Annotated in this window: 108 protein-coding genes, 3 pseudogenes and 1 riboswitch (1 of these 112 cut by a window edge); of the genes and pseudogenes, 45 read left to right on the top strand and 66 right to left on the bottom strand. The window is 67.8% G+C overall.

Going from position 1 to position 112,222, the window contains the following annotated elements:
- Positions 1-190: pseudogene (locus H7J89_RS12760) on the bottom strand (CaiB/BaiF CoA transferase family protein) (it extends 979 nt beyond the left edge of the window).
- 203 nt (positions 191-393) lie between these two features.
- Here H7J89_RS12760 and H7J89_RS12755 point away from each other — a divergent pair.
- Positions 394-1,131, top strand: coding sequence for an SDR family NAD(P)-dependent oxidoreductase (locus H7J89_RS12755; protein ID WP_264044057.1), 738 nt, complete (start codon positions 394-396; stop codon positions 1,129-1,131).
- 34 nt (positions 1,132-1,165) lie between these two features.
- Positions 1,166-1,849 carry a DUF427 domain-containing protein gene (locus tag H7J89_RS12750; RefSeq protein WP_264044055.1) on the top strand — a complete coding sequence of 228 codons (684 nt, stop codon included), beginning with the start codon at positions 1,166-1,168 and terminating at the stop codon, positions 1,847-1,849.
- Here the strand turns inward: H7J89_RS12750 and H7J89_RS12745 are convergent.
- From H7J89_RS12745 to H7J89_RS12730, 4 genes are all read right to left on the bottom strand, one after another.
- A complete protein-coding gene (locus H7J89_RS12745; RefSeq protein WP_264044053.1) occupies positions 1,846-2,574 on the bottom strand; it encodes a ZIP family metal transporter in 729 nt (242 codons plus the stop codon). The two genes, H7J89_RS12750 and H7J89_RS12745, sit on opposite strands and share 4 nt — an antisense overlap.
- An 84-nt stretch (positions 2,575-2,658) precedes the next feature.
- Positions 2,659-3,840, bottom strand: a complete 1,182-nt coding sequence (locus H7J89_RS12740; RefSeq protein ID WP_264044052.1) for an acyl-CoA dehydrogenase family protein — start codon at positions 3,838-3,840, stop codon at positions 2,659-2,661.
- The gene (locus tag H7J89_RS12735) at positions 3,840-4,760 is read right to left on the bottom strand and encodes an LLM class F420-dependent oxidoreductase (protein WP_067738241.1); all 921 of its coding nucleotides are present in this window, start codon (positions 4,758-4,760) and stop codon (positions 3,840-3,842) included. The genes H7J89_RS12740 and H7J89_RS12735 overlap by 1 nt, the downstream gene beginning before the upstream one ends.
- Before the next feature lie 15 nt (positions 4,761-4,775).
- Positions 4,776-5,666: an acyl-CoA thioesterase gene (locus tag H7J89_RS12730; protein ID WP_264044047.1), complete on the bottom strand. Its 891-nt coding sequence runs from the start codon at positions 5,664-5,666 to the stop codon at positions 4,776-4,778.
- A gap of 243 nt (positions 5,667-5,909) precedes the next feature.
- On the opposite strand from H7J89_RS12730, the gene H7J89_RS12725 reads away from it, so the two are divergent.
- The 3 genes from H7J89_RS12725 to H7J89_RS12715 are packed head-to-tail and all read left to right on the top strand — an operon-like array spanning position 5,910 to position 8,145.
- Positions 5,910-6,728, top strand: a complete 819-nt coding sequence (locus tag H7J89_RS12725; RefSeq protein ID WP_264044045.1) for an SMP-30/gluconolactonase/LRE family protein — start codon at positions 5,910-5,912, stop codon at positions 6,726-6,728.
- A 12-nt stretch (positions 6,729-6,740) separates the two neighbouring features.
- On the top strand, positions 6,741-7,577 hold the full coding sequence (locus tag H7J89_RS12720; protein WP_264044044.1) for a thioesterase family protein: 837 nt from the start codon (positions 6,741-6,743) through the stop codon (positions 7,575-7,577).
- A 28-nt stretch (positions 7,578-7,605) separates the two neighbouring features.
- Positions 7,606-8,145, top strand: a complete 540-nt coding sequence (locus H7J89_RS12715) for a TetR/AcrR family transcriptional regulator (RefSeq protein WP_067262038.1) — start codon at positions 7,606-7,608, stop codon at positions 8,143-8,145.
- A 37-nt stretch (positions 8,146-8,182) separates the two neighbouring features.
- Here H7J89_RS12715 and H7J89_RS12710 read toward each other — a convergent pair whose 3' ends face one another.
- The 8 genes from H7J89_RS12710 to H7J89_RS12675 all read right to left on the bottom strand — a co-directional run bounded on the left by H7J89_RS12710 (position 8,183) and on the right by H7J89_RS12675 (position 14,808).
- A complete protein-coding gene (locus H7J89_RS12710; RefSeq protein WP_308205118.1) occupies positions 8,183-8,497 on the bottom strand; it encodes a hypothetical protein in 315 nt (104 codons plus the stop codon).
- A 34-nt stretch (positions 8,498-8,531) separates the two neighbouring features.
- On the bottom strand, positions 8,532-9,881 hold the full coding sequence (locus H7J89_RS12705) for an FAD-binding oxidoreductase (RefSeq protein WP_264044040.1): 1,350 nt from the start codon (positions 9,879-9,881) through the stop codon (positions 8,532-8,534).
- Between the two features lie 8 nt (positions 9,882-9,889).
- The gene (locus tag H7J89_RS12700; RefSeq protein ID WP_264044039.1) at positions 9,890-10,501 is read right to left on the bottom strand and encodes a DNA-3-methyladenine glycosylase I; all 612 of its coding nucleotides are present in this window, start codon (positions 10,499-10,501) and stop codon (positions 9,890-9,892) included.
- Positions 10,502-10,510: 9 nt separating this feature from the next.
- A complete protein-coding gene (locus H7J89_RS12695; RefSeq protein ID WP_264044037.1) occupies positions 10,511-11,455 on the bottom strand; it encodes an aldo/keto reductase in 945 nt (314 codons plus the stop codon).
- Between the two features lie 19 nt (positions 11,456-11,474).
- Complete coding sequence (locus H7J89_RS12690; protein ID WP_264044035.1) at positions 11,475-12,203, bottom strand: cysteine hydrolase family protein; 729 nt, start codon at positions 12,201-12,203, stop codon at positions 11,475-11,477.
- Positions 12,204-12,304: 101 nt separating this feature from the next.
- Entirely contained in the window at positions 12,305-12,895 is a 591-nt protein-coding gene (locus H7J89_RS12685) for a TetR/AcrR family transcriptional regulator (protein ID WP_264044033.1), read from the bottom strand.
- A gap of 54 nt (positions 12,896-12,949) precedes the next feature.
- Entirely contained in the window at positions 12,950-13,690 is a 741-nt protein-coding gene (locus H7J89_RS12680; protein WP_264044031.1) for a glucose 1-dehydrogenase, read from the bottom strand.
- 17 nt (positions 13,691-13,707) lie between these two features.
- Positions 13,708-14,808, bottom strand: coding sequence for an NAD(P)H-dependent amine dehydrogenase family protein (locus tag H7J89_RS12675; RefSeq protein WP_264044029.1), 1,101 nt, complete (start codon positions 14,806-14,808; stop codon positions 13,708-13,710).
- A gap of 110 nt (positions 14,809-14,918) precedes the next feature.
- On the opposite strand from H7J89_RS12675, the gene H7J89_RS12670 reads away from it, so the two are divergent.
- The gene (locus H7J89_RS12670) at positions 14,919-15,812 is read left to right on the top strand and encodes an alpha/beta hydrolase (RefSeq protein ID WP_264044027.1); all 894 of its coding nucleotides are present in this window, start codon (positions 14,919-14,921) and stop codon (positions 15,810-15,812) included.
- Positions 15,813-15,834: 22 nt separating this feature from the next.
- Here H7J89_RS12670 and H7J89_RS12665 read toward each other — a convergent pair whose 3' ends face one another.
- Positions 15,835-16,458, bottom strand: coding sequence for a TetR/AcrR family transcriptional regulator (locus H7J89_RS12665; RefSeq protein WP_264044025.1), 624 nt, complete (start codon positions 16,456-16,458; stop codon positions 15,835-15,837).
- A gap of 165 nt (positions 16,459-16,623) precedes the next feature.
- Here H7J89_RS12665 and H7J89_RS12660 point away from each other — a divergent pair, with 165 nt between their 5' ends.
- Complete coding sequence (locus H7J89_RS12660) at positions 16,624-16,749, top strand: hypothetical protein (RefSeq protein ID WP_007167223.1); 126 nt, start codon at positions 16,624-16,626, stop codon at positions 16,747-16,749.
- A gap of 4 nt (positions 16,750-16,753) precedes the next feature.
- Here H7J89_RS12660 and H7J89_RS12655 read toward each other — a convergent pair whose 3' ends face one another.
- The 4 genes from H7J89_RS12655 to H7J89_RS12640 form a co-directional block, all read right to left on the bottom strand.
- On the bottom strand, positions 16,754-18,181 hold the full coding sequence (locus H7J89_RS12655; RefSeq protein ID WP_264044020.1) for an NAD(P)(+) transhydrogenase (Re/Si-specific) subunit beta: 1,428 nt from the start codon (positions 18,179-18,181) through the stop codon (positions 16,754-16,756).
- A complete protein-coding gene (locus H7J89_RS12650; protein WP_067204774.1) occupies positions 18,178-18,507 on the bottom strand; it encodes an NAD(P) transhydrogenase subunit alpha part 2 in 330 nt (109 codons plus the stop codon). The genes H7J89_RS12655 and H7J89_RS12650 overlap by 4 nt, the downstream gene beginning before the upstream one ends.
- A gap of 10 nt (positions 18,508-18,517) precedes the next feature.
- Positions 18,518-19,612, bottom strand: coding sequence for a Re/Si-specific NAD(P)(+) transhydrogenase subunit alpha (locus H7J89_RS12645; protein WP_264044017.1), 1,095 nt, complete (start codon positions 19,610-19,612; stop codon positions 18,518-18,520).
- 226 nt (positions 19,613-19,838) lie between these two features.
- Positions 19,839-20,300: a nuclear transport factor 2 family protein gene (locus H7J89_RS12640; RefSeq protein WP_264044015.1), complete on the bottom strand. Its 462-nt coding sequence runs from the start codon at positions 20,298-20,300 to the stop codon at positions 19,839-19,841.
- Between the two features lie 149 nt (positions 20,301-20,449).
- Between H7J89_RS12640 and H7J89_RS12635 the strand changes: the two genes are divergently transcribed.
- Positions 20,450-21,670: an acyl-CoA dehydrogenase family protein gene (locus H7J89_RS12635; RefSeq protein ID WP_264044263.1), complete on the top strand. Its 1,221-nt coding sequence runs from the start codon at positions 20,450-20,452 to the stop codon at positions 21,668-21,670.
- A complete protein-coding gene (locus tag H7J89_RS12630; RefSeq protein ID WP_264044013.1) occupies positions 21,663-22,484 on the top strand; it encodes a tyrosine-protein phosphatase in 822 nt (273 codons plus the stop codon). Before H7J89_RS12635 ends, H7J89_RS12630 begins: the two co-directional genes overlap by 8 nt.
- Before the next feature lie 29 nt (positions 22,485-22,513).
- On the opposite strand, the gene H7J89_RS12625 is transcribed toward H7J89_RS12630, so the two are convergent.
- The 7 genes from H7J89_RS12625 to H7J89_RS12595 all read right to left on the bottom strand — a co-directional run bounded on the left by H7J89_RS12625 (position 22,514) and on the right by H7J89_RS12595 (position 29,521).
- Positions 22,514-23,374, bottom strand: a complete 861-nt coding sequence (locus H7J89_RS12625) for an SDR family oxidoreductase (protein WP_264044011.1) — start codon at positions 23,372-23,374, stop codon at positions 22,514-22,516.
- Positions 23,375-23,428: 54 nt separating this feature from the next.
- On the bottom strand, positions 23,429-24,856 hold the full coding sequence (locus H7J89_RS12620) for an aldehyde dehydrogenase family protein (RefSeq protein WP_264044009.1): 1,428 nt from the start codon (positions 24,854-24,856) through the stop codon (positions 23,429-23,431).
- Positions 24,857-24,987: 131 nt separating this feature from the next.
- On the bottom strand, positions 24,988-25,914 hold the full coding sequence (locus tag H7J89_RS12615; protein WP_264044007.1) for a class I SAM-dependent methyltransferase: 927 nt from the start codon (positions 25,912-25,914) through the stop codon (positions 24,988-24,990).
- Positions 25,914-26,846, bottom strand: a complete 933-nt coding sequence (locus H7J89_RS12610) for a class I SAM-dependent methyltransferase (protein WP_264044262.1) — start codon at positions 26,844-26,846, stop codon at positions 25,914-25,916. Before H7J89_RS12610 ends, H7J89_RS12615 begins: the two co-directional genes overlap by 1 nt.
- Positions 26,847-26,883: 37 nt before the next feature.
- A complete protein-coding gene (locus tag H7J89_RS12605; protein WP_264044005.1) occupies positions 26,884-27,825 on the bottom strand; it encodes a class I SAM-dependent methyltransferase in 942 nt (313 codons plus the stop codon).
- A gap of 74 nt (positions 27,826-27,899) precedes the next feature.
- A complete protein-coding gene (locus H7J89_RS12600) occupies positions 27,900-28,535 on the bottom strand; it encodes a TetR/AcrR family transcriptional regulator (RefSeq protein WP_264044002.1) in 636 nt (211 codons plus the stop codon).
- 2 nt (positions 28,536-28,537) lie between these two features.
- Positions 28,538-29,521, bottom strand: a complete 984-nt coding sequence (locus H7J89_RS12595) for a pirin family protein (RefSeq protein ID WP_264044001.1) — start codon at positions 29,519-29,521, stop codon at positions 28,538-28,540.
- Between the two features lie 190 nt (positions 29,522-29,711).
- On the opposite strand from H7J89_RS12595, the gene H7J89_RS12590 reads away from it, so the two are divergent.
- Positions 29,712-31,112 carry a chloride channel protein gene (locus H7J89_RS12590; protein WP_264044261.1) on the top strand — a complete coding sequence of 467 codons (1,401 nt, stop codon included), beginning with the start codon at positions 29,712-29,714 and terminating at the stop codon, positions 31,110-31,112.
- Here the strand turns inward: H7J89_RS12590 and H7J89_RS12585 are convergent.
- Complete coding sequence (locus H7J89_RS12585) at positions 31,109-31,654, bottom strand: Dps family protein (protein ID WP_264043999.1); 546 nt, start codon at positions 31,652-31,654, stop codon at positions 31,109-31,111. The two genes, H7J89_RS12590 and H7J89_RS12585, sit on opposite strands and share 4 nt — an antisense overlap.
- A 94-nt stretch (positions 31,655-31,748) precedes the next feature.
- Positions 31,749-32,639: a DNA-3-methyladenine glycosylase family protein gene (locus H7J89_RS12580; protein WP_264044260.1), complete on the bottom strand. Its 891-nt coding sequence runs from the start codon at positions 32,637-32,639 to the stop codon at positions 31,749-31,751.
- A gap of 72 nt (positions 32,640-32,711) precedes the next feature.
- Here H7J89_RS12580 and H7J89_RS12575 point away from each other — a divergent pair, with 72 nt between their 5' ends.
- Positions 32,712-33,110, top strand: a complete 399-nt coding sequence (locus H7J89_RS12575; protein WP_264043997.1) for a nuclear transport factor 2 family protein — start codon at positions 32,712-32,714, stop codon at positions 33,108-33,110.
- Here the strand turns inward: H7J89_RS12575 and H7J89_RS12570 are convergent.
- The 4 genes from H7J89_RS12570 to H7J89_RS12555 are packed head-to-tail and all read right to left on the bottom strand — an operon-like array spanning position 33,107 to position 35,911.
- Complete coding sequence (locus H7J89_RS12570) at positions 33,107-33,487, bottom strand: DUF427 domain-containing protein (RefSeq protein ID WP_264043995.1); 381 nt, start codon at positions 33,485-33,487, stop codon at positions 33,107-33,109. The genes H7J89_RS12575 and H7J89_RS12570 overlap by 4 nt on opposite strands.
- Before the next feature lie 59 nt (positions 33,488-33,546).
- Entirely contained in the window at positions 33,547-34,329 is a 783-nt protein-coding gene (locus tag H7J89_RS12565) for a class I SAM-dependent methyltransferase (RefSeq protein WP_264044259.1), read from the bottom strand.
- Between the two features lie 53 nt (positions 34,330-34,382).
- Positions 34,383-35,408 (bottom strand): NAD-dependent epimerase/dehydratase family protein, encoded by a 1,026-nt coding sequence (locus H7J89_RS12560; protein WP_264043993.1) that lies wholly within the window; start codon positions 35,406-35,408, stop codon positions 34,383-34,385.
- Positions 35,405-35,911 carry a nuclear transport factor 2 family protein gene (locus tag H7J89_RS12555; RefSeq protein WP_264043991.1) on the bottom strand — a complete coding sequence of 169 codons (507 nt, stop codon included), beginning with the start codon at positions 35,909-35,911 and terminating at the stop codon, positions 35,405-35,407. The genes H7J89_RS12560 and H7J89_RS12555 overlap by 4 nt, the downstream gene beginning before the upstream one ends.
- A 72-nt stretch (positions 35,912-35,983) precedes the next feature.
- Between H7J89_RS12555 and msrA the strand changes: the two genes are divergently transcribed.
- Positions 35,984-36,496 carry a peptide-methionine (S)-S-oxide reductase MsrA gene (gene msrA, locus H7J89_RS12550; protein WP_264043990.1) on the top strand — a complete coding sequence of 171 codons (513 nt, stop codon included), beginning with the start codon at positions 35,984-35,986 and terminating at the stop codon, positions 36,494-36,496.
- Positions 36,497-36,507: 11 nt separating this feature from the next.
- Here msrA and H7J89_RS12545 read toward each other — a convergent pair whose 3' ends face one another.
- Positions 36,508-37,833: a cytochrome P450 gene (locus H7J89_RS12545; RefSeq protein WP_264043987.1), complete on the bottom strand. Its 1,326-nt coding sequence runs from the start codon at positions 37,831-37,833 to the stop codon at positions 36,508-36,510.
- A 130-nt stretch (positions 37,834-37,963) separates the two neighbouring features.
- Between H7J89_RS12545 and H7J89_RS12540 the strand changes: the two genes are divergently transcribed.
- The 3 genes from H7J89_RS12540 to H7J89_RS12530 all read left to right on the top strand — a co-directional run bounded on the left by H7J89_RS12540 (position 37,964) and on the right by H7J89_RS12530 (position 39,932).
- Positions 37,964-38,575, top strand: a complete 612-nt coding sequence (locus H7J89_RS12540; RefSeq protein WP_264043985.1) for a TetR/AcrR family transcriptional regulator — start codon at positions 37,964-37,966, stop codon at positions 38,573-38,575.
- Between the two features lie 96 nt (positions 38,576-38,671).
- Positions 38,672-38,884, top strand: coding sequence for a TOBE domain-containing protein (locus tag H7J89_RS12535; RefSeq protein WP_264043982.1), 213 nt, complete (start codon positions 38,672-38,674; stop codon positions 38,882-38,884).
- A gap of 4 nt (positions 38,885-38,888) precedes the next feature.
- Entirely contained in the window at positions 38,889-39,932 is a 1,044-nt protein-coding gene (locus tag H7J89_RS12530) for a zinc-binding dehydrogenase (RefSeq protein WP_264043980.1), read from the top strand.
- A 63-nt stretch (positions 39,933-39,995) separates the two neighbouring features.
- On the opposite strand, the gene H7J89_RS12525 is transcribed toward H7J89_RS12530, so the two are convergent.
- Together H7J89_RS12525 and H7J89_RS12520 are read right to left on the bottom strand one after the other, a co-directional pair.
- On the bottom strand, positions 39,996-40,886 hold the full coding sequence (locus H7J89_RS12525) for an alpha/beta fold hydrolase (protein WP_264043979.1): 891 nt from the start codon (positions 40,884-40,886) through the stop codon (positions 39,996-39,998).
- Positions 40,887-40,915: 29 nt separating this feature from the next.
- Positions 40,916-42,151 (bottom strand): sulfotransferase family protein, encoded by a 1,236-nt coding sequence (locus tag H7J89_RS12520; protein ID WP_264043977.1) that lies wholly within the window; start codon positions 42,149-42,151, stop codon positions 40,916-40,918.
- A 28-nt stretch (positions 42,152-42,179) separates the two neighbouring features.
- Here H7J89_RS12520 and H7J89_RS12515 point away from each other — a divergent pair, with 28 nt between their 5' ends.
- Together H7J89_RS12515 and H7J89_RS12510 are read left to right on the top strand one after the other, a co-directional pair.
- Positions 42,180-42,755, top strand: coding sequence for a TetR/AcrR family transcriptional regulator (locus tag H7J89_RS12515; protein WP_264043975.1), 576 nt, complete (start codon positions 42,180-42,182; stop codon positions 42,753-42,755).
- Entirely contained in the window at positions 42,752-43,864 is a 1,113-nt protein-coding gene (locus tag H7J89_RS12510) for a DUF1214 domain-containing protein (RefSeq protein ID WP_264043972.1), read from the top strand. The genes H7J89_RS12515 and H7J89_RS12510 overlap by 4 nt, the downstream gene beginning before the upstream one ends.
- Here the strand turns inward: H7J89_RS12510 and H7J89_RS12505 are convergent.
- Genes H7J89_RS12505 through H7J89_RS12490 form a run of 4 tightly spaced genes read right to left on the bottom strand, consistent with a single transcriptional unit; the run spans position 43,861 to position 47,729 of the window.
- The gene (locus tag H7J89_RS12505; protein ID WP_264043971.1) at positions 43,861-44,916 is read right to left on the bottom strand and encodes an LLM class flavin-dependent oxidoreductase; all 1,056 of its coding nucleotides are present in this window, start codon (positions 44,914-44,916) and stop codon (positions 43,861-43,863) included. The genes H7J89_RS12510 and H7J89_RS12505 overlap by 4 nt on opposite strands.
- A complete protein-coding gene (locus H7J89_RS12500; RefSeq protein ID WP_264043969.1) occupies positions 44,916-45,440 on the bottom strand; it encodes an SRPBCC family protein in 525 nt (174 codons plus the stop codon). Before H7J89_RS12500 ends, H7J89_RS12505 begins: the two co-directional genes overlap by 1 nt.
- A 52-nt stretch (positions 45,441-45,492) precedes the next feature.
- Positions 45,493-46,599: a fatty acid desaturase family protein gene (locus H7J89_RS12495; protein WP_264043967.1), complete on the bottom strand. Its 1,107-nt coding sequence runs from the start codon at positions 46,597-46,599 to the stop codon at positions 45,493-45,495.
- A 26-nt stretch (positions 46,600-46,625) separates the two neighbouring features.
- Entirely contained in the window at positions 46,626-47,729 is a 1,104-nt protein-coding gene (locus H7J89_RS12490; protein WP_264043965.1) for a ferredoxin reductase, read from the bottom strand.
- A gap of 96 nt (positions 47,730-47,825) precedes the next feature.
- Here H7J89_RS12490 and H7J89_RS12485 point away from each other — a divergent pair, with 96 nt between their 5' ends.
- Positions 47,826-48,473 carry a TetR family transcriptional regulator gene (locus H7J89_RS12485; protein ID WP_264044258.1) on the top strand — a complete coding sequence of 216 codons (648 nt, stop codon included), beginning with the start codon at positions 47,826-47,828 and terminating at the stop codon, positions 48,471-48,473.
- A 40-nt stretch (positions 48,474-48,513) separates the two neighbouring features.
- On the opposite strand, the gene H7J89_RS12480 is transcribed toward H7J89_RS12485, so the two are convergent.
- Positions 48,514-48,918 carry a hypothetical protein gene (locus H7J89_RS12480; protein WP_264043963.1) on the bottom strand — a complete coding sequence of 135 codons (405 nt, stop codon included), beginning with the start codon at positions 48,916-48,918 and terminating at the stop codon, positions 48,514-48,516.
- Between the two features lie 46 nt (positions 48,919-48,964).
- On the bottom strand, positions 48,965-49,570 hold the full coding sequence (locus tag H7J89_RS12475; protein WP_264043961.1) for a GNAT family N-acetyltransferase: 606 nt from the start codon (positions 49,568-49,570) through the stop codon (positions 48,965-48,967).
- 66 nt (positions 49,571-49,636) lie between these two features.
- On the opposite strand from H7J89_RS12475, the gene H7J89_RS12470 reads away from it, so the two are divergent.
- Both H7J89_RS12470 and H7J89_RS12465 read left to right on the top strand, forming a co-directional pair.
- Positions 49,637-50,722: a F420-dependent hydroxymycolic acid dehydrogenase gene (locus tag H7J89_RS12470; protein WP_264043959.1), complete on the top strand. Its 1,086-nt coding sequence runs from the start codon at positions 49,637-49,639 to the stop codon at positions 50,720-50,722.
- Positions 50,723-50,881: 159 nt separating this feature from the next.
- Positions 50,882-51,460 (top strand): hemerythrin domain-containing protein, encoded by a 579-nt coding sequence (locus H7J89_RS12465; protein WP_264043957.1) that lies wholly within the window; start codon positions 50,882-50,884, stop codon positions 51,458-51,460.
- A 52-nt stretch (positions 51,461-51,512) separates the two neighbouring features.
- On the opposite strand, the gene H7J89_RS12460 is transcribed toward H7J89_RS12465, so the two are convergent.
- The gene (locus H7J89_RS12460) at positions 51,513-52,409 is read right to left on the bottom strand and encodes a manganese catalase family protein (protein ID WP_264043955.1); all 897 of its coding nucleotides are present in this window, start codon (positions 52,407-52,409) and stop codon (positions 51,513-51,515) included.
- Positions 52,410-52,567: 158 nt separating this feature from the next.
- On the opposite strand from H7J89_RS12460, the gene H7J89_RS12455 reads away from it, so the two are divergent.
- Positions 52,568-53,266, top strand: coding sequence for a GAF and ANTAR domain-containing protein (locus H7J89_RS12455; protein ID WP_264043953.1), 699 nt, complete (start codon positions 52,568-52,570; stop codon positions 53,264-53,266).
- 81 nt (positions 53,267-53,347) lie between these two features.
- Positions 53,348-54,643, top strand: a complete 1,296-nt coding sequence (locus H7J89_RS12450; RefSeq protein ID WP_264044257.1) for an acyl-CoA dehydrogenase family protein — start codon at positions 53,348-53,350, stop codon at positions 54,641-54,643.
- A gap of 114 nt (positions 54,644-54,757) precedes the next feature.
- On the opposite strand, the gene H7J89_RS12445 is transcribed toward H7J89_RS12450, so the two are convergent.
- The 4 genes from H7J89_RS12445 to H7J89_RS12430 all read right to left on the bottom strand — a co-directional run bounded on the left by H7J89_RS12445 (position 54,758) and on the right by H7J89_RS12430 (position 56,966).
- Positions 54,758-55,213: a MaoC family dehydratase gene (locus H7J89_RS12445; protein ID WP_264043951.1), complete on the bottom strand. Its 456-nt coding sequence runs from the start codon at positions 55,211-55,213 to the stop codon at positions 54,758-54,760.
- A 351-nt stretch (positions 55,214-55,564) separates the two neighbouring features.
- Positions 55,565-55,963 (bottom strand): DUF302 domain-containing protein, encoded by a 399-nt coding sequence (locus tag H7J89_RS12440; protein ID WP_264043949.1) that lies wholly within the window; start codon positions 55,961-55,963, stop codon positions 55,565-55,567.
- A gap of 74 nt (positions 55,964-56,037) precedes the next feature.
- On the bottom strand, positions 56,038-56,652 hold the full coding sequence (locus tag H7J89_RS12435; protein ID WP_264043948.1) for a mycothiol-dependent nitroreductase Rv2466c family protein: 615 nt from the start codon (positions 56,650-56,652) through the stop codon (positions 56,038-56,040).
- A 29-nt stretch (positions 56,653-56,681) separates the two neighbouring features.
- Complete coding sequence (locus H7J89_RS12430; RefSeq protein ID WP_067946880.1) at positions 56,682-56,966, bottom strand: metal-sensitive transcriptional regulator; 285 nt, start codon at positions 56,964-56,966, stop codon at positions 56,682-56,684.
- A 234-nt stretch (positions 56,967-57,200) separates the two neighbouring features.
- On the opposite strand from H7J89_RS12430, the gene H7J89_RS12425 reads away from it, so the two are divergent.
- The 7 genes from H7J89_RS12425 (at position 57,201) to ag85C (ending at position 64,476) form a co-directional block, all read left to right on the top strand.
- Complete coding sequence (locus H7J89_RS12425) at positions 57,201-57,632, top strand: MmpS family transport accessory protein (protein ID WP_264043944.1); 432 nt, start codon at positions 57,201-57,203, stop codon at positions 57,630-57,632.
- Positions 57,629-60,547 carry an MMPL/RND family transporter gene (locus tag H7J89_RS12420; protein WP_264043942.1) on the top strand — a complete coding sequence of 973 codons (2,919 nt, stop codon included), beginning with the start codon at positions 57,629-57,631 and terminating at the stop codon, positions 60,545-60,547. Before H7J89_RS12425 ends, H7J89_RS12420 begins: the two co-directional genes overlap by 4 nt.
- Positions 60,548-60,572: 25 nt before the next feature.
- Positions 60,573-61,070: a metallophosphoesterase family protein gene (locus H7J89_RS12415; protein WP_264043940.1), complete on the top strand. Its 498-nt coding sequence runs from the start codon at positions 60,573-60,575 to the stop codon at positions 61,068-61,070.
- Positions 61,071-61,127: 57 nt separating this feature from the next.
- On the top strand, positions 61,128-61,589 hold the full coding sequence (locus H7J89_RS12410; protein WP_264043938.1) for a MarR family winged helix-turn-helix transcriptional regulator: 462 nt from the start codon (positions 61,128-61,130) through the stop codon (positions 61,587-61,589).
- The gene (locus H7J89_RS12405) at positions 61,586-62,401 is read left to right on the top strand and encodes an ATP-binding cassette domain-containing protein (protein ID WP_264043936.1); all 816 of its coding nucleotides are present in this window, start codon (positions 61,586-61,588) and stop codon (positions 62,399-62,401) included. The genes H7J89_RS12410 and H7J89_RS12405 overlap by 4 nt, the downstream gene beginning before the upstream one ends.
- Positions 62,391-63,209, top strand: a complete 819-nt coding sequence (locus H7J89_RS12400) for an ABC transporter permease (protein WP_264043934.1) — start codon at positions 62,391-62,393, stop codon at positions 63,207-63,209. Before H7J89_RS12405 ends, H7J89_RS12400 begins: the two co-directional genes overlap by 11 nt.
- 235 nt (positions 63,210-63,444) lie before the next feature.
- Positions 63,445-64,476 (top strand): diacylglycerol acyltransferase/mycolyltransferase Ag85C, encoded by a 1,032-nt coding sequence (ag85C, locus tag H7J89_RS12395; protein ID WP_264043932.1) that lies wholly within the window; start codon positions 63,445-63,447, stop codon positions 64,474-64,476.
- 37 nt (positions 64,477-64,513) lie between these two features.
- Here ag85C and H7J89_RS12390 read toward each other — a convergent pair whose 3' ends face one another.
- From H7J89_RS12390 to H7J89_RS12375, 4 genes are all read right to left on the bottom strand, one after another.
- Complete coding sequence (locus tag H7J89_RS12390) at positions 64,514-65,224, bottom strand: YoaK family protein (RefSeq protein ID WP_264043930.1); 711 nt, start codon at positions 65,222-65,224, stop codon at positions 64,514-64,516.
- A gap of 64 nt (positions 65,225-65,288) precedes the next feature.
- Complete coding sequence (locus tag H7J89_RS12385) at positions 65,289-66,656, bottom strand: maltokinase N-terminal cap-like domain-containing protein (RefSeq protein WP_264043928.1); 1,368 nt, start codon at positions 66,654-66,656, stop codon at positions 65,289-65,291.
- Complete coding sequence (treS, locus tag H7J89_RS12380) at positions 66,631-68,418, bottom strand: maltose alpha-D-glucosyltransferase (RefSeq protein WP_264043926.1); 1,788 nt, start codon at positions 68,416-68,418, stop codon at positions 66,631-66,633. The genes H7J89_RS12385 and treS overlap by 26 nt, the downstream gene beginning before the upstream one ends.
- Positions 68,419-68,539: 121 nt before the next feature.
- Positions 68,540-69,589: a S1C family serine protease gene (locus H7J89_RS12375; protein ID WP_264043924.1), complete on the bottom strand. Its 1,050-nt coding sequence runs from the start codon at positions 69,587-69,589 to the stop codon at positions 68,540-68,542.
- Between the two features lie 139 nt (positions 69,590-69,728).
- Between H7J89_RS12375 and H7J89_RS12370 the strand changes: the two genes are divergently transcribed.
- Positions 69,729-70,145 (top strand): TIGR03668 family PPOX class F420-dependent oxidoreductase, encoded by a 417-nt coding sequence (locus H7J89_RS12370; protein WP_264043922.1) that lies wholly within the window; start codon positions 69,729-69,731, stop codon positions 70,143-70,145.
- Positions 70,146-70,298: 153 nt separating this feature from the next.
- A complete protein-coding gene (locus tag H7J89_RS12365) occupies positions 70,299-72,458 on the top strand; it encodes an elongation factor G-like protein EF-G2 (protein ID WP_264043920.1) in 2,160 nt (719 codons plus the stop codon).
- 12 nt (positions 72,459-72,470) lie between these two features.
- Here the strand turns inward: H7J89_RS12365 and H7J89_RS12360 are convergent, their stop codons facing one another.
- A complete protein-coding gene (locus H7J89_RS12360; RefSeq protein ID WP_264043918.1) occupies positions 72,471-74,036 on the bottom strand; it encodes a FadD7 family fatty acid--CoA ligase in 1,566 nt (521 codons plus the stop codon).
- Between the two features lie 249 nt (positions 74,037-74,285).
- Between H7J89_RS12360 and oxc the strand changes: the two genes are divergently transcribed.
- On the top strand, positions 74,286-76,019 hold the full coding sequence (gene oxc, locus H7J89_RS12355; protein WP_264043916.1) for an oxalyl-CoA decarboxylase: 1,734 nt from the start codon (positions 74,286-74,288) through the stop codon (positions 76,017-76,019).
- Here oxc and H7J89_RS12350 read toward each other — a convergent pair.
- Positions 76,003-76,935, bottom strand: a complete 933-nt coding sequence (locus H7J89_RS12350) for a LysR family transcriptional regulator (RefSeq protein WP_264043913.1) — start codon at positions 76,933-76,935, stop codon at positions 76,003-76,005. The genes oxc and H7J89_RS12350 overlap by 17 nt on opposite strands.
- Positions 76,936-77,267: 332 nt before the next feature.
- On the opposite strand from H7J89_RS12350, the gene H7J89_RS12345 reads away from it, so the two are divergent.
- Positions 77,268-78,023: a L,D-transpeptidase gene (locus H7J89_RS12345; RefSeq protein ID WP_264043911.1), complete on the top strand. Its 756-nt coding sequence runs from the start codon at positions 77,268-77,270 to the stop codon at positions 78,021-78,023.
- Between the two features lie 115 nt (positions 78,024-78,138).
- A complete protein-coding gene (gene car / locus H7J89_RS12340) occupies positions 78,139-81,729 on the top strand; it encodes a carboxylic acid reductase (protein WP_264043909.1) in 3,591 nt (1,196 codons plus the stop codon).
- Positions 81,730-81,740: 11 nt separating this feature from the next.
- Here car and H7J89_RS12335 read toward each other — a convergent pair whose 3' ends face one another.
- Positions 81,741-82,349 carry a hypothetical protein gene (locus H7J89_RS12335; protein ID WP_264043907.1) on the bottom strand — a complete coding sequence of 203 codons (609 nt, stop codon included), beginning with the start codon at positions 82,347-82,349 and terminating at the stop codon, positions 81,741-81,743.
- Positions 82,350-82,479: 130 nt separating this feature from the next.
- Here H7J89_RS12335 and H7J89_RS12330 point away from each other — a divergent pair, with 130 nt between their 5' ends.
- Entirely contained in the window at positions 82,480-83,424 is a 945-nt protein-coding gene (locus H7J89_RS12330) for an NADP-dependent oxidoreductase (protein WP_264043905.1), read from the top strand.
- Positions 83,425-83,468: 44 nt separating this feature from the next.
- On the opposite strand, the gene H7J89_RS12325 is transcribed toward H7J89_RS12330, so the two are convergent.
- Positions 83,469-83,678, bottom strand: coding sequence for a hypothetical protein (locus H7J89_RS12325; RefSeq protein WP_264043903.1), 210 nt, complete (start codon positions 83,676-83,678; stop codon positions 83,469-83,471).
- 281 nt (positions 83,679-83,959) lie between these two features.
- A riboswitch (M-box (ykoK) riboswitch) is annotated at positions 83,960-84,188 on the bottom strand.
- 125 nt (positions 84,189-84,313) lie between these two features.
- On the opposite strand from H7J89_RS12325, the gene H7J89_RS12320 reads away from it, so the two are divergent.
- On the top strand, positions 84,314-84,973 hold the full coding sequence (locus tag H7J89_RS12320) for an O-methyltransferase (protein ID WP_264043901.1): 660 nt from the start codon (positions 84,314-84,316) through the stop codon (positions 84,971-84,973).
- Positions 84,974-84,976: 3 nt separating this feature from the next.
- Here the strand turns inward: H7J89_RS12320 and H7J89_RS12315 are convergent, their stop codons facing one another.
- From H7J89_RS12315 to H7J89_RS12285, 7 genes are all read right to left on the bottom strand, one after another.
- Positions 84,977-86,962 (bottom strand): acyltransferase family protein, encoded by a 1,986-nt coding sequence (locus H7J89_RS12315; RefSeq protein ID WP_264044256.1) that lies wholly within the window; start codon positions 86,960-86,962, stop codon positions 84,977-84,979.
- Between the two features lie 246 nt (positions 86,963-87,208).
- Positions 87,209-88,417 carry a CaiB/BaiF CoA transferase family protein gene (locus H7J89_RS12310; RefSeq protein WP_264043900.1) on the bottom strand — a complete coding sequence of 403 codons (1,209 nt, stop codon included), beginning with the start codon at positions 88,415-88,417 and terminating at the stop codon, positions 87,209-87,211.
- Positions 88,410-89,339, bottom strand: a complete 930-nt coding sequence (locus H7J89_RS12305) for an SDR family NAD(P)-dependent oxidoreductase (RefSeq protein ID WP_264043899.1) — start codon at positions 89,337-89,339, stop codon at positions 88,410-88,412. The genes H7J89_RS12310 and H7J89_RS12305 overlap by 8 nt, the downstream gene beginning before the upstream one ends.
- Positions 89,339-91,192 (bottom strand): flavin-containing monooxygenase, encoded by a 1,854-nt coding sequence (locus tag H7J89_RS12300; protein ID WP_264043898.1) that lies wholly within the window; start codon positions 91,190-91,192, stop codon positions 89,339-89,341. Before H7J89_RS12300 ends, H7J89_RS12305 begins: the two co-directional genes overlap by 1 nt.
- Positions 91,189-92,364, bottom strand: coding sequence for an LLM class flavin-dependent oxidoreductase (locus H7J89_RS12295; protein ID WP_264043897.1), 1,176 nt, complete (start codon positions 92,362-92,364; stop codon positions 91,189-91,191). The genes H7J89_RS12300 and H7J89_RS12295 overlap by 4 nt, the downstream gene beginning before the upstream one ends.
- Entirely contained in the window at positions 92,361-93,737 is a 1,377-nt protein-coding gene (locus H7J89_RS12290; RefSeq protein WP_264043896.1) for an aromatic ring-hydroxylating oxygenase subunit alpha, read from the bottom strand. Before H7J89_RS12290 ends, H7J89_RS12295 begins: the two co-directional genes overlap by 4 nt.
- 15 nt (positions 93,738-93,752) lie before the next feature.
- Complete coding sequence (locus H7J89_RS12285) at positions 93,753-94,613, bottom strand: SDR family NAD(P)-dependent oxidoreductase (protein WP_264043894.1); 861 nt, start codon at positions 94,611-94,613, stop codon at positions 93,753-93,755.
- Positions 94,614-94,761: 148 nt separating this feature from the next.
- On the opposite strand from H7J89_RS12285, the gene H7J89_RS12280 reads away from it, so the two are divergent.
- From H7J89_RS12280 to H7J89_RS12265, 4 genes are read left to right on the top strand one after another with little or no spacing between them, the layout of a single operon-like run.
- Positions 94,762-96,372, top strand: coding sequence for an SMP-30/gluconolactonase/LRE family protein (locus tag H7J89_RS12280; protein ID WP_264043892.1), 1,611 nt, complete (start codon positions 94,762-94,764; stop codon positions 96,370-96,372).
- Positions 96,369-97,118 (top strand): GntR family transcriptional regulator, encoded by a 750-nt coding sequence (locus H7J89_RS12275; RefSeq protein ID WP_264043890.1) that lies wholly within the window; start codon positions 96,369-96,371, stop codon positions 97,116-97,118. The genes H7J89_RS12280 and H7J89_RS12275 overlap by 4 nt, the downstream gene beginning before the upstream one ends.
- Before the next feature lie 9 nt (positions 97,119-97,127).
- Positions 97,128-98,726 carry an AMP-binding protein gene (locus tag H7J89_RS12270; RefSeq protein WP_264043888.1) on the top strand — a complete coding sequence of 533 codons (1,599 nt, stop codon included), beginning with the start codon at positions 97,128-97,130 and terminating at the stop codon, positions 98,724-98,726.
- A gap of 1 nt (position 98,727) precedes the next feature.
- A complete protein-coding gene (locus H7J89_RS12265; protein ID WP_264043886.1) occupies positions 98,728-99,501 on the top strand; it encodes an SDR family NAD(P)-dependent oxidoreductase in 774 nt (257 codons plus the stop codon).
- On the opposite strand, the gene H7J89_RS12260 is transcribed toward H7J89_RS12265, so the two are convergent.
- Together H7J89_RS12260 and H7J89_RS12255 are read right to left on the bottom strand one after the other, a co-directional pair.
- Entirely contained in the window at positions 99,502-99,963 is a 462-nt protein-coding gene (locus H7J89_RS12260) for an SRPBCC family protein (protein WP_264043884.1), read from the bottom strand.
- Positions 99,960-100,826, bottom strand: coding sequence for a rhomboid family intramembrane serine protease (locus H7J89_RS12255; protein ID WP_264043882.1), 867 nt, complete (start codon positions 100,824-100,826; stop codon positions 99,960-99,962). The genes H7J89_RS12260 and H7J89_RS12255 overlap by 4 nt, the downstream gene beginning before the upstream one ends.
- Positions 100,827-100,926: 100 nt before the next feature.
- On the opposite strand from H7J89_RS12255, the gene H7J89_RS12250 reads away from it, so the two are divergent.
- Both H7J89_RS12250 and H7J89_RS12245 read left to right on the top strand, forming a co-directional pair.
- The gene (locus H7J89_RS12250) at positions 100,927-101,286 is read left to right on the top strand and encodes a nuclear transport factor 2 family protein (RefSeq protein ID WP_264043880.1); all 360 of its coding nucleotides are present in this window, start codon (positions 100,927-100,929) and stop codon (positions 101,284-101,286) included.
- Positions 101,287-101,346: 60 nt separating this feature from the next.
- Complete coding sequence (locus H7J89_RS12245) at positions 101,347-101,571, top strand: hypothetical protein (RefSeq protein ID WP_007167137.1); 225 nt, start codon at positions 101,347-101,349, stop codon at positions 101,569-101,571.
- Positions 101,572-101,668: 97 nt separating this feature from the next.
- Here H7J89_RS12245 and H7J89_RS12240 read toward each other — a convergent pair whose 3' ends face one another.
- Together H7J89_RS12240 and H7J89_RS12235 are read right to left on the bottom strand one after the other, a co-directional pair.
- On the bottom strand, positions 101,669-102,406 hold the full coding sequence (locus H7J89_RS12240) for a DUF899 domain-containing protein (protein ID WP_264043875.1): 738 nt from the start codon (positions 102,404-102,406) through the stop codon (positions 101,669-101,671).
- Positions 102,407-102,436: 30 nt separating this feature from the next.
- A complete protein-coding gene (locus H7J89_RS12235; protein WP_264043873.1) occupies positions 102,437-103,201 on the bottom strand; it encodes an SDR family oxidoreductase in 765 nt (254 codons plus the stop codon).
- Positions 103,202-103,320: 119 nt separating this feature from the next.
- Here H7J89_RS12235 and H7J89_RS12230 point away from each other — a divergent pair.
- Positions 103,321-104,301 (top strand): annotated as a pseudogene (locus H7J89_RS12230) (sigma-70 family RNA polymerase sigma factor); the annotation flags it as partial.
- 158 nt (positions 104,302-104,459) lie between these two features.
- A complete protein-coding gene (locus tag H7J89_RS12225) occupies positions 104,460-109,283 on the top strand; it encodes a cation-translocating P-type ATPase (protein WP_264043871.1) in 4,824 nt (1,607 codons plus the stop codon).
- A gap of 16 nt (positions 109,284-109,299) precedes the next feature.
- Here the strand turns inward: H7J89_RS12225 and H7J89_RS12220 are convergent, their stop codons facing one another.
- Both H7J89_RS12220 and H7J89_RS12215 read right to left on the bottom strand, forming a co-directional pair.
- Positions 109,300-110,877 (bottom strand): AMP-binding protein, encoded by a 1,578-nt coding sequence (locus H7J89_RS12220; RefSeq protein ID WP_264043869.1) that lies wholly within the window; start codon positions 110,875-110,877, stop codon positions 109,300-109,302.
- Positions 110,874-111,722, bottom strand: coding sequence for an SDR family NAD(P)-dependent oxidoreductase (locus H7J89_RS12215; RefSeq protein WP_264044255.1), 849 nt, complete (start codon positions 111,720-111,722; stop codon positions 110,874-110,876). Before H7J89_RS12215 ends, H7J89_RS12220 begins: the two co-directional genes overlap by 4 nt.
- A gap of 331 nt (positions 111,723-112,053) precedes the next feature.
- Between H7J89_RS12215 and H7J89_RS12210 the strand changes: the two are divergent.
- Positions 112,054-112,222, top strand: a pseudogene (locus H7J89_RS12210) (cutinase family protein); the annotation flags it as partial.

Below are 112,222 nucleotides of genomic sequence, written 5' to 3'. Positions count from 1 at the left end.
CCATCTCGAAGGGCGGGTTGACCCCCAGGTCGCAGCCCAGCATCCTGCCGAACATGCGTCCGGGGTCACCGCTCGGCGGTTCGATCTTGATGACGTCGGCGCCCCAGTCAGCCAGGATGCCGCCGGCGGCCGGTCCGGCCACCCAGACCCCGAGCTCGACGACCTTGATGCCCTCCATCGGTCCCGCCATGGCTAAGTTCCTACCGGTTGGCCGCCCGAAGCGCACGCATCCCGGGATTTCGCGCCCCGTTATCGGCGGAGCCCTGATCTGCCGATCGATGATTCTGCGCGCCGCGGTGTATCGGAATACATGCGGGCATCGTGCGACGGCTCGCGGCGGTGTGCCCACCAGATGTGCGGCCTGCCGGCAACCCAACAAGAAAGGAGACGGTCGTGACCGTACTCTCGGGAAAAGCGATTCTGATCACCGGCGGCAATCGCGGCATCGGCCACGCGCTGACCGCGGAGGCGTTGAAGAGAGGCGTGAGACGGGTGTATGTCGGTACCCGAAAGGCTCTGGCGGACAACGATGATTCGCGCGTGACGCCGTTGACCCTGGACATAACCGACCAGGCCGATCTCGCGGCGGCGGCCGGGCAGGTCGACTCTCTCGATATCGTCATCAACAATGCCGGGATTGCTCTTTACGATGACTTGAGCAACCCCTCCGCGCTTCAACGGCATCTTGCGGTCAACCTTTTCGGCACCTACGCCGTCATCCAGACCTTCCTGCCCTTGTTGGTCCGTTCCGGAGGATCGATTGTCAACAATCTGTCGGTGAACGCGTTGGCCCCCTTACCACTCATCCCGGCCTACTCCGTCTCCAAGGCTGCCGCGTTCTCCATGACACAGTCGCTTCGTGCCATGTTGGCCGGGCAGGGCGTGCGGGTGCATGCCGTGCTGACCGGGCCGGTGGACACGGAGATGACCCGCGGCCTCGACATACCGAAAGCCTCGCCGCAATCGGTGGCGCACGCCATCTTCGACGGGGTGGAGAACGACGATGACGAAATCTTCCCCGATCCCCTGTCAAGGTCGCTGGCCGAGCGCTGGGACAGCGGCGCCATCAAGGTGCTCGAGCGCCAGTACGCGGCGCTGCTCGATGCGGACCCTGAGCCAGTCACGACGTGAACCGGCTCGGCGGACAAAGGTCTAGCCTCACACCATGAGCCTGGTAGCCGGACGTGGTCCGCTCAGCAGTGATCCGGCCGGGCGATTTGCGCCCCCGCTGCCCGCCGAGGTCGTCTTCATCGAGCCTCATCCGCGCCGCGTGCAAGCTATCCAGGATGGGCGGCTTGTGATCGACACCGAAGGGGCGCTGCTGGTGCACCGGCGGGGGCAGCCGCTGAGCTATATCTTCCGGGCCGACGAGGTGGGTGACCTGCCCACCGAACCCGAGCCGGAGGCGCCGGGCTTCGTGCACGTGCCCTGGGATGCCGTCGACACCTGGATGGAAGAGGGCCGCGAACTCGTTCACTACCCGCCCAATCCGTATCACCGGGTCGACTGCCGCCCCACCAAGCGTCGCTTGCGGGTCTCGGTTGCCGGCACGGTGCTGGTGGACACCGACGACTCGGTGATCGTGTTCGAAACATCCTTGGCTCCAAGGCTTTACGTCGATCCGGTGCACGTGCGCACCGACCTGTTGCACCGCTCGGACACGTTGAGCTACTGCAACTACAAGGGCTTCGCCACCTACTGGTCCGCCGATGTGGACGGCCGGTTGGCCGACGACATCGCATGGAGCTACGCCGACCCGCCCCCGGAAAGCCTGCCCATCAAGGGTTTTCTGAGCTTCGACCTCGCCCGGGCGGACGTGGTAGCCGAGCTGCCTCGCACGGGCGGCTAACTCGCCAGCCCGACGATCGCCAGCATGAACAGCACCCCGCCGATGGTGCACGCCAAGGTCACCGGAGTCCGATGTCCGGCGTGCGCCCTCGGCAGGATGTCGGCGCTGGCCAAATACATCAGGAAGCCCGCGAAGAATCCGAGATACAGCTCGAGCAGGCGATGGGGGATCGTCACCGCCAGCGTGAGCGCCGCGCCCGCCACCGGTGCGATCGCGTCAGCGGCCAGCAGTGCCAATGCTCTTCGACGGTCGTTTCCGTAGAGCGATGTGACGGTGTAGGTGTTGAAGCCGTCCGCGAAATCGTGGCCTATCACCGCGACCGCCACCACCGCGCCCGCCGCGACTCCCGCCTGAAAGGCGGCACCGATGGCGAATCCATCCATGACGCTGTGGCCGATCAGCCCCGACGCGGCAAGGATCCCGACGCCGGGCGCGTCCGGGTCACCGGCATCCTCCGATCCGTGACCGCGATGGATTCCGACGGTGTGTTCGATGACGTGCAGCACCAGAAAGCCGAGAACGAAGGCCACCAGCGGAGCAGGAATGCCGAACAGGCTCCATGGCGTCTGGCTCATCGCTTCCGGCAGCAGGTCGAAGCCCACCGCGCCGAGCATCAGCCCGGCCGCCAACCCGAGCACCAGATAGCGGTAGGAACCGATACGCAGCGCGGCACAACCGCCCAGCAACGTGGTCACGAACGAGCCGAGGGCCACGAGAACAACCACTGCGGGGGCCTACCTCTCTGCGAGGAGATGCTCGGTGAAAAGGTAGCGCCCTCGGGGAGGGTTGGCCCACCCGAACGCCTGGAGCTAGCCGCCGTAGCTAGGCCGCCCCAGCTTGAGCTCGTGCTGGGCAATCATGTTGCGGAACACTTCCAACGTGCCGCCGTAGATCCCCAGCGGCAGGGCCAGCCGGTAAAGGTGTTCCGCCGCACCGTCGGTGGCGGAGCCGGGGGTTTCGGTAGGCAGTGTCGATGCGGTCCCCATGATGTCCATCAGGTCCGGGGTGACGTCGCGCATTGTCTGCGCGATCGCTACCCGCCCGAACATCCCGGGCGTGGACAGTGCCGCCTCCATCCGGGCCACGTCACGCCCGAGCCGGTACTTGACCGAGTCGTCGTCCAGCGGCGTCCGCCCGTCGGGATCCGATCGACCGACCACGGCCGCGACCGCGTCGATGACTTCGGCCATCAGGTCGCCGTGCGCCGACATCGCCGCAACGTATTGCAGGCCATGATCTTCCCGGTCCACCAGGCCGTGCTCTGAGTCCAGCGCCGCGCGCATCACCGTCCAGCCATCGTTAACTTCACCGATGCGGTAGACATCGTCGACGCGGACGTCGCTGTAGTAGACGATGTTGGTGCGGTCACCGTCCAGGGTCCGGATCCCCTGGATCTCGACGCCCGGCGAGTCGAGGGGCACCAGGAACATGGTCAGGTTGCGGTGTTTTCGGCCCTGGGGGTCGGTGTTGGTGAGCAGAAAGACATACCTGGCGTTCTGCGCATTCGACGTGAACATCTTGGAGCCATTGATGATCCAGCCGGATCCATCCGCCTCCCGCACCGCGCGCGTCTTGCAGGTGGCGACGTCGGAGCCACCCTCGGGCTCGGTGTAGCCCAGGCAGAGCCGAATCTCGCCGGACAGCACGCCGGGCACCACCTGGTCGGCGAGCTCCGGTGCCCCGAATTGCCGCACCAACCGGGCGACGACGGACGTCGTACCCCAGTGATACCAGGGCGTATGGGCCCGGGCGATCTCGAGTTGGAAGATGCGCCGGCGGACCGGGCTGAATCCGCCCTCGGACTCCAGCTTCCAATCCGATGCGAGGTAACCGGCTTCGCCCAACGCCAGATGCACTTGCTCGTCGAAGTTTTCACCGAACTCCAGCTGCCGGTGGAGCACTTCGTCCGTGACATGCTTCGCGATGAAGGCGCGGGTCTCGTCGCGGAAGGCCCGGTCTTCGGGCGAGAGTTCGACGCGGGAGAAGTCCATCAGGCCGCGTCGATCACGAGGGTGCGGAACCGATCGAGGGTCTCGAGTGCGTGCGCCATGCCGTCGCCGGGGAGATGAACGCTCACCCACGTCACGCCCAGTTTCGCCAGCTTCTCCAGGCCGTCGAGGTAGGCATCGGCGTTGAATTCGTCGTCGGCGGGGCTGCCGCCCTCGAAGTTGGTGAAGGTGATGTCGATCGCCGACCAGTCCCTGCCGGCGGCATCGCACCGGCGGCGCAGGTCGTCGATGCCGTCGGTGAGGCGCGCCAGCGAGTCGATGACCGCCGTGCCGGCGGTCTGGGCCAGTTGAGGCGGCGCGGGGAATGGGCACCAGCCGTCACCGTATTGCGCCACCCGTTGGCGCGCTGACGAAGTGTTGCCGCCGATCCAGATAGGCGGGTGCGGGTCACTCAGCGGCCGGGGGTGCGCGGTGATCCCGCGTGCACTGAAATGCCTTCCCTCGAAAACGATGTCGTCACCGGTCCAGACGGCCCGGATTACCTGAAGCGCTTCCTCGAAGAGCTCGGCCCGCTCGTCGTAGCTGACCCCCAGCGCCGCGAACTCCCGCTTGAGGTAGCCCACGCCCACCGCGAGCGTGAACCGGCCACCGGAGAGCAGGTCCAGCGTGGCACCAGACTTGGCCACCACGAACGGATTTCGATACGGCAGCACCACGATGTTGGGAATCAACCGCAGTGTGGTCGTCGTGGCCGCCGCGAAACCCAGTGCGACAAAGGGATCCAACGCGTCGTGCCCACCGGCCTCCAGCCATCGCTGCGACGGCGCCGGGTGATCCGTGAAGCCGAACCCGTGGATTCCGGCCGCTTCGGTGGCCGCGGCCACCTTCCCGATGCCGTCTCCGCTCACCAACTCCGGGTTGTACGGGTGGCTGTGCATCGGGTGGGTGATGGTGAAGTGCATGACAGCGACCGGCCGCTAGAACCGTGCGCGGGAGTCGATGGCCGTGTCGGTGGTGCGCAGTGGGCGGATCAACGCCTCCTGGGCGAAGGAGCACAGCAGCTCCCCCTCCTCGGAATGCACGGTGCCGCGCACGTACGACATGCCCGCGCCGACCTGGGTGCTTTCGTGGGTGTAGAGCAGCCACCCGTTCCAGCGCACCGGCTCGTGGAACGCGACCGAGATGCTCACCGGTGCGGTGGACACCGTCAGGTGCGCCTGGGCGGTACCGATGCCGGGATGCGCCCGCATCGTGGTGGAAATCCCGAGATGTCCGGTGAAGTAAGCGATCAGCGCCTTGGCCAGGTCGTCCCGTTCCGGGATGGGGTCATAGTGCAGCCAGGCGTACAACTCCGGCGGCCCGACCTCGTCCGGGCTGTTGACGTCGACGACGTCGACCAGGCGCAGTTCCCGGCCGACCATCGGCATCGGCGAGGGGTTGGCATCGGCGGGTGCGGCCACGTCGGGGCGCGGCAGGTGGTGTCGGATGACGTCACCCGTGGGGACGTCGGCCAGCACCGTGACGCTCAGGCAGCGCCGCCCGTTCTGGTGCACCGCGACGACTGCAGTGGCGGTGGACCGGCCCTCGGCGACGACGTCGAGGACAAGCTCGATCGGCGGTCCAACGGTCACGGCGCGGGAGAACACCGCGTGCGCCGAGCGCACCGACTTGTCCGGAAAGCGCTTGGCCACCGCGACGATCGCCTGGGCGAGCACCTGGGTGCCTTCCACCACTTGCCGTTCGTCGCCGGCGCCTCCGACATCACCGCCCGTGTCACCGGTGAACCGGTCCTGCCCGTCTGCCTGCACGTCGAACAGGTCCAGCAGGCCCTGCACCGTCCACTCGGTCTGCTCAGATTCGGTAGTCAAATCCGCTTCCTATCTCGTTGGCAGCTCATCGCACAGCGTGACACTTTGGCTAAGATTTGTAAAGCTTGGCTAAATGCTTTCACCCAGTCCGCAGAGGCCGTCCACGCCTTCGTTGCCAATCCGGAGAATTGCAGGCCGTCGCGGGGGAACCCGCCCGGCAGCGAGATTGACACCGGCACCCGCGGTGCATGACACTTTGGCGGTGTTTTGTAAAGCAGAAGATGCCGTCAAAGGCCGTAGCGGATGATTCCCGAGCCGCTGGCCAACGGCTTCTGCTTCGGCGAAGGACCGCGCTGGTTCGAGGGACTGCTGTGGTTCTCCGACATGCTGGGCGAGGCGGTCCACACCTCGACCATGGGCGGCTCGCTGACCACGTTGCCGCTGCCCGGGCACTGCCCGTCGGGCCTGGGTTTCCGCCCCGACGGATCGCTTCTGATCGTCTCGGTCGAAGACCGCACGGTGTTGCGCTACGACGGTGAAAGCGTGGACACCATCGCCGATCTCGCCGAACTTACACCGACCAACCTCGGCGACATGGTCGTCGACGACGCGGGCCGCGCGTACATCGGATGCCAAGCCTTCAACGGCGGCGCCATCATCCGGCTCGATCCGGACGACAGCGCCGTCGTCGTCGCCGAAGACCTCGACTTTCCAAACGGAATGGTGATCACGCCGGACGGGCAGAGACTGATCGTCGCAGAGTCGGTCGGCAGGCGGTTGACCGCGTTCACGATCGGCGCGGACGGCGGGCTGGCCGACCGCTGCGTTTTCGCCGAGGGACTGGACGGGCCGCCCGACGGCATCGCGCTCGACGCCGACGGCGCGGTGTGGGCGTCGATGACGCTGGCCCACCAATTCGAGCGGATCATCGAGGGCGGCGCCGTGACCGACCGCATCGACATGGGTGAGCGCGTCGCCATCGCCTGCGCGCTCGGCGGCCCCGACCGCCGGACCTTGTTTTTGCTGTCCAGTACGGAGGCGTATCCGCAGCGCCTGATCGGCACCCGGCTGTCCCGGCTGGACGCCGTCACGGTGACCACGCCCGGCGCCGGCCTGCCCTGACGAGAGGTGACGATGACCGACTCCTACTACGAGCTCATCGACGGCGCGGACACGTTGGGCGAAAGATTCCGCGCCACCGACCTGGCGCGTGGAACCTGGTCGTCCGCGATACAGCACGGCGGGCCGGTGTCGGCCCTACTGGTGCGGGCGCTGGAGCGGTGCGAACAACGCGACGACACCCGACTGTCCCGCGTCATCATCGACTTGCTGGGCGGGGTGCCGGCCGAGGGCGACCTGTGGGTCAGCTCGCGGGTTCAGCGCGGCGGGAAGCAGATCGAACTCGTCAGCGCCGAGATGCTGGCCCCCGGTCCCGACGGCGAACCCCGGCCGGTGGCGCGCGCCAGCGGATGGCGGCTGCAAACCCTGGACACCCGGGCCGTGGCCCACGCGGCCGCGCCGATGCCCGGCCCGCGCAGCGAGGCCCGCAACCGCAACCTCAAGGCACGGGACTGGGACCGCAACTACGTGCACAGCCTCGACTGGCTGTGGCTGACGGAGCCGCTCAGCGAAGGCCCCGGCGAATCGTGGATCCACCCGACGGTGGACCTGGTCACCGGCGAGACGATGACGCCGCTGGAGCGCCTGTTCGCGGTGGCCGACTGCGCCAACGGCATCGGCAGCAAGCTGGACATCACCCGGTGGACGTTCCTCAACACCGACCTGGCCGTGCACGTGTTCCGGGTCCCCGACGGGGAGTGGATCGGCATTCGCGCCGAGACCAGCTACGGCCCGGACGGCATCGGGACCACGATCGGCACGCTGTTCGACGAGCGCGGCGCGGTCGGCGCCATCCAGCAGTCGGTGCTGGTGCGCCCGCGCCCGGGCAAGTCGGACCGGGAAGCGAAATGACCGTGAACGACTTCGTAGAGTTGCAGATATGAGCAGTCCGGCCCAGACCGCAGAGCCTGACACCTCCACGCGTCAGCGCATCCTCGACGCCACCGCCGAGGTGCTCGGCCGAAACGGCAAAACCAAGCTCAGCCTGTCCGACGTCGCCGCCCAGGCCGGGGTGTCCCGCCCGACGCTCTACCGCTGGTTCGCGTCCAAAGAGGAACTGCTGTCGGCCTTTTCGAGCTACGAGCGCCAGATATTCGAGAGCGGCCTGGTCCGGGCCACGGCCGGCCTGAAGGGGGTCGACAAGCTCGACGCCGTGCTGCGGTTCATCGTCGAGTACCAGCACTCGTACTCCGGCGTGCGCATGGTCGATGTCGAGCCCGAGCACACCATCGCCCAGTTCTCCGGGGTCATCCCGCAGATGCGCGAGGGCCTGCAACGCCACCTGCCCGGTCCCAACGCCGCGGTGAAGGCGGCGACCGTCATCCGGATCGCGATCTCGCACTACATCGTCCCCAGCGACGATGCCGACCAGTTCCTGGCGCAGCTACGGCACGCTGTCGGAATCAAGGGGAGCTCCTGATCAGTCGAGCTGCACCTCGACCTTGACGCGGCCCTTCTCATCGCGGCTGGCGATAGACGCGCCCGGTGCGGTCGGCGCCGTCGAAGTTGAGCAGCGTGATCGGACCGCCCTCGCCGAGAAAGTTTCGCCACCATGCCTTGCTATCGGGCGACATGACGTTGATGACGATGCCGTCACCGGAGCGGCGGTACCCGACCGGGGTCTGGATCGTCTTACCCGAACGCCTGCCGACGTAGCGAATCTTGATCAGCCCGCGTCGCACCAGTGGCCCGACGACGGGCGCATCGATCATGCCACTGAACAAATTGTTGACGATTCCGACGATGGGCGTGTCGAAGATCCCGGATGCCATGAAGCCCAGCGTATGTCAGACGGCGCAAGAACGATCAGTCGAACAGCACCGCGGCGTTGAGGTAGCCGGTCGGGTCCAGCGCGGCCTTGATGGTCCGCATCGCCGCGATGTCCGCGGGCTCGCGTGACATGCCGAGGTAGTGCCGCTTGCGGGTGCCCACGCCGTGTTCGGAGCTGACGTTGCCGCCGGATCGCGCGATGAGTTCCATCATCGGCTCGTAGAGCGTCCGCTCCCGGTTGACGGGGCAGCGCAGCACGTTGAGGTGCAGGTTGCCTTCCCCGATGTGGCCGAACAGCACGGGCAGCGCCTCGGGCGCCTGCGCGGCGATCAAATCGACTGCTTCCCTGGCGAATCCGTCGATCGAGGACAGCGGCAGGGAGACGTCGAACTTCAGGGGCGGCCCGTACACGCCAAGAATGTCGGCGAGCGACTCCCGAACCTGCCACAACCGTTGCTGCGCACCAACATCCACGCCGACCGCGGGTTCGGAGCACAACCGCGCGCCGTCGAGCAGCTCGGCGAGCCGGTCGGTCTGGTCATGGTCGGCGGCCAGCTCCACCAGCAGCAGCCAGTCACCCTCGACCGGTGAGCCGACGCCGAGGTGCTCGCCGGTCAGCGCGGCTGCACGGCCGTCGATCAATTCCAGTGCCGCGATGCCGTCCACGTCCCGAAACATCCGGCCGGCGTCCACCAGAGCATCCAGCTCGGTGAACCCGCAGACCGCCGTCACCCGCCGCGAGGGCGTGGGGTGCAGCCGCAGGTCGAGCGCGGTGATGACGCCGAGGGTGCCCTCCGCGCCGACGAACAGCGAAGACAGGTCGTAGCCGGTGTTGTCCTGGCGCACCCGGCTGTGCCGGTGCAGCAGCGACCCGTCGGGCAGTGCCACCTGCAAGCCGACCACCTGTTCGCCCATGTTGCCGTAGCGCACCGTGCGCAGGCCGCCGGCGTTCGTCGACGCCATCCCCCCGACGGTCGCGGTGTCGCGGGCGGCCAGGTCCACGCCGAACAGCAGGCCCGCGGCGACCGCGGCCCGTTGCACCGCGGCCAGCGTCGCCCCGGCGCCGACCCGGACCCGGCGCTCGACGGTGTCGATTTCATCGAGGGCATGCAGCCGCTCGGTGGACAGCAACACGTCGTCGTGTTCGGGAACGGTGCCGGCTACCAGCGAGGTGCGGCCGCCCTGCACCGTCACGTGCGCCCCGGCGTCCCGGCACACCCGCAACACCTCGGCGACCTGCTCGGGAGAACCCGGGCGCACCAGCGCACTGGCCCGGCCCCGATAGCGACCGGTGTGGTCGACGCTGCGGCCCGCGAGGACGTCGGGATCGGTGACCACGTGGTTCGGCCCCACAATTTCTTTGAGGTCGTCAAGGCCGCCTGGCATGCTCGCGGTTATAGCACCTCATGCCGTGGCGCGAAAACAGCCCTCGAAGTGACCGTTCTCGATCCCGACGGTTTGCATGAATGAATGGGCGACGACCGGCCGACCAGCCGGAAACCCGCTTCCCGCACCGCCGCTGAGAGCCGCCGCGATTCCGGGGACACCATCCGGCCATCGCTCCAGCTCCGGAGCCGATGCTGGGTGAACGGTTGATGTTGCCACGCCAGTTGACACAGCGGGTATTTCGATAACAGGCGAGCGTTGTGCAGCGTGGCTTCGATCTTTTGCCGGTTGCGGATGATCGAGCTGTCGGCCATCAAGCGCTCGACGTCGCCGTCGGTCATGGCGGCCACCGCCGCCGGGTCGAATCCGTGAAATGCCGCGCGCAGATTGCCCCGCGGGCCGAAGACGCTTGCCCAGGACAGGCCGTTCTCGAAGTAGGTCAGCACGAGCGCCTCGAAGAGTTCAGCTTCGTCGTGGGTGGGCCTCCCCCACTCGTCGTCGTGATAGGCGGTCAGGTCGCGTCCCGTCGCGCGGGCCCAGCGACATCGAACGACGCCATCGGGACCGGTCACCACGGTCGGTAGGTGTGACGGTACGCCGATACCGGCCATCGCCTTCATCCCCCGACCCTAGCCCCGGGGCACCTCGGCGAATCCCGGCTCGCCGGCCTCGACAACGGAATTGAACCTGATCCGGGTCACGAGGCGCTCGCTGATCTCGTGGATCGCGCTCTCGGGAAGCGCGGTGACATCGAAGTTCTCGCGGATGCGCGCCGGCGTCACGGATGCCGTCAGAACCGCGCTGCCGCGCTGGATGCCCCAGGCCAGCAGTACTTGCGCGGGGGTCTTGCCCAGACGTCGAGCGATCGACACCACGAGGGGGTCGTCGAGCAACCGCGGTTCCAGGGCGTGCCCGAGTGAGGCGAACGCCAATAGGATGACCCCGTCAGTCTCGCGCAGTCCGTGCAGTTCCCATTGCGGGTGATACGGGTGCGACTCGACCTCCACGACCGCCGGCTTGATCCGAGCGGTTTCGATGATGTTCCTTGCCCCTTCGGCGTCGATGTCGGAGAGTCCTATCGCGCGCGTAAGTCCCTCGTCGACAAGGCTTTCCATGGCCGTCCAGGTTTCGGCCAAGCTGACTCCGTCGTCGTAAACGACTGCTCCATGGATGTCCCGGGGGTCTTGGTCGTCGCCCGGCTTGAACGCGAACGGGGTGTGCACCAGATACAGGTCGACAGCGTCCAGCCCAAGCCTGTTCAGGCTGGCTTGCAGCGCGGCCCTCACCCGCTCCGGTCGATGGTTGTTGTTCCACAGCTTGGTGGTCACGAACAGCTCCTCGCGGCGGACCGTTCGTTGTGCGAACAACTCCTTGAGCGCCGCGCCTACCTCGGCTTCGTTGCGGTACCGCTCGGCGGCGTCGAGGTGGCGGAATCCCACTTCCACCGCGGTCTTGACGGCGTCTCGGGTCTTGGTGTTGTCGGAGAGCGAGGTGCCAAACCCGAGCGCCGGAATCTCGGTGCTGCCGTCGTTCAAGGCGAATCTGTGCTGGCTCAGGGTCTCGTTCGATGCCATGGCCGGTCTCCTTACATCATTATCGAATACTTTCGGGCGCAACCCGTTTCACGAGCCGCGCGACGGTTTCGGCAGTTGTCCAGACGGCGCTGGCGAGGAACCGGAAATTCACCAGGGCCGCGAGGTAGCCATCACCCTCAGGTAAACGCGGGCCCGCGGTGGCGTCCTTGACGACGACGACCTCGAAGCCCTGCTCGATGAGCTCGCGCAGGTGGCCCTCGACGCAGAGGTTGGCGGCCATCCCCGCTAGGACGACCTGGTTCACGCCCCGCTTGCGCAGCTGAAGCACCAGGTCGTTCGATTCCGGACCGACGATCTTGTGGGGGGAGGCGATGACGGTCCGGCCGTCGTGGATGTGGTCCCGGTACTCGGGCAGGAAGTCTGCGCCGGAGCCGACGAATCCGTCCGCCTCGTAGGCGCTTCGGCGCGCGAACATGCCGACGGAGTCCATGAACTTCTCCAGCGGATCACCGAACCGCCACTGCTTGTCGGTGGGAAAGAAGTAGTGCGGTGACACGGCGACGGTGAGGCCCGCCCGCTTCGCGGCGTCGAGAAGCTCGCCGATATGGGCCACAGTGCCGTTGTCGCGGATGCTGTCGCCGAAGGCCGGCCACGCGGCGCCGTCGGGGCTGAGGAAGTCGATCTGCGGATCGGTGACGACCAGCGCGGCGTGCTCGAAATCGAACGCGAAGCCCGAAGGCGGCAGCGCGGGATCCTGTGGGTCGGCATAAGTGGCCGGGTCCGTCATCGGGGCCGTCCTCGTGGTCGCAATCGGTTCATGTCAAGAATATAGATGACCAGTCGTCTATTTAACAACCACGCAGCGCCCCGCATTCCTCTCGCCGAAATTCAGTGCAAGAGCGCCGGGACCGTAACCGCTTCGAACCGGTCGTACGGCATGCGACTCCGGGTCACCTTGCCACGCAGGGCCGCGCCCTCCCACGCCTCGATGAGCTGTGCGGCGAGTTGACCCGCGTCGAGGTCCCTGCGAATAGCCCCCGCACCATGCTGGCCGGACCGAACGCAATCGGTGAGGGCCGTGCCCCAGCGCTCGAGAATCCGGAGAAGCTCGGCGCGCACCGGGTCACTGGTTCCGCCGAGTTCCAGCGACAGGTTGCCGACCAGGCAGCCCAGCAGGAAGTCGCCGGCCTCGTGTTCATCGGCGAGGGCGTGGAAAAAGCGTGTGATCCGCTCCTGCGCCGGCCCGTCGGCAGCGAGGATCGGCAGCAGCCGCGCCTCGATATCGGCCCAGTAATGGGCGAGGATCGCCGCCGCGAACGCCTCTTTGCTCGAAAAATACGCGTAGAACGAGCCTTTCGGCACGCCGGCCGCGTCGGTGATGTCCTTGACCCCGCTGGCGGAGAATCCGCGCGCGTGCACGAGCCCGAGCCCCGCCGCGAGCAGGCGATTGCGGACCTCCGGATTCGGCGGGCGCGGCATACGCTCGATATTAGCCGACCGGTCACCTACCTTTGCCGGTCGCACTTTCCGCCGCTAGAACTCCTTGTGATTCACATCGGTGATCAGGCCACCGTCCATCACGAACTCGCTGCCGGTGGCGTAGGACGACTCGTCGCTGGCCAGGAAAAGCACGAACGTCGCGACTTCCCGAACCTCGCCCGGACGCCCGAGCGGGATCGTCACCATGTCCTCGGGCAGGTGCGCGGTCATCGGGGTGCGGATGAATCCCGGGTGCACGGAGTTCACCCGGATGTTGTGCGGCGCCAGCTCCAACGCCGCCGACTTCGCCAGCCCGCGCACGCCCCACTTGGACGCGACGTAGGGGTGTACCATGGGCGCGCCGCGCAGGCCCTCGATCGACGAGACGTTGATGATCGAGCCGCCCCCGGCTGCGATCATCGGCTCGACCGCAACCCGCATGCCCAGGAATGTCCCGGTCAGGTTGACGTCAATCACCTTCTGCCACTTGGCCAGATCGAAGCTCTTCAGCGGGCCGAGCGCGACGGTGCCGGCGTTGTTGACCAACACGTTGAGCTTGCCGAATTCCCCGATCGCGGTGGCGACGGCGGCGTCCCACTGGTCGGGCTGGGTAACGTCGAGGTGCACATAGCGCGCGGCGTCGCCGATCTCGTCGGCCAGCGCCTTGCCCTGGTCGTCCAGAATGTCGCCGATAACGACCTTGGCGCCTTCCTCGACCAGCAGGCGCGCATCTTCGGCTCCCATACCGCCGGCGCCGCCACTGATGAGCGCTACCTTGCCGTCTACCCGACCCACGTGGGTCTCCTTTCGATTCAGGTGGTCACCAAAGTGCTTGGTGCGTAAAGGCCTTTGCCCGTTACCAGCGGCAAATCCAGTGTGGTCCGGATGCCCGGGGGTGCGGCGATCACGGCGGGGATCGCGTTGACGACGCGGCCCGCGGCGCCCGCGATCGCCGCGTGGTTGTGGTCGCCCTTGCGGCTGCTCGGGATGATGTCGACGGCATACGACGGCTCGCCGGTGATCTCCACGCGGTACGAGCCGTCGCCCGCGGCGGGCTGGGGCAGGTCGGGACGCAGGTCCGGCCGCAACCGCGTGACGTGCTCGATGACGACGGCGGGGTGACCCTTGACCATGCCGCGAATCTCGAATTGCAGCACGGCCACGGTGCCCTTGGCAACGTGGCCGACCGCGATGTCGAAATCCTCGGGCGCGGGCTCGCGCTGGTAGGACTCGGTGATCTCGTCGACCTCAATGCCGAGACCAGCCGCCAGCTGACGGATCGCGGTTCCCCAGGCGATGCTGAGGATGCCCGGCTGCAGCAGCATCGGGATCTCGTCCATGGGCTTGGCGAATCCCATGTAGTCCATGACCTCGGTCCCGTTGTACGACGCGTAGTCGTGAATCTCCATGCAGCGCACCTGCTCGATGTACTGACAGGTGCCGGCGAGCGCGAACGGGATCAGATCGTTGGCGAATCCCGGGTCGACGCCGCTGATGAAGATGCTCGAATTGCCCTGCTTGGCAGCGTCTTCCACCCGGCCGATGTACTTGTCGGGCATCACGCCCCACGGGTACTGCAGCAGCCCCGGCGAGGACCCGACGACGTTGACGCCGGCCGCCAGGATGCGCATGACGTCGGCCATCGCGTCGGGCAGGCGGGTGTCGCCCATGGCGCAGTACACGACGCACTCGGGCTTGGTGGCCAGCAAGGCGTCGAGGTCGGAGACGGCCGTGACACCCGTGACGACACCGGCCTCGAGGCCCACGCCGCACAGCTCGCCCGCATCCCTGCCCACCTTCTCCGGGCTGGACACGCACACGCCCGTCAACTCGAACTGCGGGTTGGTGATCAGCTCGGCCAGAGCCAACCCTCCGACGTTTCCGGTACCGATGTGCGCGACGCGGATCGCCATGAGAGTCTCCGTCCTTTGAGCGCTCAAAACTTTTCTAGACACTAGTCCATTAAATTTGTGGCGCATACCGGCGGACTGAGCGTCGTATCGCCGGGCAGAATGACTCGCTGATGGCACAGCGTGAAGACGTCCGATTCCCCTCCGGTGGCGATTTGATCAGCGCCTGGCTCTACCGGCCGCCGGGCAGCGGACCCGCGCCGTTGTTGGTGATGGCGCACGGGCTGGGCGGGGTGCGCAGCATGCGGCTCGACGCCTACGCCGAACGATTCAGCGCGGCCGGTTACGCCTGCCTGGTGTTCGACTACCGCAACTTCGGCGACAGCGAGGGCCGGCCGCGCCAGTTGCTCGACATCGGGCTGCAGCTCGCCGACTGGGCCGCCGCGGTCGCCTACGCCCGCACCCTCCCGGGAATCGATCCCGAGCGAATCGCCCTGTGGGGCACCTCTTTTGCCGGCGGGCACGTGATCGCCACGGCCGCCCGGCTGCCGGGCATCGCCGCCGCGGTGGTCCAATGCCCCTTCACCGATGCCGTCGCGTCGATACGCACGCTGTCCCCGCTGATCTTCTTGCGCGTCGGCATTCTGGCCGCCCGCGACCTGCTCGCCGCCCGCCGCGGAAAACCACCGGTGATGGTTCCCACGGTGGGGAAGCCGGGCGAGGTCGCGCTGATGAACGCGCCCGACGCTTACCCGGGTTACCTGAGACTGGTGCCCGACGGTGTGGACGTCCCCCAGCAAGTGGCGGCCCGAATCGCGTTGAAGATCATGGCCTATCGCCCGGGACGCCTCGCGTCCAAGATCACCTGCCCGATCCTGTTCTGCGTGTGCGAAGCCGATTCGGTGGCCCCCGCGGCGGCGACGCTGCGCCATGCGGCCAGGGCCCCGCGCGGTGAGGTCAAGCTCTATCCCGAAGGGCATTTCGCGATCTACGTCGGCGAGGCGTTCGAGCGTGTCGTCGCCGATCAACTCGCCTTCCTCGACAAGCACCTCAAGGGCGCTGCATAGCCGGGCCGGGCGAAGCAGCCCCCTAGGGCCCGAGCGGGGAACTCGTCCGGATCGCCTCGTCGCGGATCAAGCCGCGCAGCAGTGCGGTGCTGAACTCGGCGGCGATCTCCTTGGCGCTGCGCCGCCCGCTCGGCCGCAGCCACCGGTAGGCGCCGAGCGTCATGCCGATGTATCCGAGCGCCAGCACGTGGGAGTCACACTGGTAGAACTCGCCACTGGCGATCCCCCGGTCGATCAGGCCGTGGACGTGCTCGTAGACCTGGGTTTCCTTCTCCCGGACCGCCGCAACCTGTTCTTCGGTGAACCACTCGGCGATGTAGGGCGCCTCCTGGAAGTAGACGGCGGCCCGCTCGGGGTTGGCGGCGATGCCGGTGAGCAGCCGGACCGTGTACTGGTAGAGCGCCTCGCGGGCCGTCCAGGACGGATCGTCGTGGACGGCGGCCAACGTGCCCTCGGCGGCCTGCTGATAGATGTCGTAGAGGATCAGGGACTTACTGGCGTAGTAGTGGTAGACCGTCGCCTTGTTCAGGCCGATCACGTCGGCGACGTCATCCATCCGGGTGCCGTGGTAGCCGCGGGCGGCGAACAGCTTGGTGGCAACAGCCAGCAGCTCCTCGCGCCGCGTTAGTCCGCTCTCGGATGGCATCTGTCCTCGCTATCGTCACTGCCGGGCGGGGCGCTGGGGTGCCGGGCAAGGCCAATTATCAATCAACTGGTTGGACAGTTTAGGCAAATGCCAGGTGTCGCCCCGACGAGGATGGGACTAGACTCGCTTTTCGAAAGCTCAAGTCGCGACTGGAGGGGTGGCCTCATGGATCCGAGCCCGGACTACGACGCTAGCGACGAAATCGAGTTCTTCTTCCGCTACGTGCCCTGGGGTCTGCGCGGCGTCGTCGACGGCAACGGCTACCCGCCGCCCGCCTACCCGCCGGTCTAGGCGCCTACAGAGCTTTTAATTCCTCGGCGACCTCGGTCACCGACTTCTTCGCATCCCCGAACAGCATCGTCGTCCCGTCGGCGTAGAACAGCGGGTTGTCGATGCCCGCGAATCCGGAGTTCATCGACCGCTTGAGCACGATCACCGACTTGGCCTTGTCCACGTTCAGGATGGGCATGCCGTAGATCGGGCTGGATTGCTCGTTGCGGGCCGCCGGGTTGGTGACATCGTTCGCGCCGATGACGATCGCGACGTCGGTGCGCGCGAACTCGTCGTTGATGTCGTCCATATCCTTCATGGCGTCGTAGTCGACCTCGGCCTCGGCCAGTAGCACGTTCATGTGCCCGGGCATCCGCCCCGCGACCGGATGAATCGCGTACTTCACCGGCACACCCTTGTCCTCGAGCAGGCTGGCCATGTCCTTGACGGCGTGCTGGGCCTGGGCGACCGCCAGCCCGTAGCCGGGAACCACGATCACCTGGTTGGCGTATGCCATCTGGATCGCGGCGTCGGCCGCCGAGGTCGCCTTGACGTGCTTGTCGCCGCCGTACCCTCCCGCGCCCGGGGCCACGCCCCCACCGCCGAAGCCACCGGCGACGATCGCCGGGATGGACCGGTTCATGGCCTTGGCCATGAGGTTGGTCAGGATCGAACCGGACGCACCGACGATCATGCCGGCCACGATCATCGCGGTGTTGTTGAGCGCCAGGCCCGCCGCCGCGGCCGACAGCCCGGTCATCGCGTTGAGCAGCGAGATGACCACCGGCATGTCGGCGCCACCGATCGGCAGCACCACCATCAGGCCGAGCACACCCGCGGCGACGAGGAGGCCGATCATCCACCAGAGCGACGCCCCGCCGGTGCCGGGATGGGCGTGGATGCCGACGATGACCGCGGCGGCCACCGCCGCCACCAGCAACAGCAGGTTGATCGGTTGCTGAAGCTTGCCGAAGCCGATCGGCGAGCCGGAGATGATCTCCTGCAGCTTGCCGAAGGCGATGATCGATCCCCAGAACGAGATCGACCCGATGATCGCGGCGAACAGCGACGCGACCACGATGTGCACGGTCGGCGACTCCCCGTGCTGGAAGGCCGAAAAGCCTTTGGTCTCAATGAATTCCGCCAGCGCGATGAGCGCGACCGTGCCGCCGCCGACGCCGTTGAAGAACGCCACCAGCTGCGGCATGGCGGTCATCTTGGTCAGCCGCGCCGGCGGCACACCGAGCACGACACCCACGACCAGGCCGGCGATGATGAGCACCCACGACTCGGTGTGCCGGATCTTGATCAGGGTCGCCGTCACCGCGAGGGCCATGCCGACCGCGGCGATCAGGTTGCCCCGCACCGCCGTCTTCGGGCCGGTCAGGCCCATCAGGCCATAGATGAAGAGCGCGAACGAGATGATGTAGAGAACGGTGACTAGGTAGTTCATTTCACCGCCAGGTCGTCGGTCTTGGCGGGCACGGCTTTCTTCTTGCCCTTGAACATGCCCAGCATCCGGTCGGTGACGATGAAGCCGCCGATCACGTTGAGCGTCCCGAACACCACCGCGACGAACAGGATGATCTGCACCGCCAGCGACGGATGCTCAACCTCGCCGAAAACCACCAGCGCGCCGAGCACCACGATGCCGTGAATGGCGTTCGTTCCGGACATCAGCGGCGTGTGCAGCGTGTTGGGCACCTTGGAAATGACCGCGAACCCGACAAACCCGGACAGCACCAGGATCGCCAGATTGGCCAACAACTCGTCGTACATGTAGTCCTCTCTAACCGGCCGCGGACGTCCGGGTGACGCACGCCGCCGCGACGACCTCGTCGTCGAAGTCGGGGGCCAGCTTGCCGTCTTTGATCAACAGTTCCAGGAGCGCCGTGATGTTCTTGCTGTAGAGCTCGCTGGCGTGCTCGGGCATGGTCGCCGGCAGGTTCAGCGGCGAGGCGATGGTGACGTCGTGCTTGACGACCGTCTGCCCCGGCTCGGTCAGTTCGCAGTTGCCGCCGGTCTCCCCCGCCAGGTCGATCACCACGCTGCCGGGCTTCATCGACTCCACCGCCGCGGCAGTCACCAGCCGCGGCGCGGGGCGCCCCGGGACCAACGCGGTGGTGATCACCACGTCGAACCCGGCGATCGCCTTCTCCAGGGATTTCTGCTGCTGGGCCCGTTCTTCTTCGGTGAGCTCGCGGGCATACCCGCCCTCACCGGCCGCGTCGATGCCGATGTCGAGCCACTGCGCCCCGACCGAACGGACCTGGTCGGCCACCTCGGGGCGCACGTCGTAGCCGGAAGTGCGCGCCCCTAGCCGTTTGGCGGTCGCCAGCGCCTGAAGCCCGGCCACCCCGACGCCGAGCACCAGCACGCTGGCCGGCTTCACGGTGCCCGCCGCGGTCGTCAGCATCGGGAAGAACCGGGTCGACTCGGAGGCCGCCAGCAGAACGGCCTTATAGCCGGCCACGTTGGCCTGCGAAGAGAGCGCATCCATGACCTGGGCGCGCGAGATGCGCGGGATAGCCTCGAGCGCGAACGCCTGCACCCCGGCCTCGGTGAGAGCGCCGATCGAGTTGTCGGCGTTGCGCGGTGCCAGGAACCCGATCAGGGTCTGCCCGCGGCGCAACTTGGCCACCTCTTCTTTGGTCGGCGGTGCCACCTTGACGACGACGTCGGCGGCCCAGGCGTCCCCGATGCTGGCGCCCGCCTCGGTGTAGAGCTGGTCCGGAAGCAACGCGCCTTCGCCCGCACCCGACTCGACCACTATGCCCATACCGCTGCTGATCAGCGACGCCACCGCCTTGGGTACCAGTGCGACCCGTCGTTCGTCGGCCCCGGACTCGGCGACCACCCCTACCGTCGTCTGCGCATCTGTCATGGCGCGTACATCTGCTTCCCGCACTTTCCTGCCGTTTGATGTGCCGCTGGCTGGCCGCACGCTTCGCTACCTTAACGCCTGCCCGATTTCGCCCCGGATGTGCGATCGACCGGGGCGGGATACCGCCGGCGCGGCAGACGGACTCCCGTCGATGGTTCGTTACCCGAGGCGCAAGCAGTAGCGGCCGCGGCGTTGTGGACCCACAAGACGGTGTTGTGGCCCGTGGCTACCAGAGCGGGATGTCCTGCCCGTGCTCCGCAACCGGCCGGGGCCCGAAGTAGCGGCGTTCGGACTCGTCGATCCGCACGTCGTTGATGCTGGCCTCGCGGCGCGCCATCAACCCCGACGGCGAGAACTCCCACAGCTCGTTGCCGTAGCTGCGAAACCACTGGCCGCTCGCATCGCGGCACTCATACTGAAACCGCACGGCGATGCGGTTGCCGTGGAAGTCCCACAAGCTTTTTCGCAACGCGTAGTCGAGCTCGCGCTGCCACTTGCGGGTCAGGAACGCCACAATCGCGTCGCGGCCCACGACATGTTCGTCGCGGTTGCGCCACCGCGAGTCCGGCGTGTACGCCAGGCTGACGCGGTGCGGATCGCAGGTGTTCCACGCGTCCTCGGCGGCCTGCACCTTCTCCAGGGCAGTCTCAGAGGTGAACGGCGGGAACGGCGGACGGGATTCGGTCATGGCGTCCATCGTGGTCGTCGGAAACCGCGACACATAAAGGTTGGTGACGACACGCCGCCGCGGGTCGCAATGGTTTATGTCTCGCGCGCTCGGCGACCTGAAACGGGCCATCGTGGCACGTGTCCTATGGTGGCGGCATGGACTTCGCGATGTCGGCCAAAGCCAACGATTACCACAAGCGATTGACCGACTTCATGACCGAGTACGTCTTCCCGGCCGAGGCCGAATACGACAAGTACCGTGACGAGGCCGGCCCGAACGATCACACGGTTCCGCCGATCGTCGAGGAGCTGAAGACCAAGGCCAAGGAGCGCGGCCTGTGGAACCTGTTCCTGCCGGCCGAGTCGGGCCTGGCCAACCTGGAATACGCGCCGCTGGCCGAGATCACCGGCTGGAGCCTCGAGATCGCCCCCGAGGCGCTCAACTGCGCGGCGCCCGACACCGGCAACATGGAGACCCTGCACCTGTTCGCCACCGAGGAGCAGCGCAAGCAGTGGCTGGAGCCGTTGCTCAACGGTGAGATCCGCAGCGGCTTTTCGATGACCGAGCCGGCGGTCGCCAGCAGCGACGCCCGCAACATCGAAACCTCCATCGTGCGCGACGGCGGCGACTACGTGATCAATGGCCGCAAGTGGTGGACCTCCGGGGCGTCCGACCCGCGCTGCAAGATCCTCATCGTGATGGGCCGCACCAACCCCGAGGCCGCGAGCCACCAGCAGCAGTCGATGGTGCTGGTGCCGGTCGATACGCCGGGGGTGACGGTGGTCCGCTCCACCACCGTGTTCGGTTTCCAGGACCAGCCGGGGCACTGCGAGATCATCTACGACAACGTCCGGGTACCCGTCACCAACCTGCTCGGCGAAGAGGGCGGGGGCTTCGCGATCGCGCAGGCCAGGCTGGGGCCGGGCCGCATCCACCACTGCATGCGTGCGCTGGGCGGCTCCGAACGGGCGCTGGCGCTGATGGTGGACCGGGCGCAGAACCGGGTGGCGTTCGGCCGCCCGCTGGCCGAGCAGGGCGTGGTCCGGGAGGCGATTGCCAAGTCCCGCAACGAGATCGACCAGGCGCGGCTGTTGTGCGAAAAGGCGGCGTGGACCATCGACCAGCATGGGAACAAGGCCGCCCACACGTTGGTCTCGCAGATCAAGGCGGTCGCGCCGCAGGTGGCTTGCAACGTCATCGACCGTGCGATTCAGGTGCACGGGGCCGCGGGCGTCAGCGAGGACACGGTGCTGGCCCGCATGTACGCCTGGCACCGGGCGATGCGGCTCTTCGACGGTCCCGACGAGGTACACATGCGGACCATCGCGCGCGCCGAGCTCGGCCGGGAGAAGTCTCCCCTCGCCGCGGCGGTCACCGCACATGAGTAAGGCCGCCCTCCGCGAGTTGCCCGGCGCGTGGAACTTTCGCGATGTCGCCGACGGCGCGGGCGCGCTGCGGCCGGGCCGGCTGTTTCGGTCCAGCGAGCTGAGCCGCCTGGATGACCACGGCCGGGCGACGCTGCGCGAGCTGGGCATCACCGACGTGGCCGACCTGCGCGCGACACGGGAGGTGGCCCGCCGCGGGCCCGGCCGCGTGCCCGACGGCGTCGACGTTCACCTGCTACCATTCCCGGACCTCGCCGACGACGCCGGTGAAGGCGACGAAGCCCCCCACGAACACGCGTTCCGGCAACTGATGACCAACGGCGATCCCGACGAGTCCATCAATGACACCGCCGCCCGCTACATGGTCGACGAGTACCGCCAGTTCCCCACCCGCAACGGCGCCCAGCGGGCGCTGCACCGCGTCGTCACGCTGCTGGCCGCGGGGCGGCCCGTCCTCACGCACTGCTTCGCGGGCAAGGACCGCACCGGCTTCGTGGTGGCGACGGTGCTGGAGACCGTCGGCATCGATCGCGACACCATCGTCGCCGACTACCTGCGCAGCAATGACGCCGTCGGGGAGCTGCGGGTCCGCATCTCCGAGATGATTCAGCAGCGCTCGGAAACCGAACTCACACCGGAGGTCAGGACTTTCACCGAGGCGCGGCTGTCCGACGGTGTTCTCGGCGTGCGCCCCGAGTACCTGGCCGCCGCGCGCGAGACGATCGACGAGCAATTCGGTTCGCTGGACGCCTATCTGAGCGACGCGGGCATCACCGAGGCCGACGTGGATCGACTACGTCAGGCGCTGCTGGCCTGACTCGAACCACGCGGCCCCGGCGCTGACCGTTACAGCTTGAAGTTGGCTTGTTTGGCCGCGGACAGGTCGTCGATCTCCGACCAGTGCGAGGCGACATCCTCGACCGTCGGCGGCTTGTCGAAGTTCGCGCCCTCGTTCTGGAACAGGGCCACCCGCTGCACCTTGCCTCCGCCGACAACGAAAACCGAAGCGGTGTTGGGGTTTTCCTCGGTGCACAGGTAGGCCACCACCGGCGCGACATACTCGGGCGTCAGCTTCTCGAGCACCTCCTTGGGGAGGATGTCCTCGGTCATCCGGGTGGCGGCGATCGGCGCGACGGCGTTGGCGTGGATGTTGTACTTCGCCCCCTCCTGCGCCAGCGTGTTGATCATGCCGACCAGGCCGAGTTTGGCCGCGCCGTAATTGGTCTGCCCGAAGTTGCCGAACAGGCCGCTGGTGGAGGTGGCGACGACGATCCGCCCGTAGCTCTGCTCCCGGAAATGCGGCCAGGCGGCGCGCAGCACGTTGTACCCGCCGTACAGGTGCACCTTGAGCACGGCGTCCCAGTTCTCGAACGTCATCTTGTGGAAGGTGCCGTCGCGCAGGATCCCGGCGTTGCTCACCACGCCGTGCACGGCGCCGAACTCGTCGAGCGCCGTCTTGATGATGTTCGCGGCGCCCTCGGGCTCGGCGACGCTGTCGTAGTTGGCGACTGCCCGGCCACCAGCGTCCTTGATCTCGTTGACGACGTGGTCGGCCATATTGTGGCCGGCGCCCGTGCCGTCACGGGATCCACCCAGGTCGTTGACTACGACGCTGGCCCCCTCGCGGGCCAGGGTCAGGGCGTATTCACGGCCCAGCCCCCCACCGGCTCCGGTGACGACGATAACGCGATCCTGCACTCCGGGCATCAGGTTCCTCTCTACGGTGAAAAGTACGGTCTAGCAAGCGATTTGGAGCAGTGGTCAGAACATCCGACGGGCCATCTTGAAGGCCCGCGCCGTGTACGGCGGGTAGATGAAGCTGGACAGGTCGGGCCGGGTCGGCTTGGTCAGCACCGACTTGCGGTGACTGAACTCCTCGAAGCCGTAGCGGCCGTGATAGGCGCCCATGCCCGATGCGCCGACACCACCGAACGGCAGCTTTGCCGTCGACACCTGGAAGGCGAGGTGGTTGACCAGCATGCCGCCCGCCGGCACCTCCTTGATCACTCGTTCGCGGGTCTCGCGCGTCTTGGTGAACAGATAGGCGGACAACGGCTTGGGCCGCGAGTTGATGAAACGTATTGCGTCATCAAGGGATTGGACGGTGATCACCGGCAGCACGGGTCCGAAGATTTCGTTCCGCATCAGCGGCCCGTCCGGATCGGGGTCGACCACGACGGCGGGCTGGATGCGCAGGCTCGACGGGTCGCATTTGCCGCCGACGACGACCTTGCCGTCCCCGCCGGCCAGATAGCTGCTGATCCGGTCGAACTGACGCTGGTTGACGATCCGCATTCCGTTGGGCTTGTCCGACGTGAACTTCGTGATGGCCGCGCCGATCTTGCTCACCAGCTCATCGCGAATCTTGGCGTCCGCCAACACGTAGTCGGGGGCGACGCACGTCTGGCCGGCGTTCAGCAGCTTCATCCAGGCGATCCGCTTGGCCGCCACGTCCACGTCGGCGTCGGCCGCCACGATCACCGGGCTCTTGCCGCCGAGCTCCAGCGTGCACGGGGTCAGATGCGGGGCGGCGCCTTCGTAGACCTTGCGACCGATCTCGGTGCCGCCGGTGAACAGCAGGCGGTCGAGGCCCTGCGCGATGAGCTCCTGGCTGACCGAACCGTCGCCCTCCACCACGGCGATCGCGTCGTTGTCGAGGTACTTGGGCACCAGCTCGGCCATCAGGTGCGCGGACGCCGCGGCGATCTCCGAGGGCTTGAGGATGACGGCGTTGCCCGCGGCGATCGCGCCGACGGCCGGGCCCAGCGTCAGATAGAACGGGTAGTTCCACGCGCCGATGATCAGCACGGTGCCGTAGGGCTCGTATTCGATCCAGCCGCGGCCGGGGAGCTGCGGCATCTCGAGCAGCTGGTATTTGCGGCGCGTCCACTTGCGTACCCGCTTGGCCGCATACTTCGCTTCGCCGGCCGTGGTCGCGATGTCGGCGATGAACGCCTCGAACGGGCTGCGGTCGAGATCCGCGGCGAGAGCGTCCGCGATGGCCGCTTCGTTCTCTTCCATCAGCTTGGCCAGCTGCAACAACTGCCGTTTGCGCCACTCGACGTCGCGGGTGCGCCCGCCGGCGAAGGTCTTGCGCAGCCGCGCGACGGTCGCGGGAATGTTCGCCGGCTGAGGTGCCGTCGCGCCGTTGGCGGCGGATGTCGTGGGTGTAACCGATTCGGTGGTCATCGTTGTCCTTCCCCTGCTTCGGTCATCCCGAAGCGCCCGCTGCTCGTCGCACGAGCGCTCATGGGTGATAACCGCGATCCTAACCATCCGGTTGGGAGAGCAGTAGAAAGGATCTGGCCCGGCGAACCGGCTCAGGGTTTGGACGCCGTCACGAAGCTGTTCGCGAACGGCCGGTCTTCCGGTTGCGGCGCACGGCCCAGCCGCTCGCCCTCCTCGCGCGCGCTCACCGCGCTCGTGGTCCAGCCGTGCGCGCCGAACCACTCGGCGCAGTCGGGCCGGCCCTCATCGGAGAACCAGAGGTCGAAGGGGTTGAACGAGGTGTCTTGGCCGCGCGCTTCGCGCTTGGCCCGCAGTTCCTGCCATCTCTGCTCGGCCTCGCGGCGCTTCTCCTCGTCGACTCCGAAGTTCTCCACCGCCACCCGGCTGCCCGGTCCGCTCAGCGCATCGATGGAGGCGAACAGCGCCTCCTGCGCCGCCGCGGGCAGGAACGGCAGCAGTCCCTCGGCCAGCCACGCCGTCGGCCGGTCCGCGTCAAAACCGGCGTCACGCAAGGCCTTTGGCCAGTCATGGCGCAAGTCGACGGGCACGGGCCGGCGGTCGGCGGTGGGCTCGGCGCCGTGGCTCGCCAGCGTCTCGGTCTTGTACTCGAGCACCTTGGGCAGATCGATCTCGTACACCACGGTGCCGGCCGGCCAGTCCAGCCGGTAGGCACGCGAATCCAGGCCGGCGGCCACGAGCACGACCTGCCGGATACCGGCCGTCACGGCGTCGGCGAAGTACGCATCGAAGAAGTGGGTGCGCACCGCCTGGTAGTTGATCATGTGGTTGGGGTCCGGGGCGTAACCACCGGAGTCGTCGTCCGGCTCGCCCGCCCACCAGGCAGCCACCTGCTCGCGGACTCCGGCCAGCTCGGGCGTGGAGACCAGCGGCTCGGCGAACTGGTCGCGGATGAGCGGTGAGTCGCTGGAGGTCTCGGCGGCACGGGCCAGGGCGACCATCACCGCGGTGGCGCCGACGCTGGTGGCGATGTCCCAGGAGTCGTCCAGCGAGCGGGGCATTACAACCGTTCGGCGATGACGAAGTCGGAGAAGGCGTCCTTGTCGTCGGACAGCGGGACGTTCTCGATCCAGCGGCCCAGCCGGCGCATCTCGTCCGTCGAGCGCTGCGCCCGAGCACGCCAGCCGTGGTTGTTCAGCCAGTCGGTGACGTTCGCCCGGTGGTCGTCGCGGTACATCAGCTCGCCGACGTCGACGGTCTCTTCGATGCCCAGCTCGTCGGCGACCTTCCTGAACCGCTCGCGCATCTGCTGCCGGCGCTCGTCGGCGTGCGCGGGCGCGGTTTCCGCCGAGACCCGGCTTCCGGCCGGGCTCAGTTCGCCGATCTGGGTGAACAACCGGTCCTGCGCCTCGGCCGGCAGGTACATCAGCAGGCCCTCGGCCAGCCACGCGGTCCTCGCCGTCGGGTCGAAGCCCGCGTCACGCAGCGCGGCCGGCCAGTCCTGCCGCAGGTCGATGGCCACCGCGCGGCGCTCGGCCGACGGCGTCACGCCGTTTTCCGCCAGTGTCGCGGACTTGTACTGCAAGACCTGGGGCTGGTCGATCTCGTACACCACGGTGCCGGCGGGCCAGTCGAGGCGGTATGCGCGCGAATCCAGGCCCGACGCCAGGATCACCACCTGCCGGATTCCTGCGGCGACGGCGTCGTTGAAGTAGGTGTCGAAGAAGTGGGTGCGCACCGCCTGATAGCCGCGCATGTGCTCGAGCTGCGCCGCGGAGTCGGCGTCGAGGGATTCGATCTTGGCCGCGACGTCGGGGTCGAGCATGTGCTCCCACAAGACCCCGGCACCGGCGTTGGTGACCAGAAGCTTGGCGTACGGGTCGCGGATGAGGGCGTCGGTCCGTTCGGTTTCGACGGCTCGGGCGGCGGCGACCATCACCGCGGTACTGCCGACGCTGGTCTTGATGTCCCAGGTGTCGTCGTGGGTGCGCAGTGAGCTCATTGAGTTGCTCCTTGATCCTCGGGCGAAGTCAGGCGGTCGGCTCGCCGAAGTGCGCCCGCAGCAGCACGCTGCGCACGGCGTCTTCGGCCAGGTCTTCGGGTACCGGGCGGCCCAACCGGGCCATTTCCTCGCGGTTGTCCACGGCCCGCACCTGCCAGCCGTGGTCGGTCAGCCACTGGGCCGCGTCGGAACGGTCCGGCTCGTGGTAGGTCAGCGCCTGCACGTTGACGTCCAGGCCGAGCCGCTCGCGCATCCGCAGCCAGCGCTGCGAATTGCTCCGCGAGTTCAGGCCGAACGCCTCGATGGCGACCCGGCTGCCGGGGGCGCTCAGAGCGGTGAACATCTCGAACAGACGGTCTTGCGCGTCGCTTGGCAGGTACGGGAGCAAGCCCTCCGCGAGCCAGGCGGTCGGTCGCGTGCGGTCGAAGCCCGCCGCGGCCAACGCCGCGGGCCAGTCGTCGCGCAGGTCGACGGGGACAGGGCGGCGGCTCGCGGCGGGGGCGGCGCCGTGCTGCTGCAGGATTGCGGTCTTGTATTCCAGCACCTTGGGCTGGTCGATCTCGTAGACCGCGGTGCCGTCCGGCCAATTCAGGCGGTAGGCCCGCGAGTCCAGGCCGGCGGCCAGGATGACCACCTGCCGAATCCCGGCCCGCACGGCGTCGGCGAAGTACTCGTCGAAGAAGTGGGTGCGCACGGCCTGGTAGTCGATGCCGATCCGATGCGCGCGGCGGCCCTGCTCGTCGCCGTCGAGCCACGCCAATTCGGGATCGGTGAGTCGGGCCCATGCCGGGCCGGCCGACGAGACCAAAACGCGGGCGAATTCGTCGCGGATCAACGGGTTGCTTCCGGCGGTTTCCGCCGCGCGCGACGCGGCGACGCCCAGCGCGGTGGCACCGACGAGTTCGGTGATGGCCCAGCTGTCGCCGGCGGATCTCAGGGAAGGCGGTAACGAAGCGTCCACATCAGTCATGACGGGACCATGTTACCGGGATAAGTTAGTTAGCCTATACGCTTTGTGCGCAACTTCACTGCCCGCGCAATGGGCTAGGCCTCCGGCCGCCAGAGCGCGCCTTCCATCAGCTGCCGCAGCATTCCGGTCACGGCCAGCATTTGCTGGGGGCTTTCCACCCAGCCCGCGTACAGGCCGACACCGCACATGATGACGACCAGCGACTCGATCAGCGCCGAGGCGTCGATGTCGGCGGCGACCTCGCCGCGCTCGATCGCGTCCTTGACGACTCGATCCAGAAATTCCCGGACGGCCCGGACTGACTCGTTTTCGGTCTTGTTCCATTCCGGGTGCCGCTGCGACTCGAGCACCCCGGAAATTATCAGCGCCGATCCGGCGGGATTCTCCGAATTCGCTTGCACCGCGGAGGTAATGAATGCCGTCAGCTGCGCCGCCAGAGTGGTCTCGCGGCGGGCCACTTTGATGCCGGTTCCGATGATGGCTTCGTTGGTTTGCTCCAATACCTCGCGATACAAGACGCGCTTGCTGGAGAAGTAATGGTTGATGGCCGGACGGGTGAGATCAGCGCGGGCCGCGATCGCCTGGAACGTGGCGCCGTCGTAACCGCGTTCGCTGAACACCAGGCGGGCGGCCCGCATGATTCGCTGGCGCGTCTCATCCGCCTTTGCGGCAGGGGGGCGTCCAGGCCTGCGACCCACCCCTGAAGACATCGTTAAAGTGTGCCACCGCCGCGGTGCGGCATTAGCGAATTTGGCGGAATGCTGCCGAACTTCCCGGCCTGGTAGTCCTGCACCGCCTCGACCAATTCCGCGCGCGAGTTCATTACGAAAGGCCCGTAGTGGAATACCGGCTCGCGAATGGGTCGGCCGCCCAGAATCAGCACATCCATTGCGGTCGTGCGCGACGATTCCTGCGCCGGATCGGCACCCACCGTGATCCGATCTCCGGGGCCCAGCACCGCCAATTGACCCTCGCGAATCGGGTGAGCTACCGGACCGACATATCCGCCGCCGGACAACACGTACACGAGCGCATTGAAATCGCGCCGCCATGGCAAGTTGAGTCGGGCGCCGGTTTCGATGGTGGCGTGGGCGAGCGTGATCGGCGTGTGAGTGATCCCGGGGCCGCGGTGACCGTCGACTTCGCCCGCGATGATGCGGACCAGCGCCCCGCCGTCCTCGGACGAGATCAACTGCACGTCGCCACCCCCGATGGCCTGATACCGAGGCGGCGCGAACTTGTCTCTCCTCGGCAGATTCACCCACAACTGGATGCCATGAAAGAGGCCGCCACTGTCGACCAGTTCCGCGGGCGGCGTCTCGATGTGCAGGATGCCCGAACCGGCGGTCATCCACTGCGTCGCGCCGTCGGTGATCAGGCCGCCACCGCCGTGGGAGTCCTGGTGGGCGAACTTGCCGTCGATCATGTAGGTGACCGTTTCGAACCCGCGGTGTGGGTGCCAGTCCGTGCCCCTCGGCTCGCCGGGCTCGTACTCCACCGCGCCCATCTCGTCCATGTGCACGAAGGGGTCCAGGGCGGCGGCGCTCACCCCGGCGAAGGCGCGGACGACGGGAAAGCCCTCGCCCTCGTAGCCGCGCGGCCCGGTGGTGATCGACCGGACCGGGCGCTCGGTGTCGGCGGGTGCGGCGACACCGACGCGGGGCAACGTCAACGTGTTGGCGGTGATAGCGGGCATGTGACCTCCGTAATGGGACTACTCCGGAATAACCGGACCGCGGTCCAGTTATTCCCCCGGTGCGCCGCCGCCGCGCTGCATAGGATGACCGGATGCTTGGGGGACCGGAGCCACGACCGCGCATAAAGGCCGCGCCGTGACCGAACAGACGGCCGACGAGCCCCGGCCCGCGGTTGCCCCGCCGGGCTCGGTGTCCGGCGCCGGCGGGCGGTTCGGGGCATCGATCAGGAAGTCCGGCTACCTGCAGAAGTGGTTGCTGCTGGGCGTCACGATCGGCATCGTCGCCGGTCTGGGAGCCGTCGTCTTCTACCTGGCGCTCAGGTACACCGGCGAGTTCCTGCTCGGTTATCTCGGGGGCTACCACATCCCGACGCCGGTGGGAGAGGGCGGCGGCGGTCGCGGCGATCCCGGTTTTCGCCGCGCGTGGGCGATCCCGTTGGTAACGACGGGAGGCGCGCTGATCTCGGCCTTCATCGTCGCCAAGCTCGCCCCGGAGGCCACCGGCCATGGGACCGACCAGGCCATCGAGGCCGTGCACGGGGACCCACGCGCCATCCGTTTCCGGGCGGTGCTGGTGAAGATGGTCGCCAGCGCGCTGACGATCGGGTCGGGCGGCTCGGCCGGGCGGGAGGGTCCGACGGCGCAGATTTCGGCCGGCTTCTGCTCGTTGCTCGCGCGACGGCTCGACCTGCCCGATGAGGACGGCCGGACCGCCGTGGCGCTGGGCATCGGCGCCGGAATCGGGGCGATCTTCGCCGCGCCGCTCGGCGGTGCGGTGCTCGCCGCATCGATCACCTACCGCGACGATTTCGACTACCGCTGCCTGCTGCCCGGGTTCATCACCTCTGGCACGGCCTATGCGGTGCTCGGTGCGTTCCTGGGTTTCGACCCGTTGTTCGGCTACATCGACGCCGAGTACCGCTTCGAGAAGGCGTGGCCGCTGCTGTGGTTCGTGGTCATCGGACTGGTCGCTTTCGCGGTCGGCTACCTGTACGCCCGCACCTTCCACGCCGCGGTGCGGCTCACCCGCCGGCTCCCGGGCGGCCCGGTGCTCAAGCCGGCGGTCGGCGGCCTCCTCGTCGGATTGCTGGGACTGCTGATCCCCCAGATCCTCAGCAGCGGCTACGGCTGGGCGCAGCTGGCGGCCGACCGTGGGACGCTGCTGGGCATCCCGTTGTGGATCGTCGTCGTGCTACCGATCGCCAAGATCGTCGCCACGTCGCTGTCGATCGGCACCGGCGGCTCCGGCGGACTTTTCGGGCCGGGAATCGTGATCGGCGCCTTCGTCGGGGCGGCGGTGTGGCGGCTGGGCGAGCTGTCCGGGCTGCCCGGGGTGCCGCACGAACCCGGGATCTTCGTCGTGGTCGGCATGATGACGTGCTTCGGCAGCGTCGCGCGGGCGCCGCTCGCGATCATGATCATGGTCGCCGAGATGACCGGTTCGTTCTCGGTCGTGCCCGGAGCGATCCTCTCGGTCGGCATCGCGGCACTGCTGATGTCGCGCACCAACGTCACGATCTACGAGTCGCAGCGCCTGAACCGCGAGACCGCCGCGGCCGAGCGCGAACGTCGGGCCGAGAACGACCGCTAGGAACTGCGCGCGCTGCTGGCGGCGTCCTTCTCGGTGGTCGTGCCCTCGTGGGTCAACTGGCCGCCCGCACTCTCCAGGTGCGCCCGGACGAACCACTGGAACTTCTCCAGGTTCCCGGCCTGATCGATCAACAGATCCTGGGTGACCGGGTCGAGTTCCTCGGTCTCCTCGATGTACTTGCGGGTGTCCTCGATGACGCCGGTGTAGACGAGATCTAGCGCGGCCAGGTGAGCCTGAACGGTATCGCGGCCGACGGAGTAGTCGTCCCAGGTGCGGTCTTTGATGATGGCTCCCGGCGTACCCTGCGGTGATCCGCCCAGGGCCGCAATGCGTTCGGCAACGTCGTCGGCGAAACCGCGGACCGCCTCGACCTGCGGGTCGATCATCTCATGCACGCCAATAAAGTTGGGCCCCACCACATTCCAGTGGACATGCTTGAGCGTCAGGTGAAGATCGTTGTAAGTGCTCAGTTGCTTTTGCAGCAGTTCGGTCAGTCGCGCTCCCTGTTTGTCGGTGAGCCCCGGGATGGTGAACTGTGTCATCGATTTCCTCCGTTTCGCACACGGTCACGTCTTTGACGTTGGTTACCCCGTGACCGTTGCCGAAAACGCGGCGCCAACGAGGCCATGACCACGTTTAGAGATCGCTGATGTGCTGCACCGGTAGCCGGGCGCCGCGCCGCGGTTCGTATGCCAGCCCGCTGGCCTCGAGCAACCGGACCACTCGGTGGCGGTGTGGTCGCATCGGCTCGAGCAGCTCGAGCATCCCCGCGTCGTCGACCGGGCGGCCGGCCAGCGTCCAGCCGATCATCTTCGGGATGTGGTAGTCGCCGACCGAGAGCGCGTCGGGGTCACCGAACGCTCGTTGCGCGGTCTCGGCGGCGGTCCACTCCCCCACACCCGGCAACGACATCATCGCCTCGCGCGCCTGCGCGGGCGGGCGGGCGGCCAGCCGCTCCAGTGAGGCGGCCCGTCGGGCACATGACACCACGGTCTGCGCACGTCCCGGGTCGACGTTGGCTCGATGGAACTCCCACGACGGGATGTGCCGCCACTCGTCGGCCGACGGAGGCACCCGCATTCGCGCCGGCGCCGGCCCCGGCGCCGGCGACCCGTACTTCGACACCAGCAGGCGCCACGACCGAAACGCATCGGCGCCGGGCACCCGCTGCTCGATGATCGCCGGAATCAGCGCCTCCAGCACCAGCCCCGTACGGCCGAGCCGCAAGTGCGGTACCCGCCGCTGCGCCGCGGCAACGATCGGGTCCGTGGGCACGAATTCGGAAGCGTCGTCCTCGTGGCCGAGCAGCTCGGGTAGCCGTTCGACGAACTCCGGTGCGCCGCTACCCCAAGCCACACAGTGCGCGGCGTTGGCGGCCACCCGGCTGATCCGCGCTGCGACGGGTCCGGTCGGCAGCAGGCTGGTCCGCCAGATAGTGCCGTCACCGGGAGCCTGAAAACACGGATCCCCGCGACCTCGGCGAAGCGGCGCCAACGTGTGCCCGAAGCTGACCGCCCCGGGGAACATGACAGTGCGCGCGCGTTCCACCAACCAACTCTCCGATTGACCGTTAACGATGTGCCAAGTCAATATTGCGATGTGATGACGCCGTTCGATGACCCGCAGGGCGAACTGGCTTGGATGTTCCTGCAAAGTACGAGCGACGGGGGCGACCTCGACGAGGGCTTTTCACTGCTCAGCGACGACTTCACCTACTGGTCGCTCGTCACGCGGGCTTCGTGCGGCAAGGAAGCATTCCGGCAAGCCGTCGAGCGGCGCAAACGGGACCTCGAGCTGACCATCGACCTGGTGCGGTGTGTGAACGAGGGCGAGACCGTCGTCGTCGAGGCGCACGCCAGCGGCACCACCACCGGCGGCGTCGAATACGACAGCCCATTCGTCTGCATCTTCGACACCCGCGATGGCTTGATCGTCTCGATGCGGCTGTACAGCGACACCCGGGCCCACGAGGCCGCGCTGCCCGGGTGGATTTTCTAGGACGCCGAAACGCTGATTTCGGCCTTGTTCGGGTAGAACGCGACATGCCCGGCGATCGCCGCGACCGCCGGATACGGCTGCTCGTACGTCCAGATCACGTCCTCCACGGTGTCACCCGCCGAGGTGCTCACGCTGTAATAGCTGGCCTCACCCTTGAAGGGACAATACGTGCTGGTGTCCGTGCGGGTCAGCCGGTCCTGCGACACGTCGCTCATCGGAATGTATTGCACCGCAGGCAAAGTGGCTTCACGCAATTCGAGTGCGGCCGTCGTGTCGGCGACCACCTCGCCGTTGACGCGGACCTGTACCCGCCCTTTCGTCGGCTCGATGGTGATCGGGTGGCCGGCACTGGGTTCTTTGATTTCGGGATGGCTCATGGTCTCCTCCTAGACGCCGATAAAGGCTTCAACACACCCCCGTGCCCGACCCTTCCCGATCAGGGCGGCCCGAATGCGTAGCGGTGATATTGGGACATATTGGCCACGGCGGGAAGCAGCGACATGGCCCGGCCCATCACGTGGTAGACGCGCGGAAGTCGCTCGAAGGTCTCTGATTCATACCACCTCACCCAGGAAATCAGTCGAGTGCCGTGCACCGCCCGGAGGATCTCGTCCGGCCCGTCGATGCCCCAGCTCAACTTCGATCCGGACCGGCGCACCACCGCGTTCATCCATTGCGACTTGATACCCGTCCGGTTGAACGCGTCGAATTGCAGCTCGCCGTGTTCGAAGCGATCAACGACCCGTCGCAGCAGCGCTATGCCGTCCTGTTCGCGCAGATACATGGTCAGCCCTTCGCCGAGCATCAGCGCGGGCCGGTCGTCGGGTATCTCCGCCAGCCAGGCCGGATCGGTTACCGACGCAGCGACGACGTGGCAGTGCGGGGCAGCGGGGTAGAGCCGGGTGCGCAGTTCGGCGACGTCGGGGTAGTCGACGTCGTACCACTCCACCTGCGGACTCGGCTGGAGCCTGAAATATCGGCCGTCCAGTCCGCCACCCAAATGCAGGACAACGGCGCTCGGATGCGCGTCGAGAAATTGGCGAGCCCAGATGTCGAAGTGCGCGGCGCGAGTCGTCACCGACGATGAATTGCGGGCGGTGATGGTGGTCTTCGTCCAGTCGTAGTCGATCCGCTCGACGACTTCCCTGGCATAACGGTCGCCCAGAATCGGGTTCGGCAGGTCAGCGTCGATCGCCTTTGCATACAGCGTCGCCAGCATCGTCTGTGGCGGCCCCTCGAGATCGACGCGTATCCGGTCCACGGGCCGGGCGCCTATTCGGGCTGCGCGGCCGGGCTGGTCTTTCGCGGAGTGCGCATGGCGGCCCAGAAGCGGGCAGCCTCGCGGATCGACTCCTCGACCGGGCGCGGCTGCCAACCCAATTCGCGCTTGGCCTTGCCACTGTCCACGTTGGCCTCGGCGCGCATCATGCGCACGGACGCCAGGCTGAGTTCGGAGTCCTTGCCGGTGAGCCGGGCCTTCAGGCTGCCCAGCGCGGAAAGCGCGTAGAGCATCGGGACCGAAATCGAGCGTTGGGGCGCCGGCACCCCGGCCTCGTCGGCCGCGATGCGTACGACGTCGTTCAACGCGATCATCCGCTCGGAGACCAGGTATCGCTCGCCGATGCGGCCGCGCTCTGCGGCCAGGATCATGGCCCGTGCGGCATCGTCGACGCCGACGACTTCCAGCTGGATGCCGTTCATTCCGAAGGGCAGCTTGCCGAAGACGGCGCCGGCGATGAAGGCACCGTGTGGCGTGCCGCCCCAGTCACCGCCGCCGTAGGTCGTCGACACGCACATCGCGATGGCGGGCAACCCCGCCTCGGCGACGTACCGCATCACCAGGTCTTCGGCCTGCACCCGGGACTGGACGTAGGGGGTCTGCCCCCGCGGGCTGATCAGGTCGTCTTCGGTCGCCACGTGCCCGTGCCGTCGGCCCACCGTCGCGTACGTGCTCGTGAAGATGAACCTGCGCAGGTCGGGTTGGCTTACGGCGACGTCGAGAACGTTGCGCAGGCCTTCGACGTTGGTGCGAAACAGCGGCGCGGGGTCACGCAACCATGCGCGGGTGTCGACCACGCAGTAGTAGACGTCGTCCACACCGTCCATCGCTTCGCGCAACGTGGCGTCATCGAAAACGTCGCCGTGAAAACGGGTGATCTCGAGATCATCGATGGAGCGGGTGTTGGCATTCGGGCGCACCATCGCCCGGACCTGGAAGCCGTCGGCGACGAGTTGGCGGGTGACGTGCGAACCCAGAAAGCCGTTGGCGCCGATGACCAATTTGGGTTTGGTGCTCACTGAGATCCTCCGAATTGCTGCATCCACCTCTCGGCGTCTTCGTCGAGCGTGCCCAGCGCCTGGGCCTTGCGACACCACTTCATCCCGGCCTTGAGGAAACGCAGCGGGTTGTAGATGTCTTCTTCACGGCTCCACCGGCCGTCACCGGCGTACGTGATGATCGTGATGTTGGTAGCGCTGATGACGCTGCCGTCGCCAGGGTCGCGCATCGGGTTGTCCAGTTCGAGGATGACCCGCCCGGTGGACTCGTCGATCACCGACCACAGCGTGGGGAACGCCACCATGTGGCTGCCGGGAAAGGTCGTCATCGTTTGCTTGATCCACTCGCGCACCTCGTCGCGGCCGCGCATCATGCCCGCCGCATGTTCGACGTACTCGACGTCGGGCGTGTACTGCTCGACCCAGGCGTCCCAGTCGCGCGTCTCGGCGGCCCGGGCCACCGTCTCCTCGAACCTCTCGAATGCTGCGGCCAGTTCGGTGCGGGAGAACGAACGGGGAGTCACTTTGCGGCACCGTTGCAGCTCATCGGCGGAGTGTAGCCTGGGCGGCATCGTGGCCCGTTAGGAGGACGAGCAATGGCAACCCAAAAGGCGATCCTGGCCGGCGGCTGTTTCTGGGGGATGCAAGAACTCATCCGCAAGCAGCCGGGTGTGGTTTCGACGCGGGTCGGTTACACCGGCGGCGACGTCCCGCATGCGACCTACCGCAATCACGGCACGCACGCCGAGGCCATCGAGATCGTCTACGACCCGGCCGTCACCGACTACCGCACCATGCTGGAGTTCTTCTTCCAGATCCACGATCCGACAACGAAAGACCGTCAGGGCAACGACCGTGGGCCCAGTTACCGGTCGGCCATCTTCTACCTCGATGAAGAGCAGAAGCGAATCGCGCTGGACACCATCGCCGATGTCGAGGCGTCCGGATTGTGGCCCGGCAAGGTGGTGACCGAGGTCAGCCCCGCCGGAGACTTCTGGGAAGCCGAGCCCGAGCACCAGGACTACCTGCAGCACTACCCGAACGGGTACACCTGTCACTACATCCGCCCGGGCTGGAAACTGCCGCGGCGGGCCACCGCGGACCAGTAGGCAGCTCCGGCTCAGCGCCGGTGCACCACGACCTGGCCGCCATCCTTCGGTGTGTAGGCAACGCCCCGGCCGTGCCACCGCTCCCCCGGCGCCGTCGTGGCCTCAAGAGTGAAGTGGCGCAACACCGTTCGCAGCACGACGTCCATCTCCATGTTGGCGAACGCCGCCCCAACGCAGCGACGGGTGCCGCCGCCGAACGGGATCCACGCGAAGGCCGACGGCTTGGTCCCGACGTACCGTTGCGGGTCGAAGCGCTCCGGATTCGGGAACACGTCGGGATTTTCGTGAATCTGCGCGATGCTCACCAGGATTGATTCGCCGCGGGGAATGACCCACTCCCCGAGCTGATAACGCTGCGGGTAGACGCGGCGGGCCGCGAAATCGATGACCGTCCGCGCCCGCTGGACTTCCAGGATGGTCGCCTGTCGCAGCTCCTGCCCGCCATTGTCGGCCTCCTCGACCAGGGCGGCCAACACATCCGGATGCCGCGTCAGCCGTTCGAACGCCCAGCCCAGCGTGGAGGCGGTCGTTTCGTGGCCTGCGGCCAGCAGCGTGAGCAGCTCGTCGCCAATGTCCTTGCGCGACATCGCCGAACCATCTTCGTAGGTGCTGCGCAGCATCAGTGCGAGAACGTCGGAGCGCTCGTCGAAGTGGGGATCGGCCCGCTCGATTTCGATAAGCCTGTCGATGATGGTGTCGTACTGGCGGCGCCACTCGTCGAGCCGCCCCCAGGGAGTGAAGCGCCCGTAATTGCGCTGCGGTTTCGGCATTGTCGCCATCCGTGAGCCCAGCGTGACCCACGGCGGGATGAGCCGGCGCAGCTCGTCGAGTTCGGCGCCTTCGGCCCCGAAGACGGCGCGCAGTATGGCGTTGAGCGTGATGCGCATCATCGACGGCAGCGTCGCGAAGCCCTCACCCTCCGGCCAGCCGGCGGTCTCGCGCAGGGTCTCTTCTTCGATGATGGCCTCGTACTTCTTCATGCTCTTGCCGTGGAACGGCGGCGCCAGCAACCGCCGCCGCCGGCGGTGGTCCTCCCCGTCGAGCGCGAAGACGGAGCCGGAGCCGAACAGCCGGCTCAGGTTGGGCTGGATGTTGCCGAGCTCGTCGGGGCTGGTGGTGAAGATCTGCTTGGCCAGCTGCGGGTCGGCGACCACCACGACCCGGCCGTAGATGGGCAGGTTCAGGGTGAAGACCTCGCCGTGCCGACGAGCCAGCCGCTGAATCATCCCCCGCCGCGATACGGCAAAACCCAGTCCCTGCAACAGCTTTGGTAGCCGGGTTGCGGGAGGCAACCGGAGGGCGGTGCTGGCCGGCGAGGCGGTGACTACTTCACTCATGGCGGACTGCTCCCCATATCTGCCCCGAGCATCGGGGTGGTACCGCGGTGTACCAATTCTCTCGAACATACGGTACTCTGTGGTACCAGACCTGACAAGGGTGCCGTACCGATCGAAAGGGGTGCCGGCGGTGACATCGGCGGCGACAGCAACGGCTGACGAAGCGGCTCTCGGCGACCCGTTCCGGCTCCGGTTGCTCGACGGCCTCGCCACCTCGATCGCCGAGCGCGGCTACCGCGCCAGCACCGTCGCCGACGTCGTTCGTCACGCCCGGACATCCAAGCGCACCTTCTACGACCAGTTCGCGAGCAAGGAAGAGTGCTTCCTGGAGCTGCTCGGGTCCGACAACGAAAAGCTCGGCGCGTGCATCGCGGCAGCCGTCGACCCCGAGGCCGATTGGCATCGGCAGATTCGTCAGGCCGTCGAGGCATACGTCGGCTACATCGAATCCCGGCCGGCCATCACGCTGAGCTGGATCCGGGAGCTTCCGTCGCTCGGTGCCGCCGCCCGCCCGGTGCAGCGCCGCGGGCTACAGCTGCTGTCCAGCCTGCTGATCGACCTCAGCGCCAGCCCCGGGTTCCAACGGGCCGAGCTGCCCCCGCTGACCGCGGCGCTGGCGGTCATCTTGCTGGGCGGTTTGCGCGAACTCACCGCCCTTGCCGTCGAGGACGGGAAGCCGGTGCGGGAAATCGTCGAGCCGGCCGTCGACGCCTCCATAGCCCTGCTCGGCCCGCGACACTGACCTGAATCGCCCGCCTCCACCGCAGGCCGTTCCGGCCCGCATCGTCACCGGGCTAGGGTCAACCGCAGACGCCTAACCCAGACGGAGGACCTCGCGATGCGGCTATCAACCCGAAACCAGCTCCAAGGAACCATCACCGAGGTCGATCTCGGGACCGTCATGGCAATCGTGAAGGTGAAGCTCGACGGCGGCGACCAGGTCGTCACCTCCTCCGTCACCAAGGACGCCGCGACCGATCTCGGCCTGAAGGTCGGGCAGCCCGCAACCGTGTTCATCAAGTCCACGGAAGTCACCATCGGCGTCGACTAGCCCCATGGCGACGACGATGCGCGCCGAGCGCTATTACGCGGACACCAAAAGGGTTGCGCTCGAAGATGTTCCAATACCGGAGCCCGGTCCCGGTGAAGTCCTGGTCAAGGTCGCCTTCTGCGGCATCTGCCATTCCGACCTGAGCCTTATCAACGGCACCTTCCCGGCGCAGCGGCCCGTGGTGATCCAGGGCCACGAAGCGTCGGGCACCATCGCGAAGCTGGGCCCCGAGGTGACCGGTTGGGCCGAGGGCGACCGCGTCGTGGTTGCCGCCGGTCGGCCCTGCCAGAAATGCGCGAACTGCCGGCGCGGCGATGTGGTGAATTGCCTACGGATCCAATTGATGGCGTTCGCGTACGACGGAGCGTGGGCCGAGTACACCCTGGCGCAGGCGGCGGGCCTGACCCGGGTACCGGACAACGTTCCGCTGGAGCAGGCCGCGATCCTGGCCGACGCGGTGTCCACGCCGTTCGGCGCGGTCGTCCGGACCGGGAAGGTGGCGGTCGGCGAGTCGGTCGGCGTGTGGGGCGTCGGCGGCCTCGGCACCCACATCGTCCAGCTGGCGCGGTTGGTCGGCGCCGTACCGATCATCGCCGTAGACGTCAACCCCGCGGTTTTGGAGCGTGCGCTGGCCGTGGGCGCGGACCACGCGTTCGACTCCCGCGACGAGGGGCTCAGGGACAAGATCGCCGAGATTACCGGCGGCCGGCTGCTGGATGTGGCCTTCGACGCCGTCGGGCTGAAGGCGACGTTCGAGCAGGGGCTCGATTGCCTCACCCCGGGCGGCCGCCTGGTGGGCGTCGGCATGAGCGCGCAGGCGCCGACCATCGGGCCCACCTCCCTGTTCGGTTTGACCCGCAAGCAGGTCCTCGGCCACCTGGGCTATCAGAACGTCGACATCGAGACCCTCGCGAAGCTGGTTTCGGCTGGGCGCCTTGACCTTTCACGGTCGATCAGCGAGATTGTCGCCCTGGAAGACGTGGCGCACGGCATCGAGATGCTCGAGCATCAACAAGGCAACCCCATCCGTATCCTCGTCCAGCCCTGAGGCAGGGTTCTCGAAGCGACACATAACCAGTTGCGACGACACGCCGAAACGGCGTGCAGCGGTTTATGTTTCGCCGCGCAGAAAGGTCCGCACCCGATCGAGCACCAGCTCCGGGCGCTGGTCGACGATCCAATGGCCGACGCCGTCGACCAGCTCGACCTTGAAATCGCTGATGTGGTCGGCATATCCGTCGGTCAGCTCGGGCGTGATCACCGGGTCTTCGGTGCCGGTCAGCCAGCGGACCGGCACCTCGACGCGGGCATCGGCGTACTCGCCGCGCATCCAGCGCAGCATCTCCCCCGATTGGAAACTGCGATACCACCGCGAACCCGCCTCCGCGTGGCCGGGCTGACGCATGCACTCGGTGTAGAGGCGGAGGTCCTCCTCGGGCAGCGCGTAGCCGCCACCCACCCAAGACCCGAGCACACGGCTCGCCCTCGAGTTGACGTTGCTGATCATTCGCGGCCCGATGACCGGCAACGAGATCGGGATCTGATACCAGAGCCGCCAGATGTTGCGCACCGCCCGCAGGTCGCGCTTCACCCAGGGCGCCACCGTGTTCACGCCGAAGAACCCGGTCACCTTTGCCGGGTGGCGCAGCATCATGATGAAGGCGGCCGGCCCGCCCCAGTCGTGGGCGACGAGCTTGACCGTCTTGACGTTGAGGCGATCCAGGACGGCCGCCAGATCGTCGGCCATCTCGGTCTTGGTGTAACTCGAGCGGGGCGCCGAGCTCCAGCCGGCGCCCCGCAGGTCGGGGCACAGCACGCGATAGCCGTCGCCGGCCAGCGGCCCGATCAGGTTGTGCCATTCCCACCAGTTCTGGGGGAAGCCGTGCACCAGCATCACCGCCGGCCCGTCGGCCGGACCCGCGTCGGCGACGTGGATCGTCACACCGCTTCCGAGATCGACGTACCTGTGTTCGACACCGTCCAGCGCGGGCATAGTGACCATGAAGTGAGAACGTAGCGGGCCGCCGCCGGTTAGGCCAGGAACCGCTCGACGTACGGCGCGAACCGGCGACGCAGGTCGGCCTCCCGCAGGCCGAACATCTCGCAGGACGTCGCGACGTTCCCGAGCCGGCCGCGGCGGTGACCGGCCAGGTAGTCGTCGATTGCCGTTCGAACTTCGTCGGTGAACGGCTCGCCGGCCAGGGCGTACACCCGCTCGGCGACACCGGTTTCGTCGGCCATGAAGTCGTCGAACCGGATGTCGATCGAGCGTTCCGGGCCGATGGTTTCCCGGTCGCGGACCAGGGCGGTGAGCATGTGCTCGAGTCGGTCGATCCACGACGCCGCGATCCGTTCCACGGGCACCGGTGACCGGTGCATGCGTGCGGAGTAGGTGATCATCGCGATCATCGACAGCGCCACCGGCACCGGGTCACGGTGCGTGAAAACGACGATGCCGGCGGGGAAAACGCGATCGAGCACCGGCACCTGCTCGAGATGCTGGGGCGACTTGAGCAACCAGCGCCGTCCGCCCCGCAAGAACTGCATGGCCTTGAGTTGCCGGGCGAGGTACTCGTAGTGCGGCGTCTGGTCGTGAGCCTGGTAGTACTCGCGCCAGCGCGGCACGTCGGCCAGCGTCTCGAAGAGCATGGTCGACAAATCGTTGGCGAGCAGTTGGATCTCTTCGTGGACATGCTCGGTGGTCATCTCGTGCATCAGCGGGAAGTGGGGCATCACGGTGTTGATCAGCCCGACCGCGACGTCCATCCGCGCCCGGCGGGGATCCGGCTCGACCCCGGCCTCGGCCGGCAACGGGAACGGTTCGACGCTTTCCCAGTACGGCATGGTGCGAAAGGTGGGCGGCGCCGCCAGCAGGTTGTGCAGATGGGTGGTGCCGGTGCGCGGCAGGCCGGCGATGACCACCGGCGGTTGCAGCTCGATGTCGTCGATTTCCGGATGCCTGCGCACCAGATCGGTCAACAGCAGCCGGTTCTTGAGCAACTGCAGCAGCTGCCCGAAGAAATTCACCACCCCGGCCTCGTGCAGCCCGTCGATGTCGCGCAGCGCCGCGAGGTAGACCTCGAGCCGTTCGCGATAGTCGTCCGCGCCGAAGTCGTCCAGGCCGGTGTCCGCGGCGGCCCTCGCATGCAACGCCTCGGCATCCAGCGGGCAGTCCGGCGCCAGCGAGGCCATCATGTCGAGCAGCTGTTGGGCCTCGGCGCTGAAGCGGGGCACGGCGAGGTCATCGAGGCGAACGGCGGCGGTCACGGCGACTTATGTTACTCTCAGTTTCGTAATGGTAGTGGATTTTGGCCGGCCCCGTGACCCACGCATCGACGGCGCGGTGCTGAGCGCGACGGTCGAGCTGCTCGCCGAAACCGGCTATGCCGGGCTCTTGGTCTCCGCGATTGCGGAACGCGCCGGCACCAGCAAGCCCGCGATCTACCGGCGCTGGCCGAGCAAGGCGCACCTGGTCCATGAGGCGGTGTTCCCCATCGGTGTCGCGACCGAGCTACCCGATACCGGCTCACTGCCCGAGGACCTGCACGAAATGGTCCGTCGCTCAATGGCTTTCCTGACGACGCCGGCCGCCAGGGCGGCCTTGCCGGGCCTGGTGGGCGAGATGGCCGCGGACCCCACCCTGCACTCGGCGCTGCTGGAGCGATTCGCCGGCGTCATCGGCGGCGGCTTGACCGAGTTGCTGGAGCGGGCCGCGGGCCGCGGCGAGGTCCGGCCTGACGTGACCGCCACCGAACTCACCGACGCCATCGCCGGCATCACCCTGATGGGCTTGCTCACCCGTGTCGGTGACCTTGATGACGCCTGGGTCGATCGCACGACCACGTTGCTCCTGAAGGGAATCCGCGCATGACGCACGAAACGACGGCCGCGTGGCAGGAACTGCTCGCCACCCTGGGCACCCTGGACCGCTCCTTCACCGACGGCGACCGGGCGGTGACCGACGACCGCCACATCGCCGACGGCTACCGCATGCTCGCCAGCACGCTCTGCGTCGGCTTCGACGCCTACCTGTTCCCCGAGCCCGGCCGGCCCCAGTTCGTCGCGGTGAACACGCCGTTCCGCCGCGACCGCCGCTGGGGTGGCGACAACACCGACGCCTACTACTTCATGTGTCCGGTCGACCCGAAGCGCCGCTACCGCATCAGTGGCAATCGCGGTGACAGCGTGTACTTTTCGGTGACCGCCTACAACGAGCCGTCACCGGGCGCGTGGTCCGACCGGGTGGTCGCGATCGTCCGTGACAGCGATCTCGACGTGGCCGCGGACGGCAATTTCGCCTTCGAACTCGGCCCCATCCCCGACGCCGCCGTGCTGATGACCCGCGACTACCAGGCCGACCCGCTGACCGGCCGCCCCGTCACCTGGCGGATCGAGGCGCTCGACGATCCGGAGCCGATCCGGCACGGCGACGGCGAGACCGCCGCGAGCCTGCGGGCGGTCGCGACCTGGTTGCGCACCATGTTCGCCATCGTGCCGCTGGCGGTAGGGACGCGCGCCGACGACGACCATGCCCTGGGGCACGAAACTGCGCACGCGGCAAATCAATTCGCCGATCCCTATCAGGTCCCCGACGCAAACTTCGGCTGGTCGGCGCGTGACGCCTGCTACTCATACGGCAGCTTTGTGCTCGCCGACGACGAAGCGCTGGTGATCACGCACCGGCCGCCCGCCTGCCGGTTCTGGAACCTGGTGGTGTGGAACCAGTTCATGGCCACCTTCGGCGCCTCCGAGGGGCCGGACGCCCGCTGTTCGATCAATGGCCACAGCGCCGCTCTCAACGACGACGGCTCGGTGACGATCGTCTTGTCCCGCGATAGAACCGATCATCCGAATTCGCTGACCACGCTGGGTTATCCGCGCGGCAACCTCGCATTCCGGTGGTTCCTCGCCGACGGGGTGCCGGAGCGGCCGGAGGTGAAGCTGGTGAAGGCGGCGCAGGCGCCGACCACCACCAGCTAGCCCGCCGGCACTTCGATTTCGCGAACCAACTCGACGGCGCGGCCGAGCGTGCGAAGCTTCGCCTCCAGCGTGTCGCCGGCCGGGTAGAGCCGCACGGTGTTCACGCCGGCGGCGCGCCACACCGCAAGCCGCGCGCGGACCATCTCCTCGGTGCCGATCAGTGTGGTGGCCAACACCATTTCGTCGGTGACCAACGCGGCCGCGCCGTCGCGGTCGCCCCGCTGCCAGCGCTCGCGCACCTGGGCGGCGATGCCGGCCCAGCCCTGCCTGCTGTAGGCCTGGTTGTAGTAGTTCGTGCTCGCCGACCCCATCCCGCCCAGGCTGAACGCGAGCTCCTTCTTGCGGCCGGCGACCATGGCGCGCAGTTCCTCCTCGTTTGAAGCGAACGCGACTTCGGCGCCCTGGCAGATGTCGACGTCGGCGCGCGCGCGGCCGGCAGCGGCCAGGCCCTCGTCGAGATGCGAGAAGTAGGCGGCGCCGGCACCCTCCGGGACGAAGCTGGTGCCCAGCCACCCGTCGGCGACCCGGCCCGTCAGCCGCAGCATCGCCGGCGACAGCGCGGCCAGGTAGATCGGAATGGGATGTTCCGGCCGGGTCGACAACCGCATCGGCACCCCTTCGCCGCCGGGCAGAGGGATCTGAAACTGCTTGCCCGAGTACAAGAGTTTGTCTCCGGTGAACACCTTCCGCACGATGTCGACGGTTTCGGAGATGCGGGCCAGGGGCGCGCTGAACGAGACGCCGTGCAAGCCCTCGATCACCTGCGGGCCGGACGCGCCCAGCCCGAGCAGGAAGCGCCCACCAGACAGGTTGGACAATGTGATGGCGGTCTGCGCGACCATGACGGGCGATCGGACGCCGACCTGCAGGATGCCCGAGCCCAGCAGGATGCGTTCGGTCCGCGCCGCGAGGTAGCCCAGGACCGACGGTGCGTCGGAGCCCCAGGCCTCGGCCACCCAGCACACATCGAGGCCCAGCTTCTCCGCCTCGACGACGAAGGTTGCGGTGTCCCGGCCGGCGCTCGACAACTCGACCGTGGTGGCGGTGCGCATCAGCGCACCCCGTGCTCGGCCAGCCTCTTGATCGCCGCGAGCGTCTTGCCGATCGCGGCCTCGAATTCGCGCATCCGCACGAACACGATCTTCTGTTCCTTGTCGGGCATCGATTCGATGGCCACCGACAGCCCCGAACGTCCCGGGCCCATCTGCATCCAGTAGCTCAGCGCCGTGCCGCCATCGCGGGAGTTCAGCCGGAACCGCCACATCGCCGCGGGGTTGTCGGGTTCCCCGACGGCCCAAGCGAATTCGCGCGGCTCGTCACACGCGACGATTTGCGAGGTGGTGGTCCATTGCCCGAACGCGTCGTGCTCGTTGTGTCCGAGGAAGCGGGCGCCCACGCGCGGGCCGTCGGCACCCTCGGCCCACTCCACCGCCTGCAGCTCGTTGCTGAGCGTCGGCATGAGCTTGATGTCGGAGACCAGGCTCCACACCCGGGCCGGATCCGCATCGATCCACGTCGATGCCTCCACCGTCGGTTTGTCCGCATACCGCGCGCCGGTCCACTCCACGCAGCCCATTGTGCCCCCGCACGTGAATGCCCGGGTCACGTGCGGGGGTCGGGGGCGGCTGTCAGGCGGCCGCGGGCACCGGATCGGCCGACCGGTCGGGGCTGGCCTTGCGCAGCACCGAGTCCGGGAAGGTGAGCCGGACGATCTTACGGACGACGGTGCCGAACTGACGCAGCAGCGGGCCGCGGTTGTAGGGGATGCCGTAGCGCTCGCAGATCGCTTGCACCTCGGGCGCGATCTCGGCGTAGCGCCGCGCCGGCATGTCCGGGAACAGGTGGTGCTCGATCTGGTGGGACAGGTTGCCGGACAGCAGATGAAAGAGCCTGCCACCGGTGAGGTTTGCCGAACCGAGGACCTGGCGGAAGTACCACTGGCCGCGCGACTCGTCTTTGGTCTCCTCGACGGTGAATTCCTGGGTGCCGTCCGGGAAATGGCCGCAGAAGATGATCATGTAGGACCAGACGTTGCGCATCAGGTTGGCCGAGAGGTTGCCCGCGAAGACGAACGGCGCGAAGGGACCTGCCAGCAGCGGGAAGGCCACGTAGTCCTTTAGCGTTTGCCGACGCGTTTTCTTCCAGATCGCGCGCAGCACCTCTCGTTTGTCGGCCAGCTCGATTTCGCCGGAGCGGATGCGCTCGGTTTCCAGTTCGTGCAGCGCGACGCCGTACTGGAACAACACCATCAACAAGAAGGCGTAGAGGGGGTTGCCGAGGAAGTACGGCTGCCAGCGCTGGTCTTCGCTCATCCGCAGGATGCCGTAGCCGATGTCGCGGTCCATCCCCACGATGTTGGTGTGGGTGTGGTGCATGTAGTTGTGCGAATGGCGCCACTGATCGGCCGGGCACGCGGTGTCCCATTCGAAGGACCGGCCGGAGATGTTCGGGTCACGCATCCAGTCGTATTGGCCGTGCATGATGTTGTGGCCGATCTCCATGTTGTCCAGGATTTTCGACAACCCCAGCATCGTGGTTCCCAGCAACCAGGCGGGCGGCAGAAACAGCAGCGCGCGGCCGCCGACTTCCAGCGCGCGCTGGGCCTTGATGACGCGGCGGATGTAGTCGGCGTCCTCCGCGCCGAGGCTGGCCATCACGCGTTCCCTGATGGAATCCAGCTCGCGGCCGAATGCGTCGGCCTGTTCGGGGGTCAGGTTGATCTTGTTCTGTGTCATGGCTTTTCCTCCAGGATTGGTTGGGGCTAAAGCGACAGGGCCACATCGCCGACCGGGACGGACACACAGATCTGCACATCCTCGTCGGGGCCGGTCGAGACCGCGCCGGTGATCAGGTTGCGCACCGTGCCGGTGGTCTTGCGCCGCGTGCAGGTGTGGCAGATGCCCATCCGGCAGCCGTTTTCGGGTGACAGGCCGGCCGATTCCGCCTGTTCCAGCAGGGGACGTCCGTCGTCGACGACATCGACTCCGCTGTCGGAGAACGTGACCCGCCCGCCCGAGGGATTGGCGGGCGCTTCGAAGGATGGCGGTACGAAGCTCTCGGTGTAGACGGTGTCGCAGTGGTTTCGGACGGCATCGACCAAAGGCGTTGGCCCGCAGACGAACACCGCATCGGGTGACGGCATCGCGGCGGCCAGATGCGCGGCGCCGAATCGGCCGGCGAGGTCGCCGCCCTCGGCTCGCGTGTAGCCATGCAGCACCCGGACGCCGGGCAGCGTCGCGAGCTCGTCGCGGTAGGACGCCTCGCCCGCGTTCCGGGCGTAATGGATGAACGCGATCTCGCCGGGGTGCCCCTCGGCGACCAGGGTGCGCACCATGGCCATCACCGGGGTGATGCCGCTTCCACCGGAAACGAACAAGATCCGGCGCGGTCTTTGCGGCCCCGGCTCCGGCAACACGAAGTCGCCGCCGACGCCGGCCAAACCGAACACCATGCCCGGGCGGGCGTGTTCGTACAGGTGGTTCGAAACCAGCCCGCCGTCGTGCTGCCCGATCGTCAGCTCGAGGTGGGCGGTCCCCTCGGCGTTGGCCGGGGAATAGCAGCGGGTGTGCTGGCGGCCGTCGATCTCGACGGTGAGGTTGACGTACTGGCCGGCTTTGACGGTATGGGCGGATGTGAAGCTGTCGTTCGGAGCGAGGGTGAGGGTGACGCTGCGCGCGGTGGTGCGGCGCACGTCGATCACCTTGGCGCGGGCCTCCCCCAGCGTCCAGGTCGGCGCCACCAGCTCGGTGTACCGGTCGACGCCGTGCGGGCCGGTGAGCAGGTCGAGAAGGTCTGAACCCAAGACTCGCTTCCGAAAAGTCCGAGCGAGGGATCGACCCGAAGTCTGAGCGGTTTGAGTGAACATATGTACACCGTGGGGCCATACCCCCCGGTCAGTCAAGGGTTTCTGCAGGTCTGTGGTAGGCTTCACACAGTGAACAGCCGTACTCCTAGCTCACGGGTGCGCGGTTCTGGTCGCGAGCGCTCGCGCGAAAGTCGGTCACGCGAGGAGCGCAAGGAGGCGACCCGTCGCGCGATCATCGCCGCGGCACTCAAGCTGCTGCAGGACCGCAGCTTTTCCAGTCTCAGCCTGCGCGAGGTGACCCGTGAGGTCGGGATCGTGCCGGCCGCGTTCTATCGCCACTTCGAGTCGATGGAGGCCCTTGGGCTGGTCTTGATCGACGAGTCATTCCGAAGCTTGCGCGACACCCTGCGTGAAGCGCGGGCCGGCAAGCTCGACCCGAACCGGGTGATCGAATCATCAGTCGAAATCCTGGTCGCCAGTGTGGCGCAGCGGCGGGAACATTGGCGATTCATTGCCCGTGAACGCAACAGCGGGCTCAGCGTGCTGCGCTATGCCATCCGCACCGAGATCCGGTTGATCACCTCCGAGCTGGCCACCGACCTGGCGCGCTTTCCACGGCTGCACGAGTGGACCACCGAGGATCTCAACGTGCTCGCGACCCTGTTCGTCAACGCGATGATCGTCATCGCGGAGGCGATCGAGGATTCGCAGAGCGCCGAGGCGCTTCAAGACATTCGGCGGCTCGCCGTCAAGCAGTTGCGGATGATCGCCATCGGCATCGCCGGCTGGAAGAGCAAGCCTTAGCCGCGCCGCACCCGGAGTGAACAGTCGAACACTGGCTACCTCACTCCGTCGTCTGAGTGAAGTCCGGCGCCCCGTTCTCATCGACGACCTCATACAGCGACTGGCCGTCTTCGGGCGCGCCATCGATCTGGCCCCGCTGAGCGCGTCCGGGAGGACCGTCGGCAAGCCCATCCCCACCTTCTTCGGGGAAGTCGGGCGAGATGTCCGGCTCCTCTTCCGCCAGCCGGGCGTCCAGAGATTCGCCCTCGCGCTCTTCCCGCGCGGTCATGCCGAACCGGTTCGCTTCGCTCCAGCCCTCGGGCGGGTCGACGACGATGTCGCCGTCGTCGTTGTGCAACTCGTCGGAGTCGGTGCCTTCGCTCGCGTTCAACGTGTCACCGGGGCCGCCCTCCTCGGGGAAGTCCGCGGGGTCCACCAGCTCGTCGGCTTGGGGGTTTTCGCTCATGCGGGAACGGTTGCCCGCCGGATCGGGGGGCTAAACGCGACCCGCCCTAGCGCGGCGACCGCCACATCGCCCACATGGTGGGACCCTCGTCGGGGACGACGATCTCGCGGGTCACCGTGAAGCCGAAACGTTCGTAGTACGGCACGTTTTCGGGCTTGCTCGACTCGAGGTACGCCGGACAGTATTCGGCGTCGCAGCGGTCCAGCCGCGACCGCATCAACGCCTGTCCGAAGCCCTGCCCGCGGATCGCGGGGTCGCTGCCGATCACGGCGAGATACCAGTGCGGCTCCTCGGGATGCATGCGCTTCATCAGCTCCTGCAGGCCGCGCGCCCGCGCGGTACGAAGGCCGAACACCCGCAGAAACGTCGGAATCATCGCCAGCTCGCCCCGGCGGGTCTCGCGCCACCGATTCGGCGGATCCCACAGCGCCGCCGCGCCGATGTCCGGGCCGTCGCAGGCCACCTCGACGCCGCCGCAGCCCAGATGGTGGTGGCGGGTCATCGTCGCGAACAACCGGTGCAGGTTGGCGGCCCGCTCCTTCGGGTCGGGCAGCAGCCAGGTCGTCACCGGGTCGTCGTAAAAGGCCCGGCCCAGGGTGCGCGACAGCTCGCGGACATCGGCCTTGCGCGCCGGGCGTGGCTGGGGAGTCACCCGAGTCAGGCTAGCGGGTGAGCCACATCCGGGTGTCATGACCGGAGCGGCGGGTACGTTAGGGCGGTGACCGGCGTTTCGCGTCGCGCATTCGGGCGGATGGCCGCCGGTGCGGGCATGCTCGGCACAGCCGCCTGTGGGCGCCCGGGTCATGACCACGCCGCCCCTGCCGCCCCGCCACCGGCCGCGGTCAAGCGGGTGGGCGTGGTGCTCTCCCACGAACAATTCCGCACCGACCAGCTGGTGGCGCAAGCGCAGGCGGCCGAACAGGCGGGCTTTCAGTATGTCTGGGCCAGCGACCACATCCAGCCCTGGCAGGACAACGAGGGCCATTCGATGTTCCCCTGGCTGACGCTGGCGCTGGTGGGCAACGCGACCAGCCGCATCGCGTTCGGCACCGGAGTCACCTGCCCCACGTACCGTTATCACCCGGCAGTGGTGGCACAGGCGTTCGCCTCGCTGGCGATCCTCAGCCCCGGCCGGGTATTCCTGGGGATCGGCACCGGGGAACGGCTCAACGAACAGGCGACCACCAACACGTTCGGCAAATACCCCGAGCGCCACGACCGGCTGGTCGAGGCGATCAACCTGATCCGCCAATTGTGGAGCGGATCGCGAACCTCGTTCGCCGGCCGGTACTTTCAGACCAACGCACTGAAGCTCTACGACACACCGTCCACGCCGCCGCCGATCTTCGTGGCGGCCAGCGGACCCAAGAGCGCGACTGTGGCCGGTCAATACGGCGACGGCTGGATCGGTCAGGCCCGGGATGTCACGAACCCCGCACTCGTGGCCGCATTCAGCGCCGGCGCGGAGGCCGCCGGCCGCGACCCGGGCAGCCTGGGCAGGCGCGCGGAGTTGTTCGCTGTCGTCGGCGATAACGCCGAGGCGACGACGGCCGCCGGCTTATGGCGCTTCACCGCCGGCGCCGTCGACCAGCCGAATCCGGTTGAAATACAGCGCGCCGCGGCGGTCAATCCCATCGACAAGGTGCTGGCGAATTGGACCGTCGGTACCGACCCCGCCCCCCACATCAAGGCGGTGCAAGCGGTCCTGGACGCCGGCGCCGTGCCGTTTCTGCATTTCCCCCAGAGCAATCCGTTGACGGCCATCGACTTCTACCGCACCAACGTCTTGCCTAAGTTGCACTAGACGCGCTTCGGCTCGCCGCTACCCGGGCGAGACCGGTTGAAACGACCGTGTTTTGCCACAACCGCACTCGAGCTTGCGCCGCGGGCGGGCCGTTTCAACACCCCGGGCCCGGGTATCCGCAGGCCACTTCGAGTGACAAGCCTAACTGGAAGGCAAGGCATGGATGCAATCACTTTTCTTCGCCAGGACCACAAGAGTGTTCTCGGTCTGTTCGAGACGCTCGACGGGGCGCCGTCGGGCTCGGGCGCCGAGGCGAGCGGTCTGGAAACGGTGGTGAACAATCTCATCATCGCCGAGTCGCAGCACGAAGCCATTGAGGAGCAATTCTTTTGGCCGGCGGTGCGCGACGCGCTCGGCGACGGGCTCGTCGACAAGGCGATCGAGCAGGAGCAGGCCGGCAAGCAGCTGTTGCAGCGGCTCGAGGACGGCAAGCCCGGGGAGCCGGACTATCACGACGCGTTGCAGGAGTTCGTGCGCGCGGGCCGCGAACACATCGCGTACGAGCAGGACGTGGTGTGGCCGCAGGTGGAACTGGCGATCAGCCGAGAAGAGCTGGAGAAGATCGGCGAAAAGCTGGAACAGGCAAAGAAAATAGCGCCGACCCGGCCCCATCCGGACACCCCGCCAAACCCCACCGTGCTCAAGACGATGGGCATGGGGGCGGCAATCGTCGACCACGTGCGCGACGCGTTGACCGGCCGCGCGGCGGACAACCCGCCGGACCCGCAGGTCAAGTAAAAACTCGAGGGCCGGGCGCTGGATCCTCAGCGCCCGGCCTTCTTGTCCCCAATTAACTTGTGGGAACGTGTTGTTCGTGCGTGAAGGGCTTCTCGGCCTTGATGGCGGGCGAGCCCTGGGGGTTCTGCTGTGCGCCCTGGTTCTGGCGAGTGGTGCCGCCGAGCCAGTGCTGTTCGGGCTTCTCAACGTATTCCCACGACATGCCCTCCGGCCACGGCCCCTGGCCCTCGTTCCACGGGCCGCGGATCGATTCGCCGCCACCGTTGGACATGTTGAACGCGACGTTCTGGAAGCGCGGGTCACCCGGCAACTGCCCCGGCGGGAAGTTCACCGGAAGCTCGTTGAGCGCGGCGGTGAACTGCTGGTAGTGCGTCACCTCGCGGGTCATCAAAAAGTTGAGGGTGTCCTGCACACCGGGATCGTCGGTGTACTGCTTGAGGTACTCGTACACGATCTTCGCGCGCGATTCGGCCGCGATGTTGTTGCGCAGGTCGACGGTCGGGTCACCGTTGGCGTCGATGTAGGCGCCGGTCCAGTTGTTTCCCCCGGAGTCCTTGACGTCCGGCCCACCGCCGCTGAGCACCAAAAACAGCGGGTTGACCGATACCGAATGGATGATGCTGTCCCGGCCGTCGCCGCTGGCAACCGCCGGCATCCAGTCGCACTTCTCGTGGGCGATCTTCAGGTTGTCGTTGAGCCCGTCAAGCAACATGGTGATCATCGATCCGACCATTTCGAGGTGGCTGAGCTCTTCGGTCGCGATGTCCATGAAGAGGTCGTACAGCTTCGGATTCTTCTGGCGCAGCACGAAGGCCTGGGTGAAGTATTGCAAGGCGGCGGTGAGTTCCCCGTTGGCGCCGCCGAATTGGTCCATCAGCAACGTCGCGAACCGGGGATCCGGCCGGTCGACTCGTACCTCGAATTGAAGATCTTTGTGGTGAACGAACACTGGGTCTCCCTAAGCTTGTCGAGAAGGTTCTGGTGTCGGCGGATACCCGCGGCATGTGTCACCAAACGGCGGCGACAGCAACTGCTGAACGGTGGCCGGCGGGCACCGCGGGAGGTGCCCGCGTGACGCAACGGGATACATCATGGACAATCCCGCTTATGGACCTATCGGACCCGAGTTCCCAGCACGAGCTGGCGAGGCGCATGGCCGAGCTTGCCCGCGACATCGCCGCGCCGCGTTCGCTCGGTGATGTCCTCTCCGACGTGACCGCCGCCGCGGTGGAGCTCATACCGGCGGCGGACGTCGCGGGAGTGCTGCTGATCAAGGGGGGCGGGGACTTCGAGTCGCTAGCCGACACCGACGGCCTGGCCGCGGAACTCGACAAGCTACAGCACGACTTCAGTGAGGGCCCCTGCCACGACGCCGCCCTGAAGCAAACCATCGTGCGCACCGACGACCTCCGCGACGAACCACGCTGGCCCCAGTATGCGCCGGCGGCCGTGGAACGCGGTGTGCTGAGCAGCCTTTCGTTCAAGCTGTACACCGCGGAGCGCACGGCCGGCGCGTTGAACCTGTTCAGCTTCCGGCCCGACGTGTGGGACACCGAGGCCGAGACCATCGGCACCGTCTTCGCCGCGCACGCCGCTGCGGCGATCATGGCCAGCCGCCACGGGCAGGAGATGCAATCGGCGCTGTCGACGCGAGACCGGATCGGCCAGGCCAAGGGCATCATCATGGAGCGCTACGGCGTGGACGAACTGCGCGCCTTCGACCTGCTGCGCCGCCTGTCACAGGAGAGTCAGGTCAAACTCGTCGACATCGCGCAGCGAGTGATCGATACCCGCGGCGACGACTGATCCCCCGCCGCCGCCATTTACGATGGGGTGGCTTCATCGATGAGTCCGGCGCGGCGCTGCGCCGGGGAACGGGTGGCCACCATGTGGGATTTCGAAACAGACCCGGAATATCAGGCAAAGCTCGACTGGGTCGAAAAGTTCATGGTCGACGAGCTCGAACCGCTCGATCTGGTCGCTCTCGACCCCTATGACAAGAAGAACGCCGAGATGATGGCGATCCTGCGGCCGTTGCAGCAGCAGGTGAAGGATCAGGGCCTGTGGGCCGCGCATCTGCGGCCGGAGCTCGGCGGCCAGGGCTTCGGCCAGGTCAAGCTCGCGCTGCTCAACGAGATCCTCGGCCGTTCCCGCTGGGCGCCGTCGGTGTTCGGCTGCCAGGCGCCCGATTCGGGCAACGCCGAGATCCTGGCGATGTTCGGGACCGACGAACAGAAGGCGCGGTACCTGCAGCCGCTGCTCGACGGCGAGATCACCTCGTGCTATTCGATGACCGAGCCGCAGGGCGGTTCCGATCCCGGACAGTTCGTCACCGCCGCTACCCGCGACGGCGACTACTGGGTGATCAACGGGGAGAAGTGGTTCTCCACCAACGCCAAGCACGCCTCGTTCTTCATCGTCATGGCGGTGACGAACCCCGAGTCGCGCACGTACGACAAGATGTCGCTTTTCATCGTTCCGGCCGAGACACCGGGCATCGAGATCGTCCGCAACGTGGGCGTGGGAGCCGAATCGTCGGCGCGCGCCAGCCACGGGTATGTCCGCTACACCGACGTGCGCGTCCCGGCCGATCACGTGCTGGGCGGTGAGGGGCAGGCGTTCATGATCGCACAGACCCGGCTCGGCGGTGGGCGTATTCACCACGCGATGCGCACGATCGCGTTGGCGCGCAGCGCTTTTGACATGATGTGCGAGCGTGCCGTGTCCCGAAAGACGCGGCACGGGCGACTGTCCGATTTTCAGATGACCCAGGAGAAGATCGCCGACAGCTGGATACAGATCGAACAGTTCCGGCTGCTGGTGTTGCGCACCGCGTGGTTGATCGACAAGCACCACGACTACCAGAAGGTGCGCCGCGATATCGCGGCGGTCAAGGTGGCCATGCCCCAGGTGCTGCATGATGTCGTGCAACGGGCCATGCACCTGCACGGTGCGCTCGGCGTCTCCGACGAGATGCCGTTCGTCAAGATGATGGTGGCGGCCGAGTCGCTGGGCATCGCCGACGGCGCCACCGAGCTGCACAAGATGACGGTGGCCCGCCGCACCTTGCGCGAATACCAGCCGGTTACAACGCCATTCCCGTCCGCGCACATACCCACCCGGCGCGCGGAAGCCCAGGCGCGGCTGGCCGAGCGGCTCGAGCATTCCGTCGCGGAGTTCTGACCCGGCGCGCCTGGCCGCCCGGCCCGCCTGGGCGCCTGGCCGCCTCACGACACATAAACCATGGCGACGACACGCCGTAAAGCGCCGCCGTGGTTTATGTCTCGCGGTAGTAGGTCACGACACGTAGCGGACGATGCTCTCGGCCACACACGCCGGCTTGGGCGCGCCCTCGATCTCGACGGTGGTCGACATGGTGGCCTGCACGGCGCCGTTTCCGACGTCGTCGACGCTGACCAGTGACGTCTGCGCGCGCACCCGGGAGCCGACCGGCACCGGGGCGGGGAAGCGAACCTTGTTGAGGCCGTAGTTGATTGCGAGCTTGATGCCGTTGACCGTGTAGATCTGGTGCTGCAGGCGCGGCAACAGGGCCAGGGTCATGAAGCCGTGGGCGATCGTCCCGCCGAAGGGACCGGCGGCGGCGCGTTCGGGATCGACGTGGATCCACTGGTGATCGCCGGTCGCGTTGGCGAACAGATTGACGTCTTCCTGGGTGATGGTCACCCAGTCGCTGTGGCCGATGGTTTCGCCGGTAGCGGCCGCGAGTTCGGCCACTGATTCGAAGGTGCGCATTGAGGTTCCTCCTTGCCTCCGGGCGCTAAGGATAGCGCCGAGGTCCTCGTGCCAGATCAGCCATCCCGGCCCACCGTTGCCCGCACGATCTGGTTTGGCGGCGCATGCACGGGGAATCCCGTCGGAAGTCAAGACCCGCACCGGAGGGAAGCAAATGGGAGAGCCGAAGGGCCACAAGACAGAGTCCGACGTCGAACCGGAGGCTCACGAGTCTCGGTCACGCGCCGCGGCCGGAGAGGCCGACGGCTCGTACGTGGGAGCGGCCGGTTCGGACGATTCTTTCGATGCCGGGGAAACGGGTGCCGAGGCGCGGAGCCAGCAAGGCTGACTCCCTGCACCTCAGCGGATCGGCTACCGGAGCGCGCCGATCGCGGCCTGCAATTTGGTGGTGGCCTGATCCGCGACCTCTTGCAGCGCCCCCTGCTCGCCTGTCACCTTCACCATGAGTTGCGGATCCATCGCTTCGACCAGAACCGCATCGCTTTCGGCGGGATCGGTCCGCACCACGACATTGCACGGCAATAACTGGCCGATTTGGCGGTGGATGCCCAGCGCGCGATGCGCCAACACGGGGTTGCAGGCACCGAGAATCACATAGTCCTCCATGTCCTCCCCGAGTTTGTTTTTCAGGGTGGCTTTGACGTCGATCGTGGTCAGCACGCCGAAACCCTGTTCGGCCAGAGCTTTGGTGGTCTGCTCCACCGCTTCCTCAAACGAGGTGTGCAACGTGGTGGTCAATCCTGATGTCATTTCTTCCTCCTCGGTTTCGATCTACCCGGAATTTCGTTAGGCACTAAGGCAATTCAAGCCCCGGTTGGTCAGAACTAACCCGCGGTGCGCGGGCGTTGCAGCTGGGCGAACTGGGGAACCGCACCCAAGGTGGCGACCGCATCGAATAGCGCGATCGAGTCCGCGACGTCGGGCAACGCGGTCAGGACCGGCCCGAAGAACGCATGCCCGTCGATGCGCAGGATCGGGCTCCCCCCGGTTTCGCCGAGCGCGTCTTGCGCCGCCTGGTGTCCACGTCGCACGACTTCGTCCAGCGATGCGTCCGAGGTGACCGCGGCGGTGGTGTCTCGCGCACCGGCCGCGGTCAAAACGTGGGCGACGAGACTGTCGTCAAGGGGCTCGGAGCCGTCGAAGTACCTTTCACCGAACGCGAAGTACGCGGCGGTCCACCCGGCGGCGCCGTTTTCGCGCGCGATGGCGGCCATCAGCCGGCCAACTTGTTGCGAGTCGCGCATGCGGGCCTGCTGAGGGGCCGGGAGTTCTCGCCCCTCGTTGAGCACCGCCAAACTCATCAGCTGCCAATCGACCGCCATGCCGGTCTTCTCGGCAACGGCGCGTAGCCACCGTGCGGTGTTCCATGAAAACGGGCACACCGGGTCCAACCAGAGTGTGACCGTCGATCCGGGTCGATCGCTGTCAGCGGGGTTCATTGCGCTTCCCTTTCGTCGGCACCGGCCCGTCACGCCAGGCTCAGGAACAGTTTTTCCAGCTCATCGATCGACACGGCCGGCCCGTCGGTGGGACTACCCTCCGGTCGGGCGATGCAGTCACGCAGCCCCGAGGCAATGATCTTGAATCCGGCGCGATCCAGCGCCCGCGATACCGCGGCCAGTTGGGTAACGACGTCCTTGCAGCTGCGGCCTTGCTCGATCATCGCGATGACGCCGCCGAGCTGACCGTGCGCCCGACGCAACCGGGCCAGGACGGCGTCCATGTCGCCGGGGTCGTGAACTTCGTTTGCCATGACTCCTTCATACCATACCCACGGGGGTATATCCGGAGCGATTGATAATACCCGGGGGGGTATGGTACGAATTGAGCTACGGTTCATGCCGCGACTCGCGGGTAGCAGTCACGCGATCACGTGCAACGTGTGCCCGCCGGCCCTCAGGTGCGGGCCAAACGGCCCTATTCGCTGGGGCGATGCGGGCTGAGACTCCGTACCAGAACGACCAGGTCACGAGGGAAGGAAACGTCAGTGTCCACGTTTCTCAGACGGGCGTGGGTGCCGCTGGTCGTCGTGGCGGCGGTCGCCCTGGGCGGCATCGCCGTCGAACGGCTCCGCGGCGTCTTCGGGTCCGACGCGATCTTCACCGCGACGGGCCGCAGCGCCGAACCACTCGAACCCTCGCACATCAAGCAAGTGACCTACGAGGTCTACGGCCCCAGCGGCACAGCTGGAACTGTGAGCTACCTCGACAACAACGCGCAGCCGGAACAGGTGGACTTCACCACGCTGCCGTGGACCTTCACGGTCACCACGACGGTGCCCGCCGTGATCGCCAGCGTGGTGGCACAAGGCAACAGCGACAACATCGGTTGCCGCATCGCCGTAAACGGTGTGGTCAAGGACCAGCGCTCCTCGGCCGGGCGGCACGCCCAAACCTCCTGTCTGGTCAAGGCCGCATGAACACCGATACCGAGACCCGTCCGAAATTCATGCGATTCGTCCGCAGGTTCGCGTGGCCCATCATCATCGGCTGGCTACTACTCACCGTCGCGCTGAACGTGCTTGTGCCCCCGATCGAGTCGGTCGCACGCAACCACGCGGTGACGATGTCGCCACAGGACGCTCCGGCGATGATCGCCGCCAAGCGCATGGGCGCAACGTTCCACGAGTCGGACTCCGACAGCATCGCGATGATCGTCCTGGAGAGCGATAAGCAGCTCGGCGACGAGGCGCACCGCTACTACGACTCCTTGGTGCGCAAGCTGCAGGCAGACCCCAAGCATGTGCAGCACGTCCAGAACGTCTGGGGCGATCCGCTCACCGCAGCCGGTGTCCAGAGCCGCGACGGTAAGGCCGCGTACGTCCAACTCAACCTGGCCGGCAACCAGGGCAGCACCCTGGGCAACCACTCGGTCGACGCCGTGCGGAAGATCGTCGACAAGTCAGAGCCCCCCAAGGGACTCAAGGTTTACGTCACCGGTCCGGCCCCCCTGACCACGGACATGAACGAGGCCGCCGACAAGAGCATGTTCAAGATGATGGGCGTCACGGGCGTGGTCATCATGATCATGCTGTTCATCGCCTATCGTTCCGTCAGCACGGTTCTTCTGGTCCTGGTCATGGTCGGCTTCGAGATGGGCACGGCCCGGGGGCTTGTCGCGCTGCTTGGAAACAACGAGCTGTTGGGATTCTCGACGTTCGTCGTTGCGATGCTGTCCTCGTTGGCGATCGCGGCGGGCACGGACTACGCGATCTTCCTCATCGGGCGTTACCAGGAGGCGCGTCAGGCCGGTCAAGACCGAGAAACCGCCTACTACACGATGTTTCGCGGGACCTCGCACATCATCTTGGGCTCGGGATTGACGATCGCCGGTGCCACGTTCTGCCTGCACCTGGCGCGGCTGTCGTACTTCAAGGCGCTGGGCATTCCGTCCGCCTTGGGCCTGCTCGTGGTCGTGGCGGGAGCGATGACCGCGGCCCCCGCCGTTGTCGCGGTGGCGACCCGGTTCGGCCTCCTTGACCCGAGACGGATGATCAAGACGCGCGGTTGGCGGCGCATCGGCACCGCCACGGTGCGCTGGCCCGGCCCGGTTTTCGCGGCCTCGCTGGTCATCGCGATCGTCGGCATTCTCATCATGCCGAGCATGAAAGTCAGCTACAACGACCGCTTCTACATACCCCGCGGCCTGCCGTCGAGTGTCGGGTACGCGGCCGCGGAGCGCCATTTCACCGCCGCCACAATGAATCCCGACATCCTGATGATCGAAAGCGATCACGACATGCGGAACAGCGGCGACATGATCATCCTCGACAGGCTCGCCAAAGACGTCTTTCGCTCGCCCGGAATCGCGATGGTGCAAAGCATTACCCGGCCGCTGGGCGGCCCCATCGAGCACACCTCCATACCCTTCCAGATCAGCGCCCAATCGATCCCGATCCAGCAGAACCTGCAATTCATGCGGGACCGCACCGACGACATGCTCAAGATGAGCGACGACCTCGGCGCCATGATCGTTTCGATGCAGCGGATGCAGGGCTTGGTCGGGCAGATGAGCGGCGCCACTCATCACATGGTCGGCGACATGCACGAGATGCAGGCCACGCTGGACGAGATGCGCGACCACCTTGCGGATTTCGACGATTTCGCTCGGCCGTTCCGCAGCTATCTGTATTGGGAACAGCACTGTTTCAACATCCCGGTATGCTGGGCTGCGAGGTCGGTGTTCGAGGCGATCGATGGTGTGGACAAGTTCAGCGAGAACATGAGCACGCTGATCAATGACGTGAACAACGTCGACGCGATATTGCCCCAGATGCTCGCCGAATTCCCACCGATCATCGCCGTCGCCCAGTCGATGCAGGGGACTCTGCTCACCATGCACAGCAGCTTCTCCGGCCTGGTCACCCAAATGGCGCAGATGACGGACACGGCGAGCGCGATGGGTCAGGCCTTCGACGCTTCCCGCAGTGGCGACTACTTCTACCTTCCGCCGGAAGCGTTCCAGAATCCCGACTTTCAGCGCGGGCTGAAGCTGTTCCTGTCGCCGGACGGCAAGGCCGCCCGCTTCATCATCACCCACGACGCGGACCCGGCAACGCCGGCGGGCATCGCCGCGGTCATGCCGGAATTGGCCGCCGCACATCAAGCGGTGAAGGGTACGACCCTGACGGGCGCCAAGTTCTACCTCGCGGGCACGGCGGCCATCTACCGCGACATCCAGTCGGGCTCCCACTACGACCTGCTGATCGTGGGGCTTGCGGCGCTGACGCTGATCTTCGTCGTGATGCTGATCATCACGCGCGCGCTGGTCGCATCCCTAATGATCGTCGGCACTGTGCTGCTCTCGCTGGGCGCCGCCTTCGGGCTCTCCGTGTTGGTGTGGCAACACCTGTTGGGACTGGAATTGAACTGGATCGCACCGGTATTCGGGCTGATCATCCTGCTCGCCGTCGGATCCGACTACAACCTGCTGCTGGTTTCCCGGTTCCAGGAGGAGATCGGAGCCGGACTGAAGACCGGCATCATCCGCTCCATGGGCGGGACGGGTGGCGTGGTCACCTCGGCGGGTCTGGTCTTCGCCTTCACCATGATGTCGATGGTCGCCAGCGACCTGCGCTCAATCGGCCAGGCCGGCAGCACGATTGGTCTCGGCCTGCTGTTCGATACGTTGATCGTGCGCTCGTTGATGACGCCGTCGATCGCGGCGCTGCTGGGGCGTTGGTTCTGGTGGCCGATGCGCGTGCGGCCCCGCCCCGCCAGCGCCATGCTGCGGCCCTTCGGACCCCGTCGCCTCGTTCGTTCCCTCCTGCTCGGCGAGGCGGCCGACGCGCCAATCACCAAGCCCGAAAAAGCGATGGCGTCGACGGCGAGGTAGACCAGAGGCGCGGCAAGATGGGGTTGTGCGGCTGCTGCTGATTTCCGATACCCACGTCCCCAAACGCGCCCGCGACCTGCCCGCACGGGTTTGGGATGAGGTGGGCGCGGCCGATGTCGTCGTGCACGCCGGCGACTGGGTGGTGCCCGAGCTGCTCGACGAACTCGAAGCCAGGTCGGCCCGGCTGGTCGCCTGCTGGGGCAACAACGACGGGCCGGCACTGCGGGCCAGGCTGCCGGAACGGGTGGACGTGACCCTGGCGGGCGTGCGATTCACGGTGGTGCACGAGACCGGCGCGGCGGCCGGCCGTGACGCCCGGATGTCGCGGTTGTATCCCGACACCCAGGTCCTGGTGTTCGGGCACAGCCACATCCCCTGGGACACCCGCACCGACGCCGGCCTGCGCCTGCTCAACCCGGGCTCGCCGACGGACCGGCGCCGACAACCGTTCTGCACCTACATGACCGCCAATGTCGCCGACGGGACGCTCGCCGACGTGGTCCTGCATCGCCTCCCGAAGTAGCGGGTACATACCGTCTGCACAGCTCCTACACATATATAGCTCGGCTACAGAGGTATTATGGAAAGGGTGAAGTCAAGTACCGACGTGGTCACCGAGGTGTTTCGCGTCGTCGGAAGATTTCGCCGGCAACTCCGCCGGTCGGCCGGCCGCGGCTTCGATTCGTCGCGGCTGACCGAGTCGCAGTCCGAGCTGCTGTGGCTGGTGGGCCGGCGGCCGGGCATCTCGGTCAACGCCGCTGCCGCCGAGCTCGGGCTGGCCCCCAACACCGCCTCCACCCTGGTGTCCAAGCTGGTATCCGGCGGTTTGCTGATGCGCACCGTCGGGGACACGGACCGCAGGGTCGGACGGTTACACCTCGCCGACCCCGCCCAGCAGATCGTCGACGCGTCCCGGGCCGCGCGGCGAGCGGTGCTGGCCGAGGTGCTCGCCGAACTTGACGGCGACCAAATCGAGGCTTTGACAAAAGGATTGGAGGTCATTGAGATGATGACCCAGACACTGCAGGAGCGACGGCCATGAGCGCATCACTGCCGATGGCGATCGATGCCAGGCACCTGACCTATCGGTACGGCCAGTTCACCGCCGTCAACGACGTGACGTTGCAGGTGCGGCCGGGCGAAACCATGGGGCTGCTCGGTCCGAACGGCGCCGGGAAGACGACCATGGTCCGGATGCTCACCACGCTGGCGCCGGTGCAGCAGGGCGAATTGCGCGTCTTCGGGTTAGACGCCCGCCGCCAAACCACCGACATTCGCAGCAATATCGGCTATGTGCCGCAACAACTCTCGATCGAGCCCGCATTGACGAGTCGGCAAAACGTCGAATGGTTCGCGCGGCTCTACGGCGTGCCCCGGGCCGAGCGTTCCGACCGGGTCGGGCAGGCGCTGGCGGCCATGGACCTGCTAGACGTCGCCGACCGGCCGGCCTCCGCGTATTCCGGCGGCATGGTCCGCCGCCTCGAGGTGGCGCAGGCGCTGGTGAACCGTCCGTCACTGCTGGTTCTCGACGAACCGACCGTCGGGCTGGACCCGATCGCGCGCGACGGCGTCTGGACACAGGTGCAGAAGATGCAGGCGCAGTTCGGGATGACCGTGCTGCTGACCACCCACTACATGGAAGAGGCCGACGCGTTGTGCGATCGCGTCGCACTGATGCACCAGGGTGAGTTGCGCGCGGTGGGCACGCCCGCCAAGTTGAAGTCGACGGTGTCGCCGCGCGCAACCCTCGAGGACGTGTTCCGCCACTATGCCGCATCGGGCTTGGAAGACGAGTCGGCGGGATCGTTCCGCGAAATCCGTTCTGCCAGAAAGGTTGCGCGCCGTGTCGGTTGATAGCGCCATGCCGGGTACCCTGGTCCGCGCGCCGCGCGGATGGCAACGGGTCGGCGCCGTGTTGAGCCGCATCGGCGCGTTCGCGATCGTCGAACTGCAGAAGTTGCAGCACGACAGGACCGAGCTCGTCACCCGGATGGTGCAGCCGGCGCTGTGGCTGTTGATCTTCGGAACCACCTTCAGCCACCTGCACGTCATCCACACCGGGTCGGTGTCCTACCTGGCCTTCCTGGCGCCGGGGATCATCGCCCAGTCGGCGCTGTTCATCTCGATTTTCTATGGGATACAGATCATTTGGGATCGAGACGCCGGTGTCTTGGCCAAGCTGATGGTGACACCGGCGCCTGCATCGGCGCTGATCACCGGCAAGGCGTTTGCGGCCGGGGTCCGCTCGGTGGCCCAGGTGGTCGGCGTGATGGCGTTGGCGTATCTGATGAATGTCGGCCTGACGGTCAACCCGCTGCGAATTCTGGCGGCGATGGCCGTCGTCATGCTCGGCGCCGCGTTCTTCGCCTGCCTGTCGATGACGCTGGCCGGCCTGGTGCGCAATCGCGATCGCCTGATGGGAATAGGCCAGGCGATCACGATGCCGCTGTTCTTTGCCTCCAACGCGCTGTACCCGGTCGACGTGATGCCAACGTGGCTGCACGTGTTGAGCAGGGTCAACCCGCTCAGTTACGAGGTCGACGCCCTACGGGGGCTGCTCATCGGCACGCCCTTCAACCCGATGGACATCGTCGTGCTGGTGGTGGCCGCGGTGCTCGGAATCGCCGCCGCGTCAACGTTATTGCGCCGGCTCGTCGCCTAGGAACGGCGGGCGGCGTTAGCCCATGCGCCGGCCGTCGGGAAGGCCGGCGTGCGGTTCCGATAGCCAATCGTGATGCAACGGTGACGATTCCGGGCTGACTCCCAATCGTTAGCCAACCGCGATGTGAAGCTTCGGCCGTGACAGGCGAATCGAGCCCTCCCCACGTGTTTGACTGCCCAGCGAACAGATTCGACCGCCGCACATGGCAGATGAAAGTTGGGATGGGTAGAGAGCTATGAAGTTCTTCGAAGAGTTGCGGAAGTTGCGTGGCGCCGCCGCGACCATGCCGCGCCAACTGGCGGTCGCGGCTGCGGGGGCTGCCCTGGTGTCTGGCCTCGTCACCGCTGCCGGCGGCGCGGCTACCGCGGGGGCGTTCTCGAAGCCGGGGCTGCCGGTGGAGTACCTGGAGGTGCCCTCACCGTCGATGGGCCGCAACATCAAGGTCCAGTTCGAGGGGGGCGGACCGCACGCGGTGTACCTGCTCGACGGTTTGCGGGCCCAGGACGACTACAACGGCTGGGACATCAACACCCCGGCCTTCGAGGAGTTCTACCAGTCCGGCCTGTCGGTGGTGATGCCGGTCGGAGGCCAGTCCAGCTTCTACAGCAACTGGTACCAGCCGTCGACGAGCAATGGGCAGAACTACACCTACAAGTGGGAGACGTTCCTGACCCAGGAGATGCCGCTGTGGCTGCAGGCCAACAAGCAGATCTCGCCGGCCGGCAACGCCGTTGTGGGCCTGTCGATGTCCGGTGGCTCCGCCCTGATCCTGGCGTCGTACTACCCGCAGCAGTTCCCCTACGCCGCATCGCTGTCGGGCTTCCTCAACCCCTCCGATGGCTGGTGGCCGACGCTGATCGGCCTGGCGATGAGCGACTCGGGCGGCTACAGCGCCAACAGCATGTGGGGTCCGTCCACCGACCCGGCGTGGAAGCGCAACGACCCGATGGTCCAGATCCCGCGCCTGGTCGCCAACAACACCCGCATCTGGGTGTACTGCGGCAACGGCACACCCAGTGACCTGGGCGGCGACAACATGCCGGCCAAGTTCCTGGAAGGCCTCACGCTGCGCACCAACCAGCAGTTCCAGAACACCTACGCCGCCGCCGGCGGGCGCAACGGGACGTTCAACTTCCCGGCCAACGGGACGCACTCGTGGCCCTACTGGAACCAGCAGTTGGTCGCGATGAAGCCCGACATCCAGCAGGTGCTGCTGGCCAGCAACACCACGGCACAACCGGCGCAGCCGGCACAGCCAGCCGCCTAACCCCGAACCAGCATCGGCAGTAGCGCACCGGTCAGCGCTACTGCCGATGCTTTTGGTCGGACCGTTGCATCAACAAAGCGCGCCGGTCCTGGTGAAAGTAGGTGTACCCGGTCGTTACCGCACAAAGGGACGTGGCCATCACCAGCATCCAGGTCCCGTTGACGACGACACTGATCAAACCGCCCACCGCCGCGCCCACGACAAAGCTGGCCAACAGCAGGAAGTAACCGAGCCAGTCCGAGACGTTTCCACCGCCAGCGATGTGGCGCTCGATGCCCTGGCCCATCTTGACGGTCGTGCCGGTCACATAGCTCAACGGCACCGAAACCTCGCCATCTTTGACAAAAGAGGTGTTCAACGCCCCGGTACCAAACGCCAGCAGCATCATCGGCAAGAAATCGACGAGATTCTCCTCCCAGCCCTCATCGAGGACGTCGACAACTGTGGCGGCCGCCAAACTGAAGGTGGTCAGCACCGTCGGGCCGTGCGGATGGTCCACCCAGAAAAATCGCCGGCACAGCGAGGCAACGACCACGCCGGCGACGAACGCCGCAATTAGCAACCCGGCACTTGCGGCCAGCCACCCTTGCCCCGTGAAGTAACCGAGCACGGCGCGTTGGGCGTTACCGGTGATGAAAACCACGAAGTAGCCCGCGGAGTGGGTGAAGGAGATCGCGCCCACCACACCGGCCAGCACCGCCAGCACCCATGACAACCGCGCCTCGCTATTGAAGGTTTCGCTTGTCACGCTGACATGCTGTCAGACGCTCGCCGACCCCGCAGGGGAGGCATATCAAATTCCTATCCTGCGCCTATGAGGCGGTGAGCCGGGCGATCGAGCGCAGCGGGATCGGCAGCCACCCGGGCCGGTGCCGCGCCTCGTAGCCGGCCTCATACACGGCCTTGTCCAGCTCGTAGGCGGCCAGCAGTTCGGCCGAGTCGCGCGGGTCGGTGCCCGACGCGGCGGCGTAGCCCTCGCAGAACGCGGTCCGGTTGCGCTCGACCCATTCCCGGGCGCGGGCGGCCAGTTGCTTGTCGGCCGCCTGGTCCACCAGGGGTCCGTACGCGGCGTATTCGAAGGACCGCAGCACACCTGCCACGTCGCGCAGCGGTGAGTCCGGCGCCCGGCGCTCGTCGAGCGGCTGCCCCGGTTCGCCCTCGAAGTCGATGAGCAACCAGCTTTCGGGCGTGCGCAGCACCTGCCCGAGGTGCAGGTCCCCGTGTACCCGCTGCACGGCGATCGTCTGGCCGGCGAGTTTGGCGAATCGCTCCTCGATGGTTGCCGCGTACTCCTGCAGCTCGGGCACCTTCGCCACGGTCGACGACAGCCGCCCCAGCACGGTGTCGACCGGGAAGGCCGACTGCGCCGTTCCCAGGGACTCGGCCAGCGTTGCGTGCACGGACGCCACCGCCTCGCCGAGCCGGCAGGATTCGCCGGCGAAGTCACCGCCGACTTCGTAGGCATACAGGTCGCCTTCCGCGAACAGGTCGCGGACGCTGGCGGTGGCCATCGCCCACCCCTCGGCGGCGTTGGACGCGAACTCCGTCACCATGCCGAGCGGCCACGCCTCATCGGCCGTTCCGTCGGGGGCGGCCATCTCGTAGGTGCCGAGCAGCCGTGCCACGTGCGGATTACCCGCACGTGCCAGCACCCGGTTCAGTTCGATGTCCGGGTTGATGCCGCTGCTGACGCGGCGGAACGCCTTGAAGATCGCGTCCCGATCGAAGATCACGCTGGTATTGCTCTGTTCGGCGTCCGAGACGTGCGGCATCGCCTCCAGCGGCAGCACCGCGTCGGGTTCCTTGACGAACCTCACCTCGGTGCCCGACGCGGTCCGAACGTCCGACGAATCGATCAGCGACAGCAGGAACTGCGGCGCCTCGGTGTCGTACAGGCCGTCGAAACCGGTGCGGTCACCGGCGGCGCCGATGGTGGCCACGGTGCTGTACTCGGAGACCGGCGCGGCATCCCATCGCACGATCACCTGGTAACGCTCGGACGAGCCGTCGGCGTACTGGGCGTCGACCAGCACCAGGTCGAGGTCCTCCCGCAGCGGGACGACCACGGCGGCCTCGGCGGAGGTCAGTTCTCGATTGCGCCCGGCGTACCACCGCTGCTGCGGGAGCCAGTCCGACCAGGGCAATTTGGCTGGCTCAGTCATGTCGCCGCTCCTCGTCATCCTCACATGCGGTCAGCTGGAACCAGTAGAAGCCGTGCCCAGGCAACGTCAGCAGGTAGGGCAGGTGCCCGATCCGCGGAAATTCGACGTGCCCGGTCAGTTCCACCGGTGTGCAACCGCTCCAGTGCTGCAGGTTCAGTTCGATCGGCTGCGGGAACCGCGACAGGTTGTTGACGCACAACACCGTGTCGCCCCCGTCGGACGCCTGGCGCACGAACGCCAGCACGGACGGGTTGGAGCCCCCTAGCTCCTCGAATGTGCCGATCGCGAAGGCCTCGTGGCGGCGCCGCACCGCCAGCATCACGCGGGTGAAGTTCAGCAGCGACGTGGACGTGTCGCGTTGGGCCTCCACGTTGACGGCCTGATAGCCATAGACCGAGTCCTGGCTGGCCGGCAGGTAGAGCCGGCCCGGGTTGGCCTTGGAGAACCCGGCGTTGCGGTCCGGCGTCCACTGCATCGGGGTGCGCACGCCGTCGCGATCACCCAACCAGATGACGTCGCCCATGCCGATCTCGTCGCCGTAGTACAGCACCGGCGAGCCGGGCAGCGACAGGAGCAGCGCGGTGAACAGCTCGATCTGGTTGCGGTCGTTGTCGAGCAGCGGCGCCAGCCGGCGCCGGATTCCGACGTTCGCCTTCATCCGAGGATCCTTGGCGTACTCGGAGTACATGTAGTCACGTTCCTCGTCCGTGACCATCTCCAGTGTCAACTCGTCGTGGTTGCGCAGGAAGATTCCCCACTGCGCCATGTCGGGGATTTCCGGCGTCTGCGCCAGGATCTCCGAGATCGGAATGCGCGACTCCCGGCGAACCGCCATGAAAATGCGCGGCATCAGCGGGAAGTGGAACGCCATGTGGCATTCGTCGCCGCCGGTGCTGGTGTCGCCGAAGTACTCGACCACGTCGGCCGGCCACTGGTTGGCCTCGGCCAGCAGCACGCGTCCCGGGAATTCGTCGTCGATGACCTTACGGACGCGCTTGAGGAAGGCGTGCGTCTCGGGCAGGTTCTCGCAGTTGGTGCCCTCCCGTTCGAACAGGTAGGGCACCGCGTCCAGGCGGAACCCGTCGATGCCCAGGCCGAGCCAGAAGCGCAGGACATCGATCATGGCTTCCTGCACGGCCGGGTTCTCGTAGTTCAGGTCCGGCTGATGCGAGAAGAACCGGTGCCAGTAGAACTGTTTGCGCACCGGGTCGAAGGTCCAGTTGGACTCCTCGGTGTCGACGAAGATGATCCGGGCATCGGTGTACTTCTCGCTGGTGTCGCTCCACACGTAGAAGTCGCCGTACGGGCCGTCTGGATCGTGCCGCGACTCCTGGAACCAGGGGTGCGAATCCGAGGTGTGGTTCATGACCAGGTCGGTGATGACCCGGATGCCCCGCTCGTGCGCGGCGTTGAGCAGCGCGACGAAATCCTCGACCGTGCCGAACTCGGGCAGCACCTTGTAGAAGTCCCGGATGTCGTAACCACCATCACGCAGCGGCGAGTCATAGAACGGCGGCAGCCAGATGCAGTCGATGCCCAGCCACTGCAGGTAGTCCAGGCGGCCCAGGAGTCCGCGCAGGTCGCCCGACCCGTCCGCGTTGGCGTCGAAGAACGCCCGTACCAGCACCTCGTAGAAAACGGCGTGTTTGAACCAGGTCGGGTCGGTGGGCAGCGCGGCGGCATTGTCGAAGTCATCGGACTCGGGGTGCTCGACGACACCGTCCTGGACGTGACTGCCCTCTCCGGGATGGTGCTCGACAGCTTCTCTTGCGTCGTTCATCAAATCCACGATGCCACGGGTACCCGAGGCGCGACATTCGGAATCACGCCCACTGACATGTGACGAAAAACGCCCGGCGCCAACAGAATTGGCCGCCCGCCGGGCATCATCGAGAGGGGGATCAGGCCGGAGGTCCGTCCGCCAGCGTCACGTTCGTCGTGCGATCGCCGCCCCCGGCGGAGCGGTAGCGCACCGTGATGTTGTCGCCGGGGTGGTGCGGGACGAGCACCTCGGTCATCGACGTGGCCCCGGTGATCGCGACGTTGTCCACCCCGGTGATGACGTCGCCCGGGGAGATCCCGGCCGCCGCCGCGGGGCCGCCGGTGACCACGCGCTCGACGCGCGCGCCGTTGCCGCTGCTGTCGGTCACACCCAGCCCGAGGAACGCGGTCGGGCCGATGTGCACGGTGTTCGAGCCGGCGCCCGACCTGATCTGACCCGCCACGCCCATCGCCCTGCCGATCGGGATGGCGAAGCCCTGCCCGCCGCCCGACATCTTGTAGTTGTCGGTGGCGGCGGTGTTCACACCGACGACCTGCCCGGCGTTGTTGACCAGCGGACCGCCGGAGTCGCCGGGGCGGATCGGTGTGTCGGCCTGGATCAGCCCGCCCAGCGACTCGTTGGCGCCGGTCAGCGTGTCGGTAGCCGAGACGGACTGGTTCAGCGCGATGACCTTGCCGGAGACCGCGCTGGGCGTTCCGCCCTGGCCGCCGGCGTTGCCCATCGCGACGACCGGCTCGCCCACCGTCACACCGCCGCCGATCGCGGCGGTCGGAAGGCCGGCCCCGCCGCGGAGTTGCAGCACCGCGATGTCCTGGGTGCGGTCATAACCGACCACGTCGACGGCGTATGTCTGCCCATCGCCGACGTCGAACGCGCTGATATCGGTCGCGCCGGAGATCACGTGATTGTTGGTCAGCACGACACCGTTGGGGTCGATGACGATGCCGGTTCCGGCGCCCACCGCGTTGTTGTAGCCGAACTTGGTGCTGATGTTGACCACCTGCGGTCCCACCTGGCCGACCAATGCCGCCGGGTCGAGGGGAGCCTGAGGCTGGGTGAATGGCGCTGCGGTCGCCGGCACGGTGCCCAGGCCGAGGCCCAATCCGACCACAGCCAGCACGCTCACCAACCACGACCACGAGACCGAGCGGTGGTGCGATTTGCTCATCCGTCACCCTTCCTGCTTTGCGGTAACACCAAACTGTCCCGGCCTTGCGGTTCTGGGCGGCACAATGGTGTGTATATAACCGTAATGCAGGTAGCTATTCATGGCAGTGGCAAGGTTCGGATCCGCCTAGGCTGACACGGTGGGCGAATTCGACCCCAAGGCCAGCTTCACCCGATCCCCGGTGGCCCGGCTGGCCACCATCGCGCCCGACGGCTTCCCCCACCTGGTGCCGGTGGTATTCGCGGTCGCTGACGGCGCTCCCGACGTGGTGTACACCGCCGTCGACGCGAAGCCCAAGACGACGCGGCGGCTGCGGCGACTGGCCAACATCGAAGAGAACCCCCACGTGAGCCTGCTCGTCGACCATTACGCCGACGATTGGACGCGGCTGTGGTGGGTGCGGGTCGACGGTGCGGCCAGCATCCATGCCGACGGGCCGGCGATGGAGTCCGCATACCGGCTGCTGCGCGCCAAATACCCTCAGTATCAATCCGTTCCGTTGGACGGGCCGGTGATCGCGATCGCGGTGCGCCGCTGGTCGAGCTGGCACGCCTGACGGACGACACTCCCTTCCCCGCCGGGCCGGCGCAAATGTGGCCCGCCCGTGGCCTTGTGTTGGGCCGCGGTTGGGGGAAAAGTTGCCTCTAGACCCTGTGAGCTAGGACACACCACGCTGGGCGCACCCACCGGGGAGAACTGGAGGAAGGACATGGCGGACAAGGGGAATGCCTCCCAGGGCGCGGCGGCCGCCCCCACCGCGAACGGTCCCGGCGATGTGCGCAACATCGTCCTCGTCGGGCCCTCGGGTGGCGGCAAGACCACCCTGGTCGAGGCGCTGTTGGTCGCCGGCGGGGTGCTGAACAGAGCGGGTTCCGTCACCGACGGCAGCACGGTATGCGACTACGACGACGCCGAGATCCGCCAGCAGCGGTCCGTCGGCGTCGCCGTCGCCTCCCTGGCGCACGACGGCATCAAGATCAATCTGGTCGACACCCCGGGATACGCCGATTTCGTCGGCGAGTTGCGGGCCGGCTTGCGCGCCGCGGACTGCGCGCTGTTCGTGATCGCGGCCAACGAGGGCGTCGACGAACCGACCAAATCGCTGTGGCAGGAATGCGATCAGGTCGGCATGCCCCGCGCCGTGGTGATCACCAAGCTCGACCACGCCCGGGCGAACTACTCCGAGGCGTTGGCCGCCGCGCAGAACGCGTTCGGCGACAAGGTGTTACCGCTGTACCTGCCGACCGGCCTACCGTCTTGCGAAGGTTTGATCGGGTTGCTGTCGCAGACCCGCTACCAATACGCCGACGGCAAGCGGACCATGCAATCGCCCGATCCATCCGACGCGGAGATGATCGAGGAGGCGCGTGGGACCCTCATCGAAGGCATCATCGAGGAATCCGAGGACGAATCGCTGATGGATCGCTACCTCGGCGGTGAGGCCATCGACGAGGCGGTGCTCATCGAGGACCTGGAGCGGGCCGTCGCGCGCGGTTCGTTCTTCCCGGTGATCCCGGTATGCAGCAGCACCGGCGTCGGCACGCTGGAACTGCTGGAGGTCGCCACGCGCGGATTCCCGTCCCCGATGGAACACCCACTCCCGGAGGTGTTTACGCCGCAGGGCGCCCCGCACGCGACGCTGACCTGCGACGCGGACGCACCCCTGCTCGCGGAGGTGGTGAAGACGACGTCGGACCCCTACGTCGGAAGGGTCAGCCTGGTCCGAGTGTTCTCCGGGACCATCAGGCCCGACACGACGGTTCATGTGTCGGGCCATTTTGCGTCGTTCTTCGGGGCGGTCAACGGGAACGGCAGCACGCACCCCGACCACGACGAAGACGAGCGCGTCGGAGTCCTGTCCTTCCCGCTCGGCAAGCAGCAGCGGCCGGCGCCGGCCGTGGTGGCGGGTGACATCTGCGCCATCGGCAAGCTGAGCCGGGCCGAAACCGGCGACACGCTCTCGGACAAGGCGGAGCCGCTCGTGCTGAAACCGTGGACGATGCCCGAACCCCTGCTGCCGGTGGCGATCCAGGCGCACGCCAAGACCGACGAGGACAAGCTGTCGGTCGGGCTGGGACGGCTGGCCGCCGAGGACCCGACGCTGCGGATCGAGCAGAACCAGGAGACCCACCAGATCGTGTTGTGGTGCATGGGCGAAGCCCACGCCGGTGTGGTCCTCGACGCGCTGGCCAACCGGTACGGCGTCACGGTCGACACCGTCGAGCTCCGGGTGCCGCTGCGAGAAACGTTCGGCGGCAAGGCAAAAGGCCACGGCCGCCACGTCAAGCAGTCGGGTGGGCACGGTCAATACGCGGTGTGCGACATCGAAGTGGAGCCGCTGCCCGAGGGCTCCGGATTCGAATTCCTGGACAGGGTGGTCGGCGGGGCGGTGCCTCGGCAATTCATCCCGAGCGTGGAGAAGGGCGTTCGCGCGCAGATGGAGAAGGGCGTGCACGCCGGCTACCCGGTGGTCGACATCAGGGTCACGCTGCTCGACGGCAAGGCGCACAGCGTCGACTCCTCGGATTTCGCGTTCCAGATGGCGGGCTCCCTGGCGCTGCGCGAGGCGGCCGCGGCGACCAAGGTGAGCCTGCTCGAGCCCATCGACGAGATCTCCGTGCTGGTGCCCGACGATTTCGTGGGCGCGGTGATGGGCGACCTGTCGGGCCGTCGCGGTCGCGTGCTCGGTACCGAGACGGCCGGTCACGAACGCACCTTGGTCAAAGCCGAGGTGCCGCAGGTGGAGTTGACGCGTTACGCGATCGACTTGCGCTCACTGGCCCACGGGGCGGCGTCGTTCACCCGGACCTTCGCCCGCTACGAACCGATGCCGGAAACCGCGGCGACTCGGGTGAAGGCCACCGTCTGAGCGGATGAGTCGCTACGCCCCGAATCGCAGGGCGACGGCGCGGCGATCCAGTGATCCTTTGGCGGTGTGCGGCAGCTCCGCAGCCTGCCGGATGCTGCCCGGCACCTCGAAGGGGGCCAGCCGGTCGCGGGCGAAGGCGGCGAGTTCGTCCGCGGTCGGTGCGGCCGGTCCGCGGGGAACGATCACCGCCGCCACCGTCTCGCCGTACAGCTTGTCGGGCATCCCGAAGACCGCCACCTCCAGCACGCCGGGGTGGCTGCCCAGCACGCCCTCGACGCGTTCCGGGGAGATCTTCTCTCCACCCCGGTTGATGAGCTCCTTGATCCGCCCACGAATGATCAGTTCACCCCCCGCCGACAGCGTTCCCAGGTCACCGGTGCGCAACCACCCGTCGGTGAAATTGGCTACGGTGATGGCCGGGTCGCCGAGGTAGCCCCGGACCACGGTGGGCCCGTGCAGCCACACCTCACCGACCTGCCCCGCGGGCACGGGCCGGCCGTGGGGCCCGACGATCCTGATCTCCGGCCCGGTCGAGCGTCCGACGAGACCCGGTGTGGCAGCCGGATTTTCGGTGTTGCCGATTTCGGTCGTGGCGACCTGGTGGGTGGCTTCGGTCATGCCGAAGGCGCACACCACGGGGGCCGAGAACGTGTCCTGCAGCGCCCGCGCCGTCTCGGCGGTGAGGGGGGCGCTGCAGCTGCGGATGAACCGCAATCCGGCGTCACCCGGTCGGTCGGTTTCGGCCCGCTCCAACAGGATCTGGTGGATCGTCGGGACGGCCGTGTACCAGGTGGCGCGAACGGCGTCGATGTCGTCCCAGAACGTGTGGGCCGAGAACCGTCCCCGCGCGGGCAGCAACACCGCTCCCCCGGACACCAGGGTCCCCAGCAGCGCGGCGAGTAGCCCGTGACCATGGTAGAGCGGCATCACCGCCACCGTGGCGTCCCCGGGGCCGAGCGCGTAACCGGCGATGATGGCCCGCACCGAGGCGGCGATGTTGCCGCGTGTCCAGGGCACCATCTTCGGCACCCCGGTCGTGCCGCCGGTGAACATGATCATGGCGTCGTCGTCGCGTAGCCCCTCCGGTGTCGAAAAGTGTTGTGCGGGAGCGCCGGTCACGTCCAAGCGGACCGTTGGGGCGCCGACCGTCACCGCGAGTGGCCACCACGGCAGGCCCGGTTCCCCTTGATCGACGGGCGCGTCGCCGTCGGTGAGCACCGCCCGGGCGCCCACCGCCTCGCTGCGGGCGCGCTGTTCGCCGACGGGCAGCGCCGGGTCCAGCGGGACCGCGACCAGGTCGGCCCGCGAGGCCGCCAACAGTCCGACGACGAATTCCGCGTTGCTCCCGGAGCGCAGCGCGACGCGATCGCCGGGCCGCAGCCCGGCCCGCTTCAGCTGCGCGGCCAGGTCGTCCACCAGCCGGAGCAGATCGTGGTAGCTGACCGGTACCCGGTCGGGGGTGGCGACCAGCGCGGGCACCCCCGGTGAGCGGCGTGCAGCCTCCTCGACCAGATCGGCGATGCGTGGGCCCGGCATCCCCGCCGTGGCATGGCTGCCGATGATCGCCTCAGATTTCATCGCCGCGCTCCTTCTGTCTTCGGTCCACCTGCTCGAACCATGCCGGGTGGCCGTCCCGCGCGTCCAATACCGATTCACTCACGACCGATAACCGTTGGCTATCGACGCCGCGGAACCGGGCTGGCCAGCGCCGATAGACGGCGTGAATCGTGGCATAGCGGCTCGGTCTTGGACACCCGCGGGGCGGCCGCGCCAGAGTATGGGCTGAGGCTTACTTCACCTGAAGACCACACACGAGGAGTCGGCACCATGACCGCAGTTTCGGCGTCTCCCGGCCAGGAGCACGAGTCCACGCGCTTGATCGACGGCTTCCACCTGGTGGTGGAAGCGCTCAAGGCCAACGATGTGGACACCATCTACGGGATCGTCGGCATCCCGATCACCGACCTCGCCCGCGTCGCGCAGGCGTCCGGAATCCGCTACATCGGCTTCCGGCAGGAGACGTCGGCCGGCAACGCCGCCGCCGCCGCCGGATTCCTGACCCGCCGACCCGGCGTGTGCCTTACGACGTCGGGGCCCGGTTTCCTCAACGGGTTGCCGGCGCTCGCCAACGCCACAGCGAACTGCTTCCCGATGATCCAGATCTCGGGCTCCAGCAACCGGGCGCTGGTCGATTTGCAACGCGGTGACTACCAGGACGTCGACCAGCTCAACGCCGCACGGCCGTTCGCGAAGGCGGCCTATCGGATCAGCCGGGTCGAGGACATCGGGCGCGGCGTCGCGCGTGCCATCCGCACCGCGATCTCCGGCCGTCCCGGTGGCGTTTACCTCGACATCCCCGGCGACGTGTTGGGGCAAGCCATGGACGCCGCGGCCGGTGCGGAGACGGTCTGGCGGATCGTCGACCCCGCGCCCCGGCAGCTGCCGGCGCCCGACGCGGTCGAGCGCGCGCTGCGGGTGCTGGCGCAGGCGCGGCGACCCTTGATCGTACTCGGCAAGGGTGCAGCATATGCCCAGGCCGACAACGTGATTCGCGAATTTGTCGAGGCCAGCGGCATTCCCTTCCTGCCCATGTCGATGGCCAAGGGTCTGCTCCCGGACTCCCACCCGCAGTCCGCCGCGGCCGCACGCTCGCTCGCGATCGCGCGCGCGGACGTCGTGTTGCTGGTCGGCGTCCGGCTGAACTGGCTACTCGGCCACGGGGACTCGCCGCAATGGTGCGCCGACGTCAAGTTCGTCCAGGTCGATATCGCCCCGTCGGAGTTCGACAGCAACCAGCCGATCGCCGCGCCACTGGTCGGCGACATCGGCTCGGTGATGTCGGCGCTTCGTGACGGCCTGACCGCCCACCCCCTCACGGTGCCCGCCGAATGGACCAATGAGCTGGCCGAGCGCACCGCCCGCAACGACGCGAAGATGCGCGACCGCCTGACCGAAAACCCCCATCCCATGCGCTTTTACAACGCGCTGGGCGCGATCCGCGCTGTGCTGCAGGAAAACCCGGACGCTTACGTGGTCAACGAGGGAGCCAACGCGCTGGACTTGGCCCGCAACGTCATCGGCATGGAGGCGCCGCGGCACCGGCTCGACACGGGAACCTGGGGCGTCATGGGCATCGGCATGGGCTACGCCATCGCGGCCGCCGTCGAGACCGGCGACCCCGTGGTCGCGATCGAGGGTGATAGCGCTTTCGGCTTCAGCGGCATGGAGATCGAGACCATTTGCCGCTACCGGCTTCCGGTGACCGTCGTCATTCTCAACAACGGCGGCGTCTACCGCGGCGACGAAGCAGCGCAGGGATCTGATCCGGCGCCCACCGTCCTTAACGCGCGGGCCCATCACGAGCTGCTCGCGGAAGCCTTCGGCGGCAAGGGATATCACGTCAGGACCCCGGCGGAGCTGCAGTCGGCACTGTCCGAGTCGATCGGCTCCCGGACGCCGTCGATCATCGACTGCGAGCTCGACCCGGCGGCCGGCGTGGAGAGCGGGCATCTGGCGAGCCTGAACCCGACCAGCGCGGTGGCGGTCAGCGCCCGTGCGTGATTCGCGATAACTGCGCGTCGAAAAACTCGTTCAGCGACAGCTGCGCCGCGGAGGTGGCGAGCGCGCGGGCGATGGGCGACCCCGGGCCGGCGGAATTGGTGGCCAGCGCGACGTCGGCCTTGAGCACCGGGTCGACCATCTCCACCGCACGGACTTCCCGCCCCAGCGGCGAGGTCCACAACCAGGTGTGCGGCACGATGCATGCCCAGTTCCCCGCGGCGACCTGAGCGAACAGCGAAGCGACGGAGTCGGTTTCGACCTGCGGGGCCACTTCGATGGCGTGGTCGGCGAAGGCCTTATCGATGATCTGGCGGTCCCGCATCTCGGGCGTGAGCAACGCCAGCGGCAACTGCGCGGCCTCCGACCAGGTCATCGTCGAGGTGGCGGACCCCAGCATGTCCGCGGGCGACAACAACACATAGTGCTCCTCATAGAGCGGCACCAGGTTCACGTCGTGGGCCTCGTCGGGCGCCGCGTGCACGATCGCGGCGTCCAGTTCGAATTCGCGTAGCCGCCGGTACAGTTCGGTGCCGGACAGCCGGGAAAGGATGTGTACCTTCGCCAACGGGTGCGCCGAACAGAACGCCGAGAGCACCAGGGAGGCGGTCGTCGAGGCGGTGGGGACCGTGCCCAGCCGCAGCATGCCGGTGATGCCCGACCGCACGGCATGCACCTCGGACTTGAAGGCGTCGTGCTCGGCCAGAATCCGCTTGGCCCACACCACCAACCGCTCACCCTCGGGCGTGAGGCCTTCGAAGCTGTGCCCGCGGTTGATCAGCGTGACGTTCAGTTCCCGTTCCAGCTTGGCGATCGCGGCGGACAGCGCGGGTTGGGAGACGAAGCACTTCTCGGCCGCACGAGCGAAGTGACGCTCCTGCGCGACCGCGACGAAGTACTCCAGCTGACGGAAGAGCACCCGCACCTCCTCTGCCCCCGGATTGTTGCTGAGGCTAACGCGTCGCCTGCGCGCCGGCCAATCCGGAGCCTCGATGCGCCACCGACATGCCATCGCGGATCGACCGCGCCGGCCAATGCGCCTGTGCGGGCGCCGAATCGCCGCAAGAGGCTGGTGATCGCGCCCGTTCGGCACCATTGGGCGCCGGCTTCGCGACACCGTCGAACCGGAACGGCGGCCGGATCGTTATCGTGGCGACCGGCGCACCCGCAAAAGTTTGCTGAAAGCGGCAGTGCGGGAGCAGCCGGTAGAATACAGTCGTGTTAATCGCACCATCTCGAAGGGCGGGCGCTATGCGTCGAGGTGTTCGTTATCCATTTGTTATGGTCACGATCACGGCGTTGGGTTTGGTCGGACCGATCGGCCGCAGCCACGCGTCGGTCCCGGTACCGCCGCCCGCCCCGGCGGTTGCCTCGGTTTTGCCGGCTGACGCCGCGGTCGTGGGCGTGGCGCACCCGGTCGTGGTGACGTTCACCGCACCGATCAGGGATCGAGGCGCCGTCGAGCGCTCCATCCACGTCACGTCGCCGAGCAACACGCCCGGCCACTTCGAGTGGGTAGAGAACAACGTCGTGCAGTGGGTGCCGAACCAATACTGGCCCGCCCACACCCACGTCTCGGTGGGCATTCAGGCCCTGACCACCGGATTCGACACCGGTGACGCATTACTCGGTGTCGCCAGCATCTCCGCGCACACCTTTACCGTCAGCCGGAACGGGGAAGTGCTGCGCACCATGCCGGCGTCGATGGGCAAGCCCAGCCGGCCCACACCCATCGGCAACTTCACCGCCCTGGAAAAGCAGCGCACCGTGGTCATGGACTCACGGACCATCGGCATCCCGCTCAGCTCGCCCGAGGGATACAAGATCACCGCCTCATATGCGGTTCGCGTCACCTGGAGCGGCGTATACGTGCACTCGGCCCCCTGGTCGGTCGACTCGCAGGGTTACGCCAACGTGAGCCATGGCTGCATCAACCTCAGCCCCGATAACGCCGCCTGGTATTTCAACCAGGTGAACGTGGGCGACCCCATCCAGGTTGTGGCATAAAGCTGCCCGCACCCCTCCGCGCGCCGGCGTGTGACAACCGTCACAACCATTGAACGGAAGACTGGCCCGTGACGGTGGGTTCCCGGTAGACGAGGATCCGAATGGGAGGCTGGCCATGACCGGTGATGCGGAACAACAAGAATCCACCGTCGCGGGTTCGATCGGTCCGGCGCGAAAGCGGGTTGCCGAACGCATTTACCGACTGGACGCGACGGACGAACAGTTCCGCAGCACCAAACCGAATGCCGCACTCCAACGAGCGGCGCGCGAACCGGAGCTTCGCCTGACACAGATCCTGCAGACCTTCGTCGAGGGCTACGCCGATCGCCCGGCGCTGGGTTGGCGGGCGCGGTCGCTGGTCACCGATCCCGCGACCGGTCGCACCACCGCGCAGCTGCTCCCCCGGTTCGACACCATCAGCTACCGCGACCTGTGGTCGAACGTGGGCGCGATCGCCAGCGCCTGGCGGCACGACGCGGCCGATCCGGTGACGCCTGGAGACTTCGTCGCCACACTGGGTTTCGCCAGCGCGGAGTACCTGACGCTCGATCTGGTGTGCGCCTACCTCGGCCTGGTGGCGGTGCCGCTGCAGCACAACGCGGCGGCCTCACGGTTGCAGCCGATCGTCGCCGAGGTGGAGCCGCGGGTGCTCGCGGCTGGCGCCGGCTACCTGGACCTGGCCGTCGAGGCAGCGCTGGGCAGCACGTCGTTGCGGCGCTTGGTGGTTTTCGACTACTCCCCCCAAATCGACGATCAGCGTGAGGCTTTGGAGCGCGCTCGCGCGAAACTGTTGGCGTCCGGGATGGCGGTGACGATCGAGACGTTCGACGAGTTGATCGAGCGGGGTCGCACCCTGCCGCCCGAGCCGGGGTACACCGGCGACACCGACCAGCGTCTGGCCATGATCATGTACACATCCGGTAGCACCGGACTGCCCAAGGGCGCCATGTACACCGAGCGCATGCTGTGCAAGCTGTGGACCAACGAGCTGATGCCCGACTTTGCGGATGCGCCCGTGCTCAACGTCAACTTCATGCCGCTCAATCACCTCGGTGGCCGGATACCGTTGTCGACCGCGTTCCAAGCGGGCGGCACCAGTTACTTCGTCCCCGAAAGTGACCTGTCCACACTGTTCGAAGACTGGAACCTGGTGCGCCCCACCGAAATGGGGCTGGTGCCGCGGGTGGCGGAGATGCTGTATCAGCGCTACCAAAGCGCCGTCGACCGGCGGGTCTTCCAGGGAACCGACCCGGCATCCGCCGAGGCCGAGGCGCGGGCTGAGTTGCGCGAGCAGGTTTTGGGTGGACGCATCATCACCGCGTTCTGTGGCACCGCGCCGCTTGCGGCGGAGATGCGCAGCTTTGTGGAGACCTGCCTGGACGTGCACGTCCTCGACGGCTACGGGCTGACCGAGGTCGGGATGGTGACCAAGGACGGCCGAATCGCCGCACCGCCGGTTCTGGGATACCAGCTCATCGACGTTCCCGAACTGGGTTATTTCCTTACCGACAAACCGTTCCCGCGCGGCGAGCTGCTGGTCAAATCGCTGACGGCGACGCCCGGATACTTCAAGCGCCCGGATGTCACCGCCAATGCCTTCGACGAACAGGGCTATTACCGGACCGGGGACGTGATGGCCGAGCTGGAGCCGGGTCGGCTCGCCTACGTCGATCGGCGCAACAACGTATTGAAGCTCGCCCAAGGCGAATTCGTCGCCGTCGCGCGCCTGGAGGCCGTGTTCAGCAGCGCGTCACTGGTCCGCCAGATCTTCGTCTACGGCAACAGCGAACGCCCGTACCTGTTGGCCGTCGTGGTGCCGACCGCCGACGCACTGGGCAGGTTCGCCGGCGACGCCGACGGGCTCAAGGCCGCCCTGCGCGAATCACTGCGCCAGTCAGGCAAACTCGCCGAGCTCCAGTCCTACGAGGTGCCCGTCGACCTTCTCGTCGAGGCCGAGCCGTTCAGCGAGGACAACGGGCTGCTGTCCGGTGTGGGCAAGTTGCTCCGGCCGAAGCTCAAGGAGCACTACAGCGGCCGGCTCGAGCAGCTGTATGCGGAGCTGGCCGCCAACCGGGTGACCGAGCTCCGCGCGCTGCGCGAGGGGGCGGCCGACCGCCCGGTCATCGACACGCTGGCCCGCGCCGCCGAAGCCCTGCTCGGCCTGGCCGGCGGCCCGCCCGAACCCGATGCCCTGTTCATCGAGCTCGGCGGAGATTCCCTGTCGGCCTTGACCTTCTCCAACCTGTTGCAGGACATCTTCGACGTCGAGGTGCCGGTGGGCCTGATCATCGGCCCGGCCACCGATTTGGGTCAGCTTGCGGAATACGTTGAGGCCGAACGCCGAACGGGATCTAAGCGAACGACATTCGGGTCGGTGCACGGGCGGGACGCCACCGAGGTCCGCGCCGCCGACCTCAGCCTTGACAAGTTCATCGACGCGAAAACGTTGGCCGGCGCCCCTGCGCTGCCGCGAGCCACCGGCACGCCGCATACGGTCCTGTTGACCGGCGCCAACGGCTACCTTGGCCGCTTCCTGTGCCTGGAATGGCTGGAGCGGCTCGCCGAGACGGGCGGAAAACTGGTCTGCATCGTGCGTGGCACCGACGCCGCGGCCGCCGCCAAGCGGCTCGAGTCTGTCTACCGCACCGGCGATGCGCACCTGGTCGAGCGGTTCCGCGAGCTCGCTGCCGATCATCTCGAGGTCATCGCCGGCGACATCGGTGAGCCGAATCTTGGGCTGGACCAGGCGACGTGGGACGGGTTGGCCCGCACCGTGGACTTGATCGTCCACCCGGCGGCGCTGGTCAACCACGTCCTGCCCTACGACCAGCTGTTCGGGCCCAATGTCGTTGGCACCGCTGAGATTATCCGCCTGGCGATCACCACCCGCATCAAACCGGTGACCTACCTGTCGACGGTCGCGGTGGCCATGTCCGTCGACCCGGCCGACTTCGAGGAGGACGGCGACATCCGCACGATCAGCCCGGTGCGGCCGGTCGAGGACAGCTACGCCAACGGGTACGCCAACAGCAAGTGGGCCGGCGAGGTGCTGCTGCGCGAGGCACACGACCTGTGCGGGCTGCCCGTCGCCGTCTTCCGGTCCGACATGATCCTCGCCCACAGCCGCTACGCCGGACAGCTCAACGTGCCGGATGCCTTCACGCGGCTGATCTTCAGCTTGCTCGTCACCGGCATCGCGCCGTCGTCGTTCTACGAAACCACCGACACGGGTGGCCGGGCCGTCGCACATTACGACGGGCTGCCCGCCGACTTCGTGGCCGAAGCGGTAACCGCGCTCGGCGAGCAGATCGCGACCGCCGCCGACGATGCGGGATCCGCCGGGGTGTTTCGCTCCTATGACGTGATGAACCCGCACGATGACGGGATCTCCCTGGACGTGTTCGTGGACTGGCTGATCGCCGACCGCCACGACATCCGGCGCATCGACGACTACGACGAGTGGCTCGGTCGCTTCGGCACCGCGCTTCGCGCCCTCCCGGACAAGCAGCGCCAACAGTCCGTGCTGCCGTTGCTGGACGCGTACCGGAAGCCGGAGAGGCCACTGCGTGGCGCGCCGGCCCCGACAAAAGTCTTCCGCGAAGCGGTCCAGGCCGCCAAACTCGGTGCGGACAAAGACATTCCGCATCTGTCGGCGGACTTGATCGCCAAGTATGTTTTCGATCTGCGGTTGCTGGGCCTGCTCTAGACGCGGCGGGCCTAGCCGGGCAGAGCCTTCTTGATGGCGGCGTCCTGCTTGCGCCCGATATCGGCGGCCATGGCCGGATCGATCGGATCGCCGGTGGCGCTGTGGAATTCGAGATTGACCAGCGCTCTGCCCTCGCTGAACAGCAACACCGTCACCGCTTGCGCGGTGTCGGGCGACGTACCGGAGATCATGGTCCCGTTGGAGCCGACGTCGATCGGCCGCCACGTGCCGTTGACCTTGCCGCCGTAATTGGCCTTGGTCGTGTCGATTCCGGCCGCCGCCGTCGCGGGATCGGCGACGATCAGGATGCTGTCGCCGATTCGCCGGCTGTTGTCGGCGCTCGCGAACAGCTGAGCCACCCCGGGCGCATTGTTCGGGTTCAGCACCGGCGGCTGCGGGGCGGTGAGATCGCCGCCGATGTCAGCCGGTTTGATCAGTAGCGCGCCGTAATCCGCGGGTTGTCCCGGCGACGGGCTGGCGACGCTGGAACTGCCAGAGGGCGCAGCGGAACTCGAGTCAGTCGGGGACGCGCTGTTGCTGCCCCCGCAGCCGGCAAGCGCTACGCCCGCCACGACAGTGGCGATCGCCCATCCGGCGATACCGATGCGAGCACTCTCCATGGCCGGTTCCTTCCAGGTCCTAGCCGGCGGCGCACTCGGACATACGCCCGCGCGGACCGCTACTGGGTACCCGTTTTCCAGTGCCTATGCTGGCCTGGGAGGCCATCAGCGCGGCGGGGAGGAGATCGAGATGACGGCTGCGACTGCGCGCGCCGTTCGGTTCGACCGGTACGGGGGCCGCGAGGTGTTGTACGTGGCGGACATCGACATGCCCGCCCCCGCGCCCGGTGAGGTGGTCGTCGAGGTCCGCGCCGCCGGGATCAACCCCGGCGAGGCCGCCATCCGAACCGGGGCGATACATGAGATGTTTCCCGCGACGTTTCCGTCCGGCGAGGGCAGCGACCTCGCCGGCGTGGTGACCGCGCTAGGCCCCGGGGTTACCGAATTCTCCGTCGGCGACGAGGTTTTGGGGTTCAGCCTCCGCCGCTCCAGCCACGCGACCCATGCAGCGGTGCCGGCCGGCCAGCTGGTTCGCAAACCGGCCCACCTCAGTTGGGAAATAGCGGGTTCGCTCTATGTCGTCGGCGTGACCGCGTACGCGGCCGTCCGCGCGGTAGCGCCGCAGCCGGGTGAGACCGTGGCCGTCTCGGCGGCTGCGGGCGGGGTGGGCAGCCTCGTCGTGCAACTTCTGGCGCTGCGGAAGGCGCGGGTGCTGGGCATCGCCGGGCCGGGCAACGCCGACTGGCTGCGGGCTCATGGCGTCAGCCCGATCCCTTATGGCGACGGCCTGGCCGATCGGCTGCGTGAGGCGGCACCCACCGGCATCGACGTATTCATCGATCTGTTCGGCCCCGAATACGTGCAGCTCGCCGTCGACCTCGGCGTTGCACCCGACCGAATCGACACCATCATCTCGTTTCAGAAGGCCGGCGAAGTCGGCGCCAAGACCGAAGGCAGCGCCGAGGCGTCCACTCCGGAGGTGCTGGCCGAGATGGCCGACCTCGTCGTCAGCGGCACCATCGATTTCGAGGTCGCCGCCACCTACCCGCTGGATCGGGTCGCCGACGCCTACGAACAATTGGAGAAGCGGCATACCCACGGCAAAATCGTTCTGCTGCCGAATGATTCACAATGAGACGGCCGGGCCCACCACGCCGGCATGCGTTCCCGCGGAATCCGTTACCGCCGGTTGCCGGTCGAGGCGTGCCCGCCGAGCGAGGCGGTGACGACCGCGATCGGCATCCGTGACACGTACATGTTGGCCCGCTCCTGGGGAGTCAGGGTGGTGCGCGCGTGCACCTTGCCGGCCAGCAGCCGCGCCGAGCGCAGCAGCGCCCGTCCGCGTCCACCGGTTCGACCGTGAAAGCGTTGTGTGACAACAAAAGCCATGATCTTCTCCTTTGGGGAGGTCCGATCGGCTCAGCTCATGGCGGGGGTCAGGGGCGGCAGATCGCGGGCAGGCTTTGCGCGCGAATCACCGGAACGCCCGTGAGAGCCCAGGCGGCAGAAGGAGTGCCGGAACCGGATCGGGACAAGACGGAATTGGGATACGGACTATCGCCTGGACTGATCGCGCTCATCTCGCCCTCACCTCCTCACGGCCACGACACACGCGGGTGTCACATTTCACCTGAAACGGGAGAGGAACGAATGCCGGCGACGTGCCGGCCGGCGCACCCCTCTCGTCGGAGCTTCGGCACTGCACGGCGTATCCGAAACTAATCGACGGTCGCGACCCGCTTCGCCCGGCTTCGCCGCGCTTGCGATCGCTCCTCGTTCCGGAAGCCACTTGGGCTCAACCCTTGGGTCCGGGAAGAGCTGTCCTGACCCGGGGCGTCTCTCGACGTTCGGGGTCAGTGGCCTGTGTCCATGCAGACGCCTCACCTACCGAGGTGCTTGCGAAACCCTTTCTACACCGCGGTCCAGGGCCCGTCAAACTGATTGACATATCCCTTACGCCAGCTCACCGCCGCTCCGGCCTGCGCGCGGCCGGTTGCCCGCCGCCGGCGCCTACCCTCGACAGCATGGCCAACACTCTGCAAGATCCGAAGGTCGCAAGCGTGCTCGACCGCATGTATACCGAAGCGAAGAACCAGATGTCGCTGTTACGCCAGCGGCACGGCGACTTCGACCGGCCGATGACCGCGCAGGAGCGCGCCGACGCGATGAGCGAGTTCTACATCCCGGTCACACCCGAAGCGGGCCGGCTGCTCTACGCCCTGGTGCGCGCGACCCGCCCGGCGACGGTCGTCGAATTCGGGATGTCGTTCGGCATCTCGGCGCTCCACCTGGCGTCGGCGGTGCGGGACAACGGCGCTGGGCAGGTGGTGACGACCGAGCTCAACGACACCAAGATCGCCGCCGCACGACGGACGTTCGCCGAAACCGGCCTGGACGACGCGATCACCATCCTCGAAGGAGACGCGCTGGCCACGCTGGCCGGTCTGGACGGTTCGATTGACTTCGTCTTGCTGGACGGTTGGAAGGACCTTTATCTGCCGGTGATCGAGTTGCTCGAACCGCGGCTGTCGACGGGGGCGTTGGTGGTCGCCGACAACACCAGCGCCGCAGACACCCAGCCGTATCTGGACCGGGTGCGCAACCCCGCGAACGGCTACGTCAGCTTCAACTTCGCGGTGCGGGACAGCGACAGTATGGAAATCAGCTGCCGCACCGGTGATTAGGGCCTATCGCAGCGATTCCTCGAGCCACGGCGTCAACCACTTCACCCCTTCGGGGGTGAGGTGCACGCCGTCGCTGCGCACCTTGATGCCGTCGACCTTGGCGGTGTAAACGCCGTCCGGACAAAGCTTTTTGTTCAGGTCCAGGATTTGCACGTTCGGATGGTGGCTGACGGCCTTGCGCAGCATGGTGTTCCACAGGTTAACCCGGTCGGGCTGGTCCTCCGGATACAGCCGGCCGTCCGGCTTTTCGCCGCCCCTGCTGTATGGCACGGTGGCAACCACCACTCGAACGCCGGTGGAGCTCACGATGTTAAGCGCGCGCTCCAGCTCGCCGTTGAGGTACGCGTCGAAGGTGGGGTCACCGATGTGCGTCCATTGCCCCTCGTTGACGCGGTCGACGGTTTCCCAGCGGCCGATGATCAGCAGCGCGACGTCCGGCTGGTCCTGGCCGACCTGGTTCGACCATCGGATCGGCCAGCCGTCGCATTCGGCCCTCTGCTCCAGGGTTTGGCCGATATACCGATACGGCGTGCCGCGCACCAGGCTGCAGCCGATGACGGTGTGGTCGAGGAATGCGAATCCCGGCGTGGGTGGCAGGTAGTGCATCCACGTCCACCCGATCGAATCGCCGAACACTGAAACGGTGAAGGGCCGGTTAGGGTCCCGGGGACCGGGAGGGCGGCTGCCACCCGGCGGGGAGGGAGACACCGCGGCGACCGCCGAGACTCCCGGCGGCAGCCCGGCCTCACGCAGGCCGGGCCCGGTCCCCACCGGAACGACCAGCAGGGTCACCGCGGCGGCGCTGGCCACCGTCGCCGCCGCTAGCGGCAGCAGCGGCACTCGCGCAGGCCGCCAGCGCCGGATGGGTTGCTCGATCAGCCACCACGACGCCGCGGCCAGCACCACCGTTGCGCCGCACCGGGCGGCGAAGAGCGGCAGCCCGCTCCAGCCGGTGCGTTCGCCGTTGAGCGCCAAGAAGATCGGCCAGTGCCACAGATAGACGCCGTAGGAAATGGTGCCCAGCCACACCATGGGTGGCGCGGCCAGGACGCGGGCGAGGACTCCCCGCTGCTCCAGGGCCACCGGCGCCACCACGAGGACGGCGGCGATCGCGACCCCGATGAGCAGACCGTGGCGGAATTCACCGCTACTTCCGGTGGCGTAGTGAGCCGCCGCCGCGAGGCCCGCCAGGCCGACGAGCGGCAGAACGCGGGCGACCCGCCGGGCCCACTGGGTCCGGATCAGGCACCAGCCCCGGTTCAGTGACGGCCAGTCGCGGACCAGCAGGGCCGCCGCCGCGGCGCCGGTCAGCAGCGCCTGCGCGCGGGTGTCGGTGCCGAAATAGACGCGGTCGCGCGTGCCGTCGGACACCATCACCATGGCGACCGCGGCCGAAGCCAGCGCCCCCACGGTGGCGATGACGAACGTGGCGAAACGGACCCCGCCCACGGTGGCCCGGGTGGAGCGGCGCCGGGCCCGCGCGGCCAGCAGCAGCGTGACCGCGATCAGCAGCACCGGCCACATGAAGTAGTACTGCTCCTCGACCCCGAGTGACCAGGTGTGCTGCAGCGGCGAGGGTGGGGCGCCCTGCGTGAAGTAGTCGGTCTTCTGAGCAACAAACCGCCAGTTCGCCATCCACACGAACGCCGCGATCGCGTCGTCGCGCAGGCCGGTCAAGGACCGATCGGGAAGCAGTTGCCGGGCCGCCGCCACCGTGAGCACCATCAACATCAGGGCCGGCAGCAACCGGCGCGCACGCCGAATCCAGAAGCCGGTCAGCTCAATACGGCCGGTGCGTCCCAGCTCGTCCAAAAGCAGCGAGGTGATCAGGAACCCGCTGAGCACGAAGAAGACGTCGACGCCGATGAATCCGCCGCTCACGCCGGGGATACCGCCATGGCCGACCAGCACGAGCGCGACCGCTATCGCGCGCAACCCGTCGAGTGCGGGAATGCCGCTGCGCCGCTCCGGCTTGTCCCAGATCGCCAGCCGACCGGCCCTGCGGACGGGAGCGACCCAGCGGGGCTGCCGAGCACGACGGGCCGGCGCGGGATCGGTCCCGCCCGGCTCAGCGCTCGCGGTTAGCGCGCCCTGACCACCATGTCGCCCGGCGCCATAGTTGATGCCGATACGTCGCTGCCCCTCCTCTTGATCGGAGCCAGCTTAAAGGCGATGTGGCCGGATCGACCGGAGACACGCGAAGACCCGCTTCGCTTTTGGCCGGTGCCGCGCGTGCTATACGGGTCCGGCCGGTTTCACGTCGGCGTTCACGTCGACGAGGGCCAGCCCGAGCTCTTCGAGCACCTCTTCGGTATCCGCGCCGAGCTCCGGGGCCGGCCCGGCGACACGGCCCGGCGTGCGGGAAAACCAGGTCGGCACACCGGGGAACCGCACCGGGCCGTGCCGCGTGTGCAGAGTCTCGAAAAAACCGACGGCGTTGAGATGCTCGTCGTCGAACAGGTTCGCCGGGCTGGACAGCGACGCGGCCGGTATCTCGAGTTCGCGGAACAGATCCAGCCACTCCTGCGTCGTCCGCTGCGCCATCGTCTCGGCCAGCAGCGCGTATACGGCGTCGATCTGGCGCGCGCGCCGCTCGAGTGTGGCGTACAGATCGCTCTGCCACGGGGGCCGCACCGCGTCCATGAAGGCGGCCCAATGCTTGTCGTTGTAGATCAGCGCGGCGATGTAGCCGTCACTGGTGCGGTACGGCCGCCGGTTCGGCGCCACCGTCCGCGGATACACCGCCGGGCCCAGCGGCGGATCGAACATGGCGCCGTTGGCGTGTTCGACGAGCATGAACGACGCCATCGTCTCGAACATGCCGACTTCGACCTCTTGTCCCTCGCCGGTGCGCTCGCGATGGAACAACGCCATCATGGTGGCGTAGAGCGCGGTGAGGCCGGCGACCTTGTCGGCCATGATCGTTCCGACGTAATTGGGTTCACCCGTCAACTGCTCTTGGACGAACGGCAACCCGCACGCGGCCTGGATGGTGTCGTCGTAGGCGGGCAGGTCCCGGTTGGGGCCGCGCCGGCTGTAGCCGTAGCAGTTGGTGTAGACGATGCCCGGATTGATCGCCGCCACCTCGTCGTAGCTGAACCCCAGCCGGGCAACCGCTTTGGAACGCATCGAGTGGATGAAAACGTCGGACCGTTCGATGAGCGCGCGCAGGACGGCCTTGCCCGAGTCCGACTGCAGGTCGACGGTGATCCCCCGCTTGCCGCGGTTGACGTTGACGAAGACGCCACCCATGCCCCTGGCCGGCCCGACCGACACGTAACGCGTGTCGTCGCCTTGCGGGGGTTCGACCTTGATGACGTCGGCGCCCATGTCGGCCATGATCTGCGTGCAGTAGGGACCCATCACCATCGCGGTGAGGTCGACGACCCGCACACCCGCGAGGGGGCCGCCGCGGTGGCCGGGGCCGGCCCCGCGGCTAGACATTGCGCGCGCCTTCCTTGCGGGCCGCCGTTCCGAAGCTGTAGCGGATGTGGTCGCCGTGCCCGTCGGGCACGACCGGAAACACCAGTGGCGCGGCCAGATAGCGGACGGCATCGATCTGCTCGGCCACGTCCTCGATCGACCACGACGACCGATGCACGCCGGGGGCCTCGGCGATCACCGCGCGGGCCACGCGACCGGCGATGGCAACCAGGATTTCACCGGTGACCGGGCAGCTTTCGTGCGCCAGCAAGCCCACCACGGGCGCAACCAGCTCGGTGCCCATCGGCGGATAGGCCGAGATGTCCAGTCCCTCGGCCATTCTCGTCACCGCCGACGGCACGATGACATTGCAGAGCACCCCGTCGGGGGCGCCTTCCAGCGCGACGACGTTGGACAGGCCGAGCAGGCCCGCCTTGGCGGCGGCGTAGTTCGCGACGCCGTGGTTGCCGTACAGTCCGCCGATCGACGAGGTCAACACGATGCGGCCGTAGTGGGCGTCGGACATGAGCGGGAACGCCGGCCGCACGACGTGGAAGGCGCCCCGCAGGTGAACGTCGATGACGGCGTCGAAGTCCGCGTAGCTCATCTCCTTCAATGACCCGCGCCGGACGTTGCCGGCGTTGTGGATCAAAACGTCGATGCGTCCGTAGTTGTCCAGCGCGGCTTGGATGATCGCCTGGCCGCCCTGCGGCGTGGTGACCGATTCGGTGCACGCGACCGCGTGGCCACCCGCGGCCCTGATCTCGCTCGCCACGTCGTGCGCGGGACCGGCGTCGGCGCCTGCGCCGGTCAGTGCGCCCCCCGTGTCGTTGACCACGACCTTGGCGCCGCGGGCCGCCAACAGCAGCGCGTACTGGCGGCCCAGCCCCCTGCCGGCACCGGTCACCACCGCCACCCGATCGTCGAATCTCAGTTGCGCCATCACGATCCCAGCACTAGGCCGTCCAGGTCACCCTTGGCGCGCCATTCGGCCAGCAGGTCGCTGAATGCGTAGAACCCCGGCCCGTACGGTTCGCCGAGGTGGGAGCGGATGCCCTCGCCCTCCTTGACGCCGGCGCCGCCGCCTTCGTTGTTGTAATAGCCCGGCGTGCACTCCATGTCGAATTGGCTGTTGTCGATCGCCGTGTCCTTGACCGTCCGGCACCACTGGTCTTGGGCGGCCTCGCCGGGTTCGACGGTGGTCGCGCCGCGGGCCAGGGCCTCGGAAATGATGTAGGCGATGTGCTCGCCCTGCAGTTCATAGTTGGCAGCGATGTTCGCGGAGATTCCCACCTGGGTGAACCCGGTGAAGAACTGGTTGGGAAAGCCGCGGCTCGTCATCCCGTGCAGCGTCTTGTACCCGTCGTGCCAGTAGTCGAAGAGCGACACCCTGTCGCGGCCTTCGATCGCGTCGATGGAATACCGGCGGCTGATCTCGGTCGTGATCTCGAAGCCGCTGGCGTAGATGATGCAATCGACCTCGTACTCAATCCCGTTGGCAACCAGTCCCTTTGCGGTGGCCCGCTCGACGCCCTTGCTGTCCGACACGTCGACCAGGGTCACGTTGGGACGGTTGAAGGTCTGCAGGTATTCGTCGTTGGTGGTCGGCCTCTTGCACAGGAACCGGTAGTAGGGCTTGAGCGCCTCGGCGGTCTCGGGATCCTCGACCAGGCTCTCGACCCTGCGCCGCAGCCGCTCCATCACTTTGAAGTCTTCCTCGTCACGGATGGCCATGAACTGCTCCGGCGTCATGGCGGCGGGATCGGCCAGCGCGAGGACGCGCGCCGCGGTGTTGCGGCCCAGCTCGGTCCAGAAGTCGCAGACCAGATCCGGCTGACCCAGCGCCATCCCCTCGAATGTCCAGGCGTGGAAGTTGCGTTGCCGCTCCTTCTGCCAGCCCGGCTTGAGCGTCTTCACCCACTCCGGATCGGTCGGTGCGTTGTTGCGCGCACCGACCGAAGAGGGCGTGCGCTGAAAGACGTAGAGGTGCTTGGCATGCCGACCCAGGAACGGCACGATCTGGATGGCCGTCGCCCCGGTGCCCACCACCGCGACGCGCTTGTCGGCGAGCTTGTCCAGCCCACCGGACGTGTCCCCGCCGGTGTACCCGTAGTCCCAGCGCGAGGAGTGAAAGCTGTGGCCCGCGAAGTCGTTGATCCCCGGTATGCCGGGCAGTTTGGGCCGGTGGAACGGTCCCGAGGCCATCACCACGAAGCGGGCCCGGATGTCGTCGCCGCGGTCCGTGCTGATCCGCCAGCGCTTGCCGGGCTCGTCCCAGTGCAGCTCGCGGACCTGGGTGGAGAAGATGGCCGAGTCGTAGAGCCCGTAGTGCTTCCCAATGCGCCGGCAGTGATCGTAGATCTCGGCGCCGTCGGCGAACTTTTTCGACGGGATGAAGTTGAGCTCCTCGAGAAGCGGCACGTAACAATAGGACTCGTTGTCGCACTGGATGCCCGGGTACCGATTCCAATACCAGACCCCGCCGAAGTCACCGCCCAGCTCGATGATGCGGACGTCGTCGACGCCCGCCTTCTTCAGGTAGGCGCCACACAGCAGACCACCGAAGCCGCCGCCGATCACGGCGACGTCGATATCCGCCGAGATCGGGTCCCGCACCAACGGCGGTGAATGCGGATCGGTTTCGTAATATCCGGCGAAGTCGTCGACCAGTTCGACGTACTGTTTGGATCCCTCCGGGCGCAGCCGCTTCTCGCGCTCCCGGCGGTACTTCTTGCGCAACGCCTCGAAGTCGACGTCGTCCGGCGTCTGCGATGGCGGGCAATCCGGGTTCGTCATGCCAGGGCATTCTCCGGCAGCGCCGCGGGGTGCAGGGGCGCGTCCATCTTCTGCACGGCGGGAAGCACCTCCTTGGCGAACAGTTCGGTGCTGGCCATCGCTTCGGCGTAGGGCATGGTGCCGAACTGCGGGACGATCGTCAGCTCCGCGAACGAGCACGCCTCCTGGGCGGCCTTGATCCGGTTGAAGATCTCCTCCGGCGTGCCGATCAGCAGGTTCGACGCGTGGTAGCCGGGCGTCTTGGACGGGCCGGCCTTGGCATCACCGGTGACGGACGACGCGAGGACGGCCGTCGCGGTCGCCTCCCGCGCGGCATAGGCCTCGTAGCCCTTGACGCCCTTGAAGTTCGACGCGTCGGCGAACCCGTAGTGCACGGTGACGTCGCGGTTGGCCGTCCAGATCCACTCCTCGGATGCGGCGGGGTCACCGGTGGTGCAGTACATGAACATCACGTTTTTCGGCTGGCAGGGCGGCAGGCCCTCCTCCTTGCGGAACGTGTTGACCTTCTGCACTTCCCGTCCGGCGTCCTCGATCGGCTTGTTGCCGACGAAGAGCGGCACCATGCCGCGGCGGGCCAGGATCTCCAGCGACTCGGCGGTCGAGGACGAGCTGTAGATGCGTGAAAAGAGGTCGCTGCTGAGCGGTTCGGGGCGCAGCGACATTTCGGGGACATTGAATATCTCCCCCTCGTAGGAGAACCGCTCGCCGGAGAACGCCAGTTGCAGGATGTCGAGGGTTTCGTTGAACCGCTGCCTGCTCTCCTCCCGCGGCACGCCGACGGCGTCGAACTCTCCCTTCGAGACCCCGCGGCCGATCCCGATCGTGGTGTAGCGGCCGTTGGAGAGGATGTCGAGGTAGGCGATCTGGTGCGCTAGCCGGACGGGATGCCACCACGGCGCGACGACCACGAAGGTGCCCAGGGCGACGCGCTCGGTGCGGCCGGCGAAATAGCTCAGCGCCTGAATGGGGTTGGGCGTCATGCCATATGGCGTCCCGCAGTGCTCGGGCATCCAGATGCCGTCGAACCCGAGCGGCTCGGCCAGGTCGGCGATCGCCAGCGTCGCCTGGACGCACTCCCAGTCCGGGGTGGCCGGCGGCCGGCTGAAGTCTTCGGCGAGCACACGCTCCCAGTCGTGGGAGTTGTGCGCGCCGAAACCAAGATTGACCTTCATCGTTTTATCTCCGTTGCTAGTTCCTTCGGGGCACCGGTGCCCAGGTAGCGGGCGAGGTTGCGGTGCAGATTGGCGGTGCTGCGTTCCATGTACGGGTTGGGCTTGGGGCCGCGGAAGCCGTACGACTTCATGCCTTTCTGGACGGCGGCCATGTTGGAGAAGTCCTGCGGCAGCACGCTGCGCCAGTTCGGGTCGTCCGGCGGTGCGTACACCCATTCAGTCTGCGGCTCTTCGCCTTTGGGGTAGAGCTCGTAACACGAGGCTTCGAAGATGCACTTGTCGGGGTCGTAGCCGAAGGGGCGGGCGCTGTAGCACAGCGCAGTGGTCAGGCCCTGGCCGATCTGGAAGTTCGGGAAGATCTGCCACGCGGTGCCGCTCTTGGCCAGGTGTTCGGGGTCGATGGTCGGCCACTCGACGCCGCGTGCGGCGTCGAGGCGCCGCGCCGAGGACAGCCAGTGCTCGAGCACCCGGCCGGCGGGGGTGTCCGCGGGCAGCTCGTCGACCAGCCGGCGGGCCGCCTCCACCAGGGTCCTGGTGGTGGTGGCGTTGGTCTCCTCCAGCGTGTAGATCTGCATCTCGGCCGTCGAGATCCGCGGATCCGCACCGGTGCCCAGGCGGATCTTCGATTTGGTCTCTTCCAGCCCCTTGGGCGCGTCGTAGCCGATGTTGCTGTGCTTGCCCTGCGCCATCGCCCAGCCGCGGAAGTTGCCGAATTTGTTGAACTGCGGATGGGTGGTGGCGACGTGGTACGTCTCGTTGAAGGCCTCCATCGCGACCTTCCAATTGCATTCGAAATGCAGCCATTTCCGCCATTTGCAGCGCATGTCCTGCAGGCGGAACGGGTCGAGCATGGTCGCGGCGGGCTCGAGGTAGTCCCGCAACGGCTCGCACGCCGGATCCATGTTGATCCAGACCCAGCCGCCCCAGGTGTCGACGTTGACCGGCGCCAGGTGGGTGTTCTCCGGCGTCAGGGCGCCCTGCCAGTCCTGCCGCTCGGGCACGTGGGTGCAGGCGCCGTCCTGGTCGTAGGTCCAGCCGTGAAACCCGCACACGAACGACTTCTTGTGGCCGCAAGCGTTTCTCGCGCCGTCCGGGGTGTCGACCAGCCTGCGGCCGCGATGCATGCACACATTGTGGTGAGCCTTGAGCGTGTCGGGTCCGGTGCGGATCACGACGACGGAGTCGTCCAGGATGTCGTAGGTGAGGTAGCTGCCGACCTTGGGCAGGTCTTCCACGCGCCCGACTTGCTGCCAGACCTTGCGCCAGAGCTTGTCGCGCTCGGCGCGCAGGTATTCCTCGGAGAGGTACGCCTCCACCGGGATCGTGACCGGCTCGGTCAGCTCCTCGGGCGCGGCCGCGCCGTTCTGTGTCATCGGGGCCCTCGCTTTCTACCCGTCCCAGCGCGTGATCGCCGCGCGGAATGTTTCGTCCTTGAGGAACACCGAGGTGTTGTCGGCGCCCAGGTGTCCCCACTTGAGGTTCAATCCGCCGTCCACCAGCAGTGTTTGTCCGGTGATGTAGCTGGACAGGTCCGACAGCAGGAAGAGGATCGCACCGGCCACCTCCGCGGGCCGCCCGCGGCGACCCATCGCGATGGCGCGGCGGTCGCGTTCGGGATCGGAGTCGACATACGTGCCCGACGCCGGTGTCTCGGTCACGCCCGGCGCGACCGCGTTCACCCGGATCGGGGCCGCGCTGTCGGCCAGTTCGAGAGCCATGGTGCGGGTTGCCGCCACGATCGCGGCTTTGGCTGTGCCGTAGGCGATGTGGAATGGCGCCGTGTTCATCCCGCTGATCGACGAGATCGACACGATGGAGCCCGGACGGTCGTGGCGCTTAAGTTCCGCGGCCACCGCCTGACTCATGAAGAACATCGTTTCGAGGTTGCGGGTGAACAGGTCGCGCCAGTCAGCGCGCGTCACCCGGGTCGACGGCATCCACGTCGACGGGTCCGCGCCGCCGGCGACGTTGACCAGCCCGTGCAGTTCACCATCGGCCCGCCGCACAGCATCGATCGTGGCCCGCACCCCGTCTTCGGTGGAGGCGTCGGCCGCGACGGGCACGACAGCCAGGCCCTCGGCCCGGAGCGGCCCGAGGTGCCGGTCGAGATTGTCCTGCCCCCGGCTCACCGCGACCACGGTCGCACCGGCCTCGGCGACCATGCGGGTGACGGCGGTCCCGATGCCGCCCCCCGCCGCGCCGGAGACCACGACAATGCGCCCGTCCAGGCTCAGCAGGCCGCTTATCATCTGGTTAGCCAATTGTCCGGACAAGATAATGATGTGCACTCATCAGAGAGCATGATTCTCTCGGGGATGGCGGCCCGTCAAGTGCCGGATCGAATCGGGTTGTGGCTATTGTCTGGACTATTGGTCGATTGCTAACGTGCGAGCGGTGATGGCCGGATTGTCACAGTCGCAGGGTCGCTTCTCCGCCGAGCGGGCGCCGAGCGTCGCCGACGGCTGGAGTCTCGCCCGCGTGACGCCCCCGAGCCGGCTCTTCGGCGCGAACGGCCTGCGGACAGGACCGGACGGCCGCATCTACATCGCCCAGGTGACCGGCAGCCAGATCAGCGCCCTCGACCCGGCGACCGGTCGGCTGGACGTCGTCAGCGCCAAGGGCGGCGACATCATCGCGCCCGACGACGTGGCCTTCGACCCGGACGGCAACCTGTTCGCGACCGAGGTCATGGATGGCCGGGTGAGCGTGCGCGATGCGACGGGCCGCACCCGGGTGCTGCGCGACGACGTGCCGTCGGCCAACGGCATCACGTTCTACCGGGACCGGTTGTTCATCGGCGAATGCCGCGACGGCGGCCGCCTGCTGGAGCTCGACCCGGCGGGCGGCGCGGCGCGGGTGCTGCTGGAGAGCGCGCCGTCGCCCAACGCGATGGAGGTCGGGCCCGACGGCATGCTGTATTTCCCGCTGATGGGCGCCAACGAGATCTGGCGCATCGACCCCGGCGGCGGCGCGCCCGAGCGGGTGGCCGGTGACCTGGGCGTCCCCGACGCGGTGAAGTTCGATCCCCGCGGGCGCATCGTGTCGACGCAGGTGCACAGCGGCCAGGTGCTGCGCATCGACCCCCGCAACGGCGACCGGACCGTGCTGGCCACGCTGAACCCCGGCCTGGACAACCTCACGTTCGTCGGTGAGCGGTTGTTCGTCTCGAACTTCACCGGCGAGATCACCGAGATCCTCGGCGACGGCCGTACCCAGACCGTGCTGCCGGGCGGGCTGAACTGGCCGCTGGACCTCGCCGTCGGCGCCGACGGCAATCTCTACATCGCCGACGGGACGTACTTCTATGTGCTCCTCGGCGACTCTCTCCAGACCGCCGGAATGCTGTTCAGCCCGGGCTATCCGGGCTTCCTGCGCGGGCTTGCCGCCGTGGCCGACGGCGAGTTCGTCGTCACCACATCCAACGGGCAGGTGGCGCGCTATCGGCCGGCCAGCAGCGAAAGCGAGGTGTTGGCAGAGGGTTTCGATCAGCTGTACGGGGTTGCGGTCACCCCGGGTGGCGCCGTGGTGGCGGCGGAACTGGGCGCGGGACGGGTGCTGTCCATCCGGTCGGGCGCGGTCGAGGTGGTCGCGACCGGGCTAAGCGAACCGGTCGGGGTGGCCATCACCCACGATGGGGGATGCCTGGTTTCAGAGGCGGGTGCCGGGCGAGTGGTCCGGCCGGGCGGCGGCGGCACGGTATGCGACAACCTGCAGCGGCCCCAGGGCATCGTGGTGCGCGACGGGCAGCTGTACGTGGTGGACGCGGGCGCCAAGGAGTTGGTCGCCGTCGACCTGGGCACCGGCGCGCGCCACACCATCGCGTCGGGCCTGCCGGTGGGTGCGCCGCCCGGCGTGACGCCGAAGCCGCTACGCGGGATGCCGCCCTTCTCCGGGCCGCAGGGCCCGTTCGCCGGTATCACCGCCGGGCCGGACGGCACGCTGTACATCTCGGCGGATGCCGACGGCAGCGTGTTGGCATTGCGGCGGGATCCCGAAGGGAAGCGATGACCGAAGCCAGAGTCGTCGACCACCGGTACCTGCAGGTCGCCCGCACGTTGCGGAAAGAGATCGTGGAGGGCGTCTATCCGGTGGGCTCGCAATTGCCGACCGAACACGAACTGTGTGAGCGATTTGCGGTGAGCCGCTACACCATTCGGGAGGCGCTGCGCCGCCTGCGCGAGGACAACCTGGTGTCGTCGCGCCCACGAACCGGAACCCTCGTGGTGCCGCGGCCCTCGGCCGACTCCTACGTCCAGCACGTCATGTCGATCAACGACCTGCTGGCGTTCGCGACGGACACCCGATTCGCCATCGAATCGGTCGCCATGGTCACCATCGACGACGAACTGTCCGCCCGGACCGGGCTGACGACCGGCGAAGAATGGCTGACCGTGCGCGGCTTCCGGCGGGCCGTCGCCACCGAGTCACCCGGGTACGCGCTTTGCCGCACCGAGTACTACATCAACCGCGCGTTCGCCGGCGTCGGCCGGTTGCTGCAGCGCCACGAAGGCCCCATCTTCCCGCTCATCGAGGACCTGTTCGGCCTCAGCGTCGTCGAGGTCCAGCAGGAGATCGCCGCGGTGGTCATCTCCCCGGACCTGGCGGCCGGCCTCGAGATCGATTCGGGGACACCGGCATTGCAGGTACAACGGACTTACACGACCTCCGACGGGCAGGTCGCGCAGGTCACCATCAACACCCATCCCGCGTCGCGCTTCCGGCACTCGATGACGATGCGGCGGGTTCGTGGCTAAGCTGCCGCAATGGCATCCACCCGGAAGCTGATCGGCGGGCGGTGGGTTCGGTGGGACGACGAACGCGCCGCCGATGCCTACGCGCGCGGTTGGTGGGTCCCCGGCACGCTGGCCGACACGCTGCGCGAGGCCGCCGAGCGCACACCGCGACGGGTGGCGCTGGTCGACGGGGACCGGCGGCTGGACTGTGTGGGCCTGTACCGACAGGCAACGGCGCTGGCGCAAGCGCTGCTTGCGCGGATCCCACCGGGCAGCGTGGTCTCCTTCATGCTGCCCAACTGGCACGAGGCCGCGGTGATCTACTTGGGCAGTACGTTGGCGGGGATGGTGGCGAACCCCATCCTGCCGTCCATGCGCGACCGCGAACTCCGGTTCGTCCTGGAAGACGCCGACAGCCGAATGATCTTTGCCCCAGCGCGGTTCGCTCATCACGACTATGCCGCGATGCTGGGCCGGGTGACCGCGCAGCTGGAGTCGCCGCCCGAGGTCGTGCTGGTGCGGGGGGACCCGGATGGGCATAGCGTCCCCTACGAAGCGCTGCTCGAGGAGCGACCCTCGGACGCGGCGCTGCCCACGCTGAATCCCGACGCCGTCCGCATGATCCTCTACACTTCGGGCACCACGGGACGGCCGAAAGGCGTTCTGCACAGCCACAACTCGATCCACGCGCTGATCCGCCAGATCGGCGAGCACTGGCTCGTCGAGCCGGGCGACGCGTTCCTGGTGGCGTCGCCGATCGCGCACATCGGCGGTTCCATCTACGCGTTCGAATGCCCGCTGCTGCTGGGCATGACCGCGGTCTTGATGGACCGGTGGGACGGCGACGACGCCGTCGCTCTGATGCAGGCCGAGCGGTGCACACACATAGCCGGGGCGACACCGTTCCTGGAGCACATGCTGGCCGCGGCGGAGCGCGCCGGCACCCGGCTCCCGGATCTGAAGCTGTTCGTCTGTGGCGGCGCGTCGGTGGCCCCCGCGCTGATCCGCAGGGCCGCGGCCTTTTTCGAGTCGGCGATCGTCACCCGGGTGTACGGATCGACGGAAGTCCCGGTCACCACGGTCGGGTCGGTGCGGGACGTCGATCACGCCGCCGACACCGACGGTCGCGTCGGCCTGGCCGAGGTCAAGCTCGTCGGCGGCGAGATCCACGCGCGGGGGCCGCAGATGCTGGCCGGCTACCACCACCTCGAAGACGAGGTGGAGGCCTTCGACGACGAGGGCTTCTTCCGCACCGGAGATTTGGCGCGATGGCTCGACGACGACTACCTGGTCGTCACGGGACGCGCCAAGGACATCATCATCCGCAACGGTGAGAACATCTCACCGAAGGAAGTCGAGGACATCCTCGCCGGGCACCCCGGCATCGCGGAGATCGCCATCGTCGGGCTGCCCGACGACCGGACCGGGGAACGGGCCTGCGCCGTCGTGGTGCCCGCGGGCGGTCCCGGCCTCGATGTGGCCAGCCTGCGCGGCTTCCTGGAAGAGTCGGGGCTGGCGCGGTTCAAAGCCCCTGAGCAGCTGGTGCTTTGGGACGTGCTGCCCAAGAACGACGCGGGGAAGATATTGAAGCACCAGATCAAGGCGGCGCTCATGAAGGCGGAGCAGTGACATGCAGGTAGCGGTGGTGACGGGGGCGAGCGGCGGGATCGGCTTCGGCTGCGCGGCCAAGCTCGCCGAGGCGGGCATGGCGGTCGTGGCGACCGGGAGAAACACCGAGAAGCTCGCCGGGCTGGCGCGCCACATCGGCGACCCCGACCGGGTGGCGACGGTAGCCGTCGATCTCACCGACGACGATGCGCCCAAGCGGATCACCGACACCGCCCTGGACAGGTGGGGCCACATCGACTTTCTGGTCAACATCGCCGGGATAGGCAGCCCCAAGCCGGTGCACGAGACGGACGACGAATCGCTGGACCATTTCCTCGGTTTGATGCTGCGGGCCCCGTTCCGACTCATCCGGGAGGTGTTGCCGCACATGCCTCCCGGATCCGCGATCGTCAACGTCACGTCGACCTTCGCCGTGGTCGGCGGCCTGCGCGGGGGCGCGTACTCGGCGGCCAAGGGCGGGCTCACGGCGCTGACCACCCACATCGCCTGCCAGTACGGGGCGCAGGGGATACGTTGTAATGCGGTGGCGCCCGGGGTGATTCAGACACCGATGACCGAGCATCGCCTGCACGACGAGCGGTTCCGTCGCATCAACACCGAGATGACACCGCATCAGCGCCTGGGCACGGTCGACGACGTGGCGAGCACGGTGGCGTTCCTGTGCTCGCCCGGTGGGGCCTTCATCAACGGCCAGACGATCGTCGTCGACGGCGGGTGGAGTTCGACGAAGTATCTCTCGGAGGCGGCGCTGACGTCGGAGTGGAAGCCGCGCTGATCATCCCGTCTCGAAGTGCCGACGGATGCCGGCCAGCATCTCGATGTGTGCCTTGACGGCCTCGCGTGTTGTCATCGCGGCGAGCAGCCGGGGCGCCGCTATCCGGATTCGCTCCGTGACACGGGTGCCCGCCGCGATCGGCTCGAAGCTCACCGTCCCGCGCAGGTGAACCCCCGGGGACTGGTCGGCCTCGGTCAGCACGTCGCCCGCCGCCGGCACCAGCAGCCGGGCCCGGTAGGTGATGGTCATTCTGAACGGCCCCAACGGGATCCGGTCCCGAACCCGATAGCTGTGGACGACACCGTCCGCGGTTTCGGTGCGCGACAACGTCTCCACGGACACGATCAGCGGGTGGACGATCTTGATGTTGTCCAGGTCCACATAGAAGTCACGGACTTCGCCCGGCGGCGCGGGCACGTCCTCGGTCAGCGTGTGCTCGGCGTGGGCGACGCAGGAGCTCATGCGGAGAACTCCGCGAGCAATTCCGCCGTGCGCCACCAGATCAGCACGGCGAACGCGGCCAGCACGACGATCGTCACCGCGGCCTGAACCGCGTTCCGCCGCTGCGGTGGCGGGTAGACGTAGGCCGCGGCGACCAGCCCACCCGTGACCAGCCCGCCCACGTGTGCCTGCCAGCTGATGCGTTGCGAACTGATCAGCGGGACAACGAAAGTGAAGACCAGGTTGATCGCGATGACCGCGACCACCCAGCGGACGTCGACGGCCAGCCGCTTGCCCACCACGAAGGTGGCACCGAAGAGACCGAAGATCGCCCCGGAGGCGCCCGCCGTGGCCGTGTCGAGCGGCGACACCAGGTAGACGAGCACCGAACCGCCCAACCCGCCGAGCGCGTAGAGCGCGCCGAAACGCAATCGGCCCAGCCACATTTCAAGCGGCGGCCCCACTATGTAGAGCGCCCACATGTTGAACAGCAGGTGCGTCGCCCCGTAGTGCAAGAACGCCGACGTCACCAGGCGGTAGAACTCGCCGTCGGCGACCGCCGGCGGCCAGAGCGCGAGCTGCCTTTCCAGCCGCCCCGACGCCATCTGCAGCACGAACGCCGCCACGTTGACCGCGATCAGCGCGTACGTGAGCACGGGCGCCGCCGACCGCTGCCGCCCACCGAAGCGGGTCCGGGGCTGCCGGATGGTCCGGGCGCCCGCCCGGACGCACTCCACACACTGCTGACCGACGGCGGCGCTGCGCATGCAGTCCCCACAGATGTAGCGCTCACATCGGTTGCAGCGCACATACGTCGGACGGCCCGGGTGCCGATAGCAACTCGGGGCCGTGGGCGGCGAATCGGGTGCGCTGGGTGCGCTCATCGCCCTATTCTGGCCCGCTTCGCGGCGTCCGGCGCAGCGCTTGGGCAAACCTGTTTCCGACCCTCCTCTCCTCGCCTACTGTGTTGTACGTGGAGTCGACATGACCACCGGAGTCATCGAGCGCTACCTGGACTGCCTGGCCGCACACGACTGGGACGGCCTCGCCACGACGATCGCCGACGAAGGCCTGACCCGCGAGGGCCCGTTCTGCGACGTCGTCGAGGGCAAGCAGCACTACGTCGCCTACCTGCGTAAGGTCCTCACCAACCTGGCCGGTCATCGGCTGGACGTGCAACGGGTTTCGCACGTGAACCCCCGCCTGTCCTACGTGGAACTGACCGAGGCGTTCGAGATCGACGGCGTCACCAAGCGGTGGCCGGAATGCATCCTGTTCGAGCGGGGCGACGACGGGCTCATCTCGCGCGTCAGTGTGTTCTTCAAGCAGCCCGAAGCGCAGTGAATCCTGAGGGTGGCGGGGAAACTATTCCCTCGGTCGCGGAATTGACCTAGCGTGTGATGGGTGGAATCAAACGGAAGCCCGGAATTGGTGCCCGTCGAAACATTGCACTCAGGTGATCCCATCATGGATTGCGGTCAGCGGTACATAGTCCTCGAATCGAAGGCCGTCGGCGACAGCTGCGTCGTCCTCGAGCTCGAGTCCAGGGTGGACCACCAGCTGCAGGTCATCGAGAAGTCGTTCCCGGCCGGGTACCACGTCAACAGGGCGAACCACCGAATTTTATAGCGAATTCACTCAGCCGAATATTGCGCGAGTAGCCGGTGGACGGCTACCGCGCATTCGTGTTATTCGGGCTTGAAACGCGAATTGCGGTCTGCCGGATTTAGCCGCCGCGTGCCGGCCGCGGGTCGTTGGGATTGTCCGGATCGGGATCCCCGAACCACCGCGACGGCGCGCGCTCCCCGTATGCGTCGTGCCATTCCCACCACTCGTACGGCGCGGTTTGCGGGTAGCCGTCGGGCGAGTCCTCCCAGGTCTCCTGGCGCCCGAGCGCGGTCATGTCGAGGTAACTCCAGGTGTTGCCCATCACCTCGTCGCCGCGGTTGTTGATGAAATAGGTCCGGAACACGCGGTCACCGTCATGGATGAACGCGTTGGTGCCGTGCCATTCGTCCACGCCGAAGTCGGCGTCGAAATCGTCGGTGAGCGTGTACCACGGCATATGCCAACCCATCCGCGCCTTCAGCCGCGCGATGTCGGCCTGCGGTGCCCGCGACGCGAACACCAGGGTGGTGTCACGAGCGTGCAGATGGGCGAGGTGACCCACGTGGTCGGCCATCATCGAGCAGCCGCGGCAGGCATGGTCGGGCCAGCCGTCCACGTCCGGCTCGAAGAATGCGCGGTACACGATCAGCTGACGCCGGCCCCCGAAGAGGCCCAGCAGGCCGACCCGGCCCTCGGGCCCCTCGAACGCGTAGTCCTTGTCGACGGCCAGCCAGGGCATCCGGCGGCGCGCCGCCGCCAAGGCGTCGTGGGCCCGCAGCACTTCCTTCTCCTGCACCAGCAATTGTTCGCGTGCGGCCGCCCAGTCCCGTGCCGGCACGATGGGGGGTGTGTTCATGACGTTGTCCTCCTTGGGGTTTCGAGGGTCTCAGGCCACAGCCGACAGGCCGGTCGACGTGAGCAGATACGCGTCCCCGCCGCCCCGGCCATCGGTGGCGATCGAAAGGACGGATTCGCCCACCTGTTCCGCGCTGAGCGCGGGTCCGCCCGCCCGCACGAACGACTCGACGTCGACCCCTTGCCGTTCGGCGTACGCCGCGACGGCTTTGGCGCCGAGGCCAGTGGCCGGGGTCAACCGCGGCAGGACGGACACGAACCGGATCCCCAGGCCGGACCGCTCCGATTCGATCGCGGCGTAGCCGGCGATGAACCTGACCGTGGCCTTCGCGCCCGCATAGCCCCCGCTCAGCGGTGACCCGGCCACGGCGGCGCCGCTGGACACGGCGATCACCGAACTGCCCGGCGCGAGCGGCCGTCGCACCGCGTAGCGGATCCAGTGAAACGCTTGCGCGACATCCACATTCCAGTTCTCGCTGAAGCTGTGCCAGCTCTGGTCCTGCAGTGGGCTCATCTGCGGCGTCGCCCCGGCGCACAGGACCAGTGTGCGCGGCCGGTATTCGTCGATGAGCCGCTGCGCCGTCGCCGGGTCGGCGGCGTCGGCGACCACCGGGAGGAAGCCACCGCCCAGCTCGTCGCGCACCTCGTCGAGGCCGGATCCGTTGCGCGCGACGCCGACCACCTCGGCGCCCGCCGAGGCCAGGGCGCCGGCGATGGCGCGGCCGAATCCGCGGCTCGCCCCGGTCACGATCGCCGTGGTGCCGACCAGCCCATCGGTTGTCAGTGGCTCGTTCATGTTCTTCCTCGCTCTCATGGAATGTGCGTCCACTAGTTGAGAGACGTCGCCACACCGAAATTCATCGCGCGCGGACCGATGAATTTCCCCGGTCCGCCGTCTCTGTACTGGAGTAGCGTTCGGTCGCAGCCGAGACAGGAGAAGCCATGCCGGCGAAAGAGGACTTCATCGCGCAGGCGGCGCCGTTTCGGGCCGAGCTGATCGCGCACTGCTACCGGATGCTCGGGTCGGTGCACGACGCCGAGGACCTCGTGCAGGAGACCTATCTCAACGGCTGGCGCGGCTACCAGGCGTTCGAGGAACGCGCTGCGCTGCGAACGTGGCTCTATCGGATCGCGACGACCGCCTGCCTGCGGGCGCTGCAGAACCGCGCCCGCCGCGTGCTGCCGGCCGGGCTGGGTGACGGATCGACCGACCCGAACGCCAGCCTCGACGCGGCCGGCGGCGCGCACGAGTGGCTGGAACCCATTCCCGACTCGCTGATGTTCACGCCGGAGGACAACGTCACCGCGCGGGAAAGCCTGCGGCTGGCCGTGATGACGGCGCTGCAGGAGCTCCCGGCCCGCCAGCGAGCGGTGCTCATCCTGCGCGACGTCGTGCAGTTCAGCGCCGCCGAGGTTGCCGAACTGCTCGAGACGACACCGGCCGCCGTCAACAGCTCGCTGCAGCGGGCGCGGGCCCGGCTCGCCGAGCTCTCCCCCACCGAGGAAAGCCTGTCCGAACCCGACGATGCCGAGCGCCGTGAACTCCTCGACCGCTATTGCGCGGCATTCGAAAACGCGGACATGGCCGCCCTCACCGCATTGCTGCAGGCGGATGTGAAGCTCGAAATGCCGCCTCTGGATGTGTGGTTCGCCGGGCGCGATGCGGTGCTGCGGTTCCTGGCCGCGCGCGCTTTCGCCAAGGCCGGTGATATCGCGATGATCCCGACGGCCGCGAATGCGCAACCCGCGGTCGCCGAGTACCGCCGCGATCGCGACGGGACGATGCGGGCCCATTCCATTCACGTCCTCGCCGCGGACGCCGCCGGCATCGCCGCCATCACCGTCTTCCTGGACCCCGGCCTGTTCAGCAGGTTTGGTTTTCCGGCGAGCCGGTAACCTGTCCGCAGGGGAAGCGACTGCACCACCGGTCAGCGGAGGAAGGCACGACTTACCGGCGTCACCGCTGTCGTCGCAAGTCCACCGTTGCAAATGTGGACAGGCCCCCAACCCCCCAGGATCATTAGGCGCGGTAGAGGTAATCGAAGGGTGACCGAGTGAGGATTCCGGGCGTTGCCAGCGTCGTCGCCGGCATGACCGACGGGGCCGCCCAGGTGGTGCGCGCCGGCGTATCCACCGCGGCCGGGGCCGCGGGCGCTCTGCAGGCGTTGACCAACCCGGTCGCCGAACTCGCGGTCCCGATTGTGCAGTCGATGGCCCAGACGACGGGCCGGGCCGTCGGATTGACCGGTTCCACCAACGGTTCCGGGCCCAGCGTCACCCCGCCGGTCCGGTGGCAGAGCGGGCGGCGCGTGCATCTGGACCTGGACCCGTTGCTGCCGTTCCCGGGCTGGCACGAACACGCGCCGGCGGTCGAGGAGCCGGTCCGCCGGATTCCGGGCGTGGCCTCGGCCCACGTCGAGGGCGCCCTAGGCCGGCTGGTGGTCGAATTCGACCACGAACCCGATGGCGATGCAGTGCTGGACCGGGTGCGCGAAACGATCTGCCGCGTCGCGGCGGACCTGACCCTCGTCGCCCCCAAAGAGGCACCCCGGACCGCGCCGTTCGCCGACCCCGGAAATCCGTTGGCGATCCTGGTACCGTTCAGCGCCGCGGCCATGGACGTGGCGGCCATCGGAGCCGCGGTGACCGGCTGGCTGGGCCGTCTGCCCGTCGCACCGCGAAGCGCACGCGCCGCCGCCGCGCTGCTGAATCATCAGCCTCGGGTGGTTGCCGTGCTGGAGTCGCGGCTGGGTCGCGTCGGCACCGACATCGCCCTCAGCGCGTCGACCGCACTGGCCAACGGGCTGACGCAGGCGGTCGGCACACCGCTGCTGGACCTGGCACAACGAAGCTTGCAGGTCTCCGAGGCCGCGGCGCACCGTCAGCGCTGGCGGGACCGCGAACCGGAGCTGGCCTCACCCAACCGGCCGCAGGCCCCGGTCGTTCCGATCATCTCCTCGGCCGGACCCAAATCGCAAGCGCCCCGGCACAATTGGGCCGCCGCCGCGGCGGGAGAGGCTTCCCACGTGGTAGTGGGCGGGGCAATCGATGCCGCCATCGACACCGCGAAGGGCTCGATGGCCGGGCCGGTGGAGGAGTACGCCGACCAGGCCGCCAACGCCTCGCTGGTGGCCGCGGCGGGTGCGCTGCTGGCCGGCGGCGGCACGGAGGACGCGGCCGGCGCGCTGCTGGCCGGCGTGCCGCGGGCCGCACACACGGGCCGGCAGTCGTTCGCCGCCGTTCTGGGCCGCGGACTGGCCAACGCCGGGCAGCTGTTTCTTGACCCGGGGGCGTTGCGGCGGCTGGACCGGGTGAAGGTGGTCGTGATCGACGGCGCCGCACTGCGTGGGGACAACCGCGCCGTGCTGCAGGCGCGCGGCGACGTACCCGGGTGGGACGAGGACCGCGTCTACGAGGTCGCCGACGCGCTGCTGCACGGTGAGGAAGCCCCCGAACCGGACCCGGACGAGTTGCCCGCCACCGGCGCCCGGCTGCGGTGGGCCCGGGCGCAGGGGTCGTCGGCGACACCGGCGCAGGGCCTCGAACATGCCGATCTCGTGGTCGACGGCGAGCGCGTCGGCAGCGTCGACGTCGGCTGGGAGGTCGACCCGTTCGCCATCCCGCTGCTGCAGATCGCACACCGGACGGGCGCCCGGGTGGTGTTACGCCACGTCGCCGGCACCGAGGACCTCACCGCCAGCGTCGCCGTGAGTCACCCGCCGGGCACGCCGCTGCTGCAGTTGGTACGCGACCTGCGCACCGATCGCGGGCCCGTGCTGCTCATCACCGCGCTGCACCGCGACTTCGCCTCCACCGACACGTTGGCCGCGCTGGCCATCGCCGACGTCGGGGTGGCGCTGGACGACCCACAGGCGGCGACGCCGTGGACGGCGGACATCATCACGGGCACGGACCTCGCCGCGGCGGTGCGCATCTTGTCGGCGCTGCCGGTGGCCCGGGAAGCAACCGAGTCCGCGGTGCGCCTCGCGAAGGGCGGCAGCACGCTGGCGGGGCTGCTGCTGGTCACCGGCGACCCGCGCACGCTGAGCCCCTTCGCCGTGCAGCGCTGGCTCAACCCGGTCAACGCCGCAGCGGCCGCCGCGCTGCTGCAGGGCACCTTCGCGGCCTCCCGGGTGCTTCGGCTCCCCGACCCGACACCGCAGCCGCTGACCGCCTGGCACGCCCTCGATCCGGAGATCGTCTATTCCCGGCTGGCCAGCCGCACACGTCCCCTGGCCGTCGAACCCGGCGCCGCGCCCTGGCGGCAACTCCTCGACGACCTGTCCTACAACCCGCTGGTCGCGCCGCTGCGCGGGCCGGCCAGTCGGGTGGGGCGGCTGCTGACCGCGACGCGGGCCGAGCTGTCCGATCCGCTGACGCCCATCCTGGCCGTGGGGGCGGCGGCCTCGGCGATCGTCGGCAGCAGCGTCGACGCACTTTTGGTGGCGGGCGTGATGACCGCCAACGCCGTCGCCGGCGGGGCGCAACGGTTGCGGGCCGAGGCCGCCGTCGCCGAGCTGTTCGCCGAGCAGGATCAATACGCGCGGCGCGTGGTGCTGCCCGCGGTGGCCACGGCGCACCGCCGGCTGGAGGCGGCCCGCACCGTCGAACGCACGGTCTCGGTGAACGCGAAGTCGCTGCGCCCCGGCGACATCATCGACCTGGCCGCCCCAGAGGTGGTCCCGGCGGACGCCCGCCTGCTGGTCGCCGAGGACCTCGAAGTCGACGAGTCCTTCCTCACCGGCGAGTCGCTGCCGGTGGACAAGCAGGTCGAGCCCGTGGCCGTCGCCGACTCCGACCGCGCCAGCATGCTGTTCGAGGGCAGCACCATCGTCGCCGGGCACGCGCGCGCGATCGTCGTGGCGACGGGTGCGGGCACCGCCGCCCAGCGCGCGATTTCGGCGATAGCCGACGTCGAGTCCGCGGCCGGGGTGCAGGCCCGACTGCGCGAGTTGACCAGCAAGGTCCTGCCGCTGACCCTGGCCGGCGGCGCGACGGTGACGGCGTTGGCGCTGCTGCATCAAGGAACGTTGCGTCAGGCGGTCGCCGACGGCGTGGCCATCGCCGTGGCCGCCGTTCCCGAGGGCCTGCCGTTGGTGGCCACCCTGGCCCAGCTGGCCGCCGCCCAGCGATTGTCGCGGCGCGGGGTCCTGGTCCGCACGCCGCGGGCGGTCGAGGCGCTGGGCCGGGTCGAGACGGTGTGTTTCGACAAGACCGGCACGCTCACCGAGAACCGCCTGCGCGTCGTCCGCGGCGTCCCGCACGGCGCCGGCGCGGACGCTCCTTTCCCCGACGTGACCGACCCGGCGTCCGCCGCGGTGGTGCGGGCGGCCGCGCGCAGCAGCACGCAGCCCCACAATGGGGGCGGCCACGCGCACGCGACCGACGAGGCGATCCTCACGGCAGCGAATTCCATTGACCGCCAGTGGGACTCGGATTGGAACGTGCTCGCGGACGTACCGTTCGAATCCAGCCGCGGTTACTCCGCCGCGATCGGCACGGCGGGCGGGAACGGCGGGCCGATGCTCATGGTCAAGGGCGCGCCGGAAGAAGTGCTTCCGCGCTGCCGCTTCGCCGATGCGGACGCCGACCTCGACCGCGCCGAGTCGTTGGTGTTGCGCCTTGCCGAGCAGGGCCTGCGGGTGCTGGCGGTGGCTGAGCGCCCGTGGGAGCACGGCACCGGCGAGGAGGACACCGACGCCGACGCCGTGGACGCCGCCGCGCACGACCTCGAGTTGATCGGTTACGTCGGTTTGGCGGACACCGCGCGGGCGTCGGCGCGGCCACTGATCGAGGCGCTGGTGGAAGCCGGCCGGCGGGTGGTGCTGATCACCGGCGACCACCCGGTGACCGCGCGGGCGATCGCCCGGCAACTGGGCCTGCCCGCGGACGCGCGCGAGATGACGGGCGCCGAACTCGTCGCGTTCGGCGAGGAGGATCGCGCCAAGGTCGCCGCCGACGTCCAAGTCTTCGCCCGCGTCAGCCCCGAGCAGAAGGTGCAGATCGTCGCGGCGCTGCAGGACAGCGGCCAGGCGGTCGCGATGGTCGGCGACGGGGCCAACGACGCGGCCGCGATCCGGATGGCCGATGTGGGCATCGGCGTGAGCGGTCGCGGCTCGTCCGCCGCGCGCGGGGCCGCCGACATCGTGCTGACCGACAACGATCTCGGCGTGCTGCTCGACGCGCTGGTCGAGGGGCGCGGGATGTGGGGCGGCGTGCGGGACGCGGTGGGCATCCTGGTCGGCGGCAACGTTGGGGAGGTGCTGTTCACCCTCATCGGCACGGCCCTGGGCACCGGCCGGGCGCCGGTGGGCACCCGCCAGCTGCTGCTGGTGAACCTGCTCACCGACATGTTCCCCGCGCTTGCTGTCGCCGTCACCCCACAGTTCTCCGAGCCGGAGGAGGCCGAGGAAGGGGTCGACCGCGACGCAGACGAATTGCACCGCGCCTTCCAGTTGGCCACGCTGTCCGGGCCCCCGCCCTCCCTCGACGCGCCGCTGATGCGGCAGATCGTCACCCGGGGCGCCATCACGGCCGCGGGTGCGACGGCGGCCTGGGCCATCGGGCGCTGGACACCGGGCACCGAACGCCGCACGTCGACAATGGGGCTGACCGCGCTGGTGACCACGCAGCTCGCGCAGACCCTGCTGACGCGCCGCCACAGCCCGCTGGTGCTGGGCACGGCGCTGGGGAGCGCGGGTGTGCTGGTCGCGATCGTCCAAACCCCCGGCGTCAGCCACTTTTTCGGTTGCACACCGCTGGGCCCGGTCGCCTGGACCGGCGTCATCAGCGCCACCGCGGGCACCACCGTCGTCTCGGTGCTGGCACCCAACTGGCTGGCCAAGCAGGTCGCCGCCCTGGAACCCAAGCAGCAGTGAGGCTTTCGCCGCGCGCCTAGCCGGACAGCTCCCTGCGCACGACCTTGCCCGCCGGATTGCGCGGGATGCTGGTGACCACGTTGATGTCTCGTGGCTGCTCGAATCGCGAGACTTTGCCCTTGAGGTACTCCCGCAACGCCGCCTCATCGGTGTCACTGTCCGGGTGCAGGACCACGAACGCGGCCAGTCGATGGCCGAACTTCTCGTCGGGAACCCCGATGACCGCGTTGTCGGCGACCGCCGGATGCTGGGCGAGGGCGTTTTCGACCGCGCGCGGGTAGACGTTCTCCCCGCCGGAGATGATCATGTCGTCTTCGCGGCCGACGATGTACAGGCGGCCCGCGTTGTCGAGGTAGCCCATGTCGCCGGTGCTGGTCATGCCGTCGACGACGGCCTTGGCGCCGGGCTTGTCGCCGCCACCGGTATACCCCTCGCTGGCCAGCTCGCCGCCCACGAAGATGCGGCCGGTGACGCGCGCACCGACCGGCTTGCCGTTCTTGTCGAGGATGCGCACCGGGCAGCCGGCGACCGGTTTCCCGACGGTCTCGGGCGCTTCGCGCAGCTCCGCGGGGGTAGCCAGCGCGCCGATGCCGACCTCGGTGGAGCCGTAGCCGTTGTAGAGGATGTCGCCGTAGGCGTCCATGAACCGCTGCCCCAGGGTGGGGTCGAGCCGGTCCCCACTCGACATCACGACCCGCAGGTAGGGCACGGGGTTGCGGGCGCGCACCCGCTCGGGCAGCGCGAGGATGCGCGCGAGCACCACCGGCACCGCCGTGAACGCGTCGGCGCGATGCAGCGACGCCTGCGCGAGCGCGGCTTCGGCGTCGAATTGGCGGTGGGTGAGCACCGTGCCGCCCAGGGCCACGGTGAGCATCAGCATGCCCAGCCCCAGCCCGTGAAACATGGGCATCGCCACCGAGATTCGCGACCCGGTGCGCAGGCCGGTGCGATCGAGGATCGTCACCCACACGCCCACCGCGGAACGCAGCTGCGGTGAGCGCGGCACCCCTTTGGGCGTGCCGGTGGTGCCCGACGTCAGCAGAATGATCCGGCCGGGCGTGGCCACGTTGGGCCGCGGCTCACCCTCCTGGGCGGTGATCGTCGCCGGGTCGATCACGACGACCGATCCGTCGGCGGCCTGGGCGCGCTCGCCGAATTCGGCGTCGGCGACCATCGTGGTGATCCGGTGACCGCTCATCGCGGAGGCCAGGGCGTCGCTGCGAAAGTCCGTATTGACGATTACCACGTCAGCTCCCACCAGCGCGGCGCCGAAGACGCCGGCGATGAATCCGCGGCCGTTGCGGCACATGATGCCGACCGCGTCGCCGGGTCCGACGCCTTCTCGCGTCAACCTGCCTGCCAGCGATTCGGTCGCCGACTGCAGCTGCCGGTAATCCCAGACGCCGTCGTCGTCGACGATCGCGGCCCGGTTGGGCCATCGAATCGCGGTCACCGCCAGCAGGGTGTAGGGGTTGGTGCCGCCCCGGCGCGCCTCCCGGATCAGCCGCAGGGCTGCCAGCGGCGACGGCGGAGCGAGCAGTCGCGACCGCAGCAGCGCCCGGGCCGCGGTGCCGACCACGCCCTCCTGGCTCATCGCCGACCCTCGCCGCCGCTGGAATCCGAGAAGAACCGCCGGTACCACAGCCGGGCCGCGCGTTCGGCGGGCCCGGCCAACAACACCGAGGCCAACTCGGCCGGCAGCACCCACGGCGGCTCGTTGCTGCGGGGCCGCTCGATGATCGCTTTGGCGATCGCGTCGGCGGCCTCGTCGGCCGACAACCCCGGGAGCCGGCCCAGGATTGGCGTGGGTTCGATCATCCGGGTCCGGACCAGGGCGAAGTAGACGGTGGTGACCTCCACGCCGTCGGCGTGCAGTTCCGGGGCCACGCTGCGCAGCCACCGGTCGAAAGCCCCCTTCGACGCCTGGTAGGCGCCCCACTGCGGCCCCGGCACGACGCGCACGCCGACGCTGGAGACGTTCACGATGTGCCCGCGTCCGCTTTCGCGCATGGCCGGCAGGAGTCCCAGCAGCAGCCGGATGGGCCCGAGATAGTTGATGTCGATGGTGCGCTGAAAGTCGTGCGGCCGGTCGTATTGGTGATGCAGCGAGCGGCGCAGCGACTTGCCGGCGTTGCTCACCAGGATGTCGATCGCGCCGTGCTGCTCGGTGATCTCCTTGGTCAGCGCGCTGACGGCGGCCTCGTCGGTGAGGTCGGTCGGGTATGCGATCGCGCGGCCGCCGGCGGCGTTGATCGACGCCGCCAGGTCGTCGAGCCGTTCCTCGGACCGGGCGACCACCAGCGCCGTGGCCCCGGCGGCGGCCAGCCTGCGGGCGGTCGCCTCGCCGATGCCGTATGAGGCGCCGGTGACGAGCGCGGTCTTGCCGGCGACCGCGCGGCGCAGCTTGTCGGCATCCGACACCCGGGCCGGATTGGCCATGTGGTCCGTGACCTTATTGAGGGCCTGCACTATCACGTTCAACTTTGCCGCCACATTCACTCCGCGTGTCGAGCGTCGGCGGATGGCTTCACCGTGCGCCCGACTCGTCACAGTTAGCAGACCACATCGCGATCCGGGCCGGCGGCCCGCCCCGGCGTTGCCGCTCCGGTCGGGACCGGCGCCGGCTCACCGGCCGCCGCGGCGCCGGATGGGGCGCCCGCGCAAGCGATCTCAGCCCGCAAACCGGGTGGAAACCGGGGTTGTGTGAATTCGCAGTAATTTCCATGCTTTCACCTGTTTAGGCAGGGGGTCGACTGGGCACAATTGCGGCATGATCGCACGTCAAATAGCCCGTTTCGTTATTCCAGCAGTCGCCGCGGCGTCCGGCCTCGGTGCCTCGGCCCTGGCCGGTTCCGTCCTGCCCACCGCCGCCGCCCAATGTCCGGACGTCCAAGTGGTGTTCGCCCGCGGCACCGGTGAAGCCCCCGGCGTCGGACCCA

The sequence above is a fragment of the Mycobacterium paraffinicum genome (assembly GCF_025822865.1).
GTDB classification, from domain to species: domain Bacteria; phylum Actinomycetota; class Actinomycetes; order Mycobacteriales; family Mycobacteriaceae; genus Mycobacterium; species Mycobacterium paraffinicum.
Note: the sequence above shows the minus strand (reverse complement) of the source record. Positions and strands in the feature narration are given on the sequence as shown.

Excerpts from the sequence above, each read along its gene's own strand:
- H7J89_RS12750 (WP_264044055.1), top strand. The coding sequence starts at position 1,166 with ATGAGCCTGGTAGCCGGACGTGGTCCGCTCAGCAGTGATCCGGCCGGG.
- H7J89_RS12740 (WP_264044052.1), bottom strand. The coding sequence starts at position 3,840 with ATGGACTTCTCCCGCGTCGAACTCTCGCCCGAAGACCGGGCCTTCCGC.
- H7J89_RS12735 (WP_067738241.1), bottom strand. The coding sequence starts at position 4,760 with ATGCACTTCACCATCACCCACCCGATGCACAGCCACCCGTACAACCCG.
- H7J89_RS12725 (WP_264044045.1), top strand. The coding sequence starts at position 5,910 with ATGATTCCCGAGCCGCTGGCCAACGGCTTCTGCTTCGGCGAAGGACCG.
- H7J89_RS12720 (WP_264044044.1), top strand. The coding sequence starts at position 6,741 with ATGACCGACTCCTACTACGAGCTCATCGACGGCGCGGACACGTTGGGC.
- H7J89_RS12715 (WP_067262038.1), top strand. The coding sequence starts at position 7,606 with ATGAGCAGTCCGGCCCAGACCGCAGAGCCTGACACCTCCACGCGTCAG.
- H7J89_RS12710 (WP_308205118.1), bottom strand. The coding sequence starts at position 8,497 with ATGGCATCCGGGATCTTCGACACGCCCATCGTCGGAATCGTCAACAAT.
- H7J89_RS12705 (WP_264044040.1), bottom strand. The coding sequence starts at position 9,881 with ATGCCAGGCGGCCTTGACGACCTCAAAGAAATTGTGGGGCCGAACCAC.
- H7J89_RS12700 (WP_264044039.1), bottom strand. The coding sequence starts at position 10,501 with ATGAAGGCGATGGCCGGTATCGGCGTACCGTCACACCTACCGACCGTG.
- H7J89_RS12695 (WP_264044037.1), bottom strand. The coding sequence starts at position 11,455 with ATGGCATCGAACGAGACCCTGAGCCAGCACAGATTCGCCTTGAACGAC.
- H7J89_RS12690 (WP_264044035.1), bottom strand. The coding sequence starts at position 12,203 with ATGACGGACCCGGCCACTTATGCCGACCCACAGGATCCCGCGCTGCCG.
- H7J89_RS12685 (WP_264044033.1), bottom strand. The coding sequence starts at position 12,895 with ATGCCGCGCCCGCCGAATCCGGAGGTCCGCAATCGCCTGCTCGCGGCG.
- H7J89_RS12675 (WP_264044029.1), bottom strand. The coding sequence starts at position 14,808 with ATGGCGATCCGCGTCGCGCACATCGGTACCGGAAACGTCGGAGGGTTG.
- H7J89_RS12670 (WP_264044027.1), top strand. The coding sequence starts at position 14,919 with ATGGCACAGCGTGAAGACGTCCGATTCCCCTCCGGTGGCGATTTGATC.
- H7J89_RS12665 (WP_264044025.1), bottom strand. The coding sequence starts at position 16,458 with ATGCCATCCGAGAGCGGACTAACGCGGCGCGAGGAGCTGCTGGCTGTT.
- H7J89_RS12660 (WP_007167223.1), top strand. The coding sequence starts at position 16,624 with ATGGATCCGAGCCCGGACTACGACGCTAGCGACGAAATCGAGTTCTTC.
- H7J89_RS12655 (WP_264044020.1), bottom strand. The coding sequence starts at position 18,181 with ATGAACTACCTAGTCACCGTTCTCTACATCATCTCGTTCGCGCTCTTC.
- H7J89_RS12650 (WP_067204774.1), bottom strand. The coding sequence starts at position 18,507 with ATGTACGACGAGTTGTTGGCCAATCTGGCGATCCTGGTGCTGTCCGGG.
- H7J89_RS12645 (WP_264044017.1), bottom strand. The coding sequence starts at position 19,612 with ATGACAGATGCGCAGACGACGGTAGGGGTGGTCGCCGAGTCCGGGGCC.
- H7J89_RS12640 (WP_264044015.1), bottom strand. The coding sequence starts at position 20,300 with ATGACCGAATCCCGTCCGCCGTTCCCGCCGTTCACCTCTGAGACTGCC.
- H7J89_RS12635 (WP_264044263.1), top strand. The coding sequence starts at position 20,450 with ATGTCGGCCAAAGCCAACGATTACCACAAGCGATTGACCGACTTCATG.
- H7J89_RS12630 (WP_264044013.1), top strand. The coding sequence starts at position 21,663 with ATGAGTAAGGCCGCCCTCCGCGAGTTGCCCGGCGCGTGGAACTTTCGC.
- H7J89_RS12625 (WP_264044011.1), bottom strand. The coding sequence starts at position 23,374 with ATGCCCGGAGTGCAGGATCGCGTTATCGTCGTCACCGGAGCCGGTGGG.
- H7J89_RS12620 (WP_264044009.1), bottom strand. The coding sequence starts at position 24,856 with ATGACCACCGAATCGGTTACACCCACGACATCCGCCGCCAACGGCGCG.
- H7J89_RS12615 (WP_264044007.1), bottom strand. The coding sequence starts at position 25,914 with ATGCCCCGCTCGCTGGACGACTCCTGGGACATCGCCACCAGCGTCGGC.
- H7J89_RS12605 (WP_264044005.1), bottom strand. The coding sequence starts at position 27,825 with ATGACTGATGTGGACGCTTCGTTACCGCCTTCCCTGAGATCCGCCGGC.
- H7J89_RS12600 (WP_264044002.1), bottom strand. The coding sequence starts at position 28,535 with ATGTCTTCAGGGGTGGGTCGCAGGCCTGGACGCCCCCCTGCCGCAAAG.
- H7J89_RS12595 (WP_264044001.1), bottom strand. The coding sequence starts at position 29,521 with ATGCCCGCTATCACCGCCAACACGTTGACGTTGCCCCGCGTCGGTGTC.
- H7J89_RS12585 (WP_264043999.1), bottom strand. The coding sequence starts at position 31,654 with ATGACACAGTTCACCATCCCGGGGCTCACCGACAAACAGGGAGCGCGA.
- H7J89_RS12580 (WP_264044260.1), bottom strand. The coding sequence starts at position 32,639 with ATGTTCCCCGGGGCGGTCAGCTTCGGGCACACGTTGGCGCCGCTTCGC.
- H7J89_RS12570 (WP_264043995.1), bottom strand. The coding sequence starts at position 33,487 with ATGAGCCATCCCGAAATCAAAGAACCCAGTGCCGGCCACCCGATCACC.
- H7J89_RS12565 (WP_264044259.1), bottom strand. The coding sequence starts at position 34,329 with ATGCTGGCGACGCTGTATGCAAAGGCGATCGACGCTGACCTGCCGAAC.
- msrA (WP_264043990.1), top strand. The coding sequence starts at position 35,984 with ATGGCAACCCAAAAGGCGATCCTGGCCGGCGGCTGTTTCTGGGGGATG.
- H7J89_RS12545 (WP_264043987.1), bottom strand. The coding sequence starts at position 37,833 with ATGAGTGAAGTAGTCACCGCCTCGCCGGCCAGCACCGCCCTCCGGTTG.
- H7J89_RS12535 (WP_264043982.1), top strand. The coding sequence starts at position 38,672 with ATGCGGCTATCAACCCGAAACCAGCTCCAAGGAACCATCACCGAGGTC.
- H7J89_RS12530 (WP_264043980.1), top strand. The coding sequence starts at position 38,889 with ATGGCGACGACGATGCGCGCCGAGCGCTATTACGCGGACACCAAAAGG.
- H7J89_RS12525 (WP_264043979.1), bottom strand. The coding sequence starts at position 40,886 with ATGGTCACTATGCCCGCGCTGGACGGTGTCGAACACAGGTACGTCGAT.
- H7J89_RS12515 (WP_264043975.1), top strand. The coding sequence starts at position 42,180 with ATGGTAGTGGATTTTGGCCGGCCCCGTGACCCACGCATCGACGGCGCG.
- H7J89_RS12510 (WP_264043972.1), top strand. The coding sequence starts at position 42,752 with ATGACGCACGAAACGACGGCCGCGTGGCAGGAACTGCTCGCCACCCTG.
- H7J89_RS12505 (WP_264043971.1), bottom strand. The coding sequence starts at position 44,916 with ATGCGCACCGCCACCACGGTCGAGTTGTCGAGCGCCGGCCGGGACACC.
- H7J89_RS12500 (WP_264043969.1), bottom strand. The coding sequence starts at position 45,440 with ATGGGCTGCGTGGAGTGGACCGGCGCGCGGTATGCGGACAAACCGACG.
- H7J89_RS12495 (WP_264043967.1), bottom strand. The coding sequence starts at position 46,599 with ATGACACAGAACAAGATCAACCTGACCCCCGAACAGGCCGACGCATTC.
- H7J89_RS12490 (WP_264043965.1), bottom strand. The coding sequence starts at position 47,729 with ATGTTCACTCAAACCGCTCAGACTTCGGGTCGATCCCTCGCTCGGACT.
- H7J89_RS12480 (WP_264043963.1), bottom strand. The coding sequence starts at position 48,918 with ATGAGCGAAAACCCCCAAGCCGACGAGCTGGTGGACCCCGCGGACTTC.
- H7J89_RS12465 (WP_264043957.1), top strand. The coding sequence starts at position 50,882 with ATGGATGCAATCACTTTTCTTCGCCAGGACCACAAGAGTGTTCTCGGT.
- H7J89_RS12455 (WP_264043953.1), top strand. The coding sequence starts at position 52,568 with ATGGACCTATCGGACCCGAGTTCCCAGCACGAGCTGGCGAGGCGCATG.
- H7J89_RS12450 (WP_264044257.1), top strand. The coding sequence starts at position 53,348 with ATGTGGGATTTCGAAACAGACCCGGAATATCAGGCAAAGCTCGACTGG.
- H7J89_RS12445 (WP_264043951.1), bottom strand. The coding sequence starts at position 55,213 with ATGCGCACCTTCGAATCAGTGGCCGAACTCGCGGCCGCTACCGGCGAA.
- H7J89_RS12440 (WP_264043949.1), bottom strand. The coding sequence starts at position 55,963 with ATGACATCAGGATTGACCACCACGTTGCACACCTCGTTTGAGGAAGCG.
- H7J89_RS12435 (WP_264043948.1), bottom strand. The coding sequence starts at position 56,652 with ATGAACCCCGCTGACAGCGATCGACCCGGATCGACGGTCACACTCTGG.
- H7J89_RS12430 (WP_067946880.1), bottom strand. The coding sequence starts at position 56,966 with ATGGCAAACGAAGTTCACGACCCCGGCGACATGGACGCCGTCCTGGCC.
- H7J89_RS12420 (WP_264043942.1), top strand. The coding sequence starts at position 57,629 with ATGAACACCGATACCGAGACCCGTCCGAAATTCATGCGATTCGTCCGC.
- H7J89_RS12410 (WP_264043938.1), top strand. The coding sequence starts at position 61,128 with ATGGAAAGGGTGAAGTCAAGTACCGACGTGGTCACCGAGGTGTTTCGC.
- H7J89_RS12405 (WP_264043936.1), top strand. The coding sequence starts at position 61,586 with ATGAGCGCATCACTGCCGATGGCGATCGATGCCAGGCACCTGACCTAT.
- ag85C (WP_264043932.1), top strand. The coding sequence starts at position 63,445 with ATGAAGTTCTTCGAAGAGTTGCGGAAGTTGCGTGGCGCCGCCGCGACC.
- H7J89_RS12385 (WP_264043928.1), bottom strand. The coding sequence starts at position 66,656 with ATGACGAGGAGCGGCGACATGACTGAGCCAGCCAAATTGCCCTGGTCG.
- treS (WP_264043926.1), bottom strand. The coding sequence starts at position 68,418 with ATGAACGACGCAAGAGAAGCTGTCGAGCACCATCCCGGAGAGGGCAGT.
- H7J89_RS12375 (WP_264043924.1), bottom strand. The coding sequence starts at position 69,589 with ATGAGCAAATCGCACCACCGCTCGGTCTCGTGGTCGTGGTTGGTGAGC.
- H7J89_RS12365 (WP_264043920.1), top strand. The coding sequence starts at position 70,299 with ATGGCGGACAAGGGGAATGCCTCCCAGGGCGCGGCGGCCGCCCCCACC.
- H7J89_RS12360 (WP_264043918.1), bottom strand. The coding sequence starts at position 74,036 with ATGAAATCTGAGGCGATCATCGGCAGCCATGCCACGGCGGGGATGCCG.
- oxc (WP_264043916.1), top strand. The coding sequence starts at position 74,286 with ATGACCGCAGTTTCGGCGTCTCCCGGCCAGGAGCACGAGTCCACGCGC.
- H7J89_RS12345 (WP_264043911.1), top strand. The coding sequence starts at position 77,268 with ATGCGTCGAGGTGTTCGTTATCCATTTGTTATGGTCACGATCACGGCG.
- car (WP_264043909.1), top strand. The coding sequence starts at position 78,139 with ATGACCGGTGATGCGGAACAACAAGAATCCACCGTCGCGGGTTCGATC.
- H7J89_RS12335 (WP_264043907.1), bottom strand. The coding sequence starts at position 82,349 with ATGGAGAGTGCTCGCATCGGTATCGCCGGATGGGCGATCGCCACTGTC.
- H7J89_RS12330 (WP_264043905.1), top strand. The coding sequence starts at position 82,480 with ATGACGGCTGCGACTGCGCGCGCCGTTCGGTTCGACCGGTACGGGGGC.
- H7J89_RS12325 (WP_264043903.1), bottom strand. The coding sequence starts at position 83,678 with ATGGCTTTTGTTGTCACACAACGCTTTCACGGTCGAACCGGTGGACGC.
- H7J89_RS12320 (WP_264043901.1), top strand. The coding sequence starts at position 84,314 with ATGGCCAACACTCTGCAAGATCCGAAGGTCGCAAGCGTGCTCGACCGC.
- H7J89_RS12310 (WP_264043900.1), bottom strand. The coding sequence starts at position 88,417 with ATGTCTAGCCGCGGGGCCGGCCCCGGCCACCGCGGCGGCCCCCTCGCG.
- H7J89_RS12305 (WP_264043899.1), bottom strand. The coding sequence starts at position 89,339 with ATGGCGCAACTGAGATTCGACGATCGGGTGGCGGTGGTGACCGGTGCC.
- H7J89_RS12300 (WP_264043898.1), bottom strand. The coding sequence starts at position 91,192 with ATGACGAACCCGGATTGCCCGCCATCGCAGACGCCGGACGACGTCGAC.
- H7J89_RS12295 (WP_264043897.1), bottom strand. The coding sequence starts at position 92,364 with ATGAAGGTCAATCTTGGTTTCGGCGCGCACAACTCCCACGACTGGGAG.
- H7J89_RS12290 (WP_264043896.1), bottom strand. The coding sequence starts at position 93,737 with ATGACACAGAACGGCGCGGCCGCGCCCGAGGAGCTGACCGAGCCGGTC.
- H7J89_RS12285 (WP_264043894.1), bottom strand. The coding sequence starts at position 94,613 with ATGATAAGCGGCCTGCTGAGCCTGGACGGGCGCATTGTCGTGGTCTCC.
- H7J89_RS12280 (WP_264043892.1), top strand. The coding sequence starts at position 94,762 with ATGGCCGGATTGTCACAGTCGCAGGGTCGCTTCTCCGCCGAGCGGGCG.
- H7J89_RS12275 (WP_264043890.1), top strand. The coding sequence starts at position 96,369 with ATGACCGAAGCCAGAGTCGTCGACCACCGGTACCTGCAGGTCGCCCGC.
- H7J89_RS12270 (WP_264043888.1), top strand. The coding sequence starts at position 97,128 with ATGGCATCCACCCGGAAGCTGATCGGCGGGCGGTGGGTTCGGTGGGAC.
- H7J89_RS12265 (WP_264043886.1), top strand. The coding sequence starts at position 98,728 with ATGCAGGTAGCGGTGGTGACGGGGGCGAGCGGCGGGATCGGCTTCGGC.
- H7J89_RS12260 (WP_264043884.1), bottom strand. The coding sequence starts at position 99,963 with ATGAGCTCCTGCGTCGCCCACGCCGAGCACACGCTGACCGAGGACGTG.
- H7J89_RS12255 (WP_264043882.1), bottom strand. The coding sequence starts at position 100,826 with ATGAGCGCACCCAGCGCACCCGATTCGCCGCCCACGGCCCCGAGTTGC.
- H7J89_RS12250 (WP_264043880.1), top strand. The coding sequence starts at position 100,927 with ATGACCACCGGAGTCATCGAGCGCTACCTGGACTGCCTGGCCGCACAC.
- H7J89_RS12240 (WP_264043875.1), bottom strand. The coding sequence starts at position 102,406 with ATGAACACACCCCCCATCGTGCCGGCACGGGACTGGGCGGCCGCACGC.
- H7J89_RS12235 (WP_264043873.1), bottom strand. The coding sequence starts at position 103,201 with ATGAACGAGCCACTGACAACCGATGGGCTGGTCGGCACCACGGCGATC.
- H7J89_RS12220 (WP_264043869.1), bottom strand. The coding sequence starts at position 110,877 with ATGAGCCAGGAGGGCGTGGTCGGCACCGCGGCCCGGGCGCTGCTGCGG.
- H7J89_RS12215 (WP_264044255.1), bottom strand. The coding sequence starts at position 111,722 with ATGGCCAATCCGGCCCGGGTGTCGGATGCCGACAAGCTGCGCCGCGCG.